This window comes from Streptomyces sp. NPDC048277 (assembly GCF_040652235.1).
Lineage (GTDB): Bacteria > Actinomycetota > Actinomycetes > Streptomycetales > Streptomycetaceae > Streptomyces.
The window spans coordinates 57672-173014 of record NZ_JBEZLQ010000013.1; the positions used below are offsets into that span (position 1 = coordinate 57672).

100 protein-coding genes, 1 pseudogene and 1 riboswitch (2 of these 102 cut by a window edge) are annotated in these 115343 nt (G+C 70.5%); of the genes and pseudogenes, 35 read left to right on the forward strand and 66 right to left on the reverse strand.

Annotated features, from left to right (window positions below; translation table 11 throughout):
* A protein-coding gene (locus AB0D85_RS26970; RefSeq protein ID WP_362325204.1) for an ATP-binding protein crosses the window boundary here: on the reverse strand, positions 1–255 show its start. It extends 1905 nt beyond the left edge of the window; 255 of the gene's 2160 nt are visible here — the first part of the coding sequence; it begins with the start codon at positions 253–255; its stop codon lies beyond the left edge, outside the window.
* 300 nt (positions 256–555) lie between these two features.
* Between AB0D85_RS26970 and gabT the strand changes: the two genes are divergently transcribed.
* Positions 556–1890 (forward strand): 4-aminobutyrate--2-oxoglutarate transaminase, encoded by a 1335-nt coding sequence (gabT, locus tag AB0D85_RS26975; protein WP_362325207.1) that lies wholly within the window; start codon positions 556–558, stop codon positions 1888–1890.
* A gap of 192 nt (positions 1891–2082) precedes the next feature.
* Positions 2083–2961: a phosphatase PAP2 family protein gene (locus AB0D85_RS26980; RefSeq protein WP_362325210.1), complete on the forward strand. Its 879-nt coding sequence runs from the start codon at positions 2083–2085 to the stop codon at positions 2959–2961.
* Here AB0D85_RS26980 and AB0D85_RS26985 read toward each other — a convergent pair.
* The 8 genes from AB0D85_RS26985 to AB0D85_RS27020 all read right to left on the reverse strand — a co-directional run bounded on the left by AB0D85_RS26985 (position 2900) and on the right by AB0D85_RS27020 (position 12628).
* Positions 2900–4702: a glycoside hydrolase family 18 protein gene (locus AB0D85_RS26985; protein WP_362325213.1), complete on the reverse strand. Its 1803-nt coding sequence runs from the start codon at positions 4700–4702 to the stop codon at positions 2900–2902. The genes AB0D85_RS26980 and AB0D85_RS26985 overlap by 62 nt on opposite strands.
* A gap of 189 nt (positions 4703–4891) precedes the next feature.
* Positions 4892–5335, reverse strand: coding sequence for a hypothetical protein (locus AB0D85_RS26990; RefSeq protein ID WP_362325216.1), 444 nt, complete (start codon positions 5333–5335; stop codon positions 4892–4894).
* 123 nt (positions 5336–5458) lie between these two features.
* A complete protein-coding gene (locus AB0D85_RS26995) occupies positions 5459–6886 on the reverse strand; it encodes an FAD-dependent oxidoreductase (protein WP_362325219.1) in 1428 nt (475 codons plus the stop codon).
* A gap of 32 nt (positions 6887–6918) precedes the next feature.
* Positions 6919–7719: an ABC transporter permease gene (locus AB0D85_RS27000; protein ID WP_362325222.1), complete on the reverse strand. Its 801-nt coding sequence runs from the start codon at positions 7717–7719 to the stop codon at positions 6919–6921.
* A complete protein-coding gene (locus tag AB0D85_RS27005; RefSeq protein WP_362325225.1) occupies positions 7720–8652 on the reverse strand; it encodes an ABC transporter permease in 933 nt (310 codons plus the stop codon).
* Entirely contained in the window at positions 8652–9797 is a 1146-nt protein-coding gene (locus AB0D85_RS27010) for an ABC transporter ATP-binding protein (protein WP_362325228.1), read from the reverse strand. Before AB0D85_RS27010 ends, AB0D85_RS27005 begins: the two co-directional genes overlap by 1 nt.
* Positions 9798–9804: 7 nt before the next feature.
* On the reverse strand, positions 9805–11040 hold the full coding sequence (locus AB0D85_RS27015) for a spermidine/putrescine ABC transporter substrate-binding protein (RefSeq protein WP_362325231.1): 1236 nt from the start codon (positions 11038–11040) through the stop codon (positions 9805–9807).
* Between the two features lie 52 nt (positions 11041–11092).
* The gene (locus AB0D85_RS27020; protein ID WP_362325234.1) at positions 11093–12628 is read right to left on the reverse strand and encodes a gamma-aminobutyraldehyde dehydrogenase; all 1536 of its coding nucleotides are present in this window, start codon (positions 12626–12628) and stop codon (positions 11093–11095) included.
* Positions 12629–12837: 209 nt separating this feature from the next.
* Here AB0D85_RS27020 and AB0D85_RS27025 point away from each other — a divergent pair, with 209 nt between their 5' ends.
* The gene (locus AB0D85_RS27025) at positions 12838–13410 is read left to right on the forward strand and encodes an NADAR family protein (protein WP_362325237.1); all 573 of its coding nucleotides are present in this window, start codon (positions 12838–12840) and stop codon (positions 13408–13410) included.
* Positions 13411–13470: 60 nt separating this feature from the next.
* On the opposite strand, the gene AB0D85_RS27030 is transcribed toward AB0D85_RS27025, so the two are convergent.
* A complete protein-coding gene (locus AB0D85_RS27030) occupies positions 13471–14115 on the reverse strand; it encodes a DUF4190 domain-containing protein (RefSeq protein WP_362325240.1) in 645 nt (214 codons plus the stop codon).
* 37 nt (positions 14116–14152) lie between these two features.
* Between AB0D85_RS27030 and AB0D85_RS27035 the strand changes: the two genes are divergently transcribed.
* Both AB0D85_RS27035 and AB0D85_RS27040 read left to right on the forward strand, forming a co-directional pair.
* A complete protein-coding gene (locus AB0D85_RS27035; RefSeq protein WP_362325243.1) occupies positions 14153–15349 on the forward strand; it encodes an adenosine deaminase in 1197 nt (398 codons plus the stop codon).
* Positions 15350–15382: 33 nt separating this feature from the next.
* Positions 15383–16078, forward strand: coding sequence for a glycerophosphodiester phosphodiesterase (locus AB0D85_RS27040; RefSeq protein WP_362325247.1), 696 nt, complete (start codon positions 15383–15385; stop codon positions 16076–16078).
* Here AB0D85_RS27040 and AB0D85_RS27045 read toward each other — a convergent pair.
* Positions 16060–17760, reverse strand: a complete 1701-nt coding sequence (locus AB0D85_RS27045) for a sigma-70 family RNA polymerase sigma factor (protein ID WP_362325250.1) — start codon at positions 17758–17760, stop codon at positions 16060–16062. The genes AB0D85_RS27040 and AB0D85_RS27045 overlap by 19 nt on opposite strands.
* Before the next feature lie 276 nt (positions 17761–18036).
* Here AB0D85_RS27045 and AB0D85_RS27050 point away from each other — a divergent pair, with 276 nt between their 5' ends.
* Complete coding sequence (locus AB0D85_RS27050; RefSeq protein ID WP_362325253.1) at positions 18037–19206, forward strand: serine hydrolase domain-containing protein; 1170 nt, start codon at positions 18037–18039, stop codon at positions 19204–19206.
* Here AB0D85_RS27050 and AB0D85_RS27055 read toward each other — a convergent pair.
* Positions 19193–21118, reverse strand: coding sequence for a hypothetical protein (locus tag AB0D85_RS27055; RefSeq protein WP_362325256.1), 1926 nt, complete (start codon positions 21116–21118; stop codon positions 19193–19195). The genes AB0D85_RS27050 and AB0D85_RS27055 overlap by 14 nt on opposite strands.
* 289 nt (positions 21119–21407) lie before the next feature.
* Between AB0D85_RS27055 and AB0D85_RS27060 the strand changes: the two genes are divergently transcribed.
* The 3 genes from AB0D85_RS27060 to AB0D85_RS27070 all read left to right on the forward strand — a co-directional run bounded on the left by AB0D85_RS27060 (position 21408) and on the right by AB0D85_RS27070 (position 25347).
* On the forward strand, positions 21408–22163 hold the full coding sequence (locus AB0D85_RS27060; protein WP_362325863.1) for a response regulator transcription factor: 756 nt from the start codon (positions 21408–21410) through the stop codon (positions 22161–22163).
* A 391-nt stretch (positions 22164–22554) separates the two neighbouring features.
* On the forward strand, positions 22555–24258 hold the full coding sequence (locus AB0D85_RS27065) for an NAD-dependent malic enzyme (RefSeq protein ID WP_362325259.1): 1704 nt from the start codon (positions 22555–22557) through the stop codon (positions 24256–24258).
* Positions 24259–24408: 150 nt separating this feature from the next.
* Positions 24409–25347, forward strand: coding sequence for a LysR family transcriptional regulator (locus AB0D85_RS27070; RefSeq protein ID WP_362325262.1), 939 nt, complete (start codon positions 24409–24411; stop codon positions 25345–25347).
* A gap of 116 nt (positions 25348–25463) precedes the next feature.
* Here the strand turns inward: AB0D85_RS27070 and AB0D85_RS27075 are convergent, their stop codons facing one another.
* The gene (locus AB0D85_RS27075; RefSeq protein ID WP_362325265.1) at positions 25464–26435 is read right to left on the reverse strand and encodes a Clp protease N-terminal domain-containing protein; all 972 of its coding nucleotides are present in this window, start codon (positions 26433–26435) and stop codon (positions 25464–25466) included.
* Between the two features lie 69 nt (positions 26436–26504).
* On the opposite strand from AB0D85_RS27075, the gene AB0D85_RS27080 reads away from it, so the two are divergent.
* From AB0D85_RS27080 to AB0D85_RS27090, 3 genes are all read left to right on the forward strand, one after another.
* Complete coding sequence (locus AB0D85_RS27080; protein WP_075025547.1) at positions 26505–26864, forward strand: excisionase; 360 nt, start codon at positions 26505–26507, stop codon at positions 26862–26864.
* 69 nt (positions 26865–26933) lie between these two features.
* Positions 26934–27428: a MarR family transcriptional regulator gene (locus AB0D85_RS27085; RefSeq protein WP_362325269.1), complete on the forward strand. Its 495-nt coding sequence runs from the start codon at positions 26934–26936 to the stop codon at positions 27426–27428.
* A gap of 149 nt (positions 27429–27577) precedes the next feature.
* On the forward strand, positions 27578–28723 hold the full coding sequence (locus AB0D85_RS27090; RefSeq protein ID WP_362325272.1) for an extracellular solute-binding protein: 1146 nt from the start codon (positions 27578–27580) through the stop codon (positions 28721–28723).
* 42 nt (positions 28724–28765) lie between these two features.
* Here the strand turns inward: AB0D85_RS27090 and AB0D85_RS27095 are convergent, their stop codons facing one another.
* The 6 genes and pseudogenes from AB0D85_RS27095 to AB0D85_RS27120 form a co-directional block, all read right to left on the reverse strand.
* Positions 28766–29767, reverse strand: coding sequence for an RNA polymerase sigma factor (locus tag AB0D85_RS27095; RefSeq protein ID WP_362325275.1), 1002 nt, complete (start codon positions 29765–29767; stop codon positions 28766–28768).
* Positions 29764–32616, reverse strand: a complete 2853-nt coding sequence (gene uvrA / locus AB0D85_RS27100; protein WP_362325279.1) for an excinuclease ABC subunit UvrA — start codon at positions 32614–32616, stop codon at positions 29764–29766. The genes AB0D85_RS27095 and uvrA overlap by 4 nt, the downstream gene beginning before the upstream one ends.
* A gap of 279 nt (positions 32617–32895) precedes the next feature.
* Positions 32896–33159 (reverse strand): annotated as a pseudogene (locus tag AB0D85_RS27105) (oxidoreductase); the annotation flags it as partial.
* A 272-nt stretch (positions 33160–33431) separates the two neighbouring features.
* On the reverse strand, positions 33432–34451 hold the full coding sequence (locus AB0D85_RS27110; RefSeq protein ID WP_362325866.1) for a LacI family DNA-binding transcriptional regulator: 1020 nt from the start codon (positions 34449–34451) through the stop codon (positions 33432–33434).
* A 208-nt stretch (positions 34452–34659) separates the two neighbouring features.
* Positions 34660–36609, reverse strand: coding sequence for a beta-L-arabinofuranosidase domain-containing protein (locus AB0D85_RS27115; RefSeq protein ID WP_362325869.1), 1950 nt, complete (start codon positions 36607–36609; stop codon positions 34660–34662).
* A gap of 98 nt (positions 36610–36707) precedes the next feature.
* The gene (locus AB0D85_RS27120) at positions 36708–37721 is read right to left on the reverse strand and encodes a hydroxyacid dehydrogenase (protein WP_362325282.1); all 1014 of its coding nucleotides are present in this window, start codon (positions 37719–37721) and stop codon (positions 36708–36710) included.
* 372 nt (positions 37722–38093) lie between these two features.
* Between AB0D85_RS27120 and AB0D85_RS27125 the strand changes: the two genes are divergently transcribed.
* The 7 genes from AB0D85_RS27125 to AB0D85_RS27155 all read left to right on the forward strand — a co-directional run bounded on the left by AB0D85_RS27125 (position 38094) and on the right by AB0D85_RS27155 (position 48413).
* Positions 38094–39428 carry an extracellular solute-binding protein gene (locus AB0D85_RS27125; RefSeq protein WP_362325285.1) on the forward strand — a complete coding sequence of 445 codons (1335 nt, stop codon included), beginning with the start codon at positions 38094–38096 and terminating at the stop codon, positions 39426–39428.
* Between the two features lie 85 nt (positions 39429–39513).
* Positions 39514–40467: a sugar ABC transporter permease gene (locus AB0D85_RS27130; RefSeq protein ID WP_362325289.1), complete on the forward strand. Its 954-nt coding sequence runs from the start codon at positions 39514–39516 to the stop codon at positions 40465–40467.
* A complete protein-coding gene (locus tag AB0D85_RS27135; RefSeq protein WP_362325292.1) occupies positions 40464–41330 on the forward strand; it encodes a carbohydrate ABC transporter permease in 867 nt (288 codons plus the stop codon). Before AB0D85_RS27130 ends, AB0D85_RS27135 begins: the two co-directional genes overlap by 4 nt.
* 10 nt (positions 41331–41340) lie before the next feature.
* Positions 41341–44763: a Tat pathway signal sequence domain protein gene (locus AB0D85_RS27140; protein WP_362325295.1), complete on the forward strand. Its 3423-nt coding sequence runs from the start codon at positions 41341–41343 to the stop codon at positions 44761–44763.
* 10 nt (positions 44764–44773) lie between these two features.
* Entirely contained in the window at positions 44774–45937 is a 1164-nt protein-coding gene (locus AB0D85_RS27145) for an alginate lyase family protein (RefSeq protein WP_362325298.1), read from the forward strand.
* 44 nt (positions 45938–45981) lie between these two features.
* Complete coding sequence (locus AB0D85_RS27150) at positions 45982–47589, forward strand: glycoside hydrolase family 43 protein (RefSeq protein ID WP_362325872.1); 1608 nt, start codon at positions 45982–45984, stop codon at positions 47587–47589.
* Positions 47586–48413 carry an alpha/beta hydrolase gene (locus AB0D85_RS27155; protein WP_362325301.1) on the forward strand — a complete coding sequence of 276 codons (828 nt, stop codon included), beginning with the start codon at positions 47586–47588 and terminating at the stop codon, positions 48411–48413. The genes AB0D85_RS27150 and AB0D85_RS27155 overlap by 4 nt, the downstream gene beginning before the upstream one ends.
* A gap of 38 nt (positions 48414–48451) precedes the next feature.
* On the opposite strand, the gene AB0D85_RS27160 is transcribed toward AB0D85_RS27155, so the two are convergent.
* Together AB0D85_RS27160 and AB0D85_RS27165 are read right to left on the reverse strand one after the other, a co-directional pair.
* A complete protein-coding gene (locus tag AB0D85_RS27160) occupies positions 48452–49645 on the reverse strand; it encodes an extracellular solute-binding protein (protein WP_362325304.1) in 1194 nt (397 codons plus the stop codon).
* A 200-nt stretch (positions 49646–49845) separates the two neighbouring features.
* Entirely contained in the window at positions 49846–51285 is a 1440-nt protein-coding gene (locus tag AB0D85_RS27165) for a gamma-aminobutyraldehyde dehydrogenase (protein ID WP_362325307.1), read from the reverse strand.
* A gap of 176 nt (positions 51286–51461) precedes the next feature.
* Here AB0D85_RS27165 and AB0D85_RS27170 point away from each other — a divergent pair, with 176 nt between their 5' ends.
* The 7 genes from AB0D85_RS27170 to AB0D85_RS27200 all read left to right on the forward strand — a co-directional run bounded on the left by AB0D85_RS27170 (position 51462) and on the right by AB0D85_RS27200 (position 58269).
* Positions 51462–51980 carry an Lrp/AsnC family transcriptional regulator gene (locus tag AB0D85_RS27170; RefSeq protein ID WP_362325310.1) on the forward strand — a complete coding sequence of 173 codons (519 nt, stop codon included), beginning with the start codon at positions 51462–51464 and terminating at the stop codon, positions 51978–51980.
* Between the two features lie 2 nt (positions 51981–51982).
* Positions 51983–53347, forward strand: a complete 1365-nt coding sequence (locus tag AB0D85_RS27175; protein ID WP_362325313.1) for an aspartate aminotransferase family protein — start codon at positions 51983–51985, stop codon at positions 53345–53347.
* 211 nt (positions 53348–53558) lie between these two features.
* The gene (locus tag AB0D85_RS27180) at positions 53559–54299 is read left to right on the forward strand and encodes an ATP-binding cassette domain-containing protein (protein WP_362325316.1); all 741 of its coding nucleotides are present in this window, start codon (positions 53559–53561) and stop codon (positions 54297–54299) included.
* Positions 54281–55708: a hypothetical protein gene (locus tag AB0D85_RS27185; RefSeq protein ID WP_362325319.1), complete on the forward strand. Its 1428-nt coding sequence runs from the start codon at positions 54281–54283 to the stop codon at positions 55706–55708. The genes AB0D85_RS27180 and AB0D85_RS27185 overlap by 19 nt, the downstream gene beginning before the upstream one ends.
* 94 nt (positions 55709–55802) lie before the next feature.
* Positions 55803–56210, forward strand: a complete 408-nt coding sequence (locus AB0D85_RS27190) for a VOC family protein (RefSeq protein WP_362325323.1) — start codon at positions 55803–55805, stop codon at positions 56208–56210.
* 16 nt (positions 56211–56226) lie between these two features.
* On the forward strand, positions 56227–57411 hold the full coding sequence (locus tag AB0D85_RS27195; protein ID WP_362325326.1) for a Rossmann fold nucleotide-binding protein: 1185 nt from the start codon (positions 56227–56229) through the stop codon (positions 57409–57411).
* A gap of 159 nt (positions 57412–57570) precedes the next feature.
* Entirely contained in the window at positions 57571–58269 is a 699-nt protein-coding gene (locus tag AB0D85_RS27200) for an LAETG motif-containing sortase-dependent surface protein (protein ID WP_362325329.1), read from the forward strand.
* A gap of 106 nt (positions 58270–58375) precedes the next feature.
* Here AB0D85_RS27200 and AB0D85_RS27205 read toward each other — a convergent pair whose 3' ends face one another.
* The 4 genes from AB0D85_RS27205 to rlmN all read right to left on the reverse strand — a co-directional run bounded on the left by AB0D85_RS27205 (position 58376) and on the right by rlmN (position 63413).
* Positions 58376–59398 (reverse strand): ABC transporter ATP-binding protein, encoded by a 1023-nt coding sequence (locus AB0D85_RS27205; protein ID WP_362325332.1) that lies wholly within the window; start codon positions 59396–59398, stop codon positions 58376–58378.
* Positions 59398–60996 carry an iron ABC transporter permease gene (locus tag AB0D85_RS27210; protein ID WP_362325335.1) on the reverse strand — a complete coding sequence of 533 codons (1599 nt, stop codon included), beginning with the start codon at positions 60994–60996 and terminating at the stop codon, positions 59398–59400. The genes AB0D85_RS27205 and AB0D85_RS27210 overlap by 1 nt, the downstream gene beginning before the upstream one ends.
* A gap of 35 nt (positions 60997–61031) precedes the next feature.
* On the reverse strand, positions 61032–62102 hold the full coding sequence (locus AB0D85_RS27215; RefSeq protein ID WP_362325338.1) for a thiamine ABC transporter substrate-binding protein: 1071 nt from the start codon (positions 62100–62102) through the stop codon (positions 61032–61034).
* Positions 62103–62174: 72 nt separating this feature from the next.
* Positions 62175–62282: riboswitch (TPP riboswitch) on the reverse strand.
* A 24-nt stretch (positions 62283–62306) separates the two neighbouring features.
* Positions 62307–63413 carry a 23S rRNA (adenine(2503)-C(2))-methyltransferase RlmN gene (gene rlmN / locus AB0D85_RS27220; protein WP_362325341.1) on the reverse strand — a complete coding sequence of 369 codons (1107 nt, stop codon included), beginning with the start codon at positions 63411–63413 and terminating at the stop codon, positions 62307–62309.
* Positions 63414–63740: 327 nt separating this feature from the next.
* Between rlmN and AB0D85_RS27225 the strand changes: the two genes are divergently transcribed.
* Positions 63741–65042, forward strand: coding sequence for a cytochrome P450 (locus AB0D85_RS27225; protein ID WP_362325344.1), 1302 nt, complete (start codon positions 63741–63743; stop codon positions 65040–65042).
* A 137-nt stretch (positions 65043–65179) separates the two neighbouring features.
* Here the strand turns inward: AB0D85_RS27225 and AB0D85_RS27230 are convergent, their stop codons facing one another.
* Positions 65180–66244, reverse strand: a complete 1065-nt coding sequence (locus AB0D85_RS27230; RefSeq protein ID WP_362325347.1) for a phosphatidate cytidylyltransferase — start codon at positions 66242–66244, stop codon at positions 65180–65182.
* Positions 66245–66265: 21 nt separating this feature from the next.
* Here AB0D85_RS27230 and AB0D85_RS27235 point away from each other — a divergent pair, with 21 nt between their 5' ends.
* Positions 66266–66532, forward strand: coding sequence for a hypothetical protein (locus AB0D85_RS27235; protein WP_362325350.1), 267 nt, complete (start codon positions 66266–66268; stop codon positions 66530–66532).
* A gap of 8 nt (positions 66533–66540) precedes the next feature.
* On the opposite strand, the gene frr is transcribed toward AB0D85_RS27235, so the two are convergent.
* The 4 genes from frr to rpsB all read right to left on the reverse strand — a co-directional run bounded on the left by frr (position 66541) and on the right by rpsB (position 70167).
* Positions 66541–67098, reverse strand: coding sequence for a ribosome recycling factor (frr, locus tag AB0D85_RS27240; protein ID WP_132889831.1), 558 nt, complete (start codon positions 67096–67098; stop codon positions 66541–66543).
* A 146-nt stretch (positions 67099–67244) separates the two neighbouring features.
* Complete coding sequence (gene pyrH, locus AB0D85_RS27245; protein ID WP_362325353.1) at positions 67245–68003, reverse strand: UMP kinase; 759 nt, start codon at positions 68001–68003, stop codon at positions 67245–67247.
* Positions 68004–68211: 208 nt separating this feature from the next.
* Positions 68212–69048: a translation elongation factor Ts gene (tsf, locus tag AB0D85_RS27250; RefSeq protein WP_362325356.1), complete on the reverse strand. Its 837-nt coding sequence runs from the start codon at positions 69046–69048 to the stop codon at positions 68212–68214.
* Positions 69049–69231: 183 nt separating this feature from the next.
* On the reverse strand, positions 69232–70167 hold the full coding sequence (gene rpsB, locus AB0D85_RS27255) for a 30S ribosomal protein S2 (RefSeq protein WP_362325360.1): 936 nt from the start codon (positions 70165–70167) through the stop codon (positions 69232–69234).
* Between the two features lie 273 nt (positions 70168–70440).
* Between rpsB and AB0D85_RS27260 the strand changes: the two genes are divergently transcribed.
* On the forward strand, positions 70441–71022 hold the full coding sequence (locus AB0D85_RS27260) for a M23 family metallopeptidase (protein WP_362325363.1): 582 nt from the start codon (positions 70441–70443) through the stop codon (positions 71020–71022).
* A gap of 175 nt (positions 71023–71197) precedes the next feature.
* Here the strand turns inward: AB0D85_RS27260 and AB0D85_RS27265 are convergent, their stop codons facing one another.
* From AB0D85_RS27265 to AB0D85_RS27345, 17 genes are all read right to left on the reverse strand, one after another.
* A complete protein-coding gene (locus AB0D85_RS27265) occupies positions 71198–71755 on the reverse strand; it encodes a helix-turn-helix domain-containing protein (protein ID WP_362325875.1) in 558 nt (185 codons plus the stop codon).
* Positions 71756–71860: 105 nt separating this feature from the next.
* The gene (gene whiG / locus AB0D85_RS27270) at positions 71861–72703 is read right to left on the reverse strand and encodes an RNA polymerase sigma factor WhiG (protein ID WP_362325366.1); all 843 of its coding nucleotides are present in this window, start codon (positions 72701–72703) and stop codon (positions 71861–71863) included.
* A gap of 325 nt (positions 72704–73028) precedes the next feature.
* The gene (gene dprA, locus AB0D85_RS27275; RefSeq protein WP_362325369.1) at positions 73029–74186 is read right to left on the reverse strand and encodes a DNA-processing protein DprA; all 1158 of its coding nucleotides are present in this window, start codon (positions 74184–74186) and stop codon (positions 73029–73031) included.
* A complete protein-coding gene (locus tag AB0D85_RS27280; protein ID WP_362325372.1) occupies positions 74183–75808 on the reverse strand; it encodes a YifB family Mg chelatase-like AAA ATPase in 1626 nt (541 codons plus the stop codon). The genes dprA and AB0D85_RS27280 overlap by 4 nt, the downstream gene beginning before the upstream one ends.
* Before the next feature lies 1 nt (position 75809).
* Positions 75810–76181, reverse strand: a complete 372-nt coding sequence (locus AB0D85_RS27285) for a YraN family protein (RefSeq protein WP_351712516.1) — start codon at positions 76179–76181, stop codon at positions 75810–75812.
* Positions 76182–76300: 119 nt separating this feature from the next.
* Positions 76301–76609, reverse strand: a complete 309-nt coding sequence (locus AB0D85_RS27290) for a DUF2469 domain-containing protein (protein WP_003965949.1) — start codon at positions 76607–76609, stop codon at positions 76301–76303.
* A gap of 56 nt (positions 76610–76665) precedes the next feature.
* Complete coding sequence (locus AB0D85_RS27295; protein WP_362325376.1) at positions 76666–77193, reverse strand: NUDIX hydrolase; 528 nt, start codon at positions 77191–77193, stop codon at positions 76666–76668.
* Positions 77183–77968 (reverse strand): signal peptidase I, encoded by a 786-nt coding sequence (gene lepB / locus AB0D85_RS27300; RefSeq protein WP_362325379.1) that lies wholly within the window; start codon positions 77966–77968, stop codon positions 77183–77185. Before lepB (AB0D85_RS27300) ends, AB0D85_RS27295 begins: the two co-directional genes overlap by 11 nt.
* A gap of 115 nt (positions 77969–78083) precedes the next feature.
* On the reverse strand, positions 78084–79109 hold the full coding sequence (gene lepB / locus AB0D85_RS27305; RefSeq protein ID WP_362325382.1) for a signal peptidase I: 1026 nt from the start codon (positions 79107–79109) through the stop codon (positions 78084–78086).
* On the reverse strand, positions 79000–80088 hold the full coding sequence (gene lepB / locus AB0D85_RS27310; RefSeq protein ID WP_362325385.1) for a signal peptidase I: 1089 nt from the start codon (positions 80086–80088) through the stop codon (positions 79000–79002). The genes lepB (AB0D85_RS27305) and lepB (AB0D85_RS27310) overlap by 110 nt, the downstream gene beginning before the upstream one ends.
* Complete coding sequence (gene lepB / locus AB0D85_RS27315) at positions 80081–80794, reverse strand: signal peptidase I (protein WP_362325388.1); 714 nt, start codon at positions 80792–80794, stop codon at positions 80081–80083. Before lepB (AB0D85_RS27315) ends, lepB (AB0D85_RS27310) begins: the two co-directional genes overlap by 8 nt.
* A gap of 47 nt (positions 80795–80841) precedes the next feature.
* Positions 80842–81192 carry a 50S ribosomal protein L19 gene (gene rplS / locus AB0D85_RS27320; RefSeq protein ID WP_123973848.1) on the reverse strand — a complete coding sequence of 117 codons (351 nt, stop codon included), beginning with the start codon at positions 81190–81192 and terminating at the stop codon, positions 80842–80844.
* A 136-nt stretch (positions 81193–81328) separates the two neighbouring features.
* Positions 81329–82162: a tRNA (guanosine(37)-N1)-methyltransferase TrmD gene (gene trmD, locus AB0D85_RS27325; RefSeq protein WP_362325392.1), complete on the reverse strand. Its 834-nt coding sequence runs from the start codon at positions 82160–82162 to the stop codon at positions 81329–81331.
* Between the two features lie 3 nt (positions 82163–82165).
* Entirely contained in the window at positions 82166–82708 is a 543-nt protein-coding gene (gene rimM / locus AB0D85_RS27330) for a ribosome maturation factor RimM (protein WP_362325395.1), read from the reverse strand.
* Positions 82709–82800: 92 nt separating this feature from the next.
* Complete coding sequence (locus AB0D85_RS27335; protein WP_003973401.1) at positions 82801–83040, reverse strand: RNA-binding protein; 240 nt, start codon at positions 83038–83040, stop codon at positions 82801–82803.
* A 5-nt stretch (positions 83041–83045) separates the two neighbouring features.
* Positions 83046–83465 (reverse strand): 30S ribosomal protein S16, encoded by a 420-nt coding sequence (rpsP, locus tag AB0D85_RS27340; protein WP_123973851.1) that lies wholly within the window; start codon positions 83463–83465, stop codon positions 83046–83048.
* A gap of 282 nt (positions 83466–83747) precedes the next feature.
* Complete coding sequence (locus AB0D85_RS27345) at positions 83748–84344, reverse strand: hypothetical protein (RefSeq protein WP_037741615.1); 597 nt, start codon at positions 84342–84344, stop codon at positions 83748–83750.
* A gap of 586 nt (positions 84345–84930) precedes the next feature.
* Here AB0D85_RS27345 and AB0D85_RS27350 point away from each other — a divergent pair.
* Entirely contained in the window at positions 84931–85791 is an 861-nt protein-coding gene (locus AB0D85_RS27350; protein ID WP_362325400.1) for a methyltransferase domain-containing protein, read from the forward strand.
* Here the strand turns inward: AB0D85_RS27350 and ftsH are convergent.
* The 6 genes from ftsH to AB0D85_RS27380 form a co-directional block, all read right to left on the reverse strand.
* Positions 85788–87731: an ATP-dependent zinc metalloprotease FtsH gene (gene ftsH, locus AB0D85_RS27355; protein WP_362325403.1), complete on the reverse strand. Its 1944-nt coding sequence runs from the start codon at positions 87729–87731 to the stop codon at positions 85788–85790. The genes AB0D85_RS27350 and ftsH overlap by 4 nt on opposite strands.
* A 49-nt stretch (positions 87732–87780) precedes the next feature.
* Positions 87781–89331 (reverse strand): signal recognition particle protein, encoded by a 1551-nt coding sequence (gene ffh / locus AB0D85_RS27360; protein ID WP_362325406.1) that lies wholly within the window; start codon positions 89329–89331, stop codon positions 87781–87783.
* 93 nt (positions 89332–89424) lie between these two features.
* Positions 89425–91881 (reverse strand): [protein-PII] uridylyltransferase, encoded by a 2457-nt coding sequence (locus AB0D85_RS27365; protein ID WP_362325409.1) that lies wholly within the window; start codon positions 91879–91881, stop codon positions 89425–89427.
* Between the two features lie 35 nt (positions 91882–91916).
* Positions 91917–92255: a P-II family nitrogen regulator gene (locus AB0D85_RS27370; protein WP_003997576.1), complete on the reverse strand. Its 339-nt coding sequence runs from the start codon at positions 92253–92255 to the stop codon at positions 91917–91919.
* The gene (locus AB0D85_RS27375) at positions 92252–93592 is read right to left on the reverse strand and encodes an ammonium transporter (RefSeq protein WP_362325412.1); all 1341 of its coding nucleotides are present in this window, start codon (positions 93590–93592) and stop codon (positions 92252–92254) included. The genes AB0D85_RS27370 and AB0D85_RS27375 overlap by 4 nt, the downstream gene beginning before the upstream one ends.
* A 344-nt stretch (positions 93593–93936) precedes the next feature.
* On the reverse strand, positions 93937–95421 hold the full coding sequence (locus tag AB0D85_RS27380) for a hypothetical protein (RefSeq protein WP_362325415.1): 1485 nt from the start codon (positions 95419–95421) through the stop codon (positions 93937–93939).
* A 457-nt stretch (positions 95422–95878) separates the two neighbouring features.
* Between AB0D85_RS27380 and AB0D85_RS27385 the strand changes: the two genes are divergently transcribed.
* Entirely contained in the window at positions 95879–96535 is a 657-nt protein-coding gene (locus tag AB0D85_RS27385) for a bifunctional DNA primase/polymerase (protein WP_362325418.1), read from the forward strand.
* 93 nt (positions 96536–96628) lie between these two features.
* Here the strand turns inward: AB0D85_RS27385 and ftsY are convergent, their stop codons facing one another.
* Complete coding sequence (gene ftsY / locus AB0D85_RS27390; protein WP_362325421.1) at positions 96629–97831, reverse strand: signal recognition particle-docking protein FtsY; 1203 nt, start codon at positions 97829–97831, stop codon at positions 96629–96631.
* Positions 97832–98107: 276 nt separating this feature from the next.
* Here ftsY and AB0D85_RS27395 point away from each other — a divergent pair, with 276 nt between their 5' ends.
* On the forward strand, positions 98108–99580 hold the full coding sequence (locus AB0D85_RS27395) for a cytosine permease (RefSeq protein WP_362325424.1): 1473 nt from the start codon (positions 98108–98110) through the stop codon (positions 99578–99580).
* Between the two features lie 57 nt (positions 99581–99637).
* Positions 99638–100609, forward strand: coding sequence for an LLM class flavin-dependent oxidoreductase (locus AB0D85_RS27400; RefSeq protein WP_362325427.1), 972 nt, complete (start codon positions 99638–99640; stop codon positions 100607–100609).
* 163 nt (positions 100610–100772) lie between these two features.
* Here AB0D85_RS27400 and AB0D85_RS27405 read toward each other — a convergent pair whose 3' ends face one another.
* From AB0D85_RS27405 to AB0D85_RS27420, 4 genes are all read right to left on the reverse strand, one after another.
* The gene (locus tag AB0D85_RS27405) at positions 100773–102191 is read right to left on the reverse strand and encodes a sugar porter family MFS transporter (RefSeq protein WP_362325429.1); all 1419 of its coding nucleotides are present in this window, start codon (positions 102189–102191) and stop codon (positions 100773–100775) included.
* Between the two features lie 268 nt (positions 102192–102459).
* Positions 102460–106206: an AAA family ATPase gene (locus tag AB0D85_RS27410; protein WP_362325432.1), complete on the reverse strand. Its 3747-nt coding sequence runs from the start codon at positions 106204–106206 to the stop codon at positions 102460–102462.
* A gap of 246 nt (positions 106207–106452) precedes the next feature.
* On the reverse strand, positions 106453–106656 hold the full coding sequence (locus AB0D85_RS27415; protein WP_361289655.1) for a hypothetical protein: 204 nt from the start codon (positions 106654–106656) through the stop codon (positions 106453–106455).
* Positions 106657–107038: 382 nt separating this feature from the next.
* The gene (locus AB0D85_RS27420; RefSeq protein ID WP_362325435.1) at positions 107039–107320 is read right to left on the reverse strand and encodes an acylphosphatase; all 282 of its coding nucleotides are present in this window, start codon (positions 107318–107320) and stop codon (positions 107039–107041) included.
* Positions 107321–107509: 189 nt separating this feature from the next.
* Here AB0D85_RS27420 and AB0D85_RS27425 point away from each other — a divergent pair, with 189 nt between their 5' ends.
* Together AB0D85_RS27425 and AB0D85_RS27430 are read left to right on the forward strand one after the other, a co-directional pair.
* A complete protein-coding gene (locus AB0D85_RS27425; protein ID WP_362325438.1) occupies positions 107510–108655 on the forward strand; it encodes a CAP domain-containing protein in 1146 nt (381 codons plus the stop codon).
* A 94-nt stretch (positions 108656–108749) separates the two neighbouring features.
* Positions 108750–109151 (forward strand): helix-turn-helix domain-containing protein, encoded by a 402-nt coding sequence (locus AB0D85_RS27430; RefSeq protein ID WP_362325441.1) that lies wholly within the window; start codon positions 108750–108752, stop codon positions 109149–109151.
* Here the strand turns inward: AB0D85_RS27430 and mutM are convergent.
* From mutM to recG, 8 genes are all read right to left on the reverse strand, one after another.
* Entirely contained in the window at positions 109124–109984 is an 861-nt protein-coding gene (mutM, locus tag AB0D85_RS27435; protein WP_362325445.1) for a bifunctional DNA-formamidopyrimidine glycosylase/DNA-(apurinic or apyrimidinic site) lyase, read from the reverse strand. The genes AB0D85_RS27430 and mutM overlap by 28 nt on opposite strands.
* A 101-nt stretch (positions 109985–110085) precedes the next feature.
* Positions 110086–110937: a ribonuclease III gene (rnc, locus tag AB0D85_RS27440; protein ID WP_362325449.1), complete on the reverse strand. Its 852-nt coding sequence runs from the start codon at positions 110935–110937 to the stop codon at positions 110086–110088.
* An 8-nt stretch (positions 110938–110945) separates the two neighbouring features.
* A complete protein-coding gene (rpmF, locus tag AB0D85_RS27445; RefSeq protein WP_003951102.1) occupies positions 110946–111119 on the reverse strand; it encodes a 50S ribosomal protein L32 in 174 nt (57 codons plus the stop codon).
* A gap of 2 nt (positions 111120–111121) precedes the next feature.
* On the reverse strand, positions 111122–111772 hold the full coding sequence (locus tag AB0D85_RS27450) for a YceD family protein (protein ID WP_362325452.1): 651 nt from the start codon (positions 111770–111772) through the stop codon (positions 111122–111124).
* A gap of 133 nt (positions 111773–111905) precedes the next feature.
* Complete coding sequence (locus tag AB0D85_RS27455; protein ID WP_362325455.1) at positions 111906–112997, reverse strand: cell division initiation protein; 1092 nt, start codon at positions 112995–112997, stop codon at positions 111906–111908.
* A 58-nt stretch (positions 112998–113055) separates the two neighbouring features.
* Positions 113056–113535: a pantetheine-phosphate adenylyltransferase gene (gene coaD, locus AB0D85_RS27460; RefSeq protein ID WP_362325458.1), complete on the reverse strand. Its 480-nt coding sequence runs from the start codon at positions 113533–113535 to the stop codon at positions 113056–113058.
* 26 nt (positions 113536–113561) lie between these two features.
* Positions 113562–114149 carry a 16S rRNA (guanine(966)-N(2))-methyltransferase RsmD gene (gene rsmD / locus AB0D85_RS27465; RefSeq protein ID WP_362325461.1) on the reverse strand — a complete coding sequence of 196 codons (588 nt, stop codon included), beginning with the start codon at positions 114147–114149 and terminating at the stop codon, positions 113562–113564.
* A gap of 124 nt (positions 114150–114273) precedes the next feature.
* Positions 114274–115343: the 3' end of an ATP-dependent DNA helicase RecG gene (gene recG / locus AB0D85_RS27470; protein ID WP_362325464.1), read on the reverse strand. The gene runs 1147 nt beyond the window's last position; 1070 of the gene's 2217 nt are visible here — the last part of the coding sequence; its start codon lies off the right edge, out of view — the gene reads right to left on this strand; its stop codon occupies positions 114274–114276.

A 115343-nucleotide genomic window follows, 5' to 3' on the forward strand; every position in this document is an offset into this window, starting at 1 on the left:
CCGCTCGGGCTCCTGCTCCGGCCGGGCCTTGTACCCGAACCGCCACACCCCCGGCGCGGCCTCCGGCCTGGGCGCCCGCAGCCAGCTCAGAAAGGCCGAGCCGTCCGGCAGCGGAGGCACCGCCGGCGGTGCCGTCGGCCGGGGCGGTACCGCGGGCGCCTCGGTCGGCATCCCGCCCGCATCCTGCGGCCCCGCCGGACGCGGCACAGGATTCGCATGCGTGCCCCGCGCGTCCCGCGTCCCGTCGCTGTCCATCGCTCTCGCTCCCTGACCAGCCGTTCCGTCCACCGTCAGCGGCCAATCTAACGCCCTCACAAGGGGAGTTCACCGCTTACGCGGCCGAGGAGACATCCGGTCCGGTCCCGGCCCCGCCGTCGGCACTATGTCCACCGCGGACAACGTCACTCTCCGACAACGCCCACATGGAGCATGCCCACCTCTCACACCCGGCCCTAGCCTGCGAAGAAAGAAGGAAAGCGTCCGAAAACGCACCACCGGCGCAAGGGCGGGACCGCCCGGCGCGCATCGGTTCGCACCACTCATCAGGGAGCCCCCATGACCGCACTTCCGCAGGAGCGCCGCGTCGTCACCGCCATCCCCGGCCCCAAGTCGCAGGAGCTGCAGACCCGCCGGCTGGCCGCGGTCGCCCAGGGCGTCGGTTCCACGCTGCCGGTGTTCACCGCGCGCGCGGGCGGCGGGATCATCGAGGACGTCGACGGCAACCGTCTGATCGACTTCGGTTCCGGCATCGCCGTGACCTCCGTGGGCGCCTCCGCCGAGGCCGTCGTACGCCGCGCGAGCGCCCAGCTGGCCGACTTCACCCACACCTGTTTCATGGTCACCCCCTACGAGGGCTACGTGGCGGTCGCCGAGGCCCTCGCCGAGCTCACCCCGGGTGACCACGCCAAGAAGTCGGCGCTGTTCAACTCCGGCGCCGAGGCCGTCGAGAACGCCGTCAAGATCGCGCGTGCGTACACCAAGCGGCAGGCCGTGGTCGTCTTCGACCACGGCTACCACGGCCGTACGAACCTCACGATGGCGCTCACCGCGAAGAACATGCCGTACAAGCACGGCTTCGGTCCCTTCGCCCCCGAGGTCTACCGGGTCCCGGTCGCCTACGGCTACCGCTGGCCGACCGGTGCGGAGAACGCCGGTCCGGAGGCCGCCAAGCAGGCCATCGACCAGATGTCCAAGCAGGTCGGCGCGGACAACATCGCCGCGATCATCATCGAGCCGGTGCTCGGCGAGGGCGGCTTCATCGAGCCCGCCAAGGGCTTCCTGCCGGCGATCAGCCAGTTCGCCAAGGACAACGGGATCGTGTTCGTCGCGGACGAGATCCAGTCCGGGTTCTGCCGTACGGGCCAGTGGTTCGCGTGCGAGGACGAGGGCATCGTGCCCGACCTGATCACCACCGCCAAGGGCATCGCGGGCGGTCTGCCGCTCGCCGCCGTCACGGGCCGCGCCGAGATCATGGACGCCGCGCACGCCGGCGGCCTGGGCGGCACCTACGGCGGCAACCCCGTGGCCTGCGCCGGTGCGCTCGGCGCCATCGAGACGATGAAGGAGCTCGACCTCAACGCGAAGGCGAAGGCCATCGAGGCGATCATGAAGCCGCGCCTCACCGCCATGGCGGAGAAGTTCGACGTGATCGGTGACGTCCGCGGCCGCGGCGCGATGATCGCCATCGAGCTGGTCAAGGACCGTACGACGAAGGAGCCCGCCCCGGAGGCGACCGCCGCCCTCGCCAAGGCCTGCCACCAGGAGGGCCTGCTGGTCCTGACCTGTGGCACCTACGGCAACGTGCTGCGGTTCCTGCCCCCGCTGGTCATCGGCGAGGACCTGCTCAACGAGGGCCTCGACATCATCGAGCAGGCCTTCGCCCGGATCTGAGCCACAGGCTTCTCGCAGCCGGCTCAAAAGCTGTCGAACCCCTGTGCCACAGCCGCCCCGACCCTCCCACCTCGCGTGATGTGGGGGGCTGGGGCGGCCCCCGTCAGGCCGTGTGAAGAAGGTGTGCGAGGTGGATGACGGGACGCGATTCTGCCTGTCGCGGCACCGAACCCTGCCGTAGGTTCTAACCAGATGAGAGATACACCCCGCCCACAGGGGACTGTGGGCGTCTTCAGGCCGGGGCCTCCCCAGCTTCGACCTGGTCGTGCCCTCGCGCACACAACCGGGGCCTCTGGCTCCGGATCTCCTCACCGATCGGACGGTCGCTCGCCCCAAACCCCCCGGGGCGCGCGGCGTTCCGATCCGGACGGCCGCCTCGGAACTACCCCCCCTGTTCCGGGGCGGCCGACCTCCTTCCTTCTCTTTCTCCTCGTGGGACTCCTGGGCCTTCCGGCCCTCCTCTTCGCGCTGATCACCTGGCAGGTCGTGACCCACGGCCCCCTGCTCCGCCTGGACGCCCGCCTGAGCAGCGCACTCGTCCATCCGGACCTGTTCTCCTCCGGCCTCTCGGACCTCGGGAACGTGCAGGTCGCCGTCCCGGTCCTGGTGGTCGTCATCGCCTATGTCGCCCGGCGCGGCCGTGCCACCGGTACAGACCACTGGTGGCTGCCACCGACGGCCGCCGCCGTGCTGATGGCCCTGGTCCCCGCGATCATCGTGCCGCTCAAGGACTGGACCGCCCGCCCGGGGACCCCCGTCGTCCCCCCGGCGGTCGGCTACTTCCCCTCCGGCCATACGGCGACCGCGGCGATCGCGTACGGCTCCGCGACCCTGATCCTCCTCCCCTGGCTCGCATCCGTGAGGGCCCGCCGGATCGCCGTCGGGAGCTGCGCGGCGCTGATCCTCGGCGTCTCCTTCGGCCTGGTCCGCCGGGGCTGGCACTGGCCGCTGGACGTGGTGGCCAGCTGGTGCCTGGCCACCGTCATGCTGACGGCGCTGCACCTGCTGCTCACCCGAAGTACGCGTCGAAGTTCTTCTGGAACTCCCAGTTCGAGTACCGGTCCCAGTTGACCGACCAGGTCATCAGGCCGCGCAGGGCCGGCCAGGTGCCGTGCGTGGCGTAGGCCCCGCAGTCCGTCCCCTTCGTCAGGCAGTCCAGGGTCCTGGTGACCTCGGCCGGGGACACATAGCCGTTGCCCGCGTTGGTCGACGCCGGCATGCCGATGGCGATCTGGTCGGGGCGCAGGGGCGGGAAGACGTTGTTCGCGTCGCCCGCCACCGGGAAGCCGGTGAGCAGCATGTCGGTCATCGCGATGTGGAAGTCGGCGCCGCCCATGGAGTGGTACTGGTTGTCGAGGCCCATGATCGGACCCGAGTTGTAGTCCTGGACGTGCAGCAGGGTCAGGTCGTCGCGGAGGGCGTAGACGACCGGGAGGTAGGCCCCGCAGCGCGGATCCTGGCCGCCGAACTTGCCGGTGCCGTAGAACTGGTACCCCATCTGCACGAAGAAGGTCTCGGGCGCCATCGACAGCACGAACGTCGAGCCGTACCTGGCCTTCAGGGTCTTCAGGGCGGAGATCAGGTTCACGATCACCGGGGTCGTCGGGTTCTTGAAGTCGGTGTCGTTCGTGTCCAGGGACAGCGAGTGGCCCTCGAAGTCGATGTCCAGGCCGTCCAGACCGTAGGTGTCGATGATGTTCGAGACCGAGGAGACGAAGGTGTCCCGGGCAGCCGTCGTGGTGAGCTGGACCTGGCCGTTGGCGCCGCCGATGGATATCAGCACCTTCTTGCCGGCCGCCTGCTTGGCCTTGACCGCCGCCTTGAAGTCGGCGTCGCTCTCGACGTTCGGGCACTCGGTGACCGGGCAGCGGTTGAAGCGGATGTCCCCGGAGGTGGCCGAGGTCGGCTCGCCGAAGGCCAGGTCGATGACGTCCCAGCTGTCGGGGACGTCGGCGAGCCGGGTGTAGCCGGAGCCGTTGGCGAAGGAGGCGTGCAGGTAGCCGACCAGGGCATGGGTGGGCAGGCCGGTGGAGCCGCCGGAGGAGCCGGTGGTGGTCGTGGCGGTCACCGCGGCCGATTTCGCGGACTCGCCGGCGCCGTTCACGGCGGTGACCTGGAAGCTGTACGCGGTGGACGGGTTCAGCCCGGTCACGGTCGCCGAAGTCCCGGTCGCCGTCTGGACTTTCACCCCGTCGCGGTAGACCGCGTAGCTCGTGGCGCCGGTGACGGCGGTCCAGGACAGGGCCACGCTGGAGGAGGTGACGGTCCCGGTGCCCAGGCCGGTGGGTACGGCGGGCGGCTGCCCCGCGTCCGCGCCCGGCCCGACCAGCGAGACGTCGTCGGCGTAGTAGGCGCCCGTGCCGTACCAGCCGTGGGTGTAGATCGTGACCTCGGTGGTCGAGGCGCCGGTGGTGAAGGTGGTCGTGAGTTTCTGCCAGTCGGCGGCGGACGGGGTCCAGGTGGAGACGTCGGTGGTACCGGTGCCGCTCGCGCCGAGGTAGACGTAGGAGCCGCGGACGTAGCCGGACAGGGTGTACTGGGCGCCCGGCCGCACGGTCACCGTCTGCGCGCACTGGGCGTTGTCACTGCCGGCCGGGGTCGCCTGCAGCGCGGAACCGCCGCTGTGCACGGGCGAGCCGACCGTCGTACCGCTGCCCGCCGTACAACTCCAGCCGGACAGCCCCGACTCGAAGCCACCGTTGACGGCGAGGTCCGCGTCGGCCGCACGGGCGGCCGACGAGAGCGCGGTGACACCGGGTACGGCCAGCAGCACGGCCGTGAGAAAGGTGAGGACAGGTCTCGCGCGCACCACAAGGACCTCCGGGCATGGGGGATTTGGAGGGTGGGACCGCACTCAACTTGGTCCAGACCAATCGACTTGTCAAGACCACGGCAAGGATCTGACGGACGGTCTCCGCAGCACCCTTTCAGGGGCGCGGGGAACTGCGCGACCAGTCACAGCAAAGCCGCAGCCGACCGACAACCCTGCCGCGAACGGCGTCTAGTCGTCAGCCAACCCCGCAGCCGCTTCATGCATCGCCAGTTCAAGCAGCGCCGGATCCGTCAACGTCCCCGACCCGTCCGGCGCCACCAGCCACCGCACCCCCCGGCTCGCCCGCCCCGGATACGGCACGACGATCCACGTCCCGGCCCCCGCCGTGCGGATCCCCGTTCCGAGCCACCGCGCCGCCGTGCCGGGCGGCACGAAGAAGCCCACCCGGTTGTCCCCGAAGTCGACCAGGACGGGCCCCGGCTGGTCGAGGACGCGGGTGAGCACGTCGAGGGTGGGATAGCCGAGTTCACCCGGCAGGATCAGTACGTCCCAGGCCTTGCCGGCGGGCAGCAGCGCGATCCCCAGCGGGTTGCGCTCCCATTCCCAGCGGCAGGACCCGGGATCCGGTGCGACGGATGCCAGCCACTCGACCGCCGTCTTCGCCCCAGTCATCAGAGGACCTCCCCAGCTCACACGTGGACGCGGGCGTCGCGTCACGGGGAGAGAGGGAGGTCCTCCGGGTGCATTACGCGGGTTTCACCGCCTTGTTGAAGTGACCTGGGTCACATCGAACGGTCAGCTGTCGAAGCCCAGCCCCATCCGGTCCATCGCCCTGAGCCACAGGTTCCGGCGCCCGCCATGCGCGTCCGCGCGGGCCAGCGACCACTTGGTGAGGGCGATGCCCGTCCAGGCGAAGGGCTCGGGCGGGAACGGCAGCGGTTTCCTGCGGACCATCTCCAGCCGGGTGCGCTCGGTGTCCTCCCCCGCCAGCAGGTCCAGCATCACGTCGGCGCCGAACCGGGTGGCTCCCACGCCCAGCCCCGTGTACCCGGCCGCGTACGCCACCCGCCCCTGATGGGCCGTGCCGAAGAACGCCGAGAAGCGGGAGCAGGTGTCGATCGCGCCGCCCCACGCGTGGGTGAAGCGGATGCCCTCCAGCTGCGGGAAGCAGGTGAAGAAGTGCTCGGCGAGCTTGGCGTAGGTCTCCGGGCGGTCGTCGTACTCGCGGCGGACCCGGCCGCCGTAGTGGTGGATCGCGTCGTAACCGCCCCAGAGGATGCGGTTGTCGGCGGAGAGCCGGAAGTAGTGGAACTGGTTGGCGGAGTCCCCGAGGCCCTGCCGGTTCTTCCAGCCGATCGCGCCGAGCTGCCCGGCGGTGAGCGGCTCGGTCATCAGGGCGTAGTCGTAGACCGGGACGGTGTAGGCGCGGACCCGCTTGAGCAGGTTCGGAAAGATGTTGGTGCAGAGCGCGACCCGCCGGGCGCGGACCGAACCGTACGGGGTGCGTACGGCCATCCCGGCGCCGTACGCCTTCAGATCGAGGGCGGGCGTGTGCTCGTACACCCGGACGCCGAGGGCGAGGCACGCCTGCTTGAGGCCCCAGGCGAGCTTGGCCGGGTTGAGCATGGCCACGCCCCGGCGGTCCCACAGGCCGGCCTCGAAGGTGGGCGAGGCGACCTGCTCGCGCACCGCGTCGGCGTCGAGGAAGTCGATGCCGTCCGCGAGGCCCTTCTCCTCCAGTTCCTTGTGCCAGTCGCGCAGTTCCCAGGCCTGGTAGGTCTCGGTGGCGACATCGATCTCACCGGTGCGCTCGAACTCGCAGTCGATGCCGTGCCGTGCGACCGCGGCCTCGATCTCGTCGAGGTTGCGCCGGCCCAGCTCCTGCAGCGTGTGGATCTCGCCGGGCCAGCGGGCGAGGCCGTTGGGCAGCCCGTGGGTGAGGGAGGCGGCGCAGAAGCCGCCGTTGCGGCCCGAGGCGGCCCAGCCCACCTCATGGCCTTCCAGCAGGACCACATCGCGCCCGGGGTCGCGCTCCTTGGCGTTGAGCGCGGTCCACAGTCCGCTGTACCCGCCGCCGACGACCAGCAGGTCGCAGGTGTCGGCGCCGGTCAGCGCGGGCTCGGGGTGGGGCTTGCCGGGGTCTTCCAGCCAGTACGGGACCGGCTGTGCTTCGGAAAGTGACTTGGTCCAATCTGCCTGACGGCTCATGGCGCTTGGGGCCATGATTTCCAACTCCCTACAGAGTCAATTAAGGGCTATGCCTTTTGCCTGTTGCGGCGGTTGTTGATGAGCATCGATACCAGGACGAGCAGTACGGCGACCAGGAACATGGCCGTACCGATGACATTGATCTGAACGGGCGTGCCGCGCTGTGCCGAACCCCAGACGAACATGGGGAAGGTGACGGTGGAGCCCGCGTTGAAATTGGTGATGATGAAATCGTCGAAGGAGAGCGCGAAGGACAGCAGCGCGCCCGCCGCGATTCCGGGGGCCGCGATGGGAAGGGTGACCCGGACGAACGTCTGCACCGGTCCGGCGTAGAGGTCCCGGGCCGCCTCCTCCAGGCGCGGGTCCATCGACATCACACGCGCCTTGACCGCGGTGACGACGAAGCTGAGGCAGAACATGATGTGGGCGATCAGGATGGTGTAGAAGCCCAGCTGGGCGCCCATGTTGAGGAACAGGGTGAGCAGCGAGGCGGCCATGACGACCTCGGGCATCGCCATCGGCAGGAAGATCAGCGAGTTCACGGCGCCGCGGGCGCGGAACCGGTAGCGGACCAGCGCGAAGGCGATCATCGTGCCGAGCACGGTGGCGCCGATCGTCGCCAGGGCGGCGATCCGGAGGCTGATCGAGAGCGAGCCGCACATGTCGGCGACCCCGCACGGCTGCTTCCAGGCGTCGAGCGAGAACTGCTGCCATTCGTAGTTGAAGCGCCCCTTCGGTTTGTTGAAGGAGAACACCGTGACGATGACGTTCGGAAGAAGGAGATATCCGAGGGTCAGGAGTCCCGCGATGACGACGAGATTCTTCTTGAACCAGTTGACGAAGGGCATTTAGACCAGATCCTCCGTCCCGGACCGGCGAATGTAGATCGTGACCATGGCGAGGATCGCTGCCATGAGGATGAATGACAGCGCGGCTGCCGTCGGATAGTCCAGAATCCGCAGGAACTGTGTCTGGATCACGTTTCCGATCATGCGGGTGTCGGTCGAGCCGAGGAGTTCGGCGTTGACGTAGTCACCGGCCGCCGGAATGAAGGTCAGCAGCGTGCCGGAGACCACGCCCGGCATCGACAGCGGGAAGGTGACCTTGCGGAACGTCGTCCACGGCTTGGCGTACAGGTCGCCGGCCGCCTCGTGCAGCCGTCCGTCGATGCGCTCCAGCGAGGTGTAGAGCGGCAGGATCATGAACGGCAGGAAGTTGTACGTCAGACCGCACACCACCGCGAGCGGCGTGGCCAGGACACGGTCGCCGGCGGTCCAGCCGAGGAAGTTGGTGAGGTCCAGGATGTGCAGCGAGTTGAGCGTGTGCACGACCGGGCCGTTGTCGGCGAGGATCGTCTTCCAGGCCAGGGTGCGGATCAGGAAGCTGGTGAAGAACGGCGCGATCACCAGGATCATGATCAGGTTCCGCCAGCGCCCCGCGCGGAAGGCGATGAGATACGCCAGCGGGTAGCCGAGCAGCAGGCACAGGACGGTCGCGGCGGCCGCGTAGAAGACGGACCGAAGGAACTGCGGCCAGTACTCGCTCAGCGCGTCCCAGTAGGTCGCGAAGTGCCAGGTGACCTTGTAGCCCTCTTCCAGGGAACCCGTCTGGACGGACGTGGACGCCTGGTAGATCATCGGCAGCGCGAAGAAGATGATCAGCCAGAGCATGCCGGGCAGCAGCAGCCAGTACGGCGTGAACCGGCCGCGCTTGCGCGGTGGCTTCTTCGTCTCGGTTTCGGCGGGCGCCAGGGGCGGGGGCGCCTCGGAGAGCGTGGCCATCAGGCGGCCTCCTCCTCGGTGCCGGCGTCGATGTCCTGGGCGGCGTCGAGGCCGAAGGTGTGGGCCGGGCTCCAGTGCAGGACGACGTCGGCGCCCGGGACGAGCCGGCCGTCGCGCTCGATGTTCTGCACGTACACCGCGAACTCGGGGCAGACCGCGCTGTCGATGACGTACTGCGTGGAGACACCGATGAAGCTCGCGTCGGCGACCTTGCCGGTGATGCGGTTGCGGCCCTCGGGGATGGAGCCCGCGTCGTCCGCGTGCGTGAGGGAGATCTTCTCCGGCCGGACGCCGACGAGCACCTTGCCGCCCGCCTTGGCGGGCGCGGAACATCGCGCCTCGGGCAGCACCAGCTTCCCGCCGCCGGCCTTGAGGATGATGTCGTCGCCGCTCTTGGTGTCGACCTCGGCCTCGATCAGGTTGGAGGTGCCGAGGAAGTTGGCGACGAAGGTCGTGTTGGGGTTCTCGTAGAGATCGGCCGGTGAGCCGAGCTGCTCCACGCGCCCCGCGTTCATCACGGCGACCGTGTCGGCCATGGTCATGGCCTCCTCCTGGTCGTGCGTGACATGCACGAAGGTGATGCCGACCTCGGTCTGGATGCGCTTGAGCTCCAGCTGCATCTGGCGGCGCAGCTTCAGGTCGAGGGCGCCGAGCGGCTCGTCGAGCAGGAGCACCTTGGGGTGGTTGATCAGCGCCCGTGCCACCGCGACCCGCTGCTGCTGGCCGCCGGAGAGCTGGTGCGGCTTCTTGCGCGCCTGCTCCCCCAGCTGCACCAGGTCGAGCATGTCCTCGACCTGCTTCTTCACGCTCTTGATGCCGCGCCGGCGCAGCCCGAAGGCGACGTTCTCGAAGATGTCGAGGTGCGGGAAGAGGGCGTACGACTGGAAGACCGTGTTCACCGGTCGCTTGTACGGCGGCAGATGGGTCACGTCCTGGTCACCGAGGTGCACGGTGCCGCTGGTCGGCTCCTCGAGCCCCGCGATCATGCGCAGGGTGGTGGTCTTGCCACAGCCCGAGGCGCCGAGGAGGGCGAAGAAGGAGCCCTGCGGCACGGTCAGGTCCATCGGCTGTACGGCGGTGAACCCGTTGTCGTACGTCTTGCCGATGCCGGTGAGGCGGACGTCGCCGCTGCTGTCTGTCGTCATGGTGTCGTCACGCCCCTGTGAGCTTCGCGAACTTCTGCTGGTAGGCCGTCTCTTCCTTCGAGCTCAGCGCACGGAAGGCATGGGACCTGGCCTGCATGGCCTTGTCGGGAACGATCAGCGGGTTGGCGGCCGCCGACTTGTCGATCTTGGCGAGGTACGGCTGGACGTCCGCGACCGGACTGACGTAGTTGACGTACGCGGAGAGTTCGGCGGCCGGTTCGGGCTCGTAGTAGTAGTCGATGAGCCGCTCGGCGTTCGTCTTGTGGCGCGCCTTGTTGGGGATCAGCATGTTGTCGGTGGACGTCATGTAGCCGCTGTCCGGGATGACGTAGGCGACGTCCGGGTTGTCGGCCTGGAGCTGCACGATGTCGCCGCCCCAGGCGACACAGGCCGCCAGATCGCCCTTGCTGAGGTCCGAGGTGTAGTCGTTGCCGGTGAACCGGCGGATCTGGCCCTTGTCCACGGCCTTCTGCAACCGGGCGATCACCGCGTCGTAGTTGTCGTCGGTGAACTTCGCCGGGTCGATCCCCATGTCGAGCATGGTCATGCCGACGGTGTCCCGCATCTCGGTCAGCAGGCCGACCCGGCCCTTGAGCGCGGGGTTGTCGAGCAGGTCGGAGACCGACTTCACCTCGACGCCGTTGAGGGCCTTCTTGTTGAAGGCGACGACCGTCGAGATGCCCTGCCAGGGGTACGAGTAGGCGCGGCCCGGGTCCCAGTCGGGGGCGCGGAACTGGTCCGACAGGTTGGCGAAGGCGTGCGGCAGGTTGGCCGCGTCCAGTTTCTGGACGTAACCGAGCCGGATCATGCGGGCGGCCAGCCAGTCGGTGAGGACGATCAGGTCCCGGCCGGTGTCCTGGCCGGCGGCGAGCTGCGGCTGGACCTTGCCGAAGAACTCGTCGTTGTCGTTGATGTCCTCGGTGTACTTGACCGTGATGCCGGTCCGCTTGCGGAACGCGTCCAGCGTGGGGTGGATCTTGCCGCTGTCGTCGACGTCGATGTACTCGGGCCAGTTGGAGAAGTTGACGACCTTCTCCGTGGCCGAGTGGTCGTCGGCGGAGACCCCGCCCTGGGACTTGCCGGCCGCGGGGATACCGCAGGCGCTCAGCGCCCCGACGCCGCCCACCGCGAGCGCGCCGCCCAGGAACGACCGGCGGGCCAGGGCGGCCCGCCCGTTGCGCAGGCTGCGCCGCATGGCGGCCACTTCGACCGGGGTCGGGCGGTCGGGCTCGTACTGCCTCATACGCTTGCTGCCCTTTCGGGAAGGTGGCCGTGATGACCGGCCGGAGGTGTGACTATCGGTCCCCGAAGATCGTGCGGTGCCAGTCCTTCCGCGCCACCGCCGTATTGTCGAACATTACGTGCTTGACCTGGGTGTACTCCTCGAACGAGTACGCCGACATGTCCTTGCCGAAGCCGGACGCCTTGTAACCGCCGTGGGGCATCTCGCTGATGATCGGAATGTGGTCATTGACCCACACGCACCCCGCCTTGATCTCGCGCGTCGCGCGGCCCGCCCGGTAGACGCTGCCGGTCCACGCGGAGGCGGCCAGACCGTACGGGGTGTCGTTGGCCAGCCGGATGCCCTCATCATCACTGTCGAACGGCAGAACGACCAGCACCGGCCCGAAGATCTCGGACTGGACGATCTCGCTGTCCTGCGGCGCGTCGGCGATCAGGGTGGGCCGGTAGTAGGCACCGCTCTTGAGCTCGTCCTGCGGCGGCTCGCCGCCGGTCACCACGCGCGCGTAGCCGCGCGCCCGCTCGACGAACCCGGCGACCCGGTCCCGCTGGGCGTGCGAGATCAGCGGCCCGAGATCGGTGCCGGGAGCGAACGGGTCCCCCAGCCGCACGGTCTCCATCAGCGCCGCCGTCTGCTCCACGAAGGCGTCGTAGAGCGGCCGCTGCACATACGCGCGCGTGGCGGCGGTGCAGTCCTGCCCGGTGTTGATCAGCGCGCCGGCGACCGCCCCGTGCACGGCGGCCTCCAGATCCGCGTCGTCGAAGACCACGAACGGCGCCTTGCCGCCGAGCTCCAGGTGGAGCCGCTTGACGGTCGCGGTGGCGACCTCCGCCACCCGCTTTCCCACCCCGGTGGAGCCGGTGAAGGAGGTCATGGCCACGTCGGGGTGCCCGACGAGGTGCTCGCCGGCCTCCTTGCCGGTCCCCGTGACGATGTTGATGACACCGTCCGGGATACCGGCGACCGTCGCCGCCTCCGCGAAGAGCAGCGAGGTGAGCGGGGTCAGCTCGGCCGGCTTGAGCACGATGGTGTTGCCGGCGGCGATCGCCGGAAGGATCTTCCAGGCGGCCATCTGGAGCGGATAGTTCCAGGGCGCGATGGAGCCGACGACACCGATGGGTTCGCGGCGGATGTACGACGTGTGGTCGCCGGAGTACTCACCGGCCGCCTGCCCCTGCAGATGCCGGGCGGCGCCCGCGAAGAACGCGGTGTTGTCGATGGTCCCCGGCACGTCGAACTCGCGCGTCAGCTTCAGCGGCTTGCCGCACTGGAGGGACTCGGCACGGGCGAATTCCTCGGCGCGGTCGGCGAGCACGGCGGCGAACCGGTGCAGCGCGTCGGACCGGTCGCCGGGGGTCGTCCCGGCCCAGCCGGGAAAGGCCGCGCGGGCCGCCGCTACGGCCGCGTCGACGTCATCGGTCCCGGCCAGCTCGTACGTGTACACCTCCGCGCCGGTCGACGGGTCGACGACGGCGTGCGTACGGCCGGACGTGCCCTTGGCGAACCGTCCCGCGATGTACTGCGCGCCGCCCGCGAGCCGCTCCTGCGCGGGGAAGGTCTCCGGGGTGGCGCTGCCCGGGTTGTCCATGTCGCTTCTCCTCCGCCGTCACCCCGCCCTGAGAGGCGGGTGGCGTAGCTCCAGCTCGATTTGACTGCCGATCCTGACAGAGCAGAGGGAGTCCAACAAGTGATTCCGTTGTTGCCTTTTGGTTACGCGACGGAATCTGTCGACCAGGTGTCGAGTCGGGGAGGAAAAGGCAGGACGGAGTGTCAGTGGTGCCTGCCAGACTGGCGTGCATGGCGAAGATCGATTCTGTGGAGGCCCTGATCAGGGCGGTCCAGGCGGGGGCCAGGATCAGGTACCTGCACTTCTGGGGACACCACGCGCGACCCGACGGACAGCTCTCCGCGACCTGTCTCAGCCAGTGGTGGCCGTCACGCTTCGTGGTCGACGGTGTGGAGTACGCGACCGCCGAGCACTGGATGATGGCGGCGAAGGCGAGGCTCTTCGGAGACACGGAGGCGGAGCGCCGGGTACTGGCGGCGGAACACCCCGCCGAGGCGAAGAAGGCGGGCCGACTGGTCCGGGACTTCGACGAGGCGACATGGCAGCGGGAGCGCTTCGGCATCGTGACCGAGGGCAGCGTCCACAAGTTCGCGGCGGACGCTCAACTGCGCGAGTTCCTGCTGGGGACCGGAGACCGGGTCCTGGTGGAGGCGAGCCCGGTGGACCGGGTGTGGGGCATCGGCTTGGCGGCGACGGATAAGGGGGCTGAGGATCCGGCGCGCTGGAGGGGGCTGAACCTGTTGGGGTTCGCGCTGATGCAAGCAAGGGCGAACTTGCTGACCGACGGAACTGGTCCCACCTAAAGGGGCGCGGGGAACTGCGCGACCAGCCCCCACCGGCCCGCACCCGAACCACGACCGCGTTCAGTGCCTCGTGGCCAACGCCAGCAGCACGATGAACGCGACGGCAAGGACAAGCCCGGCCGCCCCACAGATGATCCCGGCCAGCGCCTGCCCCCCGTTCGTCGCCTCACCCCGGCCCACCCGGGCCCGCCCGATCGAACCGAAGACGATCGCCAGCACGCCCATGACCAGGGCGACCGGCGACAGACAGAACCCGAGCGCGGAGATGATCCCGGTGACCAGGCTGGCCGTGCCCAGCCCGTTGTTGGGCATCGGCTGCATACCGGGCCAGCCGCCATACCCTCCCGGCCCGGCCGGGTACGAGGGAAGCTGTTGGCCGGGATAGCCGTACGGGACCTGCCCGGGCCCGTCCGGGGCTATCGGCGGCGGCGGCACGGCCGCACTCAGCTGCGGCGCGGGCGGCGCGTACGGGCTGGGCGGCGCGTAAGGGCTGGGCGCCGCGTAGGGATTCGGCGCCGCAAAGGGGTTCGCGGCCGCAGCCGGCACCGCGTCGGACGCCGACGGCGCCCCGTAGGGATTGGCCCAGCCCTGCGGCGGCGCATCCGCGACCGCGTCCGGCACCGACGCCTCCGCCCCGGCCCCCTCCCTCGGGCCGGCCCCCTTCTCCAGCCGTACCTTCGGAGCCTCCGGCACCTCGTCAGCCATCGTGCGATGTCCCCTCTCCTGCGCGCATGCCGCCGTCATGCTACGGCCCGGCCTCCTGCCGGTCCCGGGTGCGGCCTACGATGACCCCGAGTCACCGATCAGCCGATCACCGCACCGGGCCCCACGGCCGTACCCCGCCGTAGGCGGCCCGTGCCGTTCCGGGGAGGAACCCTTGACCGACCGCCGCACCGACCCCGCCGCCCCGCGCGATGTGCACGCCTTCGTCGCCGGGCTGCCCAAGGCCGAACTGCACGTCCACCACGTCGGCTCCGCCTCCCCCCGCATCGTGTCGGAACTGGCCGCCCGGCACCCCGACTCCAAGGTCCCCAGCGACCCCGAGGCGCTGGCCGACTACTTCACGTTCACGGACTTCGCGCACTTCATCGACGTCTATCTGTCGGTCGTCGACCTGATCCGCACGCCCGAGGACGTCCGGCTGCTCACCTACGAGGTGGCCCGCGACCTGGCCCGCCAGCAGGTGCGCTACGCCGAGCTGACGATCACCCCCTTCTCGTCCACCCGGCGCGGGATCGACGCGCGGGCCTTCATGGACGCGATAGAGGACGCGCGGAAGGCGGCGGAGGCCGAGTTCGGCACGGTGCTGCGCTGGTGCTTCGACATCCCCGGCGAGGCGGGCCTGGAGGCCGCCGAGGAGACGGTACGGCTCGCGACCGACGACCGGATCCGCCCGGAGGGCCTCGTCTCCTTCGGTCTCGGCGGCCCCGAGATCGGCGTGCCCCGGCCGCAGTTCAAGCCGTACTTCGACCGGGCGATCGCGGCCGGCCTGCACTCCGTCCCGCACGCCGGTGAGACCACCGGCCCCGGCACGGTCTGGGACGCGCTGACCTACCTGGGCGCCGAGCGCATCGGCCACGGCACCAGCTCCGCGCAGGACCCGAAGCTGCTGGCCCACCTCGCCGAGCACCGCATCCCGCTGGAGGTGTGCCCGACCTCCAACATCGCCACCCGTGCGGTCAGCACCCTCGAAGAGCACCCGATCAGGGACTTCGTGGACGCCGGTGTCCTGGTCACGGTCAACTCCGACGACCCGCCGATGTTCGGCACCGACCTCGACACCGAGTACGCGGTCGCCGCCCGCCTCCTCGGCCTCGACGAGCGCGGTATCGCCGATCTCGCCAAGAACGCGGTGGAGGCGTCGTTCCTGGAGCAGCCGGGCAGGGCGAGGATCTCGGCCGAGATCGACGCGTACACGAAGGCGTGGCTCGCCCGCTGAGAAACCCCTGCCCGCCCCTGAGAACATGGGCTCATGCAGACCGTGACCGCCGTGGCCCACCGCGGCGACCCCTACCGCTTCCGCGAGAACACGCTCGACTCCCTGCGTTCCGCGCTCCAACAGGGCGCGGACGCGGTGGAGATCGACGTACGTCTCACCCGTGACGGCGTCCCCGTCCTGCTGCACGACGACACGCTCAAGCGGTTGTGGGGGCACGACCGCCCGCTGACCGCGCTGTCGGCGGACGAGGTGCGCGGTCTCACGTCGGGCGGCGTCCCGACCCTCGCCGAGGCGCTCGCGGCGACGGAGGGCGGCCGGGTGATGATCGACCTGCCCGGCGACCCGAGCGAGCGGGCGGTGGCCCGGATCGTGGCCGTGGCCCGGGAGTGCGGTGCGACGGACCGCGTGTACTACACGGGAGACTCCCCGGCGATGCTGGCGGTACGCGCGGCCGACGCGAGCGCCGAGATCGCCCTGACCCGCAAGACCCTGGCCCCGGCCCGCCCGGCGCTCCTGGACGCGATCCGCCCGCACTACCTCAACTACCGCTTCAGCCTGCTCGACCACGCCCTGGCCGAACACGTCCACCACAGCGGCTACCTGGTCTCCTGCTGGACCCCGGACACCCGGCGCTCGATGCGCCGGCTGCTGGACATGGGGGTCGACTCGATCACGACGAACAGGGTGGACGTGCTGAACGCGCTGCGCGGCTACACGGCCGACCGCTGAGGCACCGTCGCCGCGTCACCGGGTGTCTTCCGCGTCACGTACTGCGGAACCGGCGCCGAGTCCTTCCCGTCGTCCCGGACCAGTCCGTAGCGAATGGCCCCGTCCGGAGGCCCGTACAGCACGTCCTTCTCCACCGCGTCCCACGACGACGGGAAGACGCTCAACCCGTAGTCGGCGCCCCGCTCGTTCACCGTGAGCGTGACGCTGCCGTCCACGTAGTAGTACTCGTTCTGCCACATCTGCTGGGCGCCGGAGGGCAGCACGGCGTACCCCACCGTCGAGTTGCCCATCCCCGTCGCCGAACTGTCCGTCGTGCTCACCCGGTCGTCCATACGCCGCCCGCCCCCGGACGCCACATGGAAGATCTTCCCCTTGAGCCCGGTCCAGGAGGGCATGACCAGGCTCCCGGCCCGGTACTGCGGTGAGATCTGCCAGCGGACCAGCACATAGCCCTGCCCGCTGAGCGTCACGCTGTCCCCGCGGTGGTTCATGACGGCGTGCGCCCCGCCCGTACTGGTGATCCCGGCCTCCGGCCGGTGCGGCAGGGCGCCCGGCCTGGTGTCCGGGTCCGGTGCCCGGTCGACCGCGTCGACGACCGAGCCGTAGGTCCCCGCGCTCACCGAGGCCGAGGGAGCCGGAGACGGCGAAACGGACGGCGAGGCCGAAGGAGACGGCGTGGCCGTGGCCTGCCCCGGCGCCGCGGGCACCGCGCTCGTGACCACCGCCGTCGGCGACACCGCCGTACGCGGGGCGGGGTCCCCCGGCGTCTGTACGACGACATACGCGCCGCCCGCGACGATCGTGGCCCCCGCGGTCACCGCCACCGCCGGCTTGGTCAGCGCGCCCAGCACCTTCGCCGACCACCCGGCGGACGTCGCGGAGGTGGCCGCCACGGCCGTCTTGCCGCCGAGCGCCAGCGACAGGGTGAACCCCACCGGAACCGGCACCAGCGCGATCCCGACCAGCAGCCGTTCCGCCGGTACGACGGAGTCGCGCGGGTCGCCGCAGTAGCCGCAGCCCCGGACGTGCCGGGCCAGCCGTTTGCGCCAGACGGAGTCGGGCCGCCCGTCCCAGCGGGCGGTCAGCTCGCGCAGTTCGGGGCAGGCCCCCTCCAGCGCGCGCACGATGCCGCGCGAGACCTCCAGCCGTTCCTTCATCCGCTGGACGCGTACGGCGGCGTGCTGCCGGCTGATGCCGACGGCCGCGGCCAGCTCGCGCCGGGTGAGTTCGCCGGAGACCTCCAGCCACCACAGCGACACCAGCTGCCGGTCCTCGGGGTCCAGCCAGCGCACCGCCTCCGCGACCTCCCGCCGCTGGCCCTCCAACTGGAGCCGCAGCACGGTGAGTTCGGCGAAGTCCGCGCCGCCGTCCGGGACGCCCTCGTCCAGTTTCCGCTCCTGCCTGCGGCGGGCCCGGTCCCGGATCTGCCGCATCGCGATGGCCACCAGCCAGGACCGGAAGCTGTCCGGGTCGCGGAGGGTGCCGAGGTTGCCGACGGCACGCAGCATGGTCTCCTGGACGACGTCGTCGACGTCGGCATGGCCGTTGAGGGCACGGCCGACGACGTTGTAGACCAGCGGCAGCCAGCCCTCGACCAGTTCGTCCAGCGCGCGCCGGTCGCCCGCCTGCGCGGCCGCGATGGTGGCGCGCCACTGCCGCGACACGTGCACGTCCGTCCTCATAACCGCACCTTCTCAGCAGGGGCGGCGGCGTTGGCAATGTCGGGGATCACAGTGTGGAGACGGAGTGAGGGGTTCCGGGATAACACTTTTTCGTCCCGGAGTTCTCCGGCGTCGGCGCCCCCTAGGGGCGAACCCCGGACAACTCCCTTACCCTGCAAGCACGTTGATGGGTGACGGCTCCGGGGCGCACGCCCTCCTCACCGACGATCCGGCCGACGGCCGCGCGCCCGGAGGATGGCCGGGTCCCTTCGCCGATCCCCTCCCAGGAGCTCACGCATGCGTGTCCGCACCCGGAGCACCGCCCTCGCCGCCTCCCTCGTCCTGGCCCTCTCGGCCGGCCCCCTGGCCGCCCCCGCCCTCGCCGCGACCACCGCGTCGGCCCCCGCCACCGCGCGGGCCGGCACCGGCCCGGACGCCGTGGCCCTGCGCGCCGCGATCGCCGGGCTGCCCGACGCGGACGCCACCGCCGCGCTGGTCCGGGTGGGCGGCACCGACGGCGTCTGGCGTGGCAGCGCGGGTGTGCACGACCTGGCGAGCGGCCGGGCGGCGGACCCGGACGCCCGCTTCCGGGCCGGTTCGACGACGAAGGTGGTGACGGCCGCGGCCGTACTGAAACTGGCCGCACAGGGGCGGATCGACCTCGACGCCCCCGTCCAGCGGTACCTCCCGGGCCTGTTCACGCATGCCTTCCGGCCCATCGCCGTACGGCAGTTGCTGAACCACACCAGCGGTGTCCGGGCCGGCGACGGCTGGGGCGACTCCTTCGAGGATCAGTACGCGCACCGCTTCGACACGCTCACCCCGGAGCAGGTCGTACGGTCGGCGGTGGCGAAGGGGCCGGAGTTCGCCCCGGGGACGCAGCAGGACTACCTCAACATCAACTACACGGTCCTCGGTCTGCTGATCGAGAAGGTGACCGGGCGGTCGTACGCCGAGGAGGCCACCCGGCTCGTCCTGCGTCCCGCCGGGATGCGGGACACGTACTTCCCCGGCACCGACCCGCGCATCCGCGGCCCGCACAACCACGGCTACCAGAAGGTGACGAAGGCCGACGGGACCACGGAGTTCGTGGACGTCACCGAGTGGAACCAGGCGGACCGGTTCGCGGCCGGGGACATGATCTCCACGACCGCCGATCTGGAACGGCTGCTCACCTCCGTCTTCCGGGGCCGGATCGTGCCGCCGGGACCGCAGCTGGAGGAGATGTTCACGGTCCCGGCGGGCATCGAGGGGGCCACCTACAGCGCCGGGCTGCAGCGGTTCGTGTACGAGGGACGGGTGTACTGGCTCAAGAGCGGCGCCCGGTACGGCTACAGCTCGGTCGTCGCCGGGACCCGCGATCTGAGCCGCACCCTCGTCTACTCCGTCGACTCGACCGACGCGAAGGGCGAGGAGATGAACCCGGTGGCCCAGCGGATCGCGCTCGCCGCGCTCAGGCAGGGGTGAGGGTGAGGGCGCCGGTGTAGGTGGTGCCCGGGGTGAGGGCGGTCACCGTGCCGTCGACCGTGAGCGTGAGCGCCCGGCCCGCCGGCGCGCGCACCGCCGCGTCCGCGTCGACGACCAGCTTCGTCAGGTACGACGTGCCGGTGACCGTCCACACGGAGCCCGCGCCCAGCTTCACGATCACGCCGTTGTTGATCGCCGCCTGCGGGGTGTTGGTGACGTGGTTGATCTGCCGCCACTGGGCCGAGGTGATGGTCGGGACGGCGTGGCGCGACGCCGAGGCGGAGATCACGCCCTCGACCCGGGTGCGCGCGAAGGACGCGACCAGGTTCTTGCCGGTGCGCATGGCGTTGTAGAAGTCGCCCTTGAGCGCGATGTCGGTGAAGGCGGCGGTGGCGTCGGCGGTGTGCTCGGCGGTGGTGTCGAAGGAGGTGTCCTTCGCCGGGTCGCCGGTGGGCTCGGTGTAGGTGCCGGTCATGGAGCCGGGGTCGTCGGTCTCCATGATCTGGACGAGGACGCCGTTGCCGGCGTGCAGCCGGGCGCCCTGGGAGCCGTCCACGGTGATGGTGATCCGCTTGGCCTTGTCGAGGAACATGGTCTCGGCGGTGGTGAACCGCGTGCCGCCGCCGATGGTCACCGAGCCGCCGTCGCCGCTGTGCCACATGACGCCGAAGCCGCGTGAGGCGACGACCGACGGGCGCGGTTCGATCGCCGCCAGCTCCCGGTCGGTGAGGCCGAGATCGAGTTCGGTGTTGAGCGCCGCCACCGCCTCCCGGGTGCTGTCGCCGAAGGTGACCGGGCTGCCGGTGGAGATGGCGGCGAAGGTGGCCACGTCGAAGCGGGTGCCGAGGAAGAGGTCCTGCTGGCTGTTGCCGTCGGCGTAGGTGCCGTAGCCGGAGTCGCCGGTGAGGGTGACGGTGCTGTTGATCGCGGTGAGCCGGGAGTTGCGCACCGAGTCGGTGGAGAGCACGCCCCAGGACTCGGAGGAGACGGCGGTGCCGATGTAGGTGGCCGAGGTGTTCTCGCCGAGGACGTTGGTGGCACGGACGTTGCCGCTGAGGCCCAGCATCCAGGGCACGGTCATCATGTTGGCGCCGAACCCGGGCTGGTAGTCGGCGGGAAGGACGCCCTCGCGGGTGTGGATACGGGAGTTCTTGACGATCACGTTGGCGCCGTCGCGGGCGATGACCCCGGTGCGGACCGCACCCCGGTTGTCGATGTCGGCGCCGTCCACCACCAGCCGGGTGCCGTCGCCCGCGCCGGTGACCGCGGAGCCGTAACTGGCGAAGTCCAGGCGGCCGTTGCCGTCGAACCGGATGCGGGGGTTCGCCAGGAGGTACGAGGCGCCGTCGGCCACGAAGAACCCGTTGAACGCCTCGCCGGTGGAGGTGAGGCCGACGTTCCTGGCACAGGCGTCGGTGAGACGGCCGCCGCGTACGGCGGACAGCACCGAGTCGGCCGGTACGACCCCGGTGGCGCCGACGTAGACGGCCTGGCGGAGGTGGAAGGTGGCGCCGGCGAAGGACTCCAGGTGCTCGGCCGCCGGGGTGACGACGACGTCCCCGCGATAGGTGCCGGCCGCGATCACGGTGGTCCAGCCGTAGGTGCCGTCCAGGGCGGAGCCCGTCTCCACGCCGTTCACGGTCAGGGAGAGGATGGCGCCGTCGGGGGCGGTGAGGACGGCGCCCTCCTCGACGACGAGCTCGTCGAGCCGGGTGATCTCCGTGACCTCCCAGGTCTCCCCCGCCCCGACGGTCCTGCTGCGCCGTCCCGCCGCCCGTGCCGCGGCGGGCGCGAGCAGCGCGGGGGCGGCGGCGACGGCTCCGACGACGAGCAGCGCGCGCACCCGCGCCCGCATGGTCACCCCGCGCCCGGCGCGGTCCTGGTCCTCGGTCCTCAGGGTGTTTCTGGGCATGCGTAACTCCCTTGTGTCCCATGGCTGTTCATGGGTCGATCGACGTCAGGGGGTGTGGGAGGGAGTGAATCAGCGCCCGGGAGACCGAAGAAGGGAGCCGCCCCTGTGAATCGGCCGCCGCGCCATGGCCATGCGAGATATGAACCATTGCCCCGTCGCCGGCCCGAGCCTCACCGTCGGGCCCCCCTCCCGGGGTGGCGGACCCAGGCGTAGGATGTGAACGAAACCGTTTCGTTCACGAACCACGCGAACGAACCACGCGAACGGACCTCGCATGGAAAAGACAGGCATGGTCTCCGTACTCGTCGTCAACGACCAGTCCCTCCAGCGCCTCGCCCTGCGCATGCTCCTCACCGCCGAGCCCGGCCTGACGGTCGTCGGGGAGGCGGCGGACGGGGACGAGGCGATCCGTGCGAGCGCCGCGCTCCGCCCCGACGTCGTCCTCATGGACACCCAGCTGTCCGGGGCGGACGGCATCGAGACCATCCGGCGGATCGCCCGCCCGGCCCGCCCCGCCCGCCGGCCCCCTGCCCCGACCGGCGTCGCCACCGTCACCGGCCTCACCAGTGTCACCGGCCTCACCGGCCTCACCGGTGAGGAGGCGTTCGCCTCCCGGGTCCTGGTGCTGACCGCGGCCGACCAGGAGGCGGACGCCTGGGCCGCCCTGCGCGCGGGCGCCGACGGCTTTCTGCTGAACGACGCCGACCCGGCCGAACTGACCGCGGCCATCCGGGTGGTGGCCGCCGGGGACGCCGTCATCACACCCGGTCTGACCCGGGCGCTCATCGACGCCGTCCGCCGGCAGCGCACGGTCCGCCCGCTCCCCCGCCCCTCGGGGCTCGGCGCCCTCACCGAACGCGAGCGGGACGTCCTCGTCGCCGTCGCCTCCGGCTGGTCCAACGCCGAGATCGCACAGTGGCTGTCCATCGCCCCGACCACCGTGAAGACCCACGTCAGCAACGTCCTCGGAAAGATCGGCGCCCGCGCCCGGGTACAGGCGGTGACCTTCGCCTACGAATCGGGGCTCCTGAGGCCGGCGGCCTAGGGCCTGTCCGGCGGATCAAGTCGGAGGAAAGCAGCGGCGCCTCATCAGCGCACGTGAGCGGGGCCGTGGGGGCACCTCCCGGCCGAAGGCTGGGGGACGTCGGCGAGTGACGACAACGCCGCTGGGGGTCCCCCCACGTCTTTAGGGCAGTGGGGGAGGGCGTGCCAGGCCCCGCGCCTCCGGCATGATCCGCCGGACAGGCCCCAGGACCGGGCCGCGAGCTGTCGGGGATCGGTCCGCCGTCAGGAATCCGTACAACACGCAGGTGGCATGCCACGCATGCGCGGGGTTCATGAATTACTTCTGTTCCAGGCATTGGACGCATGCGTGTCCGGCGGCCGAGGCTGGCAGACATCACGGATCCCCACCCGGAAGCGAGAAGGAACCGATCATGAAGACCCGGTGGAACGCCGACGAGGGACGTATCGAGACGACCGCCCGCGGCCGTGCCGTGCTCTCCCAGCCCCGCCTCAACCGGGGCACCGCCTTCACCCCGGAGGAGCGGCGGATGCTGGGCCTGGTGGGCCTGGTGCCGCCGGGGGTGCTGACCCTGGAGCAGCAGGCCGAGCGGGCGTACCAGCAGTACGCGGCGCAGCCGACCGATCTGGCCAAGAACGTCGATCTCACCGCACTGCACGACCGCAACCAGGTGCTCTTCTACCGCCTGCTCGGCGACCACCTCGACGAGATGCTGCCCATCGTCTACACCCCGACCGTCGGCAGGGCGATCCAGCGCTACAGCTACGAGTACCGGCGCCCGGCCGGCGTGTATCTGTCGGTCGACGCCCCGGAGGAGATCGAGGGCGCGCTCACCGCCTCCGACCTGGGCCCGGACGACGTCGACCTGATCGTGGCCACCGACGGCGAGGCGATCCTCGGCATCGGCGACTGGGGGGTGGGCGGCATCGACATCTCGGTGGGCAAGCTGGCCGTCTACACCGCCGCCGCGGGGATCGACCCGAACCGCACCCTGGCGGTCATGCTGGACGTCGGCACCAACCGCCAGGAACTCCTCGACAGCCCGCTCTACCTCGGCAACCGGCATCCGCGCGTGGACCGGGAGACGTACGACGCCTTCATCGACGCCTACGTCACCACCGCCCGCCGGCTCTTCCCGGACGCGCTGCTGCACTGGGAGGACTTCGGGGCCGCCAACGCCCGCCGCATCCTGGAGCGCTACCGTCCGGACGAGTTCACCTTCAACGACGACGTCCAGGGCACCGGAGCCGTCAACCTCGCCGCCGTGCTCTCCGGTGTGCGGGCCAGCGGGACTCCGCTGCGCGACCACCGGGTGGTGATCCTGGGCGCGGGTACCGCCGGTGCCGGGGTCGCCGACCAGTTGCGCGACGCCATGGTCGCCGACGGGCTGACCGCCGAGGAGGCCACCGCCCGGATCTTCGCCGTCGACCGCTACGGCCTGCTGACCGAGGGCCAGGAGGGCCTGCGCGACTTCCAGGTCCGCTACGCCCGCCCGGCCGCCGAGGTCGCCGACTGGCAGCGGGACGAGAAGGTGGGCGGCATCGCGCTGGCCGAGGTCGTCGGGCGGGTACGGCCGACCGTGCTGATCGGCACCTCGGGACAGGGCGGCGCCTTCACCGAGGACATCGTCCGCACCATGGCCGCCCACACCGAGCGCCCGATCATTTTGCCGATGTCCAACCCCACGGACCTGGCCGAGGCCGTCCCCGCCGACCTGCTGGCCTGGACGGACGGCCGCGCCCTGATCGCCACCGGCAGCCCGTTCCGCCCGGTCGAGCGGGACGGGGTCGTCCACCGGATCGGGCAGGCCAACAACGCGCTGGTCTTCCCGGGGCTCGGACTGGGGGCGATCGTCGCCCGCGCCACCCGGGTCACCGACGGCATGCTGGCCGCCGCAGCGCACGCCGTGGCCGGCCAGACCGACCCGACCGCCCCCGGCGCCCCGATCCTGCCGCTCACCGACCAGTTGCGCGAGACGTCGGTGGCCGTCGCCGTCGCGGTGGCCCGGGCCGCGGCCGCCGACGGGGTGGCCCGCGACACGGTCGACGACGCCATCGAGGACCGCGTCCGGGCGGCCATGTGGCAGCCGGTGTACCCGCCCGTCAAGGCCGTCTGAACCGCACCCGCCCGCGGACCCCGCCATGACGTCCCGCGCCGGCGGCCGGTCACCGTACCGGCCGCCGCCGGGTCGTACCCCCGCGGACGGCCTCAGTCATGCTCTCAGCGCCTGGATACGGGGTGTCCGATGCGAGGGGAGAATAGGATCATGGATCTCCAGGTACTGCGCTCCTTCCAGGCGGTGGCGGAGGGCCTGACGGTCACCGAGGCCGCGGCCGACGCCCACATCACCCAGCCCGCCCTCTCCCGGGCGCTGAACCGGCTGGAGGGCGAGGTCGGCGCGGAACTCTTCCAGCGCGTCGGCCGGGTCCTGCGCCTCACCCCGGCCGGGCGGGTGTTCAAGGAGTACGTCGACACCGTGCTCGACAGCTACGACCGCGGGCGGCGGGCCGTGGCCGAGGTCGTCGATCCCGACGCGGGCGTGGTCTCGCTGGCGTTTCTGCACACCCTGGGCACCTGGCTCGTGCCGAGGCTGGTCACCGGTTTCCGGCAGCGCTTCGCCGCCGTGCGGTTCGAACTGCACCAGGCGGACGAGAACGGCCTCACCCAGCACCTCCTGGACTCCACCGCGGATCTGATCATCACCGGCAAGGACCCCGGCCACCCCCTCATCACCTGGCGGCGGCTGCTGGTCGAGCCGCTCTGGCTCGCCGTACCCGCCCGCCACCGGCTCGCGCAGCGGCGCCGCGTCCGGCTGGCCGAGGTGGCCGACGAGCAGTTCATCGTGCTCAAGCCCGGCTACGGCCTGCGCAGCGTCACCGAGACCCTGTGCCGGCAGGCCGGGTTCGGCCCTCTCGTCGGCTTCGAGGGCGAGGAGGTGGAGACCCTGCGCGGTCTGGTCGCGGCCGGCCTCGGGGTCTCCCTGATCCCGGCGTCGCCGGAGGCCACGACGGCTCCGGAGACCAGTCCCGACCCGCCCATCCGCTACCTCCGGCTCACCGACGTCCGGGCCACCCGGGACATCGGCGTCGCCTGCCTGGCCGCACGCACCCTGCCCCCGGCCGCCCGCCGCTTCGTCGACCACGCCCTGGACACCACGGAGCACGGGGTCCGAGACGGCGAGCGGCAGCTCGGAGGCGGTCGATGACGGTCAGGGCGCGCAGCCCCCGCCGACGCCCGTCACACATCGGACGGCGTTCGCGTACAGCACAGGGACACGGGCCGGTCCGTCCGAGTCGGCTCCGACGGCGCTGATCCGCGGGTTCACCGGCGCAGCCGGGGCGCGAGCACCGTGCGCACGACCCTGGCCACCTTGCTCTCGGCGGATCCTCCCTCGTCCTCGGGCTCCGGTTCCAGTACGCGCTGCATCTGGAGCAGCAGTTGGTTGGTCGACCGCCAGAGCGGGACGAACATGCCGGCGACCGGCCCGACGCCCTGGATCGGGCCCTCGGACAGCTCGGTGACCTTCTTGGCCAGCGTGACCGTCGCCGGGTCCCGCAGGATCAGGTGCACCTCGTCGTCGACCAGCCGGATCTCCATCCTGCGTGCGGCGGCTTCCTCCGGGTTCGCGTCCGTGGTCGTCTCCGGGTCCAGTTCGTCGATCTTGGCGGCGACCGCCTCCGGGTCGACCCCGAGTTCGCGCAGCACCCTGGCCGCCATGCTGTTCTCCGCCCGCAGCATCGCCTCCAGCAGGTGATGGCTGCCGACCGGTGCGCCACCGGCCAGCGCGCCTGCGACGGACACGGTGTCCTCGGTGGCGGGTGTACCGGCTGGCCATGAGCCGGCCACGACGTCCTGCGGTGCCTCCAGCGAGGCCAGTACCGCGGCGCGGATCCTGCTGACCGGACTGATCCGCTCGGCGAGCACCTTGGCGCCGACGCCCTCACCCTCCCTGACCAGGGCGAGCAGGATGTGTTCCGTACCGATGAAGTTGTGGTGCAGCTGCTGCGCCTCGCGCAGGGCGAGGTCCAGCGTCTTCTTCGCGTGCGGCGCGAACGGGATGTGGCCGCTCAGCTCCTGCGTGCCGGGCTCGACGACCGCGGCGACATCGGCCTGCGCCGTCTCCTTGTCGTACCCGAGCCGGTGCAGGACTTTGGCCGCCATGCCGTCCGGCACGTCGAGCAGCCCCAACAGGATGTGCTCCGTGTCGATGTGCTTGTGCTTGAGCAGCCTCGCCTCCTCCTGAGCCGCCACGACCACCTTGCGGGCTTTTCCCGTGAACTTTTCGAATGACATGCTTCTATGGTCCCAACCCTGTCAATACACTGGTATTGACAGGGTCACCGTGGCAAAAGGGAGAGTGTGATGGAGACACCGTCGGACTGGGAGGACCGGCTCGCGCGCTGGCAGAACGAGCTGGAGCTGTTCGAGCAGCTGGACGAGACGCCCTGGGTCACGCTGGCCAAGGCGGAGGCCGAGACCGGCGTCTCCCGCTCGGCCCTGCGGTCCTGGTACCGCAACGGGGAGATCCGGTCCCGGCTGGTGGACGGCCCGAACGGGCCGCAGCGCCTGGTCCAGCTGGACGCGGTGATCGAGCGCGCCGCCGCGTCCCCGCGCATCCAGCGCCGGGCGGAGCGGGAAGTCAGCCTGGAGGCCCAGGTCACCCTGCTACGACACCGGGTCGACCAGCTCGAACTGCGGCTGGCGGCGCTGGAGCGGAAGTGACCGGGACGCGCTGCGGCCGGCGGCCTCGCGGACGGTGGACCGCTCCCGGGGTGCGTTAGGGTCCGGGCCATGGAGACCCCCTGGCTGTCCGCGGACGAGCTGCGTTCCTGGCGCGCCTTCAGCGACCTCACGCTGGTCATGGAGGACACCCTTGATCAGCAGCTCCGCCACGACTCGGGTCTCAGCCATCTGCACTACTCGGTCCTGGTGTTCCTCTCCGAGGCGCCTGAGCACCGGCTACGGATGACCGATCTCGCCGAGAACCTCAAGATCGCCCGCACCCGGCTGTCCTACACCGTCGCCCGCATGGAGGCGGCGGGGTGGGTGCGCCGCGAGGACAGTCCCGGCGACAGGCGCGCCCAGCTCGCGGTCCTCACCGACGAGGGCGTGGCGGCACTCGAGGGCGCGGCGCCCGGCCATGTCGCCCTCGTGCGCTCCACCGTCTTCGACCGGCTCACTCCGGAACAGGCCCGCGCCTTCGGCGAGGCCTGCGAGATCATCCTGTCGGGCCTTACCGGCCCCGAGCGCCCGGCTCTTCCGCTCGACCTCCCCTGGCGCCGCTGAACCACCGGCCGCCTCGACCGGACGACGGCATGTGAAGCGGCACACCCGTGGACCGACCTTGCAGATTTGCAATACCTCGCTAAGCTGGCGGCAGGTTCTTGAACTATCAACGACCTTTTCCTTCCTCCCCCACCCTGAAGGAGCCCTCTGTGAAGGCCACCCGCAAGGCCTGGACCGTAGCCGTCGCGCTCGGCGTGGTAGCAGCGAGCGGAACGACGTACGCCGTCGCCTCCCCGGCCGCCGCCACCCCGCACAAGGCCCGCACCACGAGCGAGGAGGCGCAGCTGCAGAAGCTCTACAAGGCGGCTGTCGCCGAAGGCGGTCGCCTGGTCGTGTACGCGGGCGGCGACAAGCCAGGTCAGGCCGACTACCTCAAGGACGCGTTCGTCAGGAAGTTCCCCAGGATGAAGGTCGACATGGTCGTCGACTTCAGCAAGAACCACGACGCACGCGTCGACAACCAGATCGACGAGCACCATGTGGTCGCCGACGTCGTCCACCTCCAGACGGTCGACGACTTCCCGCGCTGGAAGAAGGAAGGCGTGCTGGAGAAGTACGAGCCGGTCGGCTGGAACAAGGTCGACAGCCGGGTCAAGGACAAGGACGGCTACTACACCGGCCTGTTCTACTTCGCCTTCGCCAACGTCACCGCGACCACGCTGGGCTCCGGCGCTCCCGTCGAGGCCAAGGACTTCCTGAAGCCCGCGTTCAAGAACAAGCTCGTCTTCACCTACCCGAACGACGACGACGCGGTCCTGTACTACTTCAAGGAGCTGACCGACACATACGGCTTCGGCTACCTCAAGAAGCTCCTCGCCCAGAACCCGACGTTCGTGCGCGGCACGCAGGACTCCTCCGATCTGGTCGGCACCGGCGACTACGTGGCCAACTTCGGCAGCGGCGGCAGCGCGAGCGGCCTGTCCCGGGTGACGATCCCGAAGCAGTCCCCCTGGGTCGCCTGGCCGCAGACCGGCGCCATCCTCAAGAACGCCCCGCACCAGGCCGCCGCCAGGCTCTACCTCAGCTGGCTCCTCTCCAAGAACGCCCAGAGCAACGACATCGGCACCTGGAGCACCCGCACCGATGTCGCCCCGCCGGCCGGCCTCAGGAACATCTTCGGCTACCAGAACATGAACCCGCTCGGTCTCGGCGCGTTCCTGAGCGACCGCACCGCCCTCGACCGCTACAAGGCCCGCATCAGCCTGTACGTCGGTGACGTCCAGGGCGTGAACCCCTCCGACCCGAAGGGCGTCCTGGGCCTGTACCCGGTCTCCCAGAACGGCACACAGGGCTGACGGGGGGACCCATACCTGCCGTCGCGGTCACCGCTGCCGGGCTCAGGAGCCGTCGAGGTAGTCCCGCAGCACCTGGGAGCGGGACGGGTGACGGAGTTTGCTCATCGTCTTCGCCTCGATCTGACGGATCCGTTCGCGGGTCACGCCGTAGACGGCTCCGATCTCCTCCAGGGTGCGGGGGCGGCCGTCGGTGAGTCCGTAGCGCAGGGAGACGATGCCTGCCTCGCGGGCGGTCATGCCGGTGAGCAGGCTCCGGATGGTGTCCTGGAGCAGGTGGTGGGTGACGGCCTCCCAGGGGGCGGGTGTGTCGGTGTCCTCGATGAGGTCGCCGAACTCGCCGTCCCCCTCCTCTCCCAGGGTGGCGTGCAGGGAAACGGGTTCCTTGGTGTATCCGTCCAGTTCGAGGAGCCGCTCCGGCGTGACCTCGGCGCGCTCGGCGATCTGCTCCGGCGTCGGCACGGTGCCCGATTCCCGCATCAGCTCCCGGCGGACCCGTGCCACCCGGTTGATGACCTCCACGGTGTGCACCGGGATGCGTATGGTGCGGCTCTGGTCGGACAGCGCACGGGTGACGGCCTGCTTGATCCACCAGGTGGCATAGGTGGAGAACTTGAAACCCTTGGTGTAGTCGAACTTCTCCACCGCGCGGATGAGGCCGGTGTTGCCCTCCTGGACGAGGTCCAGGAGGTCCAGGCCCCGGCCCGTGAAGCGCTTGGCCACGGAGACGACCAGCCTGAGGTTGGCCTCGGTCAGGCGGTCCTTGGCACGCCTGCCGTCCGCGGCGAGCGCGGCCAGTTCGTCCCCGCGGTGGCGGGTGTGCCCCTCCGCCAGCAGCCGCTCGGCGTAGAGGCCGGCCTCGATGCGCCGGGCGAGGTCCACTTCCTCCTCCGCCGTGAGCAGCCGGACCCGGGAGATGAGGCGCAGATAGTCCTTGACCGGGTCGGTGGTGCCGCCCTCGGCCGTCACCCGGGGCTCGGGGCCGTCGGCCTCCTCGCCGTACGGCGGCGGCGCACCCCTGTCCACGGCTGCCCGCAGCACGCTCATACGGCCTCTCCCAGCGACGACTTGAGAAACCTGCCGGTATGCGACTCCGGGCAGGAGGCGATCTGCTCCGGGGTGCCCTCGGCGATCACCTGTCCACCCCGGTGGCCGCCCTCGGGGCCCATGTCGATCAGCCAGTCGGCGGTCTTGATGACGTCGAGGTTGTGCTCGATGACCACCACCGTGTTCCCGCCGTCGACGAGCCGCCGCAGCACCGTCAGCAGCCGTTCCACATCGGAGGAGTGCAGGCCGGTGGTGGGTTCGTCGAGGACGTAGAGGGTGCGTCCACGGGTTCGGCGCTGCAACTCCGCGGCGAGCTTGACGCGTTGGGCCTCGCCGCCGGACAGCGTGGTGGCCGCCTGGCCGAGCTTCACATAGCCGAGTCCGACGTCGTGCAGGGTGCGCAGATGGCGGGCGATGGTCTGATGCCCCTCGAAGAAGTCCAGGCTCTCCGCCACGGTCATGGCGAGGACGTCGGCGATGGACCGGCCCTTGTAACGCACCTCCAGGGTCTCGCGGTTGTACTGGGCGCCCCGGCAGGCCTCGCACGGCACGTACACGTCCGGCAGGAAGTTCATCTCCACTGTGATGGTGCCGTCGCCGAGGCAGTGCTCGCAGCGGCCGCCCTTGATGTTGAAGGAGAAGCGGCCGGGTTGGTAGCCGCGCACCTTGGCCTCGGGGGTCTGCGCGAACAGCTTGCGGAAGTGGTCGAAGACGCCGGTGTAGGTGGCGGGATTGGAGCGCGGACTGCGTCCGATCGGTGCCTGGTCGACTTGGACGACCTTGTCGAGATGTTCGACGCCGCTGAGGGCGCGGTGGCGGCCGGGGGCCTTGTGCGCGCGGTGCAGGCGGCGGGCCAGGGCGGTGTGGAGGATGTCGTTGACGAGGGTGGACTTGCCGGATCCGGAGACACCGGTGACCGCGGTGAACAGCCCCACGGGGAAGGACACCGTCACCTCGCGCAGGTTGTGCTCGGCGGCATCGTGCACGGTGAGCAGGCGGTCCGGCTGCGGTGTACGGCGCCGTTCGGGCACGGGTACGGCGCGTCGGCCGGACAGGTAGGCGCCGGTCACCGAGTCCTGATGCGCGGCGAGTTCGGCCACGGTGCCCGAGTGCACGACGCGGCCGCCCTCCGTCCCGGCGCCCGGCCCGATGTCGACGACCCAGTCGGCGACCCGCAGGGTCTCCTCGTCGTGCTCGACGACGATCACCGTGTTGCCGCGATCGCGCAGCCGCTCCAGCGTCCCGATCAGCCGCTGGTTGTCACGCTGGTGCAGTCCGACGGACGGCTCGTCGAGCACGTACAGCACCCCGGTCAGCCCGGCGCCGATCTGGGTGGCCAGCCGGATCCGCTGGGCCTCGCCGCCGGAGAGGGAGGCCGCCGGGCGGTCCAGGGAGAGGTAGTCGAGACCGACGTCCAGCAGGAAGCGCAGCCGCTCCCCGATCTCGGCGAGCACCGCCCCGGCGATCCGCCGCTCGCTCCCGGTCAGCTCCAACACGCCTATGGCCTCGGCGAGTCGGTCGACCGGAAGAGCGGACGTCTCGGCGATGTTCCGCCCGCCCACCGTCACGGCCAGGACACCGGGAGCCAGCCGGGCACCCCCGCAGGCCGCGCACGGCACCTCGCGCAGATACCCGGTGAACCGGCTCCGGGCGGTGTCGGATCCGGCCGCCTCGGCCTGCCGGCGCTCGATGTGCGGGACGACGCCCTCGAAGCGGTTCAGGTGGGACCGTTCGCGGCCGAAGCGGTTGCGGTACGACAGGTGAAGCCGCCGCTCGGTGCCGTAGAGGATCGTCTTCCTGGCCTCGGACGGCAGTTCACGCCAGGGGGTGGAGGTACTGAACCCGGTCTCGGCGGCGAGGGCTTCGAGCAGGCGGGTGAAGTAGTCGGCGCCGCTGGTGTTCGTCCACGGTGCGATGGCGCCGTCGGCCAGGGACCTGGTGTCGTCCGGGACGACCAGCGACGGGTCGACCTCGGTGCGGGAGCCCAGTCCGGCACAGTCGGGGCAGGCACCCCAGGGGGCGTTGAAGGAGAAGAGCCGGGGTTCGAGCGCGTGCAGGCCGATGTCGTGGGAGCGCGGGCACGCCATCTTCTCGGAGAACGTCAGCTCCCGCTCGCCGTCGCCGGGTTCGCGATCCGTGAACTCCACCCGGACGACTCCGCCGGCCAGGCCCAGGGCGGTCTCGACCGACTCGGTCAGCCGCTGCCGTATCCCCGGCCTGACGGCCAGCCGGTCCACGACGACTTCGACGGAATGGCGTCTGCGCGGGTCCAGGACGGGGGGCGTGGTGAGCGGCAGCACGGTGCCGTCGACCCGGACGCGGCTGAACCCGTCGGCGGTCAACTGCCGGAAGATCTCGGCGTGTTCGCCCTTGCGGTCACGGACGACGGGGGCGAGCAGCTGGAAGCGCGTGCCCTCCGCGGTGTTCAGCAACTCGTCGACGATGTGCTGCGGGGTCCGGCGGCTGACCGGCTCGCCGCACTCGGGGCAGTGGGGGCGGCCGATCCGGGCGTACAGCAGACGCAGATGGTCGTACACCTCGGTGAGGGTGCCGACCGTGGAGCGTGGGTTGTTGCCGGTCGTCTTCTGGTCGATGGCGATCGCCGGGGACAATCCCTCGACGGCGTCGACATCGGGTTTGTCCAGCTGACCCAGGAATTGCCGCGCATACGCGGACAGCGATTCCACATAGCGCCGCTGCCCTTCCGCGAATATGGTGTCGAATGCCAGGCTCGACTTACCGGAACCGGAAACACCCGTGAAGACGACGAGCGAGTTCCTCGGGAATTCCACGGACACGTCACGAAGATTGTGCTGACGGGCGCCTTTGACGACGAGTCGATTGCTCACTCATTCGAGGCTACCACCGTGAAACTGCTGTCCAAGGCCGCCGAGAAGCCACTTTCACATGTGAGGAACATCGCGCTTGACAGGCCTTTTCGGGGTGTGCGCAAAGAATCCCTGCCGAGCAATACCACGGCCGGTCCGTCGCGTCGCGGAGCAGGTCGGGTAATTGCGGCCGGTCGGCCTTTCATGCGTCACGCATTCACGACGGATCCCCGATTCCCCACAGGGCCGCCGCCGCGACGCATCCGAGGAGCGGGACGGCAACGAGCGGCAGGCAGGCCGCCCGCGCACGTCGATCCGCACGCCGGGGCGGAGCTTGTCGTGGACACAGGCCGAGCCGCCACGGCTGTCGGGGGCGCGCAGTACCGCGATGTGCCAGGCGGTGCGGTCGGCGGGGTCGCCGCACAGGGAGTAGGCGCGGGAGAGATCGTCGCCGAGGAGGAGCTCGACATGTGCGCCCGGCTGCCACTCGGGCAGCGGCTCGCCCGTGGGGTGACGAAGTGTCAGGGTGACTGTCTCGTGGGCTGCTTGGGCCCTTTCCGCGATGACGAGGGAGTACTCGTTCGCGGTGGGGGGTGCGCTCAAGGGGGAAGCCCGCTTTCGCTGGAACAGCGCGTCACGCGGGTCACCGTCCTGAAGAACCGACACACACGACGTGACGCAGGATGGTCAGGTCATGGAGCGTGCGACGGAAGGCAGGGCAACGGACGACGTTTCCGATGACGACCCTGGACCCCACTGCAGCCATGGGCCGCCGAATCGTTGTCTCGTACGTACTGCCGACGACGCGTTCCGGCCAGACTTGCCCACCACGTCGGTCACCCCAGCTTGCGCACCGACTGGCGGATCACGAGCTGGGTGCTCAGTACGACGTGGTCGTCGCCCGTGATGCCCTCCGCGCCCTCCAGGGCCAGACGCACCGCCGTACGGCCCAGGTCCTCGTACGGGACCCGGATCGAGGTGAGCGACGGGACGAGGTCCGCCGCGAAGGGCACGTCGTCGAAGCCGACCACCGAGACGTCCGAGGGCACGTCGAGGCCGGCGTCACGGAGCGCGGCGAGGGCTCCGAGGGCGACCATGTCGGTGCCGGCGACGACGGCGGTGAAGTCCACCCCCGCCTTCAGCGCGTCCCGCGTGCGCTGGTAGCCGGAGACACGGGTGTAGTCACCGGGCACGTCGAGTTCCTCGGCGTACGGCAGTCCGTGCGCGCGCAGGGCGTGCAGGTAGCCGTCCCGTCGCTGCACGCCGGTGCTCAGCTGGGGGTCGCCGCCGAGGAAGAGCACCCGCCGGTGGCCCTGGACGAGGACGTGGTCGGCGGCCTGGAAGGCGCCGCCGCGGTTGTCGTAGTCCACGACGGTCACAGGGAGGTCCCCGGGCAGGGGCGGGCGGCCCACAAGGACCAGCCGGGACCCGGCGGCGTCCAGGGCGCGCGCGTACTCGGCCATGCGCCGGAAGTAGGCCTCGTCCTGTACCGCCCCGCCCACGAGCACGACCGCGGCAGCGTGCTGCTCACGCATCAGCTGCACCAGGGCGTCCTCACGCTCCGGGTCCCCGTGGGTGGCACAGACCAGGCTCAGCCGGCCGCGCAGTGCCGCCTCCTCCTCGACCCCCGCGGCGACATGGGCCAGCGAGGGCCCGGTGATGTCCCGCAGGACCAGGGCGATGGGGCCCGCGACCTGCCCGGAGAGGGCCTTGGCGTGGACGTTCACCACATAGTGGAGCTCGTCCACCGCGGCCATGACCCGTTCCCGGGTGGCGTTGGAGACCGGGTAGTTGCCGGCCAGTGTCCTGGAAACGGTTGCTACCGAGACACCGGCCCGCTCGGCGACGTCGCGGATGGTGTGGGGTCGGTCCCCGTCCGCGGACTTCCTCCGTCGACGCCTGGCAGTTCTGGGTTCGGAACCCGCACCGGAGTCATTTCCGTTCACTGTCACACCGTGACGTTACTGCATTCGGCACTCTGGTGACCCCTTCGAGGCGATTACTGGTACGGCAATCAAGGTAACCGTTTACCCACTCAGGTGCGGTGGGCTCCACCCGGCCCGTTCAGTCCCGGCCGGCCAGCGGCAGCCAGACCCGCATGGCGCCCGCCCCGCGGTTGGCCCACGCGTAGTACGGCACCGCCGTCAGCGCGACGCGCTCCCCGGACCGCGGTTCCCCGGTCCCGAGCGGCCGGTAGGGCCAGCCGGCGGACTCGCTCGCGACCGGCAGAGTGCCCACGGCACTCACCGTGGTGACGCCGCCGAGCAGCTGGGGCTGCCTGTGCACGGTCAGCGGTGCGCCCGGGTCCAGTGCGAGGTCGTCGGGGTCCGGGCCGCCGGGCTGGTCGGTCTGTTCGAGGCAGTACACCAGGGGCCCGCGTTCGATGGCGGCGCAGCCCCGGACGGCGTCGACCCGCGGGCTCGCGACGGTGAGCCGGGGCGGCATCGCGAGATCGAGCCGGACGGTGTCGCCGGGGGCGAAGGCGCGGGTGACCCGCAGCCAGCCGGACTCCCCCGCCCCGTCCACCGGAGTGCCGTTCACGGTGAGCGTGTACCGCGTGCACCACCCCGGCACGCGCAGCGCGAGGGTCCTGGGCCCGGTGGTGGCTTCCTCGACGGTCACCGTCACCGTGCCGTCCCACGGGTAGTCGGTCGCCACCCGCACGGTGAGGCCGTCGCCGCCGTAGCCGCCGGTGGCGTACTGGTGGAGGTACAGACCGTCGTCGCCGGTCGTGGCGATGTAGTGCGGCAGGCTCGCGAGCAGGCGCATCACGTTGGGCGGGCAGCAGGCGCAGCGGAACCACGGGGTGCGGTGGGCGCTCTGGTCGCCGGGGCGTTCGTGCGCGCGGGCCCGGTGGTGCAGCGGGTTGACGTACAGCCAGGTCCGCCCGTCCAGACCGGCGCCGGCGAGGAAGCCGTTGAACAGGGTGCGTTCGATCAGGTCGGAGTAGTGGGCCTCGCCGGTGAGCAGGGCCATGCGCCAGGAGAAGTGGATGGAGGCGATGGCGGCGCAGGTCTCGGCGTAGGCGCGGTCGGCGGGCAGCTCATGTGCGTCGCCGAAGGCCTCCCAGTCGTGCCGCGAGCCGACGGCCCCGGTGAGGTAGCTCTTGGTGGTCACCATGTCCCGCCACAGCCGCCGCACCGCCGCGCTCAGCTCGGGGTCACCGGTCTCCGCCGCGAGGTCGGCGGCCCCGGCCAGCAGATAGAGCTGGCGTACGGCATGGCCGGTGACCTCGTCGGCCTCGCGCACCGGGGTGTGGTCCTGCCAGTACTCCGGTCCCGGATCGCGGTCGTGGCCCCGGTCGGCGCCGGAGGACAGGCTGCCGTGGCCGCGCCGGTCGACGAAGTAGCGGGCGAGCTCCAGGTGCTGCCGTTCCGAGGTGGTCCGGTAGAGCTCGACGAGCGCGGTCTCCACCTCGGGGTGGCCGCAGACCGTGTCGACCTGCCTGCCGGGGCCGAAGACGGAGTGGATGTGGTCGGCGAGCCGGCGGGCCACGTCGAGCAGCCGGTCGGAGCCGGTGGCCCGGTGGTGGGCGACGGCGGCCTGGATCAGGTGCCCCGCGCAGTACAGCTCATGGCCCCAGCCCAGCTCGGTCCACGGCTCGCCGCCGCCGAGCTGGTAGTACGTCTGCAGATAGCCGTCCTCCCGCTGGGCGGCGGCGATCAGCCCGACCACGGTCTCCACCTCGGCGGCGAGTTCCTCGTCGGGGGTGTCCGCCAGCTGCCAGCAGGCGGCCTCCAGCCACTTGTAGACGTCGGAGTCCTGGAACTGGAAGTCCCCCGTGAAGCCCGGCGGGACGGCGCCGTCCTGGGTACGGAGGAACGCAGCGGCACGGAAGTTGGCGAGGTTCCCGGCCGCCTCCAGCCGCTTCGGGCCCTCGGCCAGGGACACCTCGGCGTTGACCCGGCGGCGCTCGGCCCAGAAGCCGCCTTCGACACGGGCCCGGACGGCGGGACGCAACGGGGACAGGGCACCGGGGGTGGGACGGACCGGCCCGGAGAACACGGTGTTCAGGGGAACCTCCGAGGAAGAGGAAGGGGTAAGGGGAGAGGAAGGGGATATGCGGACAGCGGGAGAAGCGGCGGCGGGCGAGGAGGAAGGCGGGCGGGCGCTCAGGCACTGATGGCGAGCTGGGCCCGGTGCACCGGGTGCGCCAGGGGCAGGCCGGCGCCGATCCGTTCCAGTTCCTGTACGACGGTGCCGCCGAGGCGGGCCAGTTCGTTGCCGAGGGAGCCGGCGATGTGCGGGGTGAGGAAGACGTTGGGGAGGCCGTAGAGCGGGGAGCCGGGGGGCAGCGGTTCCGGGTCGGTGACGTCCAGGACCGCGCTGATCCGCCCGCCGACCAGCTCCTCGGTGAGCGCGGTGTGGTCGACCAGGGCGCCCCGCGAGGTGTTGATGAGCACGCCGCCGTCGGGGATGAGGGCCAGCCGCTCGCGGCTGAGCATGCCCTGCGTCTGCGGGATGTCGGGCGCGTGCACGCTGACGATGTCGCTGGTGCGCAGCAGCTCGTCCAGCGACAGCGGGACCGCGCCGAGCCGCGCCGCCTCCGCCGCGTCGACGTAGGGGTCGTACAGGCTCACCGCCAGGTCGAACGGCCGTAGCAGCTCAAGGACCCGGCGGCCCACCCGGGAGGCGCCGATCAGGCCGACGCGGCGGCCGAGGTTGCCCACCGCCGTGTACTCGGCGGGCGCGGGATACGCCTGCTCGGCGCGGAAGCGCTCGCGCAGCCCGAAGGCGTCCTTGCCCGACAGGAGGATCGCGGCGAGCGTGTACTCCGCCACGGGCAGCGCGTTGGCCTGCACCGCGCTGGACAGGGTGATGCCCCGCTCCCAGAACGGCTCCCCGACCATGTGCCGGACGCTGCCGGCCGCGTGCAGCACCGCCCGCAGCCGGGGCGCCGCGTCCAGGACCTGCGCGCCTATGTGGGGGCAGCCCCAGCCCGTGATGAGCACCTCGGCCCGGCTCAGGGCCGCCGCTGCCGCCGGGTCGGCGAAGTCCTGGACGACGAGCCCCGGATCGACCTCCACCAGCTGCCGGAGCCGGTGCATCAGCCGCGCCGGGAACAGTTCGCGCAGGTGGACGGGGTTCATGACGAAGAGCGCGTAAGGGGGTGCCGATGCCGACATGGTGATGCTCCTGCCCGGGCTCAGGGGTGGCGAGCGAGACGCCGCAAGGTACGTAAACGTATTCCACGCTAGAAGCCGTCCCGCCGCCGGTCAATGCTCGGCCAGGGAGTCGTGTGCACGGACGGAACCTTCGAGCGAGGCCGCAATGACCGAATAGCGCAGGTCAGGCAGGCCAGGAAGTAACGTTCTTGAAAGTTTGGCGAAACAATCCGGCCCTTCCCCCTTGTGGATCCGGCCACTCCGGCCGTACGGTCCACGACAAACGATTACTGCTGATGATGAGCAGTGCCGGTTTCACTCCCCTTTGCGCCGCACGACCGCGCCGCCTTCCCCACGTTGCAGGCGCCGTCTCGTTCCCCTCGTGGAGGACCGATGTCCAAGTCCCGCTTCCGCTTCCGCAGCGGAGCCCTCGTCCCGGTGGCCGCCGCAGCGTCCCTGTCCCTGCTCCTGGCCGCCTGCTCGGACGGCGGCGGCTCCGAGGCCTCGCCGAAGACGAAGGGCAAGGTCACGCTGGAGTTCTGGAGCTGGACCGACGGCATAGAGGCCCAGACCAAGGTCTGGAACAAGCAGCACCCCGAGACGCAGATCAAGTTCGTCAACGCCGCGGGCGAGACGGTCTACCAGAAGCTCCGTGCCGCGGTGAACGCCGGCACGGCCCCCTGTCTGTCCAAGATGGACGGGATGAACCTGGCGAGCTTCGCCGCGGACGGCCTGCTGACCGACATCACCAAGGCCGCCGCCCCGTACCAGAGCGCGTACACGACGGCGGCGTGGAACGCGGTCAGCCCGGGCGGCACCACCTTCGGCATCCCGATGGGCTCCTCGCCGCTGTTCACGGCCTACCGCGCGGACCTGTTCGAGAAGTACGGCATCCAGGCGCCGAAGACCTGGGACGACCTGATCGCGGCCGGCAAGAAGGTCCAGCGGCAGGACAAGAACGTCAAGATCTACAACATGGCCGGCGAGGACCCGAGCACGCTCGTCGACCTCTCCTGGTCCGCGGGTGCCCAGTGGTACAAGGCCGCCGGCGACCACTGGGTCATCGACTTCACCTCGCCCGAGGCGCTCAAGGCCGGTGACGTCGTCCAGCAGCTGGTGGACGACGACCTCGCCTCCAACGCCTCGTACGCCGACCCGGGCGTCTTCAAGACCTGGGACCTCGGCAAGACCATCGCGATGACCACCTCCACCTGGCAGCTGCCCATCTACGACACCAACTTCCCCAAGTCCAAGGGCAAGTGGCAGCTCTCGGACGCCCCGCTCTTCGACACCGCGAAGCCGCAGACCTCCAGCAACTTCGACACCACCGCCGTCCTCAAGGGCTGCAAGTCCCCCGACCGCGCCGCGCAGTTCGCCGCCTGGCTGTCCAGCAGCAAGGAGTCGCTGACCGCGCTCACCGACCCGGCCTCCAAGTCGGGCCTGTTCCCCGCGGTCAAGGACGTCTCCCCGTACGTCGGCAAGATCATCCCGACCGAGATGTTCGACGCTCGGTCGGACAGCGCGAAGGTGATCACCACGGCCGCCTCGCGGGTCGGCGAGCAGTGGCAGTACGGCCCCGACTACGCGGCCATGTACTCCGAGATGCAGAAGCAGTGGGGCAAGGTCATGAAGAAGCAGCTCACCGTCAAGGCCATGCTCACGAACCTGCAGCAGTGGACCCTCGACGACCTCAAGGGCAAGGGCATCAAGGCCGTCGCCGGCAGCTGACCCCCCTGGGCCCAACCGCTTTCCCCTCGCACCGCCGACCGACCCGGCGCCCGTGCCCGTCGGCGCACCTCACCTGGAGATATCCGTGTCCACCCAGACGCGACCGCCCGAGGTCGCCATCGACTCCCCGGTCCGGCGGCCCTCCCCCCGCCGGACCGGGAGACGGGGCGCCCACAAGGGAGTGCTGTTCACGCTGCCGTTCCTCGCGGGCTTCCTGGTCACCTACGTGCTGCCGATCGGCTACGCGTTCGGCCAGAGCCTGTACGAGAAGAAGGGCACCGGCCTCGGCTTCGGGCCGACGCGCACCGTCTACACCGGATTCGACAACTTCGCGTCCGTGCTCGGCAACGACGCGTTCTGGTCGAGCATGCTGCGCACCCTGCTGTTCGGCACGGTCCAGATCACGGTGATGCTCGGCATCTCGCTGCTGCTGGCCCTGCTGCTCGACGGGGTCGCGGCGCGGGCGGTGCGGTTCTTCCGGGCGGCGCTGCTGATCCCGTACGTCGTGCCCGCGGTCGTGTCGACGGTCATGTGGCTGTTCCTCTACAGCCCCACCGGCAGCCCGCTGCTCGACCTGGCGCACCGGGCCGGTACCGACATCGAGTTCTTCGGCGGCCTCAACACCTATCTGTCGCTGGGCAACCTGCTGACCTGGCAGGGCATCGGCTTCAACATGATCCTCATCTCCGCCTCCCTCCAGGCGCTGCCGCGCGAGCTGTACGAGGCGGCCCGGCTGGACGGGGCGAAGGAGTGGCGGATCGCCTGGTCGATCAAGGTCCCGAACATCACCGGGATTCTCGTCCTGACCGGCATGTTCTCCCTGATCGGCCGGCTCCAGCTGTTCACCGAACCGCTGATGCTGCGGCAGGTCGCACCGGAGTCCATCAACACCGACTTCACTCCGATGATGGAGATCTTCGACCAGGCGTTCAAGGCCGGCAACTACCAGTACGCGGCCGCCGAGTCGCTGGTCCTGGCCGTCGTCACCGGCATCCTCGCCTTCGTGTTCCACCGCGTGACGAACAGGAAGATGTCATGAGCAGTGTCGCCACCGGGGGCGGAGCACGCCCCACCCGCCGTGCCGTGGCCCTCACCACCGGCCTGCTGGTCCTCTTCCTGCTGTACTCGCTCGCCCCCACCTGGTTCCTGATCGTCTCCGCGACCAAGAACCAGACCGACCTCTACTCCACCTTCGGCCTGTGGTTCTCCTCCGACCACCTCGGCGACAACCTCCGGCAGATCTGGACCTACCACGACGGCGTGTTCACCCGGTGGATCGGCAACTCGATCCTCTACTCCACGCTCGGCGCGGCCGGCTCCACCCTCATCTCGCTCGCCGCCGGGTACGGGCTGGCGAAGTTCGACTTCCGGGGACGCGGCGCCCTGTTCGCGGTCATCGTCGGCGCCTCGCTGCTGCCCAGCACCCTGCTGGCCTTCCCGCTCTACCTGGTCTTCGCGAAGATCGGGCTCACCAACACCATCTGGTCGATCCTGATCCCGTACTTCATCAACCCGTTCGGGGTCTACCTCGGCAAGGTCTACGCGGACAGCTCGGTACCCACCGAGCTGATGGAGGCGGCCCGTATCGACGGCGCCTCCGAGCTGCGGATCTTCTGGTCGGTCGCGCTGAGGCTGATGCGGACCGGCGGGATCACCATCTTCATGCTCGTCTTCATCGACATCTGGAACAACTTCTTCCTCCCCCTGTTCATGCTCAACGGCGAGCGCACCTTCCCCGTCACCCTGGGCCTCTACTCGTGGCTCCAGCAGGCGCAGACCGCCCGCGACATGAACACCCTCGTCCTCACCGGATCCCTGCTGTCGATCGTTCCGCTCGCGGTGTTCATGTTCGCGCTCCAGAAGTACTGGCGCAGCGGAATCCTCATGGGCAGCCTCAAGTAAAGGACCAGCCGTGCCCAACGCACCCAGAAGACGTGACGTCCTGAAGTACGCCGGCACCACCGGCGCCGCCGCGGCCGGCCTCGGCCTGCTGAGCGCCCAGCCCGCCGCGGCCGCGCCCGCCCCCGCCGCCGAACCCGCCCCGCTCGCGAAGGCCGCCTGCACCCCCCTGGACATCGTTGTCTTCGGCAACACCTCCTCGGAGTCCGCGCACGGCCTCACCGCCACCCTCTCCGACACCGTCACCGGCGGCCTCGGCCAGAAGGCGCGGATCCTCAACCCCTCGGAGCCTACGTCCTATTGGGGCGGCACGCTGAAGTTCGACGTCGCCGTCAGCCCGACCGACACCACTTATGTCACCGTCCGGCTGTGGGGCGACGAGTACGACTCGACCTCCCAGGAGTCGGCGTCCGGCACGAACATGTGGCGGCTGCAGCTGTTCTGCGACGGGCTGCAGGTCGGCCACCAGGACGAGGGCGCCGTCGACAGCCTCGACATCCTCGACACGTCACCGCGGGCCCCGGGCCGTTTCTTCTTCCACACCCTGCCGCTGCCCGAGCGGCTCACCAGGGGCAAGAAGAAGGTGACGCTGGAGATCCGGTCGATGGGCCGCATCTGGTCCTACGGCCAGAACGCCGACCAGCTCTACTACAAGATGACGACGCCCTCCCGGGGCATCTACCGCCTCTACACCCACACCGAGCCCTGCTTCGTGCCGCCCAAGGGCGAGGCGCAGGGCCCGGCTCCGGTCCCCAAGGTGCGCGAGGTCGAGGGCCCGGAGGTCCTGGAGGCGGTCCGCGCGCGTGTCGACAAGGACCAGAAGTACTACCTCAGCGGCGCGAACCCGGCCGGCATGGACGCCTGGGCCTTCCAGTCCCTCGCCGAGGGCTACCTGTGGTCCGGCAGCCCGGCGTACCAGAACCCCGTCGCCCTGGACCGCGTCCTGCGGGCGCTCGACGGCCGCTACATGGCCTGGCAGAACGACGCGACCGTGCTGACCGGCTCCGACCAGCAGTGGCAGGGCTTCGGCCGGGTCGGCCTGGTCCTCGCGCTGCTCTGGGAGCACCTGGGCGACCGCCTGGACCAGAAGGTGACCGGATCGCCGTACGAGATCGCCAACCCCGGCTTCGAGGAGGGCGGCGACACCCCGGAGGGCTGGCAGGTGCCGGGCTGGGGGAAGACCGCCGACGCCTCCTGGACGAGGGACACCACCGTCGCCCGCTCCGGGTCCGCCTCCCTCAAGGTCTCGGCGACCGCGGCCAACGGCTTCATCACCGTCTACTCCTCGCCCAAGACCCGTGTCGGCAAGGGCACCTACACCTACGGCGCGTGGATCAGGACCGACGGCGTGACCGGGACCGGCGCGCACATCGACCCGCTCTTCTTCGACGCGAGCGGCAACCTCGTCGGCAGCGACCACCGCCAGTTCGCCACCACCGGCACCCACGACTGGCAGTACGTCTCCATCGACCTGGCCACCCCCGACGGCGCCTCCCAGATCGAACTGCACCTGCGGCTGGCCGGGCCGGGCACCGCCTGGTTCGACTCCGTCGACCTGATCCGGCCCACCGAGCTGCGCGACCCCGGCTTCGAACTGGGCGACACCACCCCGGCGGGCTGGGCCGTGCCCGGCTGGGGAAAGACCGCCGACGCCTCCTGGGCCCGGGACACCACCGTCGCCCGCTCCGGATCCGCCTCCCTCAAGGTCTCGGCGACCGCGGCCAACGGCTTCATCACCGCGTACAACACGGCGCGGTTCCAGGTCGGCGAGGGCACGTACACCTACAGCGCCTGGATCAGGACCGACGGCGTGACCGGGACCGGCGCGCACATCGACCCGCTCTTCTTCGACGCCAGCGGCAACCTCGTCGGCAGCGACCACCGCCAGTTCGCCACCACCGGCACCCACGACTGGGAGCAGGTCTCGATCGACCTGGCGACCCCGGCCGGGGCGACCCAGGTCGAGTTCCATCTACGGCTGTCCGGTCCCGGCACGGCCTGGTTCGACGACCTCGTGGTCACCGCCCCGGCCGGCACCGGCACGGCCGAGCAGCCGGTGCGGCGCGACGCGTACACCGACATGCTGAAGTCCAGCCGGGACTACTGGCGCCGACACTTCCCGCACTACAGCAACCAGACGCAGATCTGCGCCATCGGCATCTACCAGGCCAACCGCGGCCTCGGCCTGCTCGCACCCGGCCTCGCGCTGTCCGAGGACAAGGCCCGCGGCTACCTGTACCAGTCGCTCGGCATGACCCCCTACCTCGGCCCCGAGGACGCGGACGGCAACCCGACCAAGCCGCTCGGCGAGGGCTACTACCAGGTGACGAAGGCGGGCCTGACCCGCGAACTCGGTTACGTGGGCAGCTACGGCGAGGTCATCGACTGGCTCGTCATGATGTACGAGTCCGTCACCCGCGGATACCAGGCGCAGGACGCGCCCGAACTGCGCAAGCAGATGATCGACATCATCAAGGCGCGCGGCCGGTTCCGGGTGGTCGACGTCGACGAGACCGGCGCCCGGGTCGCCCGTATCGAGACCGTCATCGGCTGGCGCAACGAGGTCTACCCCGGCGAGATCGCGTACGCGTCCCGCACCGTGTGGGACTCCCACCCGGTCATGTCGGCCGTCGTGTTCAAGGACCCCGACATCGTCGGCTGGACCCAGGAGATGATGGCGGACGGCCAGTTCTACCGGCAGCTGGACCTGCTCATCAACCACACCTGGACCCGTGTCGGCCTCGCCGCGCTCCGGCTGGTCTCCCGGGACTGGGACGCCTACCAGGCGCTGCCCAGCCGCCCCGGCCGCATACCCACGGACTGGGACCGGCCCGACTTCGTCTTCACCGACGAGGACAACGGTTGCATCGCCGTCAAGAACGGCCGGGAACTCCTCTTCGCCTCCCTCTACTGGCGCGCCCGCCAGGGCGTGAACGACTACGCCCGCGTCCACCACCTCACCCCGACCGACCAGCGCTCCGCGACCGTCCGCCAGCGCTCCGCCGGCACCACGGACGACACGTTCACCGTCCGCGACTGGATCCTGTGGGACTACGCCATCAACGACCCCGGGGCCGGCGGCATCCCGCCGGGCGGCTTCCCGCCTCCCGGTGACACCCTCCACCAGGCCCTGGCCGGAGACGTGTACCACCTCGCGCCCGTCCCGGCGGACGTCCCCGACCCCGCCCTCGGCGTCCACTTCGACGGCGTGGAGACCATGCTGGTGGGCCGCGCGCCGTTCTACCTGTGCGAGTACGGCGACTACCTCATCGCCATGAACACCAGCGCCGACCGTACCTTCACCCTCCCCGCCCGCCCCGGCTTCGGCCCGGCCCGCGACCTCGCCACCGGCAGGAACGTCGGCGCCGGACAGCGCCCGAAGATCGGCCCGCACAGCACGCTCGTGCTCTACCGGGGTGCCGGCCGCGACAAGTGAGGAAGCCCGCATGAATGAGCCGCAACTTCCCGCCCGTCCCGCGTCCGAGCGCCCCGCCCCCACCAGGCGCCGGTTCCTGAAGATCACGGCCGTCGGCACCGCCGCGGCCGCCACCGGACTGGTGCTCGTCCCCGAGGCCGACGCCCTCACCTCGTTCATCCACCCCGGGGTGCTGCACAAGCTCTCCGACATCCAGCGGATGAAGACCCGGATCGCCGCCGGCACCGAACCCTGGCTCAGCGGCTGGAACGTCTTCAAGGCCGACCAGTACTCGCAGTCGACGTACACGATGCTGGGCCCCTTCGCCTCCGTCGACCGGGGCACGACCGAGCTGTACAACTGGGAGTTCTGGAACGACTGCAACGCGGCCTACCAGAACGCCCTGATGTGGAACCTCACCGGCACCACCGCCCACGCCACCAAGGCCCTCCAGATCATCAAGGCCTGGTCGGCCACCCTCACCTCCATCACCGGCAAGGACGCCCAACTCGCGGCCGCCATCTACGGCTTCAAACTCGCGGCCGCCGCCGAGCTGATGCGCTACACCGCCCCGGCCGGAAGCTGGTCGGCGTCCGAGATCACCCAGACCGAGAATTTCTTCAGAAACGTCTGCATCCCGCTCATCAACACCTTCGGTGACGCCGGCTGGGGCACCAACTGCATCAAGGCGATGATGGCCATGGGGGTGTTCTGCAACGACACCTCCGTCTACAACGCCGCCGTCGACGCCTTCTACCTGCACGACTGCTGCAAGATCAGCCGGGTGATCAGCGACACCGGCCAGTGCGTGGACAGCGGTCGCGACCAGGCCCACACCCAGCTCATCCTCGGCAGCATGGCCGAGGCCTGCGAGATCGCCTGGGTACAGGGCCAGGACCTCTACTCCGCCTCCGCCAACCGGCTGCTCGCCGGCTACGAGTACACCGCGAAGTACAACCTCGGCAACGACGTCCCCTACGCCGTCTGGGGCTCCTGCCAGGCCACCTACAACTCCATCTCCACCGTCGAGCGCGGCAATCTGCGCCCGATCTACGAGCTGGCCTTCAACCACTACGTCAAGCGCCGCAGCCTGCCCACGCCCTGGACCTATGCCGCCGTGGCGAAACTCCAGCCGGAGGGCGCCGCGTTCCAGTGCGACCACGTGGGCTTCGGCACGCTTCTGTTCACCCTCTGACCCACTCTCTGATCCACCCTCCGACCGGAGCATCCGTGAGCCAGCTGATCCAGAACCCCGTCCTGCCCGGTTTCGAACCCGACCCGGCGATCCTGCGGGTCGGCGACGACTTCTACATCGCCACCTCCACCTTCGAGTGGTGTCCGGGCGTCCGGATCCACCACTCCCGGGATCTGGTGAACTGGCGGCCGCTGGGCGGGGTCCTGGACAGCACACGGCTGCTCGACCTCACCGGCGTCCCGGACTCCGGCGGGATCTGGGCGCCCGGACTGTCGTACGCGGACGGCCTGTTCCACCTCGTCTTCACCGTCGTGGACACCTACGCGGAGGGCTGGAAGGACGTCCCCAACTTCGTCACCACCGCGCCCTCGATCGAGGGCCCGTGGTCCGACCCGGTCCCGCTGCACAGCCGCGGCTTCGACGTGTCCCTGTTCCACGACGTCGGCTCCGACGGGGACGGCCGCAGCTGGCTGCTGAACATGCGTTTCGACTGGCGGCCCGGCCACGAGTCCTTCGCCGGCATCGAACTCCAGGAGTACGACCGCAGGACGCGGGCCCTGCTCGGCGAGCCCCGGACGATCTCCGTCGGCACCGCCGCCGGGGTCGCCGAGGGGCCGCATCTGTACCGCCGTGACGGCTGGTACTACCTGGTGCACGCCGAGGGCGGCACCGGCTACGAGCACGGCGCGGCCGTGGCCCGCTCCCGTGACCTGTTCGGACCGTACGAACCGGACCCGGCCGGTCCCCTGCTCACCTCCCGGCACGACCCGACGCCGGACCTGCAGAAGGCCGGGCACTGCTCGCTCGTCGCGACGCCGACGGGCGAGTGGTACGCGGCCCATATCGTCGCCCGCCCGTACGGGGAGCGGGGCCCGTGTGTGCTGGGCCGGGAGACCGCGCTGCAGCCCGTGACCTGGACGGCGGACGGCTGGCCCCGGATCGCCGGGGCCGTCGCGGCCGTCACCGTCCCGGCCCCCGCCCTCCCACCGGCACCCGCGCCCCAACCACCCTCCGCGACCGACCACTTCGACGCACCCGCACTCGGCCCCGACTGGTCCACCCTGCGCCGCCCCGCCACCCCGGACTGGATCGAACCGGTACCCGGCGGACTGCGCGTCCACGGCGGCCAGTCACCGGTGGGCCGCCGCACCCCCAGCCTGCTCGCCCGGCGGGTGACGGCCCGCCGCTGTTCCTTCCGGACCAGCCTGACCTTCGCACCCCGCACCTCCGACCACATGGCCGGACTGACCGCCTACTACAACACCCGCAACTGGCACTACCTGTACGTCACGGCCCAGGACGACGGGTCCCCGGTCCTGCGGACGCTCACCTGCGACGCCGGGCGCCTCGTCGAGCACGGGACCGCGGTACCCCTCGCCCCCGGACACTCGATCGTCCTGCAAGCCGAACTCGCCCTTCCCGTCCTGCGCTTCTCCTACGACACCGGTCAGGGGATGCGCACGCTGCCGCTCGAACTCGACGCCACCGTCCTGTCCGACGAGCACGCCGACGAATTCCACGACGGCCAACTCCGGGTCCTCGGATTCACCGGCGCCATGCTGGGACTGTGGGCCCAGGACCTCGACGGCGCGGGCACCTACGCCGACTTCGCCCACGCCACCTACCTCACCACCCCGGACAGTGCCGCATGACCCTCCTCCCGCTGGGCCGCATCGGCCTCTTCTGCACCGTCCTCGGGCCCGAGGACGGATGCCCGCTCCTCCTGGTGCACGGCTGGGGCGGGGACGGCCGCGAGTGGTCCCCGCACGCCGAGGCCCTCGCCGACCGGTTCCGTGTCGTCGTCCCCGATCTGCGCGGCCACGGCCGTTCCGAGGTGCCCGACCGGGGAAACACCCCCGTGGAGATGGCCGACGACCTCGCCGCGCTGCTCGACCGCCTGGACACCGGGCCGGCGGTCGTCGTGGGCCACTCGATGGGCGGACAGGTCGTCAACCTGCTCGCCGTACGGCACCCGGACCTCGTCCGCTCCGTCATCGCCCTCGACCCGGCACACGGCGCGCACGGCGCGGAGGTGGCACAGATCCCGGTCCGCCTGGCCCGGTACCAGGCACAGGGGGCCGCAGCGGCGGCCGATCTCGTCGCCGGCGCGTTCTCGCCGGGCGCCCCGGTGGGCCTGCGTACCGCGCACCTCCGCACCATGCTCGGCACCCCGGACCACGTCATCGCCCAGTCCTACGCCGGCATGTACACCGACCCGGACGCGGTGGGCGTCCGCCCGCACAGCGAGGCGTATCTGCGGCAGCGGACCCGGCGCGCCCTGACCGTGTGGACCTCCGCGGAGGCCGCCGCCTGGGAACGCGGCACACTGCGTGTCCCCGGCTCGCGCGTCGACCACTGGCCCGACACCGGCCACTACCTGCACGAGGAACACCCCGAACGCACCGTCCGCCTCATCCGGGACTGGGACCGGGACCGGACGGCAGGCGAAGCACGGACCGAGCCAGGCGAGGCCTGAGGAGGCCCGCGGAGACCCGCGGAGGCCTGTCCCCGGACCTACAGCCCCACGATCTTGTTCCACCGTTTGGCGAACTCCACGCGTTCGCTCGACGTGATGTCGCGGGCGATGGCGAGGCGCTTGCGCATCTCCGTGTTCGGGAAGATCAGGGGGTTGTCGGCGAGGGCCGCGGTGTCCTTGTCCTTGGAGTCGGCGAGGACCTGCTGGGCCGCCGGGACGGGGCAGACGTAGTTGACCCAGGCGGCCAGCTCGGCGGCGACCTCGGGCTCGTAGTAGTAGTCGATCAGGCGTTCCGCGTTGGCCTTGTGCGCGGCGCGGTCCGGGATCATCAGGGAGTCGGACCACAGCTCCGCGCCCTCCTCGGGGACGACGAAGCGGATGTCGGGGTTGTCGGCCTGGAGCTGGATGACATCGCCGGAGTAGGCCTGGCAGGCCAGGACATCGCCGCTGACCAGGTCCTTGGTGTAGTCGTTGCCGGTGAAGCGGCGGATCTGGCCGCGGTCGACCTGCTTCTGCACCTCGTCGCAGACGGCGTAGAAGTCGTCGGCCGTCCACTTGGTGATGTCCACGCCGTTGCCCTGCATCAGCAGCGCGAACGCCTCGTCGAGCCCGGAGAGCAGGGTCACCCGCCCCTTGAGGTCGCTCGCCCACAGGTCCTTGACGTGCCGGATCTCGCGGCCCAGCTTCTTCCGGTTGTACGCGATGCCGGTGATGCCCGACTGCCACGGCACCGTGTACAGGCGGCCCGGGTCGAAGGCGGGCGTGCGCAGCAGCGGGTCCAGGTACTTCGCCACGTTCGGCTGGTGGGCGCGGTCCATCTTCTGGACCCAGCCCAGGCGCACGAACCGCGCGCACATCCAGTCGCTGATGACGATGATGTCCCGGCCGGTGGACTGGTGGTTCATCAGCGCCGGGCTGATCTTGCCGAAGAACTCGTCGTTGTCGTTGATCTCCTCGATGTAGTCGACGGAGATCCCGGTGCGCTTCTCGAAGGCGTCGAGGGTGGGCCGCTTGTTCGGGTTCTTGTCGTCCACGTCGATGTACAGCGGCCAGTTCGCGAAGACCAGCCTGTGGTCCCTGGCGGACAGGTCGGTCACGGTGCGGTCGCCGGCCTTGACGTAGGCCGCGGGCACCCCGCAGCCGGCCAGTGCGCCGAGCGCGGCGGTGCCGCCGAGCGCGCGCAGCAGGGAGCGACGGGAGAGCGCGGGCGTCTGGGAAGAGGTCTGGGGCACACCTGAAGGATGTCGCGCCCGCCCGCCACCGGGCAATCGACGCTGCGTCGAGCGACCTGACACGGACCGGACACCTTGTCGATGACCTAGGTCAACACGGCGTTACGTCCCGGCCCCGTCCAGCACAGCGCCCCGGCGAGGGGCGCGGGGAACTGCGCGACCAGCCCCCACGCACCCGCAGCCGAACCACGATCTATGACCTACGCGTCCAGCGACGTCATCACATGCTTGATCCGCGTGTAGTCGTCGAACCCGTACGCGGACAGGTCCTTGCCGTACCCCGACTTCTTGAAGCCGCCGTGGGGCATCTCCGCGACCAGCGGAATGTGCGTGTTGATCCACACGCACCCGAAGTCCAGCCTCTTGGACATCCGCATCGCCCGCCCGTGGTCCTTGGTCCACACGGACGACGCCAGCGCGTACTCCACGCCGTTGGCCCACTCGACGGCCTGGTCCTCGTCGGAGAAGGACTGGACGGTGATGACCGGACCGAAGACCTCGTTCTGGATGATCTCGTCGTCCTGCTTCAGCCCGGACACGACGGTCGGCGCGTAGAAGTAGCCCTTGTCGCCCACCCGCTGCCCGCCGGCCTCGACCTTCGCGTGGGCCGGGAGCCGCTCGATGAACCCGGAGACCTGCTTCAGCTGGTTCGGGTTGTTCAACGGCCCGTACAGCACGTCCTCGTCGTCCGGCTGCCCCGTCTTCGTCTCGGCGGCGGCCTTCGCGAGCGCCGCCACGAACTCGTCGTGGATCGACTCCTGTACGAGGACACGCGTGGCGGCCGTACAGTCCTGGCCCGCGTTGAAGAAGCCGGCGACGGAGATGTCCTCGACGGCCTTGGCGATGTCCGTGTCCTCGAAGACGACGACCGGCGCCTTGCCGCCCAGCTCCAGGTGGACCCGCTTGACGTCCTTGGACGCGGACTCGGCGACCTGCATGCCGGCGCGCACGGAGCCGGTGATGGAGGCCATCGCGGGGGTCGGGTGCTCGACCATCAGCCGGCCGGTGTCGCGGTCGCCGGTGACGACGTTGAAGACGCCCTTCGGCAGGATCCCGCCGAGGATCTCGGCGATGAGGACGGTCGACGCCGGGGTGGTGTCGGACGGCTTCAGCACGACCGTGTTGCCCGCCGCGATCGCCGGGGCGAACTTCCACACGGCCATCATCATCGGGTAGTTCCACGGCGCGACCTGCGCGCAGACGCCGACCGGCTCACGGCGGATGATCGAGGTCATCCCCTCCATGTACTCGCCGGCCGACCGGCCCTCCAGCATCCGGGCCGCGCCCGCGAAGAACCGGATCTGGTCGACCATCGGCGGGATCTCCTCGGAGCGGGTGAGCCCGGTCGGCTTGCCCGTGTTCTCCACCTCCGCCGCGATGAGGTCCTCGGCCCGCTCCTCGAACGCGTCCGCGATCTTCAGCAGGGCCTTCTGGCGCTCGGACGGGGTGGTGTCCCGCCAGCCCGGGAAGGCCGCGGCCGCGGCCGCCATCGCGGCGTCGACGTCGGACTCGCCGGACAGCGGCGCGGTCGCGTACGCCTCGCCGGTCGCGGGGTTGACCACCTCGGTGGTCCGTCCGTCGGCGGCGTCCCGGAACTCACCGTCGATGTAGTTGCGCAGACGACGCAGCTCGGTGCTCACTGCCGGCCCTCCAAGTTCGAGTGGATCCAACGTGTCCATTGACTGAGACACCCACAGTAATCCGAGATCCCACGTTTTCAACACCCCCGCAGCCGCCGAGTCTGCGAAATCCGCAGCCTTGACTCCCGTAAACAACGAATTTCATCGATACGGCCTTGCGGAACCGTCGAGACGTCGTGCACAGTGAGCTCGTGGCCAGTCGAAGCGCAGACCAGAGGGACTCGTCCCGCGAGTCCAGGAACGGCACCCCCCAGTTGGACGCCGTCTCCCTCGCCATCATTCAGCAGCTCCAAGAGGACGGCCGCCGTCCGTACGCCGCGATCGGCAAGGCCGTGGGCCTGTCGGAGGCGGCCGTGCGCCAGCGCGTCCAGAAGCTGCTGGACCAGGGCGTCATGCAGATCGTCGCCGTCACGGACCCGCTCACCGTGGGCTTCCGCAGGCAGGCGATGGTCGGCATCAACGTCGAGGGCGATGTCGAGTCGATCGCGGACGCGCTGAGCGCCATGTCGGAAGTCGAGTACGTGGTGATGACCGCGGGCTCGTTCGACATCCTCGCGGAGATCGTCTGCGAGGACGACGACCACCTGCTGGACGTCATCAACAAACGCATCCGGGCGCTGCCCGGCGTGCGCTCCACCGAAAGCTTCGTTTATCTGAAGCTGAAGAAGCAGACCTACATGTGGGGAACCCGATAACCGTGACCCAGAAGGACCTCAGCCGCACCGCGTACGACCACCTGTGGATGCACTTCACCCGCATGTCCTCGTACGAGAACTCGCCCGTCCCGACCATCGTCCGGGGCGAGGGCACCTACATCTACGACGACAAGGGCAAGCGCTACCTCGACGGTCTCGCCGGTCTGTTCGTGGTCCAGGCCGGTCACGGCCGCACGGAGCTCGCCGAGACCGCCTTCAAGCAGGCCCAGGAGCTGGCGTTCTTCCCGGTGTGGTCGTACGCCCACCCCAAGGCTGTGGAGCTGGCCGAGCGCCTCGCCGACTACGCGCCGGGCGACCTGAACAAGGTCTTCTTCACCACCGGTGGCGGCGAGGCCGTGGAGACCGCCTGGAAGCTGGCCAAGCAGTACTTCAAGCTGCAGGGCAAGCCGACCAAGTACAAGGTCATCTCCCGCGCGGTCGCCTACCACGGCACCCCGCAGGGCGCCCTGTCCATCACCGGCCTGCCGGGCCTGAAGGCCCCCTTCGAGCCGCTGGTCCCCGGCGCCCACAAGGTGCCGAACACCAACATCTACCGCGCCCCGCTCTTCGGCGACGACCCGGAGGCCTTCGGCCGCTGGGCCGCCGACCAGATCGAGCAGGAGATCCTCTTCGAGGGCCCCGACACGGTCGCGGCCGTCTTCCTGGAGCCGGTGCAGAACGCGGGCGGCTGCTTCCCGCCCCCGCCCGGCTACTTCCAGCGGGTCCGCGAGATCTGCGACAAGTACGACGTGCTGCTCGTGTCGGACGAGGTCATCTGTGCCTTCGGCCGCCTGGGCACGATGTTCGCCTGCGACAAGTTCGGCTACGTCCCGGACATGATCACCTGCGCCAAGGGCATGACCTCGGGCTACTCCCCGATCGGCGCCTGCATCATCTCCGACAAGCTCGCCGAGCCGTTCTACAAGGGCGACAACACCTTCCTGCACGGCTACACCTTCGGCGGCCACCCGGTGTCGGCGGCGGTGGGTCTCGCCAACCTCGACCTGTTCGAGCGCGAGAACCTGAACCAGCACGTCCTCGACAACGAGGGCGCCTTCCTCTCCACCCTCCAGAAGCTGCACGACCTGCCGATCGTCGGCGACGTCCGCGGCAACGGCTTCTTCTACGGCATCGAGCTGGTCAAGGACAAGAACACCAAGGAGTCCTTCGACGCCGACGAGACCGAGCGCGTCCTGTACGGCTTCCTCTCCAAGGCCCTGTTCGAGAACGGCCTGTACTGCCGTGCCGACGACCGCGGCGACCCGGTCGTCCAGCTCGCCCCGCCGCTGATCTCCAACCAGGAGACCTTCGACGAGATCGAGCAGATCCTGCGCGCGACCCTGACGGAGGCGTGGACGAAGCTCTGAGCCTCGTGGCTCCGAGCCCCGTACCTCTGATCAGCTGATCAACACCGGCCCCGGTGCCGTCCGTTCGAGTGAGAACGGCGGCCCGGGGCCGTGTGCTGTCCGGGCTCCGCCCGCCGACCTGCCTAGCGTGCACGTGACCGATCGGCCCAGCCTTCGTTCCCCCCGACGTGGGAAGGCACGGCAAAACGGATCAGAACCGAGGTGTACGCCCATGGAGGCCCCGCCGGACAACGACGTGCTGTGGGCACGCTCCCTGCACTTCAGCCACCAGGACGGCTCGCCCGGGATCACCGGTGTCTCGCTCGGCGTCCGGGAGGGCGAGATCCTCGCCGTCGGCGGCCCGCGCGGCAGCGGCAAGACCACTCTGCTGAGGTGCCTGTCCGGTCTGGTCCCGGCGCAGCACGGCGAGGTCTGGTTCAACAGCACGGCCGTGCACCGGATGGGCCCGCTCGCCCGGGAACGGCTGCGCCGCGACCGCTTCGGCTGGATCGACCCGGTCCCCCTGCTCGTCCCCGAGCTGAACGTCTGGGAGAACACGGCCCTGCCCCTCATGCTGCGCGGCACCGGCCGCCGCCGGGCCAAGGTGGCCGCGCTGGAGTGGCTGGAACGCCTCGACGTCGGCGACAAGGCCCGCAGGCACCCGGCCGAACTCCAGCAGGCCGAACGCCAGCGCGTCTGCATCGCCCGTGCCCTCACCCCCTCCCCCGCGGTCCTCTTCGCCGACGAGCCGACGGCCCCGCTGCACCGCGCCGACCGCGCCCACGTCCTGCGCACCCTCACCACGGCGGCCCGCTCGCACGGCATCACGGTGGTCCTCGCCACGCACGACGCGGAGACCGCGGCGCTCGCCGACCGCACGGTCGCGCTCCTGGACGGCCGCCGGGTGACCACGGTCCACCTGCCGCCGGCCCCCGAAGCGGAAGGCCGGGCCGAGTGCTCGCTCTCCGTCTGACCCGCGTCGCCCGCCCGGCCGTCCAGCTGCGGCGCCTCCTGGTGGCCACGGCGGCCGCCGGCACGGGCTTCCTGCTGCTGGCCGCGCTCGGCTACGCGATGTCCCACCCGGAGTACCCGACGGGGGCGCTGCTGCGCCTCACCTGGTGCGCGATCCCGCTCGCCGCCACGGTGTACCTCGCGGTCGCCGTCGCCCGCACCGACCCCGGCGCCAGACCCCGCCCCGGCCTCTCCGCCCTGGGCCTGGGCCCGGCCCGCCTGATGGCCGTCGCCGCCCTGCACACGGCCCTCGCCTGCACCCTGGGCTCCCTGCTGGCCCTCCTGGTCTTCCTCCACCTCCGGGGCGACCTCACGGGCGTGCCCTTCGGCGGCGCGGCAAGCGACTTCCTGGCGGCGGACCAGTCCCTCCCCCTCCCGGCGGCCCTCACCCTCCTGGCCGTACCCCCGGTCCTCGCCTCCACGGCGGCAGCCCTGACCCTCCGCCCACGAGACCTCCCCAACCCGGCGAACCGCACCCGGGGCTACGGCCGCTTCGGCGCATACGTCCGCACCGCGAAACGGGAAACCTTCGGAACATACGGCCGCTTCGGCGCAAGGCGCCCCGCGAACGACGCCCAGCCGCCCCGCCAACCCGCGGACGGCGGCCGGCCACCGCGTCAGCCCGCGGGCAGTCGTGCCGCCGGGGCGGCACGGGTGGGCGCGGCCGGCACCCTGTCAGCGCCGGTAAGCGACACCCCGGCCCCCGCCCCCGCGGACGGCGCGCAGCAGACCCCGGCCCAGGCTCCCGACCTCCCCGCCGCCTCCCCCGCCGGCCTCCCCTGGGGCATCGCCGTCCTCGCCGCGGGCCTCGCCGTCGAGTCGTACGCGAGCGTCACCGAAACCGCCCCCCGCGCCACCCTCCCCGGCGGCCTCGCCATGGGCCCCGTCGGTGTCCTCGCCGGCTGGGCCCTCACCGCCCTCGGTCTGGTGCTCGCCGCCCCCGGCCTCACCCACCTCTGCGGGCGCCTCCTCCAGACCGCCCGCCCCGGCGTCCTCCGTCTCCTCGCCGGCCGGATCCTGATGGCGGAGGCCACCCGCATCGGCCGCCCCCTCGGCGTCGTCTGCGCGGTCGCGTCGGCGGCCTTCGCGACCACCACGCTCCACGACCACGACGCCGGCGCACCCGGCTTCGGCCCGCTCACCGCCCTCGGCGGCCTCGTGGTCGCCGGCTGCACCGTCGCCACCCTCCTCACCGCCGCCGTGGAGGCCCGCCAGTCCCGCGCCGACACCACCGAGGCCCTGCTCCGCATGGGCGCCCGCGCCACGATGCTGCGCAGCGCCGCGGCTCTGCGCGCCGGGGCCCTGCTGGCCCTCTTCGTCCCCCTCACCCTGCTGATCGCCGACCTCGCCGCACTGCCGCTCGCACACTGAAAAGCCGTACGAAAAAAACCGGAACCACCGATGACTTCCGCCGTACCCCCCGGTCTATCCCCACGAACGGCACGACACCCGAGGGAGAGACCCCATGTACCAGCAGATGATCTTCGTGAACCTGGCCACCGACGACGTCGCGGCGTCGCGGAAGTTCTTCACGGAGCTCGGCTACTCGATCAACCCGCAGTTCAGCACCGACGACTGCTCCTGTGTCGTGATCAGCGACACGATCATCGCGATGCTGCTCAGCAAGCAGCGCTACGCCGACTTCACGAAGAAGGAGATCGCCGACTCCACGAAGACCAGCGAGGTGCTGCTCTGTCTGAGCGCCGAGAGCCGCGAGAAGGTCGACGAACTGGTGGCGAAGGCGGTCGCGGCCGGCGGCACCGCGAACGACGACGTCCAGGACCAGGGCTTCATGTACGGCCGTTCCTTCGAGGACCTCGACGGCCACTCCTGGGAGGTCATGTGGATGGACCCGGCGGCGGTGCAGGGCTGACACCTAGGGTGGGCGGGTGCATCCGACACCCGCCCAGCCGCACCCCGCCCAGCCCAACCGTGCCGCCCGCGACTGCGAGATCGAGTCCCTCGCCGAGTTCGACGAGGTCGTCGCCGCGCACGGCACGCTCGCCCGGTACCGCGTCCAGGCGGTCGATCTGACGGACCGTACGGACGTCCTGCTCACCACCGACACCACCGGCGCCGTCTTCCTCGGCTGCCCGATGTCGGCCGAGGCCGCCGCCCGGGTCGGTGCCTCGGGCGCCCTGGTGTTCCCGCCCGTACCGGACCTCCCCTTCGACCCGTACCGCGCCTTCGCCTACACACCCGACGAATTGTTCGACTCGCTCGGCGGCAGCGAGGAGAACAGCGAAGGCAGCGAGGGCGACGAGGACGGCAAGGGCTATGCGGCGACCCCCGACGCCCGCTCGTACGCCTGGTTCCAGCGGACGCGGGCGGACGGCGACATATTCGCCTCGATGCTGCGCTCCATCCACGACGACGCGGTCTCCGACGCGCTCGACGAACTCCTCGTCGGCGCCCGGGTGGTGGGTGTGATGGGCGGCCACGCGATGGCGCGCGGCACGCGGGAGTACGCCGGTGCCGCCCGGCTCGGCCGGGACCTCGCACGCGCCGGCTTCACGGTGGCGACCGGCGGCGGCCCGGGTGCGATGGAGGCGGCGAACCTTGGCGCGTACGCGGCGCCCTTCGACGACGGGATGCTGGAGGAGGCGCTCCGGCTGCTCGCCAGGACACCGTCGTTCCGGCCGTCGGTCACCGACTGGGCGCGGGCCGCGTTCGAGGTCCGCGCGCGCTGGCCGGACGGCGGCCCTTCGGTCGGCATCCCCACCTGGTTCTACGGCCATGAGCCGCCGAACGCCTTCGCCGCGCACATCGCCAAGTACTTCGCCAACGCCACGCGCGAGGACGGCCTGCTGGCCCGCCCCAACGCCGGTGTGGTGTTCCTGCCGGGCGCCGCCGGGACCGTGCAGGAGATCTTCGACAACGCGACGTCCAACTACTACGAGTCGCGCGGCGAGCCGACCCCGATGGTGCTGGTGGACGAGGCGCACTGGAGCGGGAAACTGCCTGCATGGCAGCTGCTCACCTCGCTCGCGCGGGACCGGTCGATGGGGTCCCGTATCGCCCTTGTTGACCGGATCGAGCAGGCATCCGAGACGCTGAAACGTCTCAGCAGTTAATGGGCGGGTAAAGTCAACGCCCGTGGACCGCATATGCATTGACACTACTTACGGAGCACTTATAGACCTGTGAGCCTCTTGGGGATTCTGATGCCTCACCTCACTGTCGCATCAACTCCCTCCACACCCCCCGCAGTTATGCAATCAGTAAGGACAAACGTGTCCATATCCCGCCGCAGCGCACGTCGTTCCGTGCGCATCCTGGGTGTTGCCGCCGCGTCAGCCGCGCTGTCGCTGGGCCTCTCCAGCACCGCGCTCGCGTGCAACATCTCCGAGTTCTCGGCCGAAGCCACCTGCGACGGCTCCAAGGGCGTCATCACCGTGACCGACAAGGACGCCTCCGGCACTCCGGCCACGATCACCGTCTTCCTGGAGAACAACGGCTCCGACGCCAAGCAGGTCGGCGACGCGACGCCCATCAAGGGCTCCAAGGAAGGCACCTCGGTCACCTTCTCCGAGGACTGGCAGCCGAACGCGGAGTACCGCATCCGCGTCAAGACGGACAACGGCCAGGTCGACAAGGACATCTCGCCCAACCTGACCACCCCGTCCACCGCCTGCACGTCCGAGGCGAGCTCCAGCCCGACGCCGTCGGCCTCGCCGTCGCCGTCGGAGTCCGAGTCCACCCCGGCCGAGTCCGACTCCCCCACCCCGTCGGCCTCGGAGAGCAGCAGCACCGCTCCCGCGAGCACGTCGAGCAACGCCCCGTCCCCGGCGGTCGGTGAGTCGAACCTCGCCGAGACCGGTGCCAACTCCAACACCGGGCTGATCGCCGGTGTCGCGGGCGCGCTGGTCGTGGTCGGTGGCGCTGCCGTGTGGTTCGGCATGCGCCGTCGTGGTGCGCACAGCGGTAACTGACGCGCCACCACCCTTCGTACACCCCTCGTACGTCGCCGAGGCCCGTCCCCGTATCCCCGGGGGACGGGCCTCGGTCGTACCTCCCGCCGCTCGATCCCGAGGGGGGTCAGTCCAGTACGACGGTCTCCGCCGCGTCGAACTCGACGCCCACCGCGTCCCCGGCCGCCGGCGCCTCCCGCAGCGCGCAGGCCGCCTCCAGACGGGGTCCGTCCTGGGGCTGGAGGTGGACGGTGACATGGGTGCCCTGGAAGGTGCGGGCGGTCACCGTGCAGGGCAGCCCCGCGTCGGCCGCGACGAGCCGCACCCCGGCGGGCCGGACCAGCAGCGTGCGCGGCCCCTGGGGCGCGCTCTCCGGCACCGGCAGCTTCCCCCAGGGCGTCACCGCGACCGATCCCTCGACGGTCGCCGGGACCACGTTGCCGAAGCCGAGGAAGCGGGCCACGAACTCGTCGGCGGGCCGCTGCCAGACGTCGAGAGGTGTGCCGGACTGGGCGATCCGCCCGTCCCGCATCACCACCACCCGGTCGGCCAGCGCGAACGCCTCGCCCTGGTCGTGCGTCACGGCGAGCACGGTCGTGCCCAACCGCCCGAACAGCTCACGGAGTTCGACCACCAGCCGCTCCCGCAGCGAGCGGTCGAGCTGTCCCAGCGGTTCGTCGAGCATCAGCAGCCGGGGCCGGGGCGCCAGCGCCCGTGCGAGCGCCACCCGCTGCTGTTCACCGCCGGAGAGCCCGGCGACGGCCCGCCGCTCCGCCCCCGGAAGCCCCACCAGCTCCAGCAACTCGCCCACCCGCCGGGTCCGTTGCTCCTTGCCGTCGCCGCGCATCCGCAGCCCGAAGGCCACATTGCCGCCCACGTCCCGCTGCGGGAACAGCTGATGGTCCTGGAACATCAGCCCGACCCCCCGCCGATGCGCCGGCACCCGCGCCTGGTCGTGCCCGTCGAGCGACACCCGTCCGGATGCGAGGGGCTGGAGCCCGGCCACCGCCCTCAACAGCGTCGACTTGCCGCTCCCACTGGGCCCGAGCACACACACCACCTCGTGCTCGGCGACGTCCAGATCGACGGCGTCCAGCACCGCCCGGCCGCCGAACCGCACGGTGGCCTGCGACAGTTCGAGAAGTGGCATCAGAACTCCCCCGTCCGGTCGGTCCGCAGCCGCTCCAGGACCAGCAGCGCCACCGCGCACACCACCATCAGAATCGTGGAAAGGGCCATCGCCTGGCCGTAGTTGAGATCACCGGGACGGGACAGCAGCCGGGCCACGGCGACCGGCAGGGTCGGGTTGTCCGGCCGCGCGATGAAGACCGTCGCCCCGAACTCCCCCAACGACACCGCGAAGGCGAAGCCCGCCGCGATCAGCAGCGCCCGCCGCACCATGGGCAGATCGACCTCCCGCCACACCCGCCAGGGCGACGCCCCGAGCACGGCCGCCGCCTCCCGCAACCGCCCGTCCACGGCCCGCAGCACCGGAAGCATGGTCCGTACGACGAACGGGACGCCGACCAGCGCCTGCGCGAGGGGCACCAGGATCCAGGACTGCCGCAGATCCAGCGGCGGCTTGTCCAGCGCGATCAGGAACCCGAAGCCGACGGTCACCGCGGACACCCCGAGCGGCAGCATCAGCAGCGCGTCGAAGCCCCGTACCAGCCGTCCCGCGTCCCGGCGGGCCAGCGCGGCGGCGGCGAGCCCGCCGATCACCACGGCGATCGCGGTCGCGGCGACGGCGTACTGCAGGGAGTTGACGACCGACTCGATCGGCGCGACCAGGAAGGTCCCGCCGTCGGCGTCGCCCAGCGCCCGGTAGTACCCGAAGCCCCCGTCGAGCGACCGCCGTACCAGCACGGCCAGCGGCAGGACGAGGAGTACGGCGACCGTGGCGAGGACCCCGCCGAGCAGCGCCCACTGCCCGGCCCCGCGCGGCCGGCGTGCGGTCACTTCCGGGGCGACCAGGCGCAGCGCGCTCTCCCGCCGCCGTACCGTCCACGCGTGCACGGCGAGGATCGCGCCGACCGCCACGAACTGCACGATCGTGAGGACGGCGGCCGTGGCGAGGTCGAAGATCTCGGAGGTCTGCCGGTAGATCTCCACTTCGAGGGTGGAGAAGGTGGGGCCGCCGAGGATCTGCACCACACCGAAGGAGGTGAAGGTGAACAGGAAGACCATCAGCGCGGCGGCGGCCACCGCGGGCGCGAGGGCGGGCAGGGTCACCTTGCGCCAGGCGCCCAGCGGCGAGGCGCCCAGCATCCGGGCGGCCTCCTCCTGCCGCGGGTCCAACTGGGACCACAGGCCGCCCACGGTCCGTACGACGACCGCGTAGTTGAAGAAGACATGCGCCAGCAGGATGGCCCAGACGGTGGTGTCGAGGCGTACGCCCCACCATTCGTCCAGCAGTCCGCCCCGCCCGACGAGCGCGAGGAAGGCGGTCCCCACCACGACCGTCGGCAGGACGAAGGGAACCGTCACCACGGCCCGCAGCACCTGCTTGCCCGGGAAGTCGAGGCGGGCGAACGCATAGGCGGCGGGCAGCGCTACCAGCAGGGTGAGCGCGGTGGAGGCGAGCGCCTGCCAGGTGGTGAACCACAGCACGTGCCGGATGTCGGACTGGCCGACGACATCGGCGATCCGCCCGAACTGCCACACGCCGTCGACCTTCAGCCCGCGCGTGACGATCGCCGCGACCGGCCAGGCGAAGAAGACACCGAAGAACGCGACGGGCACGGCCATCAGACCGAGCCGCGCCGCGCTCCCGCGCCTGCCGGCTACTTCAGTACGAGTGACGTCCACGTCTTGACCCACTGGTCACGGTTGGCGGCGATCTTCTCGGGCGCCATGGTCTCGGGGTCCTTCGCGGCGGGACCGTACTTCGTGAACTCGGCGGGCACGCTCGCCCCCTTGACCACCGGGTACACGAACATGTTCAGCGGCATGTCCTCCTGGAACTCCTTGGAGACCAGGAAGTCGATGAGTTCCTTGCCGCCCTTGGTGTTCTTCGCGTTGCTCAGCAGCCCGGCGAACTCGATCTGCCGGAAGCAGGTGCCGGTCGCGACACCGGTGGGCGCGGTGCTGGGCTTCGGGTCGCCGTAGATCACCTCGGCGGGCGGGGAGGAGGCGTACGACACGACGAGCGGCCGGTCCCCCTTGGCCTTCCTGCCGCCGGCCGAGCCGGAGAACTCCTCGTTGTAGGCCTGCTCCCAGCCGTCGACGACCTTGACGCCGTTGGCCTTGAGCTTCTTCCAGTAGTCCTGCCAGCCGCTGTCCCCGTACCGGGCGGCGGAGCCGAGCAGGAATCCCAGCCCCGGCGAGGAGGTGGCGGCGTTCTCGGTGACGAGGAGGTTCTTGTACTGCGGCTTGACGAGATCCGCGTACGACGTCGGCGGGGTCAGCTTGTGCTCGGTGAAGTACGCCTTGTCGTAGTTGACGCAGATGTCGCCGTAGTCGATGGGCGTGACCCGGTGCTCGGCGGCGTCGAGCTGGTACTCCGTGCCGACCCGGGCGAGCCCCTTCGCCTCGTACGGCTGGAAGAGGCCGTTGTCGAGGGCCCTGGACAGCAGGGTGTTGTCGACGCCGAAGAAGACGTCGCCCTGCGGGTTGTCCTTGGTGAGGATCGCCTTGTTGACGGCCTGTCCGGCGTCGCCGTCCTTGAGGACGTTCACCTTGTAGCCGGACTGCTTCTCGAAGTCCTGGAGCACGTTCTTGGAGACGGCCCATGAGTCATGGCTGACCAGGGTGATGGTCTTCGAGTCGGCCTGGGAGCCGTCGGACGACCCGCACGCGGACAGCGTGACGAGGCCTAGCCCTACGGCCGCGGCCACGAAGCTCTTGGTGTGCACTGGTGTTGTCCTCCTGGGGTTGGCCAGAAGGAGACGCGGCCCTGCCCGCGGTGTGCGGGCAGGGCGCAACAGCTTGAGTGATGACCGAACTTCCTACCCAGAATGACCTGGGCGAGGTTCAGAGGGTCTGCGGCCCGATTGCCGCACTCTCAGCGCTGTGGCGCTCCCCTGTCGGAATATGAAGATGTGAGTACGGCCCTCAGATTACCTCTCGGTGGCCGCGAGCTGACCACAGGCGCCGTCGATCTCCTGGCCACGAGTGTCCCGGACGGTGACGGGCACCCCGTGCGCCGCGATCGCCTCGATGAACGCCTTCTCGTCCTCGGGCCGCGAGGCGGTCCACTTCGACCCCGGAGTCGGGTTCAGCGGGATGAGGTTGACGTGCACGGGCTTGCCCCGGAGCAGGCGGCCCAGCCGGTCGCCGCGCCACGCCTGGTCGTTGATGTCGCGGATGAGCGCGTACTCGATGCTGAGCCGCCGCCCGCTCTTCTCGACGTACTCGAACCCGGCGTCGAGGACCTCGCGCACCTTCCACCGGGTGTTGACCGGGACGAGGGTGTCGCGGAGCTCGTCGTCGGGGGCGTGCAGGGAGATCGCGAGCCGGCACTTGAGGCCCTCGTCGGCGAACCGGTGGATGGCCGGGACGAGTCCGACGGTCGAGACGGTGATCCCGCGCTGCGAGAGGCCGAGTCCGTCGGGCGCGGGGTCGGTCAGGGCCCGGATGGCGGTGACGACCCGCTTGTAGTTGGCGAGCGGCTCGCCCATGCCCATGAAGACGATGTTGGAGAGCCGGGCGGGACCGCCGGGGACGTCCCCGTCCCTGAGCGCCCGCATCCCGTCCACGATCTGGTGCACGATCTCGGCGGTGGACAGATTCCGGTCCAGCCCCGCCTGTCCGGTCGCACAGAACGGGCAGTTCATCCCGCAGCCCGCCTGCGAGCTGATGCACATGGTCACCCGGTCCGGGTAGCGCATCAGCACCGACTCGACGAGCGTGCCGTCGAACAGCCGCCACAGCGTCTTGCGGGTGGTGCCCTCGTCCGTCGACAGATGCCGTACGACGGTCATCAGCTCCGGGAACAGCGCGTCGCGCAGCCTGTCCCGGGAGCCGGCCGGGATGTCCGTCCACTGCTCGGGTTCGTGCGCGTACCGCGCGAAGTAGTGCTGCGAGAGCTGCTTGGCGCGGAACGGCTTCTCGCCGATCTCGGCCACCGCGTCCTTGCGCTCGGCGGGCGTGAGGTCGGCGAGGTGCCGCGGCGGCTTCTTGGCTCCGCGCGGGGCGACAAAGGTGAGTTCTCCGGGCTTAGGCATAGCCCTACCAGTGTCGCAGATCCAATCGGGTGACCCGGGGCCGTGGCGCGCTCCGGCTGTCGTTGATCGAATCCGGCCCCGAGCCGTATCACATATGCGGAATATGTGGCAATATGGCATTTGTGGCGTTTGGCGCTGAAGACAGGTGAGAGGAGTGCATCATGATCGCCAAGCTGCTCGCCAAGCTGTCCTTCACCCGCCACTACGGTGCGTACGGGGAACACGAGTGGGACGCGTACGTCGGCGACTGATCGTCCTGACCGCACACTGCCGGTAGGTGCCGCTGGGTGCCCACCGGCTCCCCATGTCAGAGCCAGGGACGATCTCATGGGCCGAACGAATGAGCCGCCGCGGTTGCCCGACGGCAGTTTCGCGGCCTGGAGCCGCGACCGGCTGGCGACGGCGCGCCGCGGTGCCGACGAGTGCGGAGACGTCTGGCTGCTGGAGCCGGGGGTGTACGTGGCCGCCGCGGCCGGGCCGTGCGAAGACGTCCTGCGTCGCGCGCAGGACTTCCCCAAGGCACCCTCGCCGCTCTTCCCGCCGTTGAAGCGGTCGAGCGGGGCACCGACCCCCGAGGAGCGTGCGCACGCCCACGCCGCCCGCATGCGCGGACTGCGCCCGCAGGCCGTGGCGGCCCGGATCGGCGAGATCGCGCCCAGCACCGCCCGGTTCACCGACCAGTGGCCCACGGACCAGGACGTGGAGGTTCTCCCCCAGGTCCGGCACGCCCTGGCGGAGATCGGCGTGCGCTACCTCTACTCCGAAGACGCTCCGTCCCTGCTGCCCCTCGCCTCACAGCTCTTCATGGCCCGGGAGGTGCTCGCACGCCCCTCGCGCTGGGTATGGCCACGCTGGATGCCCACGCCGGCACGGCGGTTCCGTACCCGGCAGCAGGTCGCCTTCACCGACGCTCTGCGGCCCGTCGTCCGCCGGCGCCGTTCAACGGGCCGGCTCGGTGACGACATGCTGGGACAGATGCTCCGGCCCTCCCCCCGCTACGGCCCCCTGCCGGACGAGGTCGTCCTCGACACACTCCCCGGCATCACCGTCGCCACCTTCGAGACGCCTTCCCGGGCCGCCGGATGGATCCTGCTCCACCTGGCCCGGTACCCCCGGGCGGAGAGCCGCGTCGCGGCCGAGGCCGCCCTGCTGCCCGCCGATCCGGCCGCGACGACCGGCGCCCACCTCGACGGCCTGCCGTACACCCAGGCGCTGGTCCGCGAGGTGCTCCGGCTGCACCCCCCGAGCTGGCTGCTGACCCGGCACGCCACCCGGCAGACCCAGCTCGCCGGGTACACCATCGACGCCGGGTCCACCGTTCTCGTCTGCCCCTACACCGCCCACCGCGACGCACGGCAACACGCCGAGCCGGACCGGTTCCAGCCAGAGCGCTGGCTCGACGACCCGGGCGCGGCGGCGAGACCCGGGGCCTTCCTCTCCTTCGGCACCGGGCCGCACGGCTGCGAGGGAGCCGCCCTGGCCATGGCGATGCTGACGCTCCTGACCGCGCAGACCGCCCGCCGCTACCACCTCAGCGAGCCGCCCGGACCGGAACCCGCCTACCAGGTCACCACCTTCGAGGGCCTCACCACCGCCGGCCTGCGCCTGCGGGCCACCCCGCGCGGCTGACGGCAGCCGTGCTCCCGGTCACCGGCCGCGTGTCCGGAGCCGGATCGAGGGGGATCGAGGGGGGGTCGAGGGGGGCCAACATGCCGATGAGCCCCTGCCCTGGGAAGGGCGGGGGCTCATCCACGAGCAGGTGAACGTCAGCCGCTGCCGACGAACAGCACCATCAGCAGCCACACCACCGGAGCGGTCGGCAGCAGGGAGTCCAGCCGGTCCATGATGCCGCCGTGGCCGGGGAGGAGCGTGCCCATGTCCTTGATGCCCAGGTCCCGCTTGATCATGGACTCGCCGAGGTCGCCGAGCGTGGCGCTGGCCGCGACCGCGAGGCCCAGCAGCAGGCCCTGCCACCAGGTGCCGTCGTCGATCAGGAACTGCATGCACAGCGCGCCCGCGACCATGGCGAACAGCACCGCGCCGACCAGGCCCTCGCGGGTCTTGCCGGGGCTGATGCGCGGGGCCAGCTTGTGGGTGCCGAAGCGCCAGCCGACCGCGTAGGCGCCGGTGTCGCTGACCACCGTGAGGAGCAGGAACGTCATGACCCGGAAGGCGCCGTCGTCGGCGGTGAGCATCATCGCGACGAACGTCGCCAGGAACGGGACGTAGAACGCCGCGAAGAGGCCCGCCGTGACGTCCTTGAGGTAGCCCTCGGGCGGTTCCGTCATCCGCCAGACCAGGACCGCGAGGCCCGTGAAGGCCAGGGCGACCCAGGCACCCTCGGCACCCCGCGCGTAGCCGGCGACGACCATCGCGGCGCCGCCGAGCGCCAGCGGGACCAGGGGCGCCTTGATGCCCTTGCGCTCCTGGAGCCGGCTGGTCAGCTCCCACAGACCCACCACGACCGCGACCGCCACCACGCCGACGAAGACGGCCTTGACGACGAACAGGGACGCCACGATCACGGCGCCCAGTCCGACGCCCACCCCTATGGCCGCACCCAGGTCACGCCCCGCGCTCTTCTTCTGCGGCGCGGGCGCCGGTTGTGGGGCGTCGGGCATGGGCTCCGGATTCTGCGGCGCCGCCGCGTGGGGCAGGGGCTGCGCCGACGGGGTGTCGTCGCGGAACATCCCGGCTCGGGACGCGCCGTCACGGGACGTGCCCTCGCGGAACGTCTCGTCTCGGAACAGGGGGCCGCCCAGCCGAGCGGCCCCCCGGTCGTCGTCCTGGTCTCCGCCGTACGCAGGTACGTCGTCGGGCACGATGGGCATGGGGCGAGTCTGCTGCGCGTCATGCGCATCGTACGCGGGACCCGCCGGGGCGGCTCCCTGGACATGCCCCTGACCGTAGGCATGGGCATAGCCATGGTCGTAGCCCTGACCGGAGCCGGTTCCATGTCCATGTCCCTGGACCTGGCCGTACCCCTGGCCGGAGGCGGCGTGCCCATGGCCGTGGCCGTACCCCTGGCCGGTGCCCTGATCGGTCGGCCCCCAGTACCCGGCCGCTGCTTCGGCCTGCCCGGCCCCCGGCCCGGCGTGTGGCGGCGCTCCCCAGGATGAGTCGTTCATCAGACTTCGAGAAGCTCCGCTTCCTTGTGCTTGAGGAGCTCGTCCACCTGGGCGACGTACTTCGCGGTGGTGTCGTCGAGCTCCTTCTCGGCGCGACGGCCCTCGTCCTCGCCGACCTCGCCGTCCTTGATCAGCTTGTCGATGGCGTCCTTGGCCTTGCGGCGCACCGAGCGGATGGAGACCCGGGAGTCCTCCGCCTTGCCCTTGGCGACCTTGATGTAGTCGCGGCGACGCTCCTCGGTGAGCTCCGGGAACACCACACGGATGATGTTGCCGTCGTTGCTCGGGTTGACGCCCAGGTCCGAGTCGCGGATCGCCTGCTCGATGTTGCGCAGGGCCGTCTTGTCGAACGGGGTCACGACCGCCATGCGCGGTTCCGGCACGGAGAACGAGGCCAGCTGGTTGATCGGCGTCGGCGCGCCGTAGTAGTCGGCCACGATCTTGTTGAACATCGCCGGGTGCGCACGGCCGGTGCGGATCGCGGCGAAGTCCTCCTTGGCGACCACGACGGCCTTCTCCATCTTCTCCTCGGCCTCGAGGAGGGTCTCTTCGATCACCACTTGCTCCTGCGTGTCTTGAGTAAGGCCCGGCTGCGGTTCCGTTGTGGGGCGGCGGCCGGCTGCGTCGCGTCTTCTTTCCTGAACGGTTCCCGACCGGCAGGACATTGTCCATCCCCCGGTCAGGGTGCGTCAGGCATTGCCGGTCAGGCCCGGCTGCCCTGGTCACCCACCAGCGTGCCGATCTTCTCACCCTTGACGGCGCGCGCGATATTGCCCTCCGCCAGCAGCTCGAAAACGAGGATCGGCAGCTTGTTGTCGCGGCAGAGCGTGATCGCGGTGGCGTCGGCGACCTTGAGCTCGCGGGTGATGACCTCGCCGTAGCCGAGCGAGTCGAACTTGACGGCGTCGGGGTTGGTCTTGGGGTCGGAGTCGTAGACCCCGTCCACGCCGTTCTTGCCCATGAGCAGCGCCTCGGCGTCGATCTCCAGGGCGCGCTGGGCGGCGGTGGTGTCGGTGGAGAAGTACGGCATGCCCATACCGGCGCCGAAGATGACCACGCGGCCCTTCTCCAGGTGGCGCACGGCGCGCAGCGGGATGTACGGCTCGGCGACCTGCCCCATGGTGATCGCGGTCTGCACCCGGCTGTCGATGCCCTCCTTCTCCAGGAAGTCCTGGAGGGCGAGGCAGTTCATCACGGTGCCGAGCATGCCCATGTAGTCGGACCTGGCCCGGTCCATGCCGCGCTGCTGGAGCTCGGCGCCGCGGAAGAAGTTGCCGCCGCCGATGACGACGGCGACCTGCGCGCCGTCGCGGACGACGGCCGCGATCTCACGGGCGATCTTGTGCACCACGTCGGGGTCCACGCCCAGGCCGCCGCCACCGGAGAAGGCCTCTCCGGACAGCTTCAGCAGAAACCGGCCGCGTACTTTGCCGTCGTCGCTCTTCTGGGGCTTGGTGGTCATGGAGATCCCGCCTCTTTCACGTGGTGCACATACGAAGAAGGCCATTGCCGGTGGGGTCGCTTTTCGCTGCCCATGCGCGGCAATGGCCTCCTCGTCAGATCTGCCGCCGTCCGTCACGTCCCTGGGTGTGACGGTGCGTACGGACGACTGCTGTCGACCGACCCTATCGGGATTTACCCGTGGGTCGCGCGTCGATCGCGGTACGGACTCAGATGCCGACCTTGATGCGCGAGAAGCGCTTCAGGGTGACACCGGCCTCGTCCAGAACCTTCTGAACCGACTTCTTGTTGTCGAGCGCGTACGGCTGGCCGAGCAGCGTGGCGTCCTTGAAGAAGCCGTTCAGACGACCCTCGACGATCTTGGCGATCGCGGCCTCGGGCTTGCCCTCGGCGCGGGTGGTCTCCTCGGCGACGCGGCGCTCGGTCTCGACGACCTCGGCCGGCACGTCGTCCTTGGCGAGGTACTTCGGGGCGAACGCGGCGATGTGCTGCGCGATGCCCTTGGCGACCTCGGCGTTCGGCTTGTCCAGCTCGACGAGGACACCGATCTGCGGGGGCAGGTCGGGCATCGTGCGGTGCATGTACGCGGTCACGAAGCCGTCGGAGAACTGCGCGAAGCGGTCCAGGACGATCTTCTCACCGAGGTTGGCGTTGGCCTCGTCCACGAACGCCTGGACGGTCTTGCCGGCCTCGATCTCGGAGGCGAGCAGGGCCTCCAGGTCGGCCGGAGAGGTCGTGGCGACGTGCTCGGCGATCGCGGTGGCGACGGCCTGGAACCTGTCACCCTTGGCGACGAAGTCCGTCTCGCACTTCAGCTCGACGAGGACGCCGGAGGAGTTGTCGTCGGCGATGATCGAGACCACGGCGCCGTTCTCGGCGGAGCGGCCCTCACGCTTGGCGACGCCCTTCTGGCCCTTGATGCGGAGCGCCTCGACGGCCTTCTCGACGTTGCCCTCGGCCTCGTCCAGCGCCTTCTTGCAGTCCATCATGCCGGCGCCGGTGAGCTCGCGGAGCTTCTTGACGTCAGCGGCGGTGTAGTTCGCCATGAGTCTGTAAGTCTTTCTCGAAGTCTGGAAGATCGAAGATCTGCACGGTCTGTGGTCTACGTGTAGAGGGAGACCACGTCCCGACGGCTGACCTACAGGTGAACAGTGGGGGCGGAATTCACCGCGCCGGAGGCGCTGTCGGATGCAGCACCGCCCCCACCGTCAACACTTGAGCTAGACGGGTCAGGCCTGCTCGGCGTCCGCGGCCGGAGCCTCGGCAGCAGCCTCCGCGGGGGCCTCCGCCGGGGCCTCGGCAGCGGCCTCGACCGGAGCCTCGGCGGCAGCGACCTCGACCGGAGCCTCGGTGGCAGCGGCCTCGGCCGGCTTCTCGGCCTCGTCGGCCTTCTTCTCGCCCTCGAGCAGGTCGCGCTCCCACTCGGCCAGCGGCTCGCCGGCGGCCTTCTCGCCCTTGTCACCGGTGGCGACACGGGAGCGGGAGATGAGGCCCTCCGCGACGGCGTCGGCGATCACGCGGGTGAGCAGGGTGACGGAGCGGATCGCGTCGTCGTTGCCCGGGATCTTGTAGTCGACCTCGTCGGGGTCGCAGTTGGTGTCGAGGATCGCGACGACCGGGATGTTGAGCTTCCGGGCCTCGCCGACCGCGATGTGCTCCTTCTTGGTGTCCACGATCCAGACGGCGCTGGGCACCTTGGACATCTCGCGGATACCGCCGAGGGTCTTCTCCAGCTTGGCCTTCTCGCGCGAGAGCACGAGAAGCTCCTTCTTGGTCAGACCGGACGCGGCGACGTCCTCGAAGTCGATCTGCTCAAGCTCCTTGAGGCGCTGCAGACGCTTGTAGACGGTGGAGAAGTTGGTGAGCATGCCGCCCAGCCAGCGCTGGTTGACGTAGGGCATGCCGACGCGGGTGGCCTGCTCGGCGATGGCCTCCTGCGCCTGCTTCTTCGTGCCGACGAACATGACCGTGCCGCCGTGGGCGACGGTCTCCTTGACGAACTCGTAGGCGCGGTCGATGTACGACAGCGACTGGAGCAGGTCGATGATGTAGATGCCGTTGCGCTCGGTGAAGATGAAGCGCTTCATCTTCGGGTTCCAGCGACGGGTCTGGTGACCGAAGTGGACGCCGCTCTCCAGCAGCTCCCGCATCGTGACGACGGCCATGGCCGTATCTCCTTGAATTTCTCGGTTGTGCCGCGGGTACCGGACGGCTCCCGCGCCTGACGCCCGGGTGCGCTGTGCCACGAAGGACCGAGAAGCGCTGACACAGATCGTTTTACTGACCTGGTGTCGGGGCGTGCGAAGTCGACCCGGTGACCCGGATCGCCAAAAGAAGTGTACGGGACCCGGGAGGTACCGGGTGACGCCGCTGTCCACAACCGGGGAGTAGTCCACAGGTACCGGCCATGATCGGCGGGGATACGGGACGGTTCGGGCATGGCGATCATGCGACGAGCGATGCGGTGGATGTGGGCGGCGACGGTGTTGCCGCTGGTCCTGACGGTGACGGCGGCGTGGGCCCAGGCGGGGGCGGACGGTCCCCCGCCGCCTCCCGCGACCGTGCCGGCGATCGGGCGCGTCTGGCCGGTGGGGGTACGACCACCGGTCCTGCGCGGCTGGGAGCCACCGGCGACGGTGTACGGCCCCGGGCACCGCGGGGTGGACCTGGCCGCGGCCGCGGGTGAGCCGGTACGGGCGGTGGCGGCGGGCCGGGTCTCCTACGCGGGGAAGGTGGCGGGCAGGGGTGTGGTGTCCGTGGCACTGACGGGCACGGATCTGCGCACGACGTACGAGCCGGTGACCGCGACGGTGAAGAAGGGGGACGAGGTGGCGGCGGGGGAGGTGGTGGGGACGGTGGAGCCGGGGGGCGCGCACTGTGGTGCGGGGGCGTGCGTGCACTGGGGGCTGTTGCGCGGGGAGGCGTATCTGGACCCCTTGCTCCTGCTTCCGCCGTGGCTGCTGGACCTGGGTCCGTCCCGACTGCTGCCGGTGCTGGGGGTTCCGCTGCCGGAGGGGTGATGCGGCGGGTTGCGCGGCTGCGGGTGGGTGGGGGCTGGTCGCGCCCACGCGGCGGAGCCGCAAATCGATAGGGCCCCGCGCCCCTTACGGGGCGCTGCAGTCGCGTGAGCTTCCCAGCTGCGGGCATGCGTGCCGACGCCGGTAAGCGAAACCCCCGCCCCCGGCCCCGGCGACCTCAGCCCTGCACACCCCGCAGTGCCATGCCCACCGCCGCGTCCGTGATGACCGCGGGGTCCTCCGCCGCGCCCAGCTCGATGCGCCGCACCGCCGCGTCCACGACGCCCTGCACCAGCATCGCCGCCAGCCGAGGCTGCGCATGCCCCAGCTCTCCCAGCGCCTCCACGATCATCGCGACCAGCCCGCCGTGCGCGGCCCGGATCTTCTCGCGCGCGCCCGCGTCCAGCTCGCTCGCCGAGATCGCGACCACCGCCCGGTGCCGCCGGTCCCCGACCAGGGCCAGCTGCTGCCGCACATACGCCTCGACCTTGCCCTCGGCGGAGTCGGCCCGTTCCATCGCCGCCGCGACCTCCGCCGCCCAGACGGGGAAGTCGGCCTCGCACAGCTCCTCGACCACCGCGGCCCGGGAGCGGAAGTACTCGTAGACGGACGACCGGGCCAGCCCCGTCCGCTCGGCGAGCGCCGGGAACGTCAGCGCCTCCGTCCCGCCCTCGGACAGCAGGGACCGCGCCGCGTCCAGCAGGGCGGCTCGCTGCATCGACCGGTGCTCGGCCACGGAGGCCGCTCGAATCCTTGGCACGTCGACCACTCTACGGACGCGCCGCGCCCGACGGGAGACAGCGCGACCGGGACACGGGTCACTCCGGCCGGCTCGGGGCCCTCAGCGGCCGAAACTCGCCAGCTTCGCCCGCAGCTGCAGCACCGATTTGGTGTGGATCTGGCTGACCCGGCTCTCGGTGACCCCGAGCACGTTCCCGATCTCGGCGAGCGTGAGCCCCTCGTAGTAGTAGAGGGTCACCACGGTCTTCTCCCGCTCCGGCAGCGTGTTGATGGCCCGGGCGAGGAACCGCCGCAGCTCACGGTCCTCGGCCACCTCCACGGGGTTGTCCGCGGCGGTGTCCTCCAGCGTGTCCATGAGGCTCAGCCGGTCGCCGCCCTCGCCCCCGACGTGCAGCAGCTCCTCCAGCGCCACCACGTTGGCCAGCGACAACTGACTGAAGACGGCATGGAGTTCGTCGACCTCGATGCCCAGCTCTGTGGCCACCTCGCCCTCCGAGGGCGTCCGCCGCAGCCGCGCCTCCAGCGTGGCGTAGGCCCGCTCCACGTTGCGCGCCTTCTGCCGCACGGACCGCGGGATCCAGTCCAGCGCCCGCAGCTCGTCGATCATCGCGCCCCGGATCCGGGTGATCGCGTACGTCTCGAACTTGATCTCCCGGTCGACGTCGAACTTCTCGATCGCGTCGATGAGCCCGAACACCCCGGAGGAGACGAAGTCGGCCTGCTCCACATTGGGCGGAAGGCCGACGCTCACCCGTCCCGCCACGTACTTCACCAGCGGTGAGTAGTGCAGGATCAGCTGTTCCCGCAGCCGGTCGTCCCCCGTCGCCTTGTACGACCGCCACAGCTCGTCGAGCGTCGAGGGAGCGGGCGGCCGCACGCTGCCACCGTCACGGGCGGCTTGGGGGATCGCCGCCCGGTCGGACCCGGAGGTGTGCTGGGGCATTCGTCGCCTTGTGCCGTTCTGCCGTGAAGTGCCAGGAAGTGCCGCGATGTGCTGCGGAGTGGGGTGAGCAGGGGGTGATAGGGGGGCCAGATGGGCGAGGTGTCGGTCTGATGTCGGTTGGTGCGGTCTGTGTCGGGGCTTTTGTGAGCGTAGCGTGACTGAGGAGTCGCGGTGTGCGAACAGTGCGGCTCCACCCCTGCGCGAACCCCCTGTACGGCGCGTCCGGCCGCGCTCGGCGCGTCGCTCTGCGTGACCGGTCGAAGGGGCCAACTCCGGGAATTCCCAAGGGCGTCGGAGGTTCCCCCGGACGGCCGAACACGCTCGGTCAGCACCGACTCCGACCACCCCGGACCGAGATCATCGCCTGGCGTGTCAACTTCCAGCCGTCGCCGTGTCGTTCGACGTAACCAAGTGCTCGGAGTTCGTACAGCCTGGCGACGGCCTCGTCCTCGGACGTCTGCGCGCCGCGTGCCACCTCTCCGGGTGCGGCCGGCCGGTTCCCGGGCAGGGCGGCCAGGACCCGCCGGGCGGCGGGTTCCAGCAGGTCGCGCGGGAGGACGGGGCCGTGTCTGGCCGGGGCCAGCTCGCCCATGTCGCCCACGAGTTCGACGACTTCCGCGGCGTCGGTGACCAGGACGGCCTCTCCCCGCAGCAGTTCGTGCACCCCCGCCGAGAGACCGCTGGTGGCGGCGCCGGGGACGCCCATGGTGTGCCGGCCGAGCCGCTGTGCGGCCCGCGCGGTGACCAGGGAGCCGCTGCGGTGGGCGGCCTCCACGACGACGGTGCCCCTGGTGAGCGCCGCGATGACGCGGTTGCGGAGCACGAATCTGCTCGGCGTCGGATGCTCGCCCGGCGGCAACTCCCCCACCACCAGGCCCTGTTCGGCGATCCTGCTGATCAACTCGGTGTGCCCGCGCGGGTAGGGCCGGTCGACCCCGCAGGCCAGCACGGCGACGGTGGCACCACCGGCGCCGAGCGCTCCGCGGTGGGCGGCGCCGTCGACGCCGTAGGCGCCGCCGGACACCACCACCCAGCCGCGCTCGGCGAGCCCGGCGGCGAGGGTGGCCGCCATGTGCGCGCCGTACTCCGTACAGGCCCGCGCCCCGACGACGGCGACGGCCCGCAACGCCCACATCCGCAGACTGGGCCGACCACGCACCCAGAGCCCTAGGGGGCGGGCGTCGCCGAGGTCGTCGAGCTGGCTGGGCCACTCGGTGTCGCCGGGACACACGAACCGCCCGCCCGCCTCGTGCGCGACAGCGAGGTCCGCCCGAGGATCGGCCCGCCCTGCCCGGGCCAGGAGCCCGGCCCACCGTTTGCCGCTGACGCCCGGCAGGGCCTCCCCACCTCCTCGGAGCCGGCTCGCCACCTCATGCACGCCCCGCTCGCGTACCCACCGCCCGGCGACCTCGTCGCCGGGCTCGATGACCCGGGCCAGAAAGACCCGGGCGAGCAGCTCATCGTCGGGACCGTCGCCGGTCATGTCAGCGCCCCGATGGCCATCGGTACGCCCCGCGGGACTCCGGTGCGCAGCTGTAGCGCCAGGGCGACGTCCATGGCATCCGGCCGGTCGTGACCGACGAGGTCCGCCACCGTCCAGGCGACGCGTAGGACACGGTCGAGCCCGCGGGCGGTCAGGACACCCCGCTCCAGACTGCGCTCGGCCTCGTCCATGGCCCCCGGCGCCGCATGCCAGCGGCTGCGCAGTTCACGACCCGGCACCTCGCTGTTGGTCCGCCAGGGCGTACCGGTGAAGCGGAGCGCCGCCCGCTGCCTTGCCGCCTGGACCCGGTCGGCGACCACCGCCGTCGACTCGCCCTGGGCTCCCCGCTCGGTGAGCTGGGCCCGCGTGACACGGTCCACTTCCACCCGAAGGTCGACCCGGTCGAGCAGCGGGCCGGAGATTCGGGCCTGGTAGCGGCGGATCGCCGATGGCGGGCACTCGCAGAAGTGGTCGGTCAGGGAGAAGCGCCCGCAGGGGCACGGGTTGGCCGCGAGCACCATCAGGAACTTCGCCGGGAACCGGACGACGCCCGCGCTGCGCGCGATCACCACGTGTCCCGCTTCCAGGGGCTGCCGCAGGGCGTCGAGCGCCTGGGTGTTGAACTCGGGGGTCTCGTCCAGGAACAGAACGCCTCGGTGCGAGAGCGAGACCGCCCCTGGACGGGCGATGCCGGGGCCGCCGCCGACGAGGGCCTGCATGGTGGCCGAGTGGTGCGGAGCGCAGTAGGGGGCCACGTCGATGAGGGGCTTGCCCGGTGGCAGCAGGCCTGCCACGGAGTGCACCGCCGTGACTTCGAGCGACTCCTCGCGGGTCAGCATGGGCAGTACCGCCGGAAGCCGCTCCGCGAGCATGGTCTTGCCGGCACCCGGCGGTCCCTCCAGGAAGAGGTGGTGGGCACCTGCTGCCGCGACCTCGACGGCTGTCCGGGCCGACAGCTGGCCCACGACGTCGGCCAGGTCATGCCCGTGGTCCTGCTGTGCGGCTCCCAGACTGTGCATCCCGGTGGCCGCGCCCGTGCCGGGGACCCGGAGACCGGCGAGCAGCGGATCAGGCCGGCCCGGCTCGTCCGGCTCTTCGTCGGGGACCGGCTCGTCCGCGAGGACCGCGATCAGCTGGCGCAGGCTTCGGACGCCCAGTACCGACACTCCCGGTACCAGCGAAGCCTCCGGTACCGCGCTCTCCGGCACCACCACCTGCTCGTATCCGGCGTCGGCGGCCGCCAGGACCGCCGGCAGGATGCCCCGTACGGGCCGTACGCGCCCGTCCAGGCCCAGCTCGCCGATCATCACGATCTCGGCGAGCACCCGGGGGTCGATCCGCTCGGCCGCTCCGAGGACGGCCGCGGCGACGGCGAGGTCGAAGCCGCTGCCGCTCTTCGGCACCGACGCCGGGCTGAGCCCCACCGTCAGCTTCTTCGAGGGCCAGGCCGCCCCGGAGTTCACCAGCGCCGCCCGGACCCGGTCCTTGCTCTCCGTGAGGCTCTTGTCCGGCAGCCCCACCAGCGTGAACGCCGCCACCCCGGGCTCCAGGTCGGCCTGGACCTCCACCACCACGCCCTCGACGCCCACCAGCGCCACCGAGCACGTCCGCGCGAAGCCCATCTCAGGCCACCCCCCGAGCGTGCTCGACCACCGGTGCCCCGCGCTGCGGCAGCAGCACGCCGATCACGTCGATGCGGACGCCGCCCGGCGGTGCCCCTCCGTGTGCGTGGATCCAGTGTTCGGCGAGGCCGCGCAGGCGCTCCGCCTTCTCCGGGGTCACCCCGGCCATGGGGTGTTCGAAGAGCCCCGCCCGCCGGGTCTTCACCTCGCAGACGACCAGGACGTCCCCGTCCCGCGCCACGATGTCGATCTCGCCCGACCTGCCGCAGCGCCAGTTGCGCTCCAGGACCGTCAGACCGGCCTCCGCCAGCCGCCGCGCGGCCAGCGTCTCGCCGTACTTGCCGAGTGCGCTGCGTGCCCGATTGGTGTTCATGTCGGCACCACCTCCGGCGCCAACGGTCACGCATGCCCGACCAATGAGTTGATCTTGGTGAGGTTACTCAGCGGTTGTGGACAACTCCGTCACCCGCACGAGTGACCACCCCGAGAAACTCAGCCGCCCGGAAGCTCCAGGTCGCTCTTGTTCAGTTCCTCAATGTTCACGTCCTTGAACGTGAGGACACGGACCTGCTTCACGAAGCGCGCCGGCCGGTACATGTCCCAGACCCAGGCATCCGCCATGGACACCTCGAAGAACACCTCGCCCTGGACCGAGTGCACCTGCATCTCGTAGTCGTTGGTGAGGTAGAAGCGCCGCTCGGTCTCGATCACGTATTTGAACAGACCGACGACATCGCGGTACTCCCGGTAGAGCTTCAGCTCCATCTCGGTCTCGTACTTTTCGAGGTCCTCGGCGCTCATGGCATGTTCCCCTTCAGCCGTGCGATCCCACCATTGTGCGCCAGTCCCGAGCGCCCCTAGACGATTTCCGTGTCAAGGGTGACGGGCCTGACGGGGGGACCTTCGTCGAGCAGCCTACGGAACAGCTCGGCGAGTCTGGTCGGATACACCGTCTCATGTGCCCGGGTCAGTTCCTGGCACGTCCACCAACGTGCTCCGGCCACACTGCGTCGCTCCAGCTCGGTCAGGCCTCTGGCCTCGACGGACGTCTGCGTCGTACGCGCCAGGTAGTACCACTCGTCCTGGTCCCAGCGGCGGCCGGCGAACGGGAAGGAGCACATCCGCCGCCACAGCACCGGGCCGAGTTCGACGTCCGTGATGCCGGTTTCCTCGACGAGTTCCCGCAGGGCGGCCTGCTCACGGGTCTCGTCGCCCTCCAGCCCGCCGCCGGGCGTGAACCACCAGTCGTCGGCCGGGTCGTCCGGTTCATGGCCGTGCAGCAGCAGGATACGGTCGTCGGGGTCGACGAGGACCACTCGGGCCACCTTGCGCGGCCCCTCCCGCGACGGCTGCTCCCCGCCCTGCGACGGCGCCTCAGCGGGCACCGGCGGGCTCCGTACGGCCACGGGAGCGGGAGCGGCCCAACAGCTTGGCGACCGGCCCGTACGCACCGCCGCCGAGGACCAGCACACCGCCGGCGACGATCATGGCGGTGATGATGCGCAGCGGGCCCGGCTCGGAGAGGGAACCGAGGGCCTCGAAGCCGGTCGGGCGCTTGAGCATGCCGTTCATGGGCCAGACGACGGCGTCCACGCGGGCGATCACGGCGCCGCGCCCGACCGTGCCCTTGGCCGCGTCCGTGAGGTGGGCGGTGGAGTCCAGGGAGCCCTGGCGCTCGTCGCCGAGCAGGAAGAGCCGGCCCTTGGGGACGGTGACGGTCGGGAAGCCCTGGAGCTCGGCCTGGGTGCCCGCCGGCAGATACGGTTCGGTGATCTGCTTGCCGTTGACGGTCAGCTTGCCGTTCGTGCAGCAGGAGACCGTGTCCCCGCCGACCGCGACCACGCGCTTGACGACGTCCGAGTTGGTGACCCAGCTCTTGTCGCTGAAGACTACGACATCACCCCGGCGCACCTGGCCGCCGTCGATGCGCTGTCCGAGGACCCGGTCTCCGGCGGCGATCGTCGGTGACATCGAACTGGTGGGCACGGTGTACGGCCGGTAGACCACCGCTCCCCAGGCGAACCCGCCGAGGAACAGCACGATGCCCAGCGCGACGGCGATTCCGGACAGCCGGTCCCCGAGCCTGCCGCCGGTCGGCGCCGTGTTCGTGCTGGTGCCTCCGCTGCGCGGGGCCGTACGTATCGTGCTCTCGCCACCCATGAGGCCGCACCCTACCCGGCGGTACCGGGTAGGGGCAGCCCTTCTTCGGCGCCCCTGGTCACAAGCTCCCCAAGGGTTTCACATGCGTCGGTCAGCGGACCCTCGCCGGGCGCGGTCAGCGCTTGCCGGCGGCCGCGCGCCGCTCGAACTTCGACTCGATCCGGTCGTCCCGCCGGCGGCGCCACACGGCGATCGGCAGGACGGCCGCGACGGCCACGCCCTCCGGGGCCACCGAGAGGGAGGCGGCGGCGGACGACTGCGTGTTGATGCCGGACTGGTCGAAGGTGTCCGGGATGGGCAGCGTGCCCCAGCGGTTGATCGGCCAGGCCTTGACGATGGCGCGGCCGACGACCTCCTTCACCGGGACCATGCCGTGGTGCTTGTCGGACTGGTTGTAGCGCGAGTCGCGGGAGTTCTGGCGGTGGTCGCCCATCACCCAGATGTAGCCCTTGGGCACGTGCACCGTGAACTGGCCGCCCTGGTCGTCGACGCTGCACGGGGTGTTGCCCGGGTACACATAAGGCTCGGTCAGCGCATGGCCGTTGACCGTGAGCGGGCCGCTGCCCTTGCAGGAGATGGTGTCGCCGCCGACTCCGATGACCCGCTTGATGAGGTCCTTCTCCTCGGCGGACGGCATCAGGCCGATCCAGCTGAGGAACGTCTGGATCGCGTTCGGAGTGGCCGCGGGCTCGCCCGCCAGCCAGTCGTCCGGGTCGTGGAAGACGACGACCTCGCCGCGCTCCGGCTTGGAGCCGAACCACGGGGTGAGCTTGTCGACCAGGACGCGGTCACCCTGCTGGAGGGTGTTCTGCATCGAGTCCGAGGGGATCGAGAACGCCTGCACCAGGAAGGTCTTGATCAGCAGCGCCAGCACCAGCGCGATACCGATCAGGATCGGCAGCTCCTTCCAGAAGGAGCGGGGCTTCTTCGGAGCGGGCGCCGACGACCCGTCCGCGTCCCCGTCCGTGCCCCCGCCGTCGCCGCCGGGGTACGGGCCGTCCGCCGGACCGCCGTCGCCGGCCGGACCGCTCTCATTCCCGGAGGTGGAACCGCCGCCTGCGCTGGGGACATTCTCCTCGGGGCGCCCGCTGTGCTCCTCGCCGTCGTGTCCCGACCGTGCGCCTACCGCCACATCCCCCACGCCAACTCCTCACTCCGTGCCGCCGCCCGCGCCATCCCCGGCGCAGGCCCACCACTCCCATAACGAGCGGGAGTTCCGCAGGGGTCGGGAGTTGGATGTATCCGTTCGGATCGTCGGAGGCAACCCTATGCGACAGCTGGGGAGCGGCGGTCGACCCCGACACTGAGTTGGAAACGCTTGCGAAGGTTTTAGGTTCATCGAGCTTGGTCCAGTGGCCGACGGGCCAGCCGATCATCATGGCCCGGCCGACCACCGACGTCACGGCGACCGTGCCGCCGTAGTCGGTGTCCTGGTGGGCCCGGGAGTCGGCCGAGTTCCCGCGGTGGTCGCCCATCACCCAGAGCCGGCCCTGCGGCACGGTGATGTCGAACTCCTGGGTGGAGGGCGCGTTCCCGGGATACAGGTAGTCGCCCTCGGTCAGCGCCACACCGTTGACGGTCACCCGGCCCTGCGAGTCACAGCACTTGACGTGGTCGCCGCCGACGCCGATGACCCGCTTGATGAGGTCCTTCTCGTTGGCGGAGGGCAGCAGACCGATGAAGGTGAGCCCTTCCTTGACCTGCTTGACGACGATCGGGTCGTTCGTCTTGGTGGTCTGCTCGTCGGCCAGCCAGCCGCCCGGGTCGTGGAAGACGACGACGTCCCCGCGGTGCGGCTTCCACCCGAACCACGGGGTGAACTTGTCGACCAGGACGCGGTCGCCGATCCGGATCGTCTGCTCCATGGAGCCCGACGGGATCACGAACGCCTGGACGAGGAACGTCTTCAGCACGAGAGCTATCAGGACGGCGACACCGACCAGCAGCGGTATCTCCCGCATCGCTCCGCGCCGGCGCTTGCGCTTGACCTTGCGCTGCAGCTTGCGCCGCTCCGCGCGGGAGCGGCCGCCGGACGGGCTGGAGGTGCGCCGGACCCCGGTGGGCAGCAGGGTGGCGGCGGCGTCGGCGGAGACACTGCGCGGTTTGCCGCGGTTACCCATGGGCCGCTCCCGCCCCCTTCGACTGCCCCGCCGCCGGCACGCGCGCGTAGGCGGCGGGACGGGTGAGGCGGGTCCAGTGCGCGGAGGGCCAGACGATCCAGTCGGCCCGCCCGATCACGTCCTTGACGGGGATCATGCCGCCGCCGGGTGAGCCCAGATGGTCACGGGAGTCACTGGAGTCGCTGCGATGGTCGCCCAGGACGAAGAGCCTGCCGTCGGGAACGACGACATCGAAGGGCACGGTGGAGGGGATGTCACCGGGATAGAGGAACGCGGTCTCGTCGACCGACCGGCCGTTCACTTCGATCCTCCCCTCCTTGTCGCAGCAGACCACATGGTCTCCTCCCACACCGACAACGCGTTTGATGTAGTCGGCGTCCCCGAAGTACCCGGTGCCGTCGAACACAACGACATCTCCCCGGCGCGGCTGGGCGCCGAACCGGTACACCAACTTATTTACGAGAACCCGGTCTCCGATCCTCAATCCCTGTTCCATGGATCCGCTGGGAATCTGGAATGGTTGAGCCACGAAAGTGTTGAGGACGAGCAAAAACGCCAGGCAGGCGAAGAGGGTCAGGGAGATCCAGCCGCCCGGGAGCCATTCGGTGATCCGCGACAGGAACGCGAAACGCGACCGGTCCTCCACGGCCTCTGGTTCGGGGCGGGAGGAGCGGTCGCGCTCCGTCGGCTGTGCTTCGGTGTCCATCGGGGCCAGATGTTATCCGGCGCCGATAAGAATCCCGTCGCGCGAGATCAGCGCTCGCGCTTCTCCTTGATCTTCGCGGCCTTACCGCGCAGGTCGCGCAGGTAGTAGAGCTTGGCGCGACGCACGTCACCGCGGGTGACGAGCTCGATCTTCTCGACGATCGGGGTGTGCACCGGGAAGGTGCGCTCGACGCCGACGGAGAAGGAGACCTTGCGGACCGTGAAGGTCTCGCGGACACCGCTGCCCTGGCGGCGGATCACAACGCCCTTGAACTGCTGCACACGGGAGCGGTTGCCCTCGATGACGCGGACGTGGACGTTGACGGTGTCACCCGGGCGGAAGGCCGGGACGTCGCTGCGCAGCGACGCGGAGTCGACGGTGTCGAGCAGGTGAGACATTTCGTCTGCTTTCTTCGTTGATGCCACAGGCCATCAACGGAAACTAGGTGTTCCATGAGGACTGCCGTGCGGGTCGGGGCGGGCGTCGTGTCCCCCTGCGGCAGGGGCGCACGCCGGACGGACGCACAGCAGCGGTCTATTCTTCCACGGCCTCTGGCCTGCGCCAAAATCGGCCGTGCGGCTCGCCCTCCGGGTCCGGGGCCCAGCCCAGGATGGAGAGCATCTCGCGGTCCTTCTTGTCGAAGGCCTTGGGGTCGCAGCGCTCGATCAGGTCGGGCCGGTGGGCGGTCGTCCGCTTCAGGGCCTCGTCGCGGCGCCAGCGGGCGATCTTGCCGTGGTGGCCGCTGAGCAGCACGTCGGGGATGTCCCGGCCGCGCCAGACGGGCGGCTTGGTGTAGACGGGACCCTCCAGGAGGTTCGCCATCGCGCCGGGCGCGAAGGAGTCGTCGCGGTGCGACTCGGCGTTGCCGAGCACGCCGGGCAGCAGCCGCGCCACGGCCTCCGTGATCACCAGTACGGCCGCCTCGCCGCCGGCGAGCACATAGTCGCCGATGGACACCTCGTAGACCGGCATCCGGGTCGCGTACTCGTCCATGACCCGCCGGTCGATGCCCTCGTAGCGGGCCGGTGTGAAGATCAGCCAGGGCCGCTCGGAGAGCTCGACCGCGAGTTCCTGGGTGAAGGGGCGGCCGCTGGGGGTGGGGACGATCAGCGCGGGGGCGTGCGAGCCGGTCTCGTAGCCGTCGGCGAGCGCGGAGTCGAGGGCGTCGCCCCAGGGCTCGGTCTTCATGACCATGCCGGGGCCGCCGCCGTACGGGGTGTCGTCGACGGTGTTGTGCCGGTCGTACGTCCACGCCCGCAGGTCGTGCACCTGCACGTCGAGCTGGCCACGCGCGCGTGCCTTGCCGACGAGCGAGACGTTCAGGGGTTCGAGGTACTCGGGAAAGATCGTGACGACGTCGAGGCGCATCTCTTACGACTCTTCCCGCGAGGACGCGATCTCGGCCCGGTCGTCGATCAGACCGGGCGGCGGCGCGATGACGGCCTTCTGCTCCTCCAGGTCGATCTCGGTGACGATCTCCTCGACGAACGGGATCATCACCTCGCTGCCGTCCGGGCGCTCGACGATGAACAGGTCCTGGGAGGGCAGGTGCGAGATCTCGGTGATCCGGCCGACCTCGGTGCCGTCCACGGTGACCACGTCCAGGTCCATGAGCTGGTGGTCGTAGTACTCGTCCTCGTCCTCGGGCAGTTCCTCCGGGTCGATCTCGGCGATCAGGAGGGTGTTGCGGAGGGCCTCGGCGGCGGTGCGGTCCTTGACGCCCTCGAAGCGCAGGAGCAGGCGGCCGCTGTGCACGCGGCCCGTCTCGATGGTGAGCGGTCCCACGCCCGCGGGATCGGTGGCGAGTACGGCACCGGGCCCGAGCCTGAGCTCCGGTTCGTCGGTACGTACCTCCACGGTGACCTCGCCCTTGATGCCGTGGGCGCGGCCGATCCGTGCGACTACGAGCTGCACTGTGCTGGTTCTCCTGTCATCTCCTGCTCATACGACTGCGGGCCGGGGACGGCCGGTGGCCCTCCCCGGCCCGAGCCGGTTGCGATGAAGCGTCAGCGGACGTGGTCCACGTCGACGAGGTCGACACGGACTCCGCGGCCGCCGATGGCGCCCACGACGGTACGCAGGGCACGCGCGGTGCGGCCGTTGCGGCCGATCACCTTGCCGAGGTCGTCGGGGTGTACCCGGACCTCCAGCACGCGCCCGCGGCGCAGGTTGCGCGAGGCGACCTGCACATCGTCAGGGTTGTCGACGATGCCCTTCACGAGGTGCTCAAGCGCCTCTTCGAGCATGCTGCTCAGGCCTCGGTCGACTCGGACTCAGCCGCAGCCTCGTCCTTCTTCTCAGCCTTCTTCTTCTGGGTGATCGCCTCACCCTTGCCCTCGTCGTCACCGCCGAGCGCCTCGAACGACGGACGCGTGGCCTTCGGAGCGGCCACGAGCAGCGGAGCCGGGGCGGGCTCGCCCTTGAACTTCTGCCAGTCGCCGGTCTTCTTCAGGATGGCGAGCACGGGCTCGGTCGGCTGGGCGCCGACGCCGAGCCAGTAAGCGGCGCGCTCGGCGTCCACCTCGATGACCGACGGGTTGTAGGTCGGGTGGTACTTGCCGATCTCCTCGATCGCACGGCCGTCACGGCGAGTGCGGGAGTCGGCGACAACGATGCGGTAGTGAGGCGAACGGATCTTGCCCAGACGCTTCAGCTTGATCTTGACTGCCACGGGAGTGGGTTCTCCTGGTTTTGACGTGGTTGGGCACGGCGAGACTGCCGCGTGGGGTTGCGGTACCCGAGTGCCCGATGGACGCGTCAGCCGGAGGAGAGAGGGGTCCTGTGCGGCTGTCGAGTACAGCTAGCCATTGTGCCACAACCTGCGGGTCGCTTTGCGCCGGCGGTCATGCGAGGGCACGCCGAAAGCGCACCCGGCGTGGAGGTGGTGTACGTCGGGTGCACTGACCGGCATCACAGCAGGGCGATGGCTACGGCTGCCACGAGCAGCCGTGACCTACGCCGCTCCCACGACCTCCGGGATGCGGAACGGCTTGCCGCAGCCGCCGCACACGATGGGGGCCTGGGCCAGCACCGACGGGACGACCCGGACGTTGCGACCGCAGTCGCACACCGCCTTGACGCGGACGCCGCCGCCGGACGAGCCGTGGCGGGCGGCCGGGCCGCGGAAGGTACGGGAGGTGTCGGCGGAGGTGGCCACCGTGTGCGCCTTGAGAGCGCGCTGCAGTCTCTCGATGGTCGGGCGATAGCGGCGCTTGGCCTCGGGGTTGAGCGTGACCAGCGAGAAGCCGCTGCTGGGATGCGGCTCGTCGGGGTGGTCCAGGCCCAGCTCCTCCGCGATCGCGAGGAATCTGCGGTTGTGGTAGCGGCCGGCCCGGGAGGTGTCGCGGACTCCGCGGGCGGCGGCGATGCCGTGGACTGCCTCGTGGAGCAGCCGTTCGAAGGAGAGTTCGTGACCGCACGCGGACGACGACTCCCCGATCAGGGACTCTGGCGCGGCAAGGTCCGGCAGCTCGGGGTGGTACCGCTGAATGTCGGCCCACGCCTCTGCCAGCTCTGCGGCGAGAACAGGTGGTGTCTGTGTCGTGCTCACGTAATGACAACGAGCGGGAGTGCCGCTGTGTTCCTATTCCGGGCCATCCCAAATAATTTGCACGTACCCGTCAGTTGCCGCTGATGCATGGAGACGAGTACGGGTGCGCTGATCTGCGGAGAAGCCTCACAGCTCATACCAAGCCGGTGCGTAGTCTGACGTACGACCCGGCGTGGGGACCCGGTCCGTGCCCCGGGGCGGCTGTGGTCGGCGGATGCGCAAGATACGTTTCGGTCGCTGTCGTGACGGAAGGCGCTACCCCGGTCAGCGTGCGGAACGGCCCCGACGTTACTCCGGAGCCCGTCGTCATCCGGCACCGGCCGTCTCCGGTGACCAGACACCGTACGGTCACGGTGGCGGCCGACCATGGCCGGAACCGCCGTGCGTGGGTCCGATGGTAGAGCCCCAAGTTGCCGGGATGTGAAATCTCGCCACAGTCACAGCGCACGCCCAAGCCGGGACCCGCGACCTCTGGACGCCACCGCGAGCCCGGAGTTATGTGGCATAGGTGGGAAGTGCGAGCGCACGGCACGGGGGCCACGGAATCGGTCAGTGCGTAACTCTCGGCGGATTGGGGCGCTTACCTATGACACCTACGCTCGTGCGGCAGCACCGGTCCCACGCGGATTCCACCCTCCGCGTGAACCTGGGCGCACGCGCGCGTGACTGGTCCGAGATCCAGGAGCGGATGCTGGTCCCGCTCTACGAGACCGTCCACGAGCGACTCGAAGTGGGCCCCGCCACCCGGCTGCTCGGCCTGCGCTGCGGTTCCGGTCTCGCCCTGCTCATGGCGGCGACCAGAGGGGCCGCGGTGACCGGTGTCGACACCTCCCCCGAGCGCCTCGCCCTCGCACGTGAGCGGCTGCTGCCCGACCCGGCCCTCGGAGCACGCGCGCGTGGCCGCGCCGTCCGGATCGTCGAGGGCTCGCCCGCGGACGCGGCGGCCCCGCAGGCACCGGCGTACAACCTGATCACCGCCTTCGAGCCCATCGGCTGCCTGGCCGGCGACGCCGAGGGGCTCGGTGAACTGCTCGCCGAGGCGACGCCGTCGGCGCGGCGCGGGGCGGCCGTGGTGCTGGCCGGCTGGGGTCCGCCGGAGCGCTGCGCGACCTCGTCCGTACTGCGGGTGGCCGCGAAATTGGCCGATCCTTTGCGCAGCACGGGCCGTTGGCGCCCGGCTTGCCGGGACGACCTGGAGGAGGTCGCCCAGCGGGCCGGTCTGCGGATCGACGGTTCCGGGCGGGTCTCCTGCCCGTTCGGGTACGCCGGCACGGACAGCGCGGTACGCGGGCTGCTGTCGACCGGGCTGTTCGACGCGGCGATCGCGGCGACCGACCAGGAGCAGGTCGCCAAGGAACTGGCGGAGGCGCTCCACCCGCACCAGCGGCCGGACGGCACGGTGTGGATGCCGAACGTCTTCCGGTACCTGATCGCGCGCGTTCCCTAGGCGTTGTCGAGGTCCTTGCTCAGACGTGTGATCCCCGCGATGCGGTACGCGTCCGACTCCTCCAGTGTCTCGTTCTCCAGCAGTGCCTGGGCCAGTGCGTCCAGCTGGCCCCGGTGGTCGCGGAGTTTGCGGCAGGCCTCCTCGTAGCACTCGTCGACGATCCGGCGCATCTCGGTGTCGATCACGTCGAGGGTGCCCGGCGCGGCGGCGAGTCCGTAGGCCTGCTGGGCGTCGCTCGGGAGCGCCGAGAGGCGGCCGACCTCCTCGCTCATGCCCCAGCGGGAGACCATCCCGCGCACGATGCCGGTGACCTGTTCCAGGTCGCTCTCGGATCCGGTGGTGAGCACTCCGTAGACGACCTGCTCGGCGGCCATCCCGCCGAGGGCGCCGATGATCCGGCCGCGCAGGTACTCCTCGGTGTACGCGTACTTGTCCGCGTCCGGCGTGGACAGCGTGACGCCCAGGGCACGGCCGCGCGGCACGATGGTGATCTTGCGGACGGGGTCGGCGCCGGGCTGCAGCATGCCGAGCAGGGCGTGCCCGCTCTCGTGGTAGGCGGTGCGCCTGCGCTCCTCCTCGGGCATCACCAGCGGCCGTTCGGCACCGAGCTGGACCTTCTCCAGGGCTTCCGAGAGGTCGGACTGGGTGACCCGTTCCTGCTTGCGCTTGACCGCGAGCAGGGCGGCCTCGTTGGCGAGGTTGGCCAGTTCGGCGCCGGTCATGCCCGGGGTCGTACGCGCGACCTGGGCGAGGTCGACGTCCTCGGCGAGCGGGATCTGGCGGGTGTGGATCTGGAGGATCGCCTCGCGGCCGGTGCGGTCCGGGGGCGAGACCTGGACCACCCGGTCGAAACGGCCGGGCCGGGTGAGCGCCGGGTCCAGGATGTCGGCGCGGTTGGTGGCCGCGATGACGATGACGCCCTCGGAGCCGGAGAAGCCGTCCATCTCGGTGAGGATCTGGTTGAGGGTCTGTTCGCGCTCGTCGTGGCCGCCCATGGAGGCGCCGCCGCCGCGGGCCCGGCCGATGGTGTCGATCTCGTCGATGAAGATGATGGAGGGCGCGACCTTGCGGGCCTCGGCGAACAGCTCACGCACGCGTGAGGCGCCGACGCCGACGATCATCTCGATGAACTCGGAGGCGGACGCCGAGAAGAACGGCACCCCCGCCTCGCCGGCGACGGCCCGCGCGAGCAGGGTCTTGCCGGTGCCGGGCGGGCCGGCGAGCAGCACACCGCGCGGCATCTTGGCGCCCATCTTCCGATAGGCGTCGGGGTTCTTCAGGAAGTCGACGACGTCGTTGAGCTCGCCCTCGACCTCGTCGATGCCGGCCACGTCCTCGAAGGTGGTCCGCTGCTGTCCGGGCTCCAGTTCGACCGGTTTGGGCGGCGCCTTGCGGCCCAGCATGCCGCCCGCGCCGCCGAGACCCGCGCTCATCCGGCGGGCGATGAAGACCCACACCGCGACCAGAATGATGATCGGCGCCAGCGAGATCAGCAGGTTGGCGAGAAAACTGCGGTGCTGGACGACCGGCTCGGCCGTGACCGTCACATTGTGCTTGGTCAGGCTGGTCCAGAGGTCGTCCCCGGCGAACGACGGGCGCTCGGTGTTGAACTTGGTGTAGTTCCCGCCGCCCTCGGGGTTCTTCTGCCCCTTCTTCAGCTGGCCCTGGATCGAGTCGCCCTTGGCGTAGATCTTCTCGACGTTGCCCGCGTCCACCTGCTTGCTGAACTCGGTGTAGGAGATCGTCGGCTCGTTCTCCTGGTCGAAGTACGACAGCACCAGGTTGGCGAGCAGGTACACCACCAGAGCCGTGACGATCAGCCGCCACCAGCCGCCGTGCATCTTCCGTCCGCCGGGCGGCGGCTTCGGGGGCTCCTCGGGGGTGCCCTCGGTACGCCAGGGCTGGTCGGGTGACTTGCGCGGCGGCGCCGGGTTGGTCATATGCGGACCGTACGGCACCGACCAACCCCTGGCACGCGCACAGGTGAACTCAGCCCATGAACTTCTTGAACTCGTCCGGCAGCTCGAAGTCCTCGCCGCCCTGCTGCGGCAGCCCGAACGCGTTGCCGCCCTGGGCGGCGGCCTCGCGGCGCTGGGCCGCCTCCAGCTCCTGCTGCTTGCGCTTCATCGGGTTGCCGGAGCGCTGCTTGCCCTTGGCCTGCTTCGGCTGCTTCTTGGTGCGGCCGGGGCCGCCGCCCATGCCCGGGATCCCCGGCATGCCCGGCATTCCGCCGCCCTGTGCCATGCGCGACATCATCTTGCGGGCCTCGAAGAACCGCTCGACGAGCCCCTTGACCGCGCTGACCTCGACACCCGAACCCCTGGCGATACGGGCGCGGCGCGAGCCGTTGATGATCGTCGGGTCCTGGCGCTCGCCCGGGGTCATCGACTTGATGATCGCGGCCGTGCGGTCGACGTCCTTCTCGTCCAGGTTGTTGATCTGGTCCTTGATCTGGCCCATGCCGGGCAGCATGCCGAGCAGCTTGCTGATGCTGCCCATCTTCCTGACCTGCTCCATCTGGGCCAGGAAGTCGTCCAGGGTGAAGTCCTGGCCCTTCTTGGACGCCAGCTTGGAGGCCATCTTCTCGGCCTCTTCCTGGTCGAACACCTTGCCCGCCTGCTCGAGCAGGGTGAGCAGGTCACCCTGGTCGAGGATGCGGGAGGCCATCCGGTCAGGGTGGAAGGCGTCGAAGTCCTCGAGCTTCTCGCCGCTCGACGCGAACATGATCGGCTTGCCGGTGACCTGGCGGATCGACAGGGCGGCACCACCGCGGGCGTCACCGTCCAGCTTGGACAGGACCACGCCGTCGAAGCCGACGCCGTCGCGGAAGGCCTCGGCCGTGGTGACGGCGTCCTGGCCGATCATCGCGTCGACGACGAAGAGGATCTCGTCCGGCGAGACCGCGTCCCGGATGTCCGCGGCCTGCTGCATCATGTCCTGGTCGATGCCCAGGCGGCCGGCGGTGTCCACGATCACGATGTCGTGGACCTTCGACCTGGCGAACTCGATGGAGTCCTTGGCGACCTTGACCGGGTCGCCGACGCCGTTGCCCGGCTCGGGCGCGTACACGCCGACTCCGGCGCGCTCGGCGACGACGCTCAGCTGGTTCACGGCGTTCGGGCGCTGCAGGTCGGCGGCGACCAGGAGCGGCGAGTGGCCCTGCTCCTTCAGCCAGCGGCCGAGCTTGCCCGCGAGGGTGGTCTTACCGGCACCCTGCAGACCCGCCAGCATGATCACGGTCGGCGGCTGCTTGGCGAAGCGCAGGCGCCGGGTCTCGCCGCCGAGGATCGTGACGAGCTCGTCCTTCACGATCAGCAGGACCTGCTGGGCCGGGTTCATCGAACGCGAGACCTCGGAACCGAGGGCACGTTCCTTGATGTTCTTGATGAACGCGCGCACGACCGGCAGGGCCACGTCCGCTTCGAGCAGCGCGATGCGGATGTCCCGCGTCACGGCGTCGATGTCGGCTTCGCTCAGACGCCCCTTGCCGCGGAGATTCTTGAAGGTCGCTGAGAGGCGATCGGAGAGAGTGTCGAACACGGCGGCGTCGGTCCTCGGAGTCGGGGGCGGTGAGCGTCTTCCAGGGTATCCGGCCGCGCAAGGAAGTCGTCCCCGCCTTGCACGACCGGGCGGTCAGGCCCTCAGGGTCTCCTCCAGTTTGCGCGCCACCGAGGTCGCCTCCTCGGCGGGCAGCGGCGAGTGGTCGGTGCCGGTCACGTAGAAGGCGTCGACGGCGTTGGACCCGAGGGTGCTGACATGCGCGCTGCGCACCCGTACCTGGGCGTCCTCCAGGGCCTGCCCGATCCGGAACAGCAGCCCGGGTGCGTCCTGGGCCCGCACCTCGATCACCGTCGCATGCCGGGAGGCCGCCGAGGCCACCGTCACGCGCGGCGGCGGGGCCACCCAGCCCCGGCGCCTCGGGTAGGCCGCGTCCCGCTCCGTCAGACGTGCGGCGATGTCCAGGGACCCGTCCAGCGCGCGGACCAGGTCCGCGCGCAGCCGGGCCGCCTGGGGCAGTGAGCCGTACTCGGCCGCCACGCGCCAGTTGAGCAGCAGGACGGTGCCGTCGTCGACGTCGTCCGGGAGCCGGAGGGAGCGCAGTTCGGCGGTGCGGACCGTGAGGCGGTGCATGGCCAGGACACCGGAGACGGCCGGGAGGACGCCCGGCTGGTCCGGTACGGCGATGATCAGCTCCACGCCGAGCGGCTCGGGATCGCCGGCCGGCTCGTCCTCCGTGGCGGTCGGCTCGGTCTGGGCGCGCAGGGCCAGGACCGGGCCGCCGGTGCGGAAGGCCTCGATGGCCAGTCGCTCCTGTTCGGCCGTGGGCGCGCCCGGCTCGGGCTCCTCGCTGCCGTCCCCGGCGAGGACCGCCGAGACCCGCTTCACCAGGTCGGCGACGAGCGAGCCGCGCCAGGTGGACCAGGCGGCCGGACCGGTGGCCAGCGCGTCGGCCTCGGTGAGCGCGTGCAGCAGCTCCAGGGTGCTCTGGGTGCCGACCGCCTCGGCGACCAGGCGGACGGTGGCGGGGTCCTCCAGGTCGCGCCGGGTGGCGGTCTCGATCAGCAGCAGGTGATGCCGTACCAGAGCGGACAGGACCGCCACGTCCGCGCGGTCGAAGCCGATCCTGGCCGCGACGTCCTTGGCGATGATCTCGCCGGCCACCGAGTGGTCGCCGGGCCAGCCCTTGCCGATGTCGTGCAGCAGCGCGGCGACCAGGAGCAGGTCGGGGCGGTGCACACGGCGGGCGAACTCGGAGGCGCGCACGGCCGTCTCGATGAGGTGGCGGTCGACGGTCCAGATGTGCACGGCGTTGCGCTGCGGCCGGCAGCGCACCCGCTCCCAGTCCGGGAGCAGGCGGGTGATCAGGCCTTCCGCCTCCAGCGCCTCCCAGACGTCGATGGTGGGGCGGCCGGAGCCGAGCAGGGTGACCAGTTGTTCGCGGGCCTCGGCGGGCCAGGGCGTGGGCAGGGGGCGCCCGGTGGCGGCCATGCGCCGTACGGCGTGCAGGGAGAGCGGGAGGCCGGCCTGGGCGGCGGCGGCCGCGGCACGCAGCGGGAGCACGGGGTCGCGTTCGGGGCGGGCGGCGCGGGCGAGCACCACCTCGCCGTCCTGCTCCACCACGCCTTCGGCCAGCGGGGAGCGCTCGGGGACCGGCTTGCCGCCGCCCAGCATGGCGCGCAGGCGCGGACGGACGGCGCGCGAACGCAGTACGCGCCCCACTTCGCGCCAGGTGACATCGCTGGCGTACGAAATGACCCGCGCGGACTCGTAGACCTGGCGCAGCAGGGTGTCCGCGTCCAGGAGGTCCAGTTCGGCGGCGACCTGGTCCTGCTCCTGGAGCGCCAGGCGGTCGGTCGCGCGTCCTGTCGTCAGGTGCAGGGCGTCACGGACGTCGAGGAGGCGGCGGCGGGCGTCGGCGAGGCCCTCGCGCGGGGCGTCGGCCAGCCAGGAGGCGGCGACGGCCCGCAGCGCGGTGGCGTCGCGGAGACCGCCGCGGGCCTCCTTGAGGTCCGGCTCCAGGAGGTACTGCAGCTCGCCCTGGCGTTCGGCACGCTCGGCGCACAGCTCCTGGAGTTCGGGGAGGCGTTTGGGTGCCTGGTTGCGCCAGTCGGCGAGGATCGCGGTGCGCAGTCCGGAGGTGAGGCCGAGGTCGCCGGCGATGTGGCGGGCGTCGAGGAGACCGAGCTGGACCTTGAGGTCCTCGCCGGCGGTCTTGCGGGCCTCGGCGGGGGTGCGCACGGAGTGGTCGAGGGCCAGGCCCAGGTCCCAGACGGGGTACCAGAGCCGGTCGGCGACGGCGGCCACCGCGCCGGAGTCGCCCCCGTCGTGCAGCAGCAGAAGGTCCAGGTCGCTGCGCGGGGACAGCTCGCTGCGGCCGTAGCCGCCGACGGCGACCAGGGAGACGCCGCCCTTGATGCCCTCGGTGGCGGCCGCGAACAGGCCGGTCAGCCATTCGTCGGTGAGTTCCGCGAGGGCGGTACGGCGCGGCGGCCCGGACCGCGCCTCCTCGGTGAGGAGGCGCAGCCGGGCCGCCGCGTAGCCGCTGGGTCCCGTGTCCTCTGTGTCGTTCCGAACATCCGTACCCGTCACCCAGCGACTCCTGCCTGTATTCAGATGGTTCTGTTCTACAGCGCGTCCGGTCCGCGCTCGCCGGTGCGGACCCGTACGGCGGTCTCGACCGGGAGCGACCAGACCTTGCCGTCACCGATCTTGCCGGTGCGGGCGGCCTTGACGATGACGTCGATCAGCTGCTCGGCGTCGTCGTCCTCGGCCAGCACCTCGATGCGGATCTTGGGCACCAGGTCGACCGTGTACTCGGCACCACGGTAGACCTCCGTGTGGCCGCGCTGCCGACCGTAGCCGCTGGCCTCGGTGACCGTGAGGCCGTGGACGCCGAAGGCCTGCAGGGCCTCCTTGATCTCGTCGAGCCGGTGGGGCTTCACGACGGCGGTGATGAGCTTCATGCGTCCACCTTCTTGCTGGTGCCGGCCAGGGCCGCGGCGGAGACGGAGCCGACGACACCGCCGCCCGTGCCGCTGAAGTCGTATGCAGTCTCGGCGTGCTCGGCCTGGTCGATGCCGGAGACCTCGTCGTCCTCGGAGACCCGCATACCGATGGTCTTGTCGAGGAGGAAGGCGAGGACCGCCGAGACGACCAGCGAGTAGGCGAGGACCGCGCCGACACCGGCGCACTGCTTCCAGAGCTGGGTGAAGGAGTGGTCGCCGTAGAAGACGCCGGTCGCGGTGGACTGGCCCTTGCCGGTGGCGAAGAAGCCGATGAGCAGGGAGCCGATGATGCCGCCGACCATGTGGACGCCGACCACGTCGAGGGAGTCGTCGAAGCCGAACTTGAACTTCAGGCCGACGGCCGCGGCGCAGGCGACACCGGCGATGGCGCCGACGGCGATCGCGCCGAGCGGGGAGACCGCACCACCGGACGGGGTGATCGCGACCAGACCCGCGACCGCGCCGGAGGCGGCGCCCAGCGTGGTGAACGCGCCGTGCCGGATCTTCTCGTAGGCGAGCCAGGCGAGCATGGCGGCGGCGGTGGCAACCTGCGTGTTGACGAACATCAGCGCGCCGACGCCGTCGTCGTTGCCGAGCCACGAGCCGGCGTTGAAGCCGAACCAGCCGAACCACAGCAGACCGGCGCCGAGCATGACCAGCGGGAGGCTGTGCGGGCGCATCGGGTCCTTCTTGAAGCCGACGCGCTTGCCGATGACCAGGATGACGCCGAGGGCGCCAGCACCGGCGTTGATGTGGACCGCGGTACCACCGGCGAAGTCGATCACACCGAGCTTGTAGGCCCAGCCGTCGGCGCCCCACACCCAGTGGGCGACCGGGACGTAGACGACCGTGAGCCACAGGGCGACGAAGAGCGACCAGGCCGAGAACTTCACGCGGTCCGCGATGGCGCCGCTTATCAGGGCCGGGGTGATGACCGCGAACATCATCTGGAAGACCATGAAGACGAAGATCGGGATGGTGTAGCCGGGCCACAGGTCCGTCAGGCCGATCTTGCTCAGGCCCAGCCAGTCGGAGTCGAAGCCGATGAAGCCGTTGCTCTCGCCGAAGGCGAGGGAGAAGCCGTAGAGCACCCACAGGATGGTGACGATCCCGATGCTGATGAAGCTCATCATCAGCATGTTCAGCGTGCTCTTGACGCGGACCATGCCGCCGTAGAAGAAGGCGAGACCCGGCGTCATGAGCAGCACCAGGGCGGAACAGATGAGCATGAAGCCCGTGTTAGCGGCAGACAGCTTGGGTGCCTCCGCTGCCAGCGTGATGGCGGCTGGTGCCATCGGCGTCTCCTCGTCGGTTGGTACGGCCCCGTGCGGGTCGGAGCGTGTGAGCGGTCCGGTCAAGCGGGGGGTGGGCCGGTTATGCGCCATGAGATTGGCGCAGCGCGGTTTCGGTCGTTGCCCCTCGTTGTTTCGCCGGAGTGACGAAGGCGCCCTGTGTGTTACGCGTAGATGAATTGCGAGATGTCCGGCTGCGGGATCGTTATGGTGACGCAACCTTCTCGCGGACGGCTCGCGGAGGAAGAGAACCGGCCGCGGCGGCCTTCCGATGACCTGGCGTGGGGGAGCCGAGTCGGACTGTTCGGGAGGGCCGGCCGCGGCCGGGGTCCGGGGAGTACCGGGGTTCAGACGGCTTCGGCGGTCTCCGGAAGGTCGACGGCGAGCTGCTCGGTGAGGTCCACGACCGCCGCCAGGTCGCCGTACTCGCGGACGGCCGAGTCGACCGTCTTTCGAATACGAGTGTTCACGCGTTCGGAGCGCACCTTCTTGGCGATTCCCATCGCCTCGGCGGCCAGAACCGTGCTCCGCTCGGGCTCGCCCCGCAGCAGGTGCACGGTGGCCATGCCGATGAGGTTGAGCGCGTACGACCGCTGGTGCTCGGAGTCCTTGGCGAACAGCTCCACGGCCTTCTGCATCAGGGGCTCGGCCAGGGAGGCGTAGGTGGGGCTGCGGCCGGCCACGTAGGCGAGGTCACGGAAGGAGTGGCTGTTCTCGCCGTAGAGCTCGGCCTCGGAGAAGAAGCGGATCCAGTCGGGGTCCGGGTCGTCCCACTCGTCGGCCTCGGCGAAGGTGTCCTCGGCCATCCGGACGGCCCGCTTGCACTTGCCGGGCTGGCCCATGTTGGCGTAGGCGCGGGCCTCCATCGCATACAGCATCGACTGGGTGCGCGGACTGGCGCAGTCCCGGCTGCCGTACTGGGCGAGGTGGATCAGCTCCAGGGCGTCGTCGGGGCGGCCGAGGTGGATCATCTGGCGGCTCATGCTGGAGAGGACGTACGAGCCGAGCGGCTTGTCGCCGGCCTCCTTCGCCGCGTGCAGGGCGAGGACGAAGTACTTCTGGGCGGTGGGCTGGAGCCCGACGTCGTACGACATCCAGCCGGCCAGCTCGGCCAGTTCGGCGGCGACCTTGAAGAGCTTGCGCTCGGTGGACTCGGGCTGGGGTTCCTGGAGGAGGTCGGTGACCTCGTGCAGCTGGCCCACGACCGCCTTGCGGCGCAGGCCGCCGCCGCACTGGGCGTCCCACTGGCGGAACATCACCGTGGTGGACTCCAGGAGCTCCAGCTCGGGCTTGGAGAGGCGGCCGGGGCGGCGGGACTCCGCCACCGGCTCGGGGGCCGCCGGCGGGGCGGTGGGCGAGGGCACGAGCCAGCGCTGCATGGGCTCGATGAGGGACGGGCCCGCCGACAGGACCAGCGAGGTTCCGAGGAAGCCGCGCCGCGCCAGCATCAGGTCGCTGCGCGAGAACTCGCTGAGCAGAGCCACCGTCTGCGGGCCCGTCCAGGGCAGGTCGACGCCGGTCGCGGAGGGTGACTGGCGGGCGGCCCGCAGACCGAGGTCCTCGACCGAGACGACACAGCCGAACCGCTCGGAGAACAGCTCGGAGAGGATCCTGGGGATCGGCTCGCGCGGGTTCTCCCCGTCGAGCCAGCGGCGCACCCTGGAGGTGTCCGTCGAGATGTGGTTCGCGCCCAACTGGCGTGCCCTGCGGTTCACTTGCCGTGCCAGCTCGCCCTTCGACCAGCCGCTGCGCACGAACCACGAGTTGAGCAGCTCATTGGGGCGCTTGTCGGTACTGGTCGCGGTCGTCCCGCTTCCGCCGTTGCCGCCCACTGGAACGCCCCCATCCCTGAGACCACTTGATGCCGGATGCGCCAAGCCCTATCAGAATGCCGGTAAATACGGCCGCCCGTCCGGTAGTTCTCACCCTTCGAACGGGATGCCGAGTTGCCTCCGGCATACCCACGAGTGCATGTGCCCCCAGGCCTCGTGCACACAAAGTAATCCTACGATCACGGGTCCAGCCATGGCGATCCCGGAAACGCCACCATTCGCCACCCCTTCGAATGAACTCACGATGGCCTTGGCGCGATTCACTTGACATAGGACGGCCGGGAGTAGGCGGAACGATGCATCTGGGGGCGCGTGCCCCCACGTGCACCACCGGGAGTGCTTCAGAGCGCCGCGGTGACCTTGCGGGCGCAGGGGAAGGCGGAGCCGTAGCGTCACGTTCCGTTTCCGTCCCGTTCCGTGTCGTAACCACCGGCGCGCCGGACCCGTTGGAGGGGGCATGGGCTTCACGATCGGCGGCATTCGCGAGATCCGCTCCGGCACACGCCGGCGCGGTCGTTCGTCGGATTGCACCGCCGTCGCCGAGTTCACCGGTCTGTGGGGCTGGGACGTGGTGCCGGGCGCCCGGGCCGCGGCCGACGCGTGCTCCTGCGGGGACACCGGCTGCCCCACGCCGGGGGCGCATCCGCTGGACTTCGCGCCGCAGGTGTCCGCCGGGGCCACGCTCGACGAGGTCACCAAGGCCTGGGGCGAGTTCCCGGGCGCGGCGGTGATGCTGCCGGTCGGCCGCGCGTTCGACGTCGTCGAGGTCGCCGAGCCCGCCGGGCGCCGCGCCCTGGCCCGCCTGGAGCGCATGGGCCTCCCGCTCGGCCCGGTCACCGCCACCCCGGAGGGCCGCGCCCACTTCCTCGTCGCCCCCGGCGCCGCCGCCGAACTCCCCGAGCTGCTCTACCGCATGGGCTGGGACGACCCGACCTCGCTGGACCTGCGCGGCCTCGGCTCCGGTACGTACATCACCGCGCCGCCGTCCGACCGGGGCGGCCGGGGCCCGGTGCGCTGGCTGCGGCCGCCGGCACTGGACTCGGCGACCAGGCCACCGGCCGCGCGGCTGCTGCTGGGGACGCTGGCCTACGTGGCGCACCGCTCGCGGGCATAACCGGCCGGGGGCTCATACGCCGAAGCGCCCGTCCCCGACTGCACCTCGGGGATCGGGCGCTTCTCACGGATGCGGCCGGTGGAGTTACCGCCGTCAGTCACCGATAAGGGCGTCAACGAACGCCTCCGGCTCGAACGGCGCCAGGTCGTCCGCGCCCTCGCCGAGGCCGATGAGCTTGACGGGGACGCCCAGCTCGCGCTGGACCGCGACCACGATGCCGCCCTTGGCGGTGCCGTCCAGCTTGGTGAGCACGATGCCGGTGATGTCGACGACCTCGGCGAACACCCGGGCCTGGACCAGGCCGTTCTGCCCGGTGGTGGCGTCGAGCACGAGCAGCACCTCGTCGAGCGGGGCGTGCTTCTCGACGACCCGCTTGACCTTGCCGAGCTCGTCCATGAGGCCGGTCTTGGTGTGGAGGCGCCCGGCGGTGTCGATGAGGACGACGTCGACCCCCATCTCCTTGCCCTCCTTCACCGCGTCGAAGGCGACGGAGGCGGGGTCACCGGCCTCGGGCCCGCGCACGGTGTAGGCGCCGACCCGCTCGCCCCAGGTCTGGAGCTGGTCCGCGGCGGCGGCCCGGAAGGTGTCGGCGGCGCCGAGGACGACCGTACGGCCGTCGGCGACGAGCACACGGGCGAGCTTGCCGGTGGTGGTGGTCTTGCCGGTGCCGTTGACGCCGACGACCATCACGATGCCCGGCTTGCGGTCCTCCGGCTCGGTCTTCACCGTGCGGTCGGCGTCGGTGCCGACCAGCTTGAGCAGCTCCTCGCGGAGCAGGCCGCGCAGCTCGTCGGGGGTGCGGGTGCCGAGCACCTTGACGCGCTCGCGCAGCCGGTCGACCAGTTCGGTGGTGGGCTGCACACCGACGTCGGCGGTGAGCAGGGTGTCCTCGATCTCCTCCCAGGTCTCGTCGTCGAGGTGCTCGCGCGACAGGAGCGTGAGCAGCCCCTTGCCGAGGGCGTTCTGGGAGCGGGAGAGCCGGGCGCGCAGCCGGACCAGCCGGCCGGCGGTGGGCTCCGGGATCTCGATCGCGGGCGCTTCGGGGACGAGGGGCTCTTCCACGACGACGGGAGCCGAGCCGTCGGGAAGGTCGACCTCCTCTATCGTCCGGCGCGGTTCGTCGCGTGGCGTCTCGGCCTCGTCGCCGACGTGCGGCTCGGCCGGGGGCGCGGTGATGTCGGGCGCGGCGGGGGGCGGCGGGGGCAGCGACTTCCTGCGCCGGCTGCCGACGACCAGTCCGCCGAGCGCCGCGAGCACGACCACGGCGATGACTACAGCAAGGATGACGGTTTCCATAACCGCTCCAGTATGCGTGACCCCCTGCGCGGCCAGTCGTTCTCAGGGTGGGGCCGCGCGCCCCCGGGCCGGGCTGGTCCGCCGTCGGCCGTGTGTCGACGGGAAGCCCTCGCGGGCGGAGTCACAACGCGTCCAGTATCCGCGACGGGTGGGGTCCGCTATGGCCTACCCAGGGCGTGTCATGGCTCATGCAGTGGGCCGTGACACGCCCTCGCCACCGACATCGACACCATGTCGCTTTTAGGAGCATAAGTCGGCCTAGCGTACGATGCTGACATGAGCACCACCGCCCACCACGATGGCGCGCTCGAACATCTCGAAGAGTCACTGGCGCATCACGGACTCGAAACGCGGGGCATCGAACCGGTCCCCGACTCCGAGCGCACCGCGACGACCCGCGGACTGCTCTCCATCTGGATCGCCGCCAACATCACCGTTCTGCTGGTGACCATGGGCGCGGGTCTGGCGGTGTCGTTCGGGCTGAACTTCTGGCAGGCCCTGGTGGTCGGCGTCGCGGCGCCGATCGTGTCGTACGGCCTGGTCGGACTGATCGGCATCGCGGGCAAACGCGGTGGCGCGCCCGGTATGGCCCTGTCCCGCGCGGTCTTCGGCCGGCGCGGCAACCTGCTCCCCGGCGGGCTGATCTGGGTCGCGCGCTGGGGCTGGGAGACGATCAACGCGGTGACCGGCGCCTATGCGCTGCTGGCCGTCCTGGACATCCTCACCGGGGTCAGGCGCAACACCGCATTGATCATCGTGGCCCTGCTGCTCTTCGTGATCACCACGTTCGCGATCTCGGGCATGGGCATCAGGGCGGTGCGGCGCTGCAACCGCTGGGCGACCTGGCTGTTCGGCGCCTTCTCCGTGCTGGTTCTCGGTTATCTGATCGCGGAGACGGACTGGGGGAAGGTGTTCGGGCAGCGCGCCGGCTCCACGGCCGCGATGATCACCGGGATCGGGCTGATCGCGGCGGGCGGGATGAGCTGGGCGCCGGCCGCACCGGACTTCACCCGGTATCTGCCGGGGACGGCGTCCTCGGCGGCGATCGTACGCAACACGGTGGGCGGCGCGGTGATCGTCGTACTGCCGATGGTCCTGATGGGCGATGTGATGGCGTCGTCCACGCCCGGCCTCGCCAAGGCGGCCGACCCGGTCTCCTTCCTCGGCGCGACCCTCCCCCGCTGGCTCGCGGTGCCCTATCTCCTCATCGCCCTGGTCGGAATGCTGCTGATCAACGCGATGTCGATGTACTCGGCGGGCTTCACCGCGCAGACGCTCGGCTTCCGCGTCCACCGCCACTGGGCGGTCTCGGTCAACGCGGTGATCTCGCTGGTCCTCGGCGGTGTCCTGATGCTGGCCGCGACCTCTTTCATGGGCTCCTTCATCGCCTTCCTGTCGCTGCTCGCGGTGGCGTTCTCGGCCTGGGTGGGCGTCTTCGGCGTCGACATGCTCCGCCGCCGGGAGTACGACACCGCGGCCCTCCTCGACACGAGCCCGGCCGGCGCCTACTGGTACCGGGCGGGCTTCTCCCCCGCCGCCGTGACGGCCTGGGCGCTCGGCCTGGCGACCGGCCTCCTCTTCACCACGTCCGACTGGTTCACCGGTCCGCTCGCGCAGAACAACCCCGTCGGCCTGTACGGCCTCGGCTGGCTCGCGACGATCGTCGTCTCCGGCCTGCTGTACGCGGTGCTGCCGAAGCCGGCGGTGGTGACGGCGTCGGCCGGGCGGTCCACGGCTCTGGCTGTCTGACGCACCGTCAGCTACTGTCCCCGCACACCCGCCCGGCCAAGGTGAAGGGGAACTCCCATGCCCGTCTCGGTCGTTCGCTTCAACCTCGTCGAGCCCGGGGCCGACTCCGCGTCCCTGGGCGCCCGTTACCGGGCGGCCGTGGAGATGGCCGCGTACGCCGACGAACACGGGGTCACCACCGTCCAGACCGAGGAGCACCACGGGGTCGACAACAACTGGCTGCCGTCGCCGTTCGCCTTCGCGGGCGCGGTGTTCGGGGCGACGCGGAACATCGCGGTGACCGTGTCGGCGGTGATCGGTCCGCTGCACGACCCGCTGCGGCTGGCGGAGGACATCGCGGTCCTTGACCTGCTCAGCGGGGGCCGGCTGGTCACGGTCGTCGGGATCGGCTACCGGCCGGAGGAGTACGCCCAGTTCGACGTGGACTGGAAACGACGCGGCCGGCTGCAGGACGAGGTGCTGGAGACGCTGCTGAAGGCGTGGACCGGCGAGGAGTTCGAGTACCGGGGCCGTACGGTACGGGTCACACCGCGCCCCTTCACCGATCCGCATCCCCTGCTGCTGGTCGGCGGCTCCTCGAAGGCCGCCGCCCGCCGGGCCGCCCGGCTGGGCCTGCCGTTCTTCCCGAGCGCGCACCTGCCGGAGCTGGAGGCGTACTACAAGGAGAAGCTCACCGAGTACCGCACGGAGGGCTGGACGATGATGCCCACCGCGGAGACTCCGTTGCTGCACATCGCCGAGGACCCGGACCGGGCGTGGGCGGAGTACGGGGAGCACTTCCTGCACGAGGCCCGGACGTATGCCTCCTGGCAGTCGGGGGACATCCGCTCGGCGGTGCGGTCGGCCGCGACGACGGTGGAGGAGCTGCGCGCGGAGGGCGTCTACCGGATCCTCGCGCCGGAGGAGTGCGTGGCGGCGGGGCTGGACAACCTGGTGCTGCATCCGCTGGCGGGCGGGATGCCGGTGGCGGAGGGGTGGCGGAGCCTGCGGTTGTTCGCGGAGGCCGTGCTTCCGGCGCTGCCGGCGTAGCGGGGGCGAGGTGCGGCGGCCGGCCCATGCCGGCAGAGAGAACGGCAGGTCAGAAAGTGAACCGCCGCCCCGCCCGGGCAGTGACCGGGCGGGGCGGCGGGGGTACGAGGAGAGGGGCAGCGGGGACTTGGCCCGTCTCCTCGAGTGCGGGGGGCTGCGCGGGTCAGCCCATCTCCTCCAGGGCCTTGCCCTTCGTCTCCTTGACGTACTTGAGGACGAACGGGATGGAGAGGGCCGCGAAGACCGTGTAGATCACGTAGGTCGCGGAGAGGTTCCAGTCGGCCAGCGACGGGAAGCTCGCGGTGATCGCCCAGTTGGCGATCCACTGCGCGGCGGCGGCCACGCCCAGCGCGGCGGCGCGGATCTTGTTCGGGAACATCTCGCCGAGGAAGACCCAGACGACCACACCCCAGGACAGGGCGAAGAAGAGGACGAAGACGTGCGCGGCGATCAGGGCGGTCCAGCCCTGCGCGGCCGGCAGCTTGCCGTCGACCAGGTCGTAGGAGAAGGCCCAGGCCTCAAGGCCGAGGCCGATCACCATGCCGACGGAGCCGATCAGCGCCAGCGGCTTGCGGCCGATGCGGTCCACGAAGATCATCGCGATCACGGTGCCGACGATGTTGATGATCGACGTCGTGAAGGAGTAGAAGAACGAGTCCGTCGGGTCGACGCCCACCGACTGCCACAGGGTGGAGGAGTAGTAGAACGCGACGTTGATGCCGACGAACTGCTGGAAGACCGAGAGGCCGATGCCGACCCAGACGATCGGCTTGAAGAAGAAGGAGCCGCCGAGCAGGTCCTTGAACGTGGACTTGTGCTCGCTCTTCATCGCGTGCTCGATCTCGGCGACGCGGGCGCCCAGGTCGGCGCTCTTGCCCTCGACCTCTTCGAGGATCTCGCGGGCGCGGTCGTGCTTGCCGACGGAGATCAGGAAGCGCGGGGACTCGGGGATCGCGAAGGAGAGCAGGCCGTAGAGGACGGCCGGGATCACCATGACGCCGAGCATGACCTGCCAGGCCTCCAGGCCCATCAGGTGGCCGCGCTGGTCGCCGCCGGCGGCGTTGAGCAGACCCCAGTTGACCAGCTGCGAGATGGCGATGCCGATGACGATCGCGGCCTGCTGGAAGGAGCCGAGGCGACCGCGGTAGGCCGGTGGGGCGACCTCCGCGATGTAGGCGGGGCCGATCACCGAGGCCATGCCGATGGCGAAGCCGCCGACGATCCGCCAGAAGGCGAAGTCCCAGAGGGCGAAGGGCAGCGCCGAACCGACGGCGCTGACGGTGAACAGCACGGCGGCGATCTGCATGCAGCGGATACGGCCGATCCGGTCGGCTATCCGGCCGGCGGTCGCGGCGCCGATGGCGCAGCCGATCAGCGCGATGGCGATGACCTGGGCGAGGGCCGCGGAGCCGATGTCGTAGCGGCTCCGGATCGCCTCGACGGCGCCGTTGATGACAGAGCTGTCGTAGCCGAAGAGGAAGCCGCCCATCGCGGCCGCCGCCGCGATGAAGATGACGTGCCCGAGATGATCGGGGTGAGCCGTCCCGGCTCCTGGCTGACGTGCCTGCGCTGTGCTGGTCACAAGAAACTCCTCGGGCCACCGGCAACGCTGCCGGGGTGGGGGTGAGCCCTCTCAGGTTCAAGTGGCGCACAGCTTCGCACCGCTCACACCTGAAGGTAAAAGCAACGTTGCAGAGACTATGCCTTCAAGTTTCGAAGTCAATACCGCAGGCGATGTGAGCTTGAAGGCATGGTGAAGGGATTTGCGTTCAATAGTTGAATAGATGAACGGGATGCGCAGGTCAGGGCGCGGATCTGCCGTGGAGGGTCGGTGTAGAGCGCACGCAAACTCAGCGGAGGCGTTGGCTGATGACCTTCGACACACCGTCGCCCTGCATGGACACGCCGTACAGCGCGTCGGCGACCTCCATCGTGCGCTTCTGGTGCGTGATCACGATGAGCTGCGAGGACTCCTGGAGCTCCTGCATGATGCGGATCAGCCGCTGCAGGTTGGTGTCGTCCAGGGCCGCCTCGACCTCGTCCATGACGTAGAACGGGCTCGGGCGCGCCTTGAAGATCGACACCAGCATCGCGACGGCGGTCAGTGAGCGCTCGCCGCCGGACAGCAGGGAGAGCCGCTTGACCTTCTTGCCGGGCGGGCGGGCCTCGACGTCCACGCCCGTGGTGAGCATGTTGTCGGGGTCGGTCAGGATCAGCCGGCCCTCGCCCCCGGGGAACAGGCGGCTGAAGACACCCTCGAATTCGCGGGCCGTGTCCCGGAAGGCCTCGGTGAAGACCTGCTCGACGCGTTCGTCGACCTCCTTCACGACCTGAAGCAGGTCGGCCCGGGTCTTCTTCAGGTCCTCCAGCTGCTCGCTGAGGAACTTGTGCCGTTCTTCAAGGGCCGCGAACTCCTCCAGCGCCAGCGGGTTGACCTTGCCGAGCTGCTGGTAGGCGCGTTCGGCCGCCTTGAGCCGGCGCTCCTGCTCGGCGCGGTGGAAGGACTTGGGCTGGTTGCGCGGGTGCTCGGGGTCGTCCGGCAGCACCTCGCCCTCGGCGGGCGGCGAGGGCGGCACCGGCTGGTGCGGGCCGTACTCCTCGACGAGCCCCGCCGGCTCGACGCCCAGCTCCTCAAGGGCCTTGGTCTCCAACTGCTCGATGCGCATGCGCTTCTCGGCGCCGAGCACCTCGCCGCGGTGCACCGAGTCCGTGAGCTTGTCGAGTTCCGCCTTGAGGTCGCGGCCGGTGGTGCGGGCGGCGGTCAGCTCGCGCTCGCGCAGCGCCTTCGCGGCCTCGGCGGCGGCACGCTCCTGCTCCGCCCGGCCGACCGAGACCTCTACATGCGCGAGCAGCTGGCGCGTACCGGAGGCGACGGCCTCCGCGACGCCGGCCTCATGGCGCAGCCGGGCCTTGCGCTGCTCGGCACGTGCGCGTGCGTCGCGCTCCGCGCGGGCGGCGCGGTCGAGGGAGTCGGCGCGGCCGGCGAGGCCCTTGACCCGCTCCTCGTGGGTACGGACCTGGAGGCGGGCCTCCATCTCGGTCTGGCGGGCGTTGGCGCCGTCGGCGGCGAGCCGGTCCCGTGCCGAGGTGTCCGGCTCCTCCTCGACGGGCATCTCCTCGGCCACGGCCAGCCGCTCGGCGAGCACCTCGGCCTCTTCCAGGGCCTTGTCTAGCGAGTCCTGGGCGCGGGCGGCTGCCGCCGTGGACCGTTCCGCCTCGCCGGCCGCGCCGCGGGCCTGGCCGGCGAGCCGGCCGAGCTGCTGCGCCACCGCCGACTTCTCCCGATCGGCGGCCCTGCGCCGCTCCCCCAGTTCCTCGACTCGCGCGGCACACTCCCTGCGCCGGGCCTGGGCGGTGTGCTGTGCCTCGGACAGTTCCTCGCAGCGGACGGCCAGCTCTTCCAGTTCGGCGGCGGCTTCGTCGACCGAGGCCTGCACTTCGAGGAGGCTGGGCGCGCCGGCGGAGCCGCCGTGCGCGAAGTGGGCGCCGAGGAGGTCGCCTTCGGCGGTCACGGCGGTGAGATCGGGGCGCCGGTAGACCAGGTCCTCGGCGTCTTCGAGGGTGTCGACCACGACGATGTTCCTGAGCAGTCGCCGTACGGCGGGCATCAGGTCGGTGGGGCCGCGGACGAGGTCTGCGGCGGGTCGCTGCGCAGGCGGTGCCGTGGAGGGTCGCCGGTCGTCTGCGGGTGCGTGGGGGCTGAGCGCGCCGTTCCCCGCGCCCCCATGGGGCGCTGCCTCGTCGCCGGCATTGACCAGCGGTGTGCCCAGCGGTCGTCGGTCCGGTGCCGCGTCGTTGTGGCTGGGCGCGCCGTTCCCCGCGCCCCTATGGGGCGTCTCAGTGCGGGGCGCTTCGGTGCGGGGGCCGGGGTCGTCCGGGGCGTCTGCCAGGAGTAGGGTCGCGCGGCCGCCGTCCTGCTTGCGCAGTAGGCGGATCGCGTCTGCCGCGGAGGCCGGGGTCGTGACCGCGATCGCGTCCGCCGCCGCGCCGAAAGCCGCTGCCAGGGGGACCTCGTGGCCCGGGGTGATCGTCAGGAGTTCTGCTGCCGGGCCGAGGATTCCGGTGAGGCGGTCCCGGGCGCCCAGCAGTATCCCCGTGCCGTCCTTGCGGCGCAGGCCCAGCGCCAGCGCCTCGTGGCGGGCCTGGGTCGCGGCGCGCTTGCGTTCCGCCGCCGTGACCGCCTCGCGGGCTGCGGTCAGGGCCGTCTCCGCCTCGGCCAGCTGCCGCTTGGCCTGCTCATGCTGTTCGGCGAGTTCCTCGTCACCGGCGTCGAGCTCGTCGACCTCCGCCTTGAGCGCCTCGTACTCCTCCTGCGCGGCGACCGCCCGCTCCTGGGCCTCGTCGCGGGCGGCGGCCAGCCGGTCGATCTCCGCCTGCGCGGACGCGGCGCGCGAACGGGCCGCGTTGACCTGGCCGTTCAGCCGGGCCAGGCTCTCGCGCCGGTCGGCGATGGACCGGGCCACGTCCTTCAGACGCCGTTCCTCCAGGGCCAACTCGCGCTCCAGCTCGGCGCGGTGCGCGACGGTGTCGTCGAGGGCGCGCTCGGCCGCGTCCAGGGCGGCCTCCAGCTCGGCCTCCTGCTCACGGATGCGGTGCGCCTCGCGCTCCATGTCCTCGGGGTCACGCCCGCGCCGCTCCTCGGGGGGCGCGGAGGTCGCGCTCTTCACCCGGGCGTCGGCCAGCGAGATCGTGCCGCGGACGCGTTCGGCGAGCTGGGAGAGCTCGTGCCAGGTCTGCTGGGCCCGCTGGAGGCGTGGCGTGAGCCGCCGTACCTCGTCCTCCAGGAGTGCCTCCCGCTGGAGGGCCTTCTTCAGCTCCTGCTCGGCGGCTTCCTTGCGTTCCTTGAGGGCGGCCTCGTCGGCGATCTCGGTCTGGAGCGCCTGGCGGAGTCGTACGAGATCGTCGGCCAGCAGGCGCAGGCGGGCGTCGCGGAGGTCCGCCTGGATGACGGCGGCCCGGCGGGCGACCGCGGCCTGGCGGCCCAACGGCTTCAGCTGGCGCCTCAGCTCGTCCGTCAGGTCCTGCACGCGCGCGAGGTTCGCCTGCATCGCGTCCAGTTTCCGCAGCGCCTTCTCCTTGCGCTTGCGGTGCTTGAGGACGCCGGCCGCCTCCTCGATGAAGGCGCGGCGGCCCATCGGGTCCGCGTGCAGGACGGAGTCGAGCTGGCCCTGGCCGACGATGACGTGCATCTCGCGGCCGATGCCGGAGTCGGAGAGCAGTTCCTGGATGTCGAGGAGACGGCAGGTGTCACCGTTGATCTGGTACTCGCTGCCGCCGTTGCGGAACATGATCCGCGTGATGGTGACCTCGGCGTACTCGATGGGCAGGGCGCCGTCGGAGTTGTCGATGGTCAGGGACACCTCGGCGCGGCCCAGCGGGGGGCGGCCGGTGGTGCCGGCGAAGATGACGTCCTCCATCTTGCCGCCGCGCAGCGACTTGGCGCTGTGCTCGCCCATGACCCAGGTGAGCGCGTCGACGACGTTGGACTTGCCCGAACCGTTCGGACCGACGACACACGTGATCCCCGGCTCGAACCGGAGCGTGGTCGCCGAGGCGAACGATTTGAACCCGCGGAGGGTCAGGGCCTTGAGGTGCACGCCGTCGGACTCTACCCGGCCCCGCTACCCCACTCCACGAAGCCTCGCAACCCCGCGGTTTCGCGCATGAACATGCAGGGCACACCAGACGTTAAAGAGGGTGAAAGGATGCGCGGGGCTACAAGCGGGCGGGCAAGAAAGACAAGAAAGAAGGGACGCCGGGGCGTCCCTTGCAAATCTTGACAACTTAAGCGGCTGAAAGGGCTGCCCAACCGCCGCATGTGCTGTTGTGGAGCGATGCAGCGATCAGGTGAGCGCAGGCTCCGCCTGGTGTGCGTCGATGCTCTCCATGATCCTGTCGGGAGAAGCGGCAGCCGTCAGCGCGTCGTTCTCGGCCTGGATCCGTACGAGCTCGGATTCGAGGTCCTGGACACGCTGCTGGAGCCGTCGCATCTCGGCGAGGAGTCGCGGGTCGGAGCCGCCGACGTAACCGAGAAGCGCCTTTGCCATGATGGATGGTCCTCCACACTGAGTGACCGACCGAAGCGGTGTGGGTCGTGAGGGATTCGCACCCGCGGTGCTTGACACATCCGAGTGTTGCTCGACGTTGCTCCATGCCAAACAGCTAAGGTGCGCGGGGCTTTCAGCGTCTCACCAAAAAGTTTGACGGTCAACACGATCACACCCCGTATTGGCGGGCGAAACCGCGGGCCGGCGGCCCTGGACGGGCGGCGCTGCGACTCCTGCGGGGCCCTCAGGGCGTGGCGATCATCTGTATTTGCGGAGCCTGCCACGGCCGGCGATTCTTGGCAACCACCAGGCCATTTCTGCTCGGGGCACATGCCGGTGGCAGATTGCTCCGCTTCCGCCTGCGCGGCTTTACAGAGCGGACTCAGCGGATGGCGAAGCCGTCGTAACCGCCCCGGGGTGTGTCCCAGATCTCGGTGACACCCTCGACCTGCCCGGGCGTGTCATCGCCCTGGAGCCAGTCGAGCAGTCCTTCGCAGCCCTCCCGGGTACCCTCCGCGACCACCTGGACGCGGCCGTCGCCCAAATTGAGAGCAAAACCACTCAGCCCGCCGATCTCCAGTGCCTTGGCCCGTGTGAACCAGCGAAAGCCCACGCCCTGGACGTATCCACGGACCCAGGCGACCAGTCGTACATCCTCGCTCATGGGTGCAACCTAACCGGCCAATGTCACTCGGGACACTTCCTCCCCCAGCGGTATGGGGTACCGTCCCCACCCAATGAATCTCGTATGAAACTCACTCGATCGAGTGAGCCTGGTTGACCAGAAGGAGTCATTGGCCACATCGGCCCCTGGTCGGCCCCGACCACGAGGACGAGGGAAGAAGGCAAGGACATGGGACGCCACCGACGCTCAGCCGCCGGCCGCGCCGCCACGGGCCGCGCCACGGGGGTCACGGAGAACGACGGCTCGTACACCGGCGGCCACGATCCGCAGGACTCCTACGCAGCCCTCCGGTTCGGCACGGGCACCGCGCCCTACCTGCACCGGGAGGAGTACGCCGACACCAACGCGCGCAGTTCGGCCTACCTGTTCGCGAACGAGGACGACTACGCCCGCTTCATGAACACCGCCGACTTCCCGGCCGAGGATTTCACCCGGACCGGGGGTGGTTCCCGCTCGGACGGTGGGCACCGGCGCAGGAAGAAGGGCGGGCGGCCCGTGGCCACGGGGCTGCTCGGGGTCTCGGCCGCCGTCGCCATCGGCACGGTCGCGGTGGCCACCGGCCTGGTGCCCGGCCTGGAGAACTACAAGCTCGGCGGCACCAGCGGCACCACCGGCGGCGAGCAGGTGCAGGCCGACGGCGTGCCCAGCAACACGGCCGCGGAGCAGGGCGGCACCTCCGGCAGCGCCGAGAGCCGGGACACCGCCGGCGCCTCGACCAGCCGGGACACCCGGCGCTCCGCCTCGCCGACGCCGACCGCGTCCGCCTCCGGCTCCCCCTCGAAGTCCGCCTCCGCGTCGCCCGCGCCGACGGAGGCGGGGCCGACCTCCGGCGCCACTCCGCCCAGCACCACGCCGTCCGAGCAGCCGACGGCCACGCCCTCCAGGACGGCGACCAAGGCACCGGTGAAGACCGCCGCGCCGGTCACCGTGTCCGAGGAGTCCGTCGTCGAGGCCGAGGTGCTGAAGCTGGTGAACGAGGAGCGGGCCAAGGTCGGCTGCAGCGCGCTGGCGGCGAACTCCTCGCTGACCAAGCTGGCCGAGGGGTTCAGCGACGACATGGCCGCGCGGAACTTCTTCGACCACACCGACCCGGACGGCAAGACCCCGTGGGACCGGGCCGCGGCGGCCGGCATATCCAACCTCGGCGGCGAGAACATAGCCCGCGGCCAGGCCACCGCCCAGGCCGTGATGGACGCCTGGATGAACAGCGAGGGCCACCGCGCCAACATCCTGAACTGCGACTTCAAGACCCTCGGGGTCGGGGTGCACTTCGGCGAGGGCGGACCGTGGTGGACACAGGACTTCGGGTACTGAGCCCGTACCGAGCCCGTATTTGAACCGGCAGGGTGCGCTAACCAATGGTTAGCGCACCCTGCCGGTTAGCGCTGTGCTCCCGTACGCTGGACGCATGACCATCACCCAGGACCGCGCGGAGGAGATGCCCCCTCCGTACGACGCCTTCGCCCGGGCCTGTCCCTCGCGCACCACGCTCGAACACGTCATGGGCCGCTGGGGCGGACTCACCCTGAGCGCGCTGCACGAGGGGTCGTTCCGGTTCAACGAGCTGCGCCGGCGCGTGGACGGCGTCAGCGAGAAGATGCTCTCCCAGACGCTGCAGGCGCTGGAGCGCGACGGCCTGGTGCACCGCGAGGCACAGCCGACCAACCCGCCCCGCGTCGACTACGAACTCACCCCGCTCGGCCGCGAGGTCGCCGAACGCCTGCTGTCCGTCGTGCACTTCGTGGAGAGCCGGATGGACGAGGTGCTGGCCGCCCGCGGGCGTTACGACGAGACGCGCGGCGCCCGCTGACACGTCGGGCAGAAGTAGCTGGACCGGTTCATCCAGGGCCGCCTGCGCATCGGCGTACCGCACCGCCGGCAGGGCAGCCCTTCCCTGCCGTAGGCGTCCAGCGAGCGGTCGAAGTACCCCGACTCGCCGTTCACGTTGACGTACAGGCTGTCGAAGCTGGTGCCCCCGACGGCCAGGGCCGCGTTCATCACATCCCGTACATGGCCGAGGAGTTCGGCGGTGCGCGGGCGGGTGAAGCCGGCGGTCGGACGTTCGTAGTGGATACGGGCGCGCCAGAGGGCCTCGTCCGCGTAGATGTTGCCGACCCCGCTGATCAACGACTGGTCGAGCAGCGCCCTCTTGATGGTGGTCCGCTTCCGGCGCAGGGCCTGGTGGAAGGCCTCGTCGTCGAACAGCGGGTCGAGGGGGTCGCGGGCGATGTGCGCGATGACGTCGGGCAGTCCGTCGGGGGTGTTGTCGTGCAACGACAGCCCGCCGAAGGTGCGTTGGTCGACGAAGCGCAGTTCGGTGTCGACCTCGTCGGCGAATCTGACGCGGATTCTGAGGTGCTTCTCGTCCGGTGCCTCGTGCGGCTGCACCAGCAGCTGGCCGCTCATGCCGAGGTGCGCGAGGACCGACTGGCCGGTGTCCTCCAGCGGCAGCCACAGGTACTTGCCGCGCCGGCTCGGGGTGCCGATGCGGTGGTCCTTGAGGCGGTGCGCGAAGTCGTCGGCTCCGGCGACGTGCCGTCGTACGGCACGCGGGTGCAGCACCTCGGCCTCGGCCACGACGCGATGGGCGACCCATCGCTCCAGGCCGCGCCGTACGACCTCGACCTCGGGCAATTCGGGCATCGGGACTCCCGTGCAGGACCGTGCGGAACCAAGCGGAACCGTGGAAGATCCGAGCGCCCGCCTCCGTGGAATGGTGGCGGGCGCTCGGGCTGCGCTGTTCGTCAGGCGGAGGCGGCGGAGGACGGACCGTGGTCCTCCTCGGCTTCGGCCTTGGCCGCCTGCTCGGCTGCCGCGGCCTCGGCGCGCTCGTCCGCCGCGGCGCGGATGGCGCGCCAGGCGGATTCGGCGGCCTGCTGCTCCGCCTCCTTCTTGCTGCGGCCGGTGCCGGTGCCGTACGAGACGCCTCCGACGCGGGCGGCAGCAGTGAAGGTCTTCTCGTGGTCGGGGCCGGTCTCCGTGACCAGGTACTCGGGCACGCCGAGGCCCTCCGTCGCGGTGAGCTCCTGGAGACTGGTCTTCCAGTCCAGGCCGGCTCCGAGGTTCGAGGACTTCTCGATCAGCGGGTCGAAGAGCCGGTGCACCAGCTCGGACGCCGAGTCGAGGCCCTGGTCGAGATAGACCGCGCCGATCACCGCTTCCAGGGTGTCGGCGAGGATGGACGCCTTGTCCCGGCCGCCCGTGCCCTCTTCACCGCGGCCGAGCCGGATGAAGGAGCCCAGGTCGAGACCGCGGCCCACCTCCGCTAGCGCACGCGAGTTCACCACGGCGGCCCTGAGCTTGGCCAGCTGGCCCTCGGGCAGGTCCGGGTGAGTGTTGTACAGCGTGTCCGTGACGACGAGACCGAGGACGGAGTCACCGAGGAACTCCAGCCGCTCGTTCGTCGGCAGACCGCCGTTCTCGTACGCGTAGGAACGGTGGGTCAGTGCACGCACCAGAAGGGCGGACTCGAGCTTGTAGCCGAGCCGCCCTTCCAGAAGCGTGTGGGACGAGGCCGTGCTGTCCGTTTTCTTCTTGGCGGATGGGTCCGCCTTGGCGTCATCCGCCTTCTTGGGACTGGACACAGTGCCTCTCACCTGGCCGCTCAGACTTCGAGGACCTGGCGCTTGTTGTAGGTGCCGCAAGACGGGCACGCGATGTGCTGCTGCTTGGGCTCGTGGCAGCGCTCGCACGCAACCAGGGTGGGGACCGCAGCCTTCCACTGCGACCGGCGGTGGCGCGTGTTGCTGCGCGACATCTTCCGCTTCGGAACAGCCACGGCTACTTCTCCTGCTTCTCGTCGACGCCCGCTTCCGCGTCAGCGCCGCTCATCTCGTCCTTCTCGCCGTCCTTCGTGGAACCGGCGAGTCCCTGCAAAGCCGCCCAACGGATGTCGACGGCGTCGTGGTGGTGGTCCGGGTCGTCCGCGAGACGCACTCCGCACTCGGAGCACAGTCCCGCACAGTCGTCCTGGCACACCGGCTGCATCGGCAGTGCGAGCACCACCGCATCGCGCAGCACGGGTTCGAGGTCGAACAAGCCGTCCTCGATGAAGTACCTGTCCTCGTCGTCCTCGGCGTCGTCGCCCGGTTCCGCGATCACGCGGCCCCGGTCGTCGGCGTCAGGGTACGAGAACAGTTCCTGGAAGTCCGCTTCGAGCTCCTGCTCGACCGGCTCCAGACACCTTACGCACTCCCCCTCGGCCTGTGCACGGGCGGTGCCGGTGACGAGCACACCTTCCATGACCGACTCGAGCCGGAGTTCGAGCTCCACCGGGGCGCCTTCCGGCACTCCGATGACCCCCTTGATACCGAAGTCCTTGGGGGCGTCGACCGTGCGGGTCAGGCGCTGCAGGGCACCGGGACGCCGCCCCAGCTCGTGTGTGTCGAACACGAACGGGTTGCGGTGGTCGAGGCGCGCGTGAGGAGCCATTCCTGCTTTCGATCTTCGAGTTCAGAGGGACGCCGTCCGGAAGGTCTCCCCGGGCAGCGTTGATCGCGGACGTAGACGCGACCGAAGAGCCAGGATACTGGACCTTTCGCTGTCGGCCCAATCCGGTGGGTCTCTACAGGCCCCGCCCCTGCTCGTACGCCCTCAGCTGCTCCGGAGTGATCATGCCGGTGTCGAAGAGGCTGGTCTCGTCGAGGGCGTACGACTGGTGCGCCTGGTGCTGGGCGGCCGGCTGCTGCTGTTGGGGGTCGTAGACGGGCTGCTGGCCGGTGTCGTAGCCCTGGTAGGCGGCGTACGGGTCGGCCTGCTGGTAACCGTAGGGGTCCTGCTGCTGGTAGCCGTACGCGTCCTGCTGGGCGTAGGCGGGCTGCTGCTGTGGATAGCCGTAGGGATCCTGCTGCACGGGCTGCTGGTCGTACTGCGGCTGCTGGGGCTGTGCGGCGGCGGGCTGCTCGGCCTGGGCCGCCTGGGCCGCCCGCTCGTCCTGGTCGGCGAGCGCCGCGAGGTCGGCGAGGTAGTCGGCGTCGCTGGAGTGCTGGAAGGTGGTGTTGTCGTCGGCCAGGGCGCCGAGGTCGTCGGTGGCGATCCGGCCGTGCAGCTTGGCGCGGCCCTTGCCGACGGCCTCCAGGGTCTTGGCGAGCACCGCCTCGAAGGCGCCCAGCTTGGTGTCCACGTAGGCGTCGGCGTCCCGGCGCAGGGTCTCGGGGTCGTGGCTGCGCTCGGGGGCGTCCTCGTCCTCGTAGCCCTGCTCGTCGAGGCCGGGGCCCGTGCCGAGCAGCTTCTCGCGGCCGCGGCCGACCGAGCCGAGGGTCTTGGTGAGGACGACCTCGAAGTTGGCGAGCTTGGAGTCGACGTAGTCGTCGGCGTCCGCGCGGACCTCCTCGGCCTCCTGGCGGGCCTCGCCGAGGATCCGGTCGGCCTCGGCCTGCGAGCGGCGGGCCACCTCGGTGTCCGAGATCAGCGAGCCGCGCTCGGCGTGCGCGGTCTCGATGATCCGCTCGGCCTCCATCCGCGCCTGCTCGACCATCTGGTCCCGGTCGCCGATCAGCTCCTGGGCCTGGGCGAGGGAGCCGGGCAGCGCCTGGCGCAGCTCTTCGAGCATCGCGAGCAGATCGGCACGGTTGACCACGCACGACGCCGACATGGGCATGGCCCGGGCACCGGAGACCGTGGCCACGATCTCGTCGAGCTTCTTCTGTACGTCCACCCTGCGCTCGCCACTCTCTACAGCTGTGTTGGAGACGGACGGGACGACTGTAGCCCCATCAGTCCCTGTGAATACGCTTGTTGAGGGCCTCGAAAACGGCCGGCGGAACCAGGTGCGATACGTCGCCGCCCCACTGGGCCACCTCCTTCACCAGAGACGAGGAGAGGAAGCTGTAGGTGGGGTTGGTCGGCACGAAAAGCGTCTCGACGCCGGTCAGGCCGTTGTTCATCTGGGCCATCTGCAACTCGTAGTCGAAGTCGCTGACGGCCCGCAGGCCCTTGACGATGGCGGGGATCTCGCGCTGCTTGCAGAAGTCGACGAGGAGGCCGTGGAACGCCTCGACGCGGACGTTGCCGTAGTCGGCGGTGACCGTGCGGATCAGGTCGATCCGCTCGTCGATCTCGAACAGGCCCTTCTTGGACTTGTTGATCATCACCGCGACGTAGACCTCGTCGTAGAGACGGGACGCTCGGGCAATGATGTCGAGGTGTCCGTTGGTGATCGGGTCGAACGACCCGGGACAGACGGCGCGGCGCACTTGTGATCCCTCGCTCTCCGGTCCGGTCATCGTGCGTCTTCGCACGTAGAGGCGGCGCGACCGTACCAAAACGTTCCCTCGCCGTAGCGACGGGACCGGAGGGCCTCGAAGCCGTCCGGCCAGCCGAAGGTGCCGCCTCTGGTGCTGCGCTCCACGGTGACGAGGGCGTCGGGCGCTAGCCAGCCCCCAGAGTGGAGTGTGAGGAGAATCTCCCGAAGATCGTGATCTGTGACTCGGTACGGGGGGTCCAGGAAGACGATGTCGTACGGCTGTGCCGGCGCCGGGGACTGGACGATCTGTTCGGCTTTGCCCGCCCGTACTTCGGCGCCGGGGAGGCCCAGATTCTTTACGTTTTCACGTACGACGCGGGCGGCTCTGGCGTCGGCCTCCACGAGGAGGGTGTGGCCGGCACCACGGGAGAGGGCCTCCAGGCCTACGGCGCCGGAACCGGCGTAGAGGTCGAGGACGCGTTCGCCGTCCAGGGGGCCGCCGAGGAGGGACTGCCAGGTGGAGAAGAGGCCCTCGCGTGCGCGGTCCGAAGTGGGGCGGGTACCGGTGCCGGGCGGCACGGTCAGCCGACGTCCGCCGGCTGCGCCTGCGATCACGCGGGTCATTTTGAATCCTCGGTCCGGGGTGGTTGCGGATTCAGTTTGGCAGCACGTGCGTCGTGGTTGCTCGCGCCCGCGCGGCGGAGCCGCATATGGACACAGCCCCGCGCCCCTGAAGGGGCGCTTCCACTCACCCCTTTTCCAAGTACTGCTCCCTCTCCTCGTCCAAGAGGGCGTCCAGGGCCGTTCGCAGGCCCGGGAGGTCGGTCAGCTCGGGGTCTCGGGCCACCAGCGTCGTCGCCTCCTCTCTCGCCTCCGCGATGATCTCCTCGTCCTCGATCACGGCGAGGACGCGGAGGCTGGAGCGGGCGCCCGACTGGGCCTGGCCGAGGACGTCGCCCTCTCTGCGCTGTTCCAGGTCGATCCGCGAGAGCTCGAAGCCGTCCAGGGTCGAGGCGACGGCCGTCAGGCGCTGGCGGGCCGCGCTCGCCTCCGGCATCTCCGTGACCAGGAGGCAGAGGCCGGGCGCCGAGCCCCGGCCCACGCGGCCGCGCAGCTGGTGGAGCTGGGAGACGCCGAAGCGGTCGGCGTCCATGATGACCATGGCCGTGGCGTTGGGGACGTTCACGCCGACCTCGATGACCGTGGTGGCGACCAGGACGTCCGTGTCGCCGGCGGCGAAGCGGCGCATCACCGCGTCCTTGTCGTCGGGGTGCATACGGCCGTGCAGGACCTCCACCCGCAGACCGTTCAGCGGGCCCTTGGCCAAGTGGTCGGCCACGTCCAGGACGGCGAGCGGGGGGCGCTTCTCCGCCTCGTCCTCGGCCGACTTCTTCGCCTTCTTCGGGTCCTCCTCCTCGTCTCCGATGCGGGGGCAGACGACGTACGCCTGGTGGCCGTTCCCGACCTCCTCCCTGACCCGCTCCCAGGCGCGGGCCAGGAAGTGGGGCTTGTCGGCGGCGGGGACGACATGGGTGGCGATCGGGGAGCGGCCGGCCGGGAGCTGGTCCAGGACCGAGGTCTCCAGGTCGCCGAAGACCGTCATCGCGACCGTGCGCGGGATGGGGGTCGCGGTCATGACGAGGAGGTGGGGAGGCTGCTTGCCCTTGCCGCGCAGGGCGTCTCGCTGTTCCACGCCGAAGCGGTGCTGCTCGTCCACGACCACCAGGCCGAGGTCGTGGAACTGGACCTTGTCCTCGATCAGCGCGTGCGTGCCGATCACGATGCCCGCATCGCCCGTGACCAGGTCCAGCATCGCCT

What these genes read in the sequence shown, in the direction of transcription:
- gabT (WP_362325207.1), top strand. Translation starts at nt 556, where the DNA reads ATGACCGCACTTCCGCAGGAGCGCCGCGTCGTCACCGCCATCCCCGGC.
- AB0D85_RS26980 (WP_362325210.1), top strand. Translation starts at nt 2,083, where the DNA reads ATGAGAGATACACCCCGCCCACAGGGGACTGTGGGCGTCTTCAGGCCG.
- AB0D85_RS26990 (WP_362325216.1), bottom strand. Translation starts at nt 5,335, where the DNA reads ATGACTGGGGCGAAGACGGCGGTCGAGTGGCTGGCATCCGTCGCACCG.
- AB0D85_RS26995 (WP_362325219.1), bottom strand. Translation starts at nt 6,886, where the DNA reads ATGGCCCCAAGCGCCATGAGCCGTCAGGCAGATTGGACCAAGTCACTT.
- AB0D85_RS27000 (WP_362325222.1), bottom strand. Translation starts at nt 7,719, where the DNA reads ATGCCCTTCGTCAACTGGTTCAAGAAGAATCTCGTCGTCATCGCGGGA.
- AB0D85_RS27005 (WP_362325225.1), bottom strand. Translation starts at nt 8,652, where the DNA reads ATGGCCACGCTCTCCGAGGCGCCCCCGCCCCTGGCGCCCGCCGAAACC.
- AB0D85_RS27010 (WP_362325228.1), bottom strand. Translation starts at nt 9,797, where the DNA reads ATGACGACAGACAGCAGCGGCGACGTCCGCCTCACCGGCATCGGCAAG.
- AB0D85_RS27015 (WP_362325231.1), bottom strand. Translation starts at nt 11,040, where the DNA reads ATGAGGCAGTACGAGCCCGACCGCCCGACCCCGGTCGAAGTGGCCGCC.
- AB0D85_RS27020 (WP_362325234.1), bottom strand. Translation starts at nt 12,628, where the DNA reads ATGGACAACCCGGGCAGCGCCACCCCGGAGACCTTCCCCGCGCAGGAG.
- AB0D85_RS27025 (WP_362325237.1), top strand. Translation starts at nt 12,838, where the DNA reads ATGGCGAAGATCGATTCTGTGGAGGCCCTGATCAGGGCGGTCCAGGCG.
- AB0D85_RS27030 (WP_362325240.1), bottom strand. Translation starts at nt 14,115, where the DNA reads ATGGCTGACGAGGTGCCGGAGGCTCCGAAGGTACGGCTGGAGAAGGGG.
- AB0D85_RS27035 (WP_362325243.1), top strand. Translation starts at nt 14,153, where the DNA reads ATGCTACGGCCCGGCCTCCTGCCGGTCCCGGGTGCGGCCTACGATGAC.
- AB0D85_RS27040 (WP_362325247.1), top strand. Translation starts at nt 15,383, where the DNA reads ATGCAGACCGTGACCGCCGTGGCCCACCGCGGCGACCCCTACCGCTTC.
- AB0D85_RS27045 (WP_362325250.1), bottom strand. Translation starts at nt 17,760, where the DNA reads ATGAGGACGGACGTGCACGTGTCGCGGCAGTGGCGCGCCACCATCGCG.
- AB0D85_RS27050 (WP_362325253.1), top strand. Translation starts at nt 18,037, where the DNA reads ATGCGTGTCCGCACCCGGAGCACCGCCCTCGCCGCCTCCCTCGTCCTG.
- AB0D85_RS27055 (WP_362325256.1), bottom strand. Translation starts at nt 21,118, where the DNA reads ATGCCCAGAAACACCCTGAGGACCGAGGACCAGGACCGCGCCGGGCGC.
- AB0D85_RS27060 (WP_362325863.1), top strand. Translation starts at nt 21,408, where the DNA reads ATGGTCTCCGTACTCGTCGTCAACGACCAGTCCCTCCAGCGCCTCGCC.
- AB0D85_RS27065 (WP_362325259.1), top strand. Translation starts at nt 22,555, where the DNA reads ATGAAGACCCGGTGGAACGCCGACGAGGGACGTATCGAGACGACCGCC.
- AB0D85_RS27070 (WP_362325262.1), top strand. Translation starts at nt 24,409, where the DNA reads ATGGATCTCCAGGTACTGCGCTCCTTCCAGGCGGTGGCGGAGGGCCTG.
- AB0D85_RS27075 (WP_362325265.1), bottom strand. Translation starts at nt 26,435, where the DNA reads ATGTCATTCGAAAAGTTCACGGGAAAAGCCCGCAAGGTGGTCGTGGCG.
- AB0D85_RS27080 (WP_075025547.1), top strand. Translation starts at nt 26,505, where the DNA reads ATGGAGACACCGTCGGACTGGGAGGACCGGCTCGCGCGCTGGCAGAAC.
- AB0D85_RS27085 (WP_362325269.1), top strand. Translation starts at nt 26,934, where the DNA reads ATGGAGACCCCCTGGCTGTCCGCGGACGAGCTGCGTTCCTGGCGCGCC.
- AB0D85_RS27095 (WP_362325275.1), bottom strand. Translation starts at nt 29,767, where the DNA reads ATGAGCGTGCTGCGGGCAGCCGTGGACAGGGGTGCGCCGCCGCCGTAC.
- AB0D85_RS27120 (WP_362325282.1), bottom strand. Translation starts at nt 37,721, where the DNA reads ATGTCGGCATCGGCACCCCCTTACGCGCTCTTCGTCATGAACCCCGTC.
- AB0D85_RS27125 (WP_362325285.1), top strand. Translation starts at nt 38,094, where the DNA reads ATGTCCAAGTCCCGCTTCCGCTTCCGCAGCGGAGCCCTCGTCCCGGTG.
- AB0D85_RS27135 (WP_362325292.1), top strand. Translation starts at nt 40,464, where the DNA reads ATGAGCAGTGTCGCCACCGGGGGCGGAGCACGCCCCACCCGCCGTGCC.
- AB0D85_RS27145 (WP_362325298.1), top strand. Translation starts at nt 44,774, where the DNA reads ATGAATGAGCCGCAACTTCCCGCCCGTCCCGCGTCCGAGCGCCCCGCC.
- AB0D85_RS27155 (WP_362325301.1), top strand. Translation starts at nt 47,586, where the DNA reads ATGACCCTCCTCCCGCTGGGCCGCATCGGCCTCTTCTGCACCGTCCTC.
- AB0D85_RS27180 (WP_362325316.1), top strand. Translation starts at nt 53,559, where the DNA reads ATGGAGGCCCCGCCGGACAACGACGTGCTGTGGGCACGCTCCCTGCAC.
- AB0D85_RS27190 (WP_362325323.1), top strand. Translation starts at nt 55,803, where the DNA reads ATGTACCAGCAGATGATCTTCGTGAACCTGGCCACCGACGACGTCGCG.
- AB0D85_RS27205 (WP_362325332.1), bottom strand. Translation starts at nt 59,398, where the DNA reads ATGCCACTTCTCGAACTGTCGCAGGCCACCGTGCGGTTCGGCGGCCGG.
- AB0D85_RS27210 (WP_362325335.1), bottom strand. Translation starts at nt 60,996, where the DNA reads ATGGCCGTGCCCGTCGCGTTCTTCGGTGTCTTCTTCGCCTGGCCGGTC.
- rlmN (WP_362325341.1), bottom strand. Translation starts at nt 63,413, where the DNA reads ATGCCTAAGCCCGGAGAACTCACCTTTGTCGCCCCGCGCGGAGCCAAG.
- AB0D85_RS27225 (WP_362325344.1), top strand. Translation starts at nt 63,741, where the DNA reads ATGGGCCGAACGAATGAGCCGCCGCGGTTGCCCGACGGCAGTTTCGCG.
- AB0D85_RS27230 (WP_362325347.1), bottom strand. Translation starts at nt 66,244, where the DNA reads ATGCCCATCGTGCCCGACGACGTACCTGCGTACGGCGGAGACCAGGAC.
- AB0D85_RS27235 (WP_362325350.1), top strand. Translation starts at nt 66,266, where the DNA reads ATGCGCATCGTACGCGGGACCCGCCGGGGCGGCTCCCTGGACATGCCC.
- pyrH (WP_362325353.1), bottom strand. Translation starts at nt 68,003, where the DNA reads ATGACCACCAAGCCCCAGAAGAGCGACGACGGCAAAGTACGCGGCCGG.
- tsf (WP_362325356.1), bottom strand. Translation starts at nt 69,048, where the DNA reads ATGGCGAACTACACCGCCGCTGACGTCAAGAAGCTCCGCGAGCTCACC.
- rpsB (WP_362325360.1), bottom strand. Translation starts at nt 70,167, where the DNA reads ATGGCCGTCGTCACGATGCGGGAGCTGCTGGAGAGCGGCGTCCACTTC.
- AB0D85_RS27260 (WP_362325363.1), top strand. Translation starts at nt 70,441, where the DNA reads ATGGCGATCATGCGACGAGCGATGCGGTGGATGTGGGCGGCGACGGTG.
- whiG (WP_362325366.1), bottom strand. Translation starts at nt 72,703, where the DNA reads ATGCCCCAGCACACCTCCGGGTCCGACCGGGCGGCGATCCCCCAAGCC.
- dprA (WP_362325369.1), bottom strand. Translation starts at nt 74,186, where the DNA reads ATGACCGGCGACGGTCCCGACGATGAGCTGCTCGCCCGGGTCTTTCTG.
- AB0D85_RS27280 (WP_362325372.1), bottom strand. Translation starts at nt 75,808, where the DNA reads ATGGGCTTCGCGCGGACGTGCTCGGTGGCGCTGGTGGGCGTCGAGGGC.
- AB0D85_RS27285 (WP_351712516.1), bottom strand. Translation starts at nt 76,181, where the DNA reads ATGAACACCAATCGGGCACGCAGCGCACTCGGCAAGTACGGCGAGACG.
- AB0D85_RS27290 (WP_003965949.1), bottom strand. Translation starts at nt 76,609, where the DNA reads ATGAGCGCCGAGGACCTCGAAAAGTACGAGACCGAGATGGAGCTGAAG.
- lepB (WP_362325379.1), bottom strand. Translation starts at nt 77,968, where the DNA reads ATGGGTGGCGAGAGCACGATACGTACGGCCCCGCGCAGCGGAGGCACC.
- lepB (WP_362325385.1), bottom strand. Translation starts at nt 80,088, where the DNA reads ATGGGTAACCGCGGCAAACCGCGCAGTGTCTCCGCCGACGCCGCCGCC.
- lepB (WP_362325388.1), bottom strand. Translation starts at nt 80,794, where the DNA reads ATGGACACCGAAGCACAGCCGACGGAGCGCGACCGCTCCTCCCGCCCC.
- rplS (WP_123973848.1), bottom strand. Translation starts at nt 81,192, where the DNA reads ATGTCTCACCTGCTCGACACCGTCGACTCCGCGTCGCTGCGCAGCGAC.
- trmD (WP_362325392.1), bottom strand. Translation starts at nt 82,162, where the DNA reads ATGCGCCTCGACGTCGTCACGATCTTTCCCGAGTACCTCGAACCCCTG.
- AB0D85_RS27335 (WP_003973401.1), bottom strand. Translation starts at nt 83,040, where the DNA reads ATGCTCGAAGAGGCGCTTGAGCACCTCGTGAAGGGCATCGTCGACAAC.
- AB0D85_RS27350 (WP_362325400.1), top strand. Translation starts at nt 84,931, where the DNA reads ATGACACCTACGCTCGTGCGGCAGCACCGGTCCCACGCGGATTCCACC.
- ftsH (WP_362325403.1), bottom strand. Translation starts at nt 87,731, where the DNA reads ATGACCAACCCGGCGCCGCCGCGCAAGTCACCCGACCAGCCCTGGCGT.
- AB0D85_RS27370 (WP_003997576.1), bottom strand. Translation starts at nt 92,255, where the DNA reads ATGAAGCTCATCACCGCCGTCGTGAAGCCCCACCGGCTCGACGAGATC.
- AB0D85_RS27375 (WP_362325412.1), bottom strand. Translation starts at nt 93,592, where the DNA reads ATGGCACCAGCCGCCATCACGCTGGCAGCGGAGGCACCCAAGCTGTCT.
- AB0D85_RS27385 (WP_362325418.1), top strand. Translation starts at nt 95,879, where the DNA reads ATGGGCTTCACGATCGGCGGCATTCGCGAGATCCGCTCCGGCACACGC.
- ftsY (WP_362325421.1), bottom strand. Translation starts at nt 97,831, where the DNA reads ATGGAAACCGTCATCCTTGCTGTAGTCATCGCCGTGGTCGTGCTCGCG.
- AB0D85_RS27395 (WP_362325424.1), top strand. Translation starts at nt 98,108, where the DNA reads ATGAGCACCACCGCCCACCACGATGGCGCGCTCGAACATCTCGAAGAG.
- AB0D85_RS27400 (WP_362325427.1), top strand. Translation starts at nt 99,638, where the DNA reads ATGCCCGTCTCGGTCGTTCGCTTCAACCTCGTCGAGCCCGGGGCCGAC.
- AB0D85_RS27415 (WP_361289655.1), bottom strand. Translation starts at nt 106,656, where the DNA reads ATGGCAAAGGCGCTTCTCGGTTACGTCGGCGGCTCCGACCCGCGACTC.
- AB0D85_RS27420 (WP_362325435.1), bottom strand. Translation starts at nt 107,320, where the DNA reads ATGAGCGAGGATGTACGACTGGTCGCCTGGGTCCGTGGATACGTCCAG.
- AB0D85_RS27425 (WP_362325438.1), top strand. Translation starts at nt 107,510, where the DNA reads ATGGGACGCCACCGACGCTCAGCCGCCGGCCGCGCCGCCACGGGCCGC.
- AB0D85_RS27430 (WP_362325441.1), top strand. Translation starts at nt 108,750, where the DNA reads ATGACCATCACCCAGGACCGCGCGGAGGAGATGCCCCCTCCGTACGAC.
- mutM (WP_362325445.1), bottom strand. Translation starts at nt 109,984, where the DNA reads ATGCCCGAATTGCCCGAGGTCGAGGTCGTACGGCGCGGCCTGGAGCGA.
- AB0D85_RS27450 (WP_362325452.1), bottom strand. Translation starts at nt 111,772, where the DNA reads ATGGCTCCTCACGCGCGCCTCGACCACCGCAACCCGTTCGTGTTCGAC.
- rsmD (WP_362325461.1), bottom strand. Translation starts at nt 114,149, where the DNA reads ATGACCCGCGTGATCGCAGGCGCAGCCGGCGGACGTCGGCTGACCGTG.